The organism is Labrys sp. LIt4, assembly GCF_017813775.1.
Classification (GTDB): Bacteria; Pseudomonadota; Alphaproteobacteria; order Rhizobiales; family Labraceae; genus Labrys; species Labrys okinawensis_A.
The window spans coordinates 1-101,174 of record NZ_JAGIPY010000020.1 but is presented as its reverse complement, the minus strand read 5'-3'; the positions used below and the strand labels follow the sequence as shown (position 1 = coordinate 101,174).

The window sequence follows — 101,174 nt, the reverse complement described above, 5'->3', positions numbered from 1 at the left end:
AGCTGGTTCGGCCACCAGTCACGGTTCGAGCGAACCTCAAAACCGGGACGCGCTCCATGCGCTACCGGGCACTTGCCGATATTTGGGGCTTCGTTTCCATCCATGATCGTCTCCGTACCTGTCATCGTTCGAATTGAAATGAGTCCGCGCAAGGCCAAACCCGACCTGCCCGGACGAGACGGCCGCCTCGTCCGGGTTGTCGATCCGAAAGGTCCTTGCGCATTCCGGCCGGATGGCCGTGCGCTCAGGCGCGGCCGAGTTTTTCGGCGCCGCCTCCGAGGGCCGGGCCGGCGGTTGGATCCTCGTCCTCGGCGAGATCGCCCACCAGGGTCTCCGTGGTGAGGATCAGCTTGGCGACCGAGGCGGCATTGGTCAGCGCGGTGCAGGTGACGCGAACGGGATCGATGATACCGGCCTCGTACATGTTCTGATATTCGCCGAGCGCGGCATTGTAGCCGAAGCCGCCATTGACGCTCGACACCTTCGCCACCACCGCCTCGGGATCGCCGCCGGCATTGGCGACGATGCGCCAGAGCGGGCGCGTCAGCACCGATTTCACCAGGCGGACGCCCGCCGCGACATCTCCTTCGAGACCGGCAAGCAGGGGGTCGAGCACCGGCCCGATCTGGGCCAGGGCGGAGCCGCCGCCGGCGACCACCCCTTCGTCGAGCGCGGCCCGCACGGCCGAGAGGGAATCCTCGATCAATTGGATGGTGCGCTTCTGCTCCACCGGCGTGACCCCGCCGGCATAGAGCACCGCCGTTCCGCCGGAAAGCTTGGCGAGGCGTTCGCGCAACTTGTCCTGCTCGATATTGGGCGGTGCGTTCTCGAACTGATGCTGGACCTGGGTGCGGCGCGCTGCAATCGCCGCCTTGTCGCCGCCGCCATGGATGATCGCCGTATGGGTGGCGCTCGTGCGCACCCGTTCCGCGCTGCCGAGATCCGCCGCCTCGATCTGTTCGAGCTGGCCGCCAAGGTCACGGGCGACGACGCGCCCGCCGGTGATGATGGCCAAATCCTCCAGCAGCGCCTTGCGCCAATGGCCGTATTCCGGCGGATGCACGATCAGATATTTGCCGGCGCCGCTGCGCCCGAGCAGCGTTACGACCACCTCGGGCGAAACTTCCTCGGCCACGATCAGCAGCGGCCTGCCGGCCTTGTCGGCGATCGCCCTGACCGCATCGAGCGAGGCCGGGTCCTTGATCTTGAGGTCCGTCAGCAGGATCAGAGGGCGCTCCAGCACCGCCTGCATCTTCTCCACGTCGGTGACCATGTGATGGGAGATATAGCCGCGGTCGAAGGACATGCCCTCGACGACATCGAGCGTGGTTTCGGTGGTGATGCTGAAATCGGTGGTGATGATGCCGTCGGCACCCACCTTCTCGAAGGCTTCGGCCACGAGGCCGCCGAGGCGGGGATCGGTGGCCGCGATGTTGGCGACGGCCGCCAGGGCGCCGTTCTCGCGGGCTGGTCGCGCGCTCCTTTTCAGGGACGACACCACGGCATCGACGGCGAGGTCGATGCCCTTTACGAGGTCGACGGCCTTGGCGCCTTGCTCATTGGCCTCGACGCCTTTCTGGACCAGGGCATTGGCGAGCACAATGGCGGTGGTGGTGCCGTCGCCGGCGATCTCGTTGGTCTGCATCGAGACTTCGCGCACCACCTGCGCGCCCATATTCTCGAAACGATCGTGCAGTTCGATCTCCGAGGCGATGGAAACGCCATCGCGCGTCACCATCGGCGTGCCGATCGGCCGGTCGATCATGGCATTCATGCCCTTGGGACCGAGTGTCGGCTCGATGGCTGCCGCGAGCTGGTGAACGCCGCGGGCAAGGGCGCGGCGGGCGTGCGAATTGTGAAGCATCAATTTGGGCATGGCTCCTCCTTCCGCCCTCGCGGGCGGTTGTTGTCGGCCTCGCGCGGCGAGGCGTCGATTCAGCTGTTGACGGCGGGGACGTTCCCGGCGGCAGGCGGCACGCGGTCGAGGATGAAGTCGACCAGTGTCGGCTCGCCGTCCGCGAAGTCGGCCTGCTTGTATCGGGTCTGCTTGAGCCCACGGCACAAGGCGCCGTTGAACTCCATGTTGATCCGCAAGCTGCGCAGGTCTCGCAAATAGGAGGCCAGCGAGGCGGCGGTGAGGGGCGCGCCTTCCCAGGTCAGGAAAACGCCATCTCCTCGGCCGATATGAGGATGACGTTCGAGCAGGGCCTGGCGGTAGCGAGGCTTCTTAGCCACCGCGTCCGGTCCCACCAGCTGCGCGGCATCGAAGGCCGCAAGGTCCATGGCGAGGACAGCGTCGTCACCAAGGCCGGCCTTCCGCAATCCCAGCAGCACGGCTTCCTGACGCCGTTTATAGGCCTTGGCACGAAAGGTCTCGCGCAAGGCCGTGAGATCGAGATCCCCCGTCATCTCTCCGAAGATCTGGCCGAAGCTCTTGCCCGCCGCGATGCCGCGATTGACCTCGTCGGCGAACATGTGGTCCTGCAGCTGGATGCGGTAGGCGGGTTTCCAGGACAGTGCTTCGAGCGCCTCGCGCACGCCATCGAGCATCAGGAAGGCGAAGTTGGGCGAGCACCAATAGGTGGGCAGCCTGAATTCGATTTCCACGCCGGCATCGTCCAGGATCTCGGCGCGCTCGACGAAGCCCATATTGGTGACAGGCTCGTCGAGTTCGGGATCGTTGACCTCGGACAGCCGCCGCCGGAGTTCGGCCTGACGGCGGCCGCGGAGCGAAGCGCTCATCATGCCGCTCACTCCGCCGCGATCGACAGCGGCGCCTTGGCCAGGGCCGCTTTCTTGGCCGCGATGTCGATGTCGTAGAGCCGTGCCGCATTGAGGCCCAGGATCCTCTCCTTGATCTCGGGGGTGAGATCGACCCCGCGTTCGCGCTTGATGTCCTCGGGCAGCTCGAAGGCCCAGAATTTCTCCACCAGCCAGCGCGGGGTCCAGATCGCATAGTCGGAGCCGAACAGGATCTTGTCCGGGCCGAGCCAGAACAGCAGTTCGGCGATAACCTCGGCGAAATAGCGCGGGCGCGAATGGATGAAGGGCAGGGCGACGGCAAGGCCGCCATAGACATTGGTCTCCTGCACGGCGATCCAGCAGAAATCGTCCAGGCGGGGCAGGCCGCAATGCTCGACGATCCAGTTCAGGTTCTGGAAGTCGGTGGCCGCGTCGTCGACGTCGCCCACGTTGAAGGCGTCCTTGCTGAGCGGGATGATCGTCGGACCCTTATGGACATGGATGTTGCGGATGCCGAGCTTCTCACACAACTCGAAGCAGCGATAGGCGTTGGGGTCGGTCAGCTTCCAGCCCCTGGAATCCCCGTGCCACTCGGCCGTGTACATCTTCACGCCCGTGATGTCGTAGGTCTCCTTCATGAAATGGATGTATTCGAGCGCCGCCTCGCCGTCGCGCGGGTCGAAGGAGCCGTTGACGATGAAGCGCTCGGGATAGCGCTTGGCCATCTCGGCATTGCGTTCGAGGGTGTTGAAGCCCTGCTTGTAGAAATCCTTCAGATAGGTCGACTGCACGATGGCGACATCATCCGGCCCATCGACGAACAGGTCGCGATAGAGATCGTCGGCACTGTATTTCTCGAACTTGTCCTTCGGCCACAGCTGCTCCTTGGGGCTGAGCGCGGTGTGATAGGCATAGAAGCATTCCACGAACTGCTTGCCGTGGATGTTGCGCTGGTTCTCCGGGCTGCCGTCCCAGAAATGGGTGTGACCGTCCACGACGAAAATTTCCTTGCCTTCGGGCGTGATATACATGGCTTCCTCCATCGATCAGCTTTGCTAGGCTTTTGATTGAATGGGTATTCTTGCGAACGGGCTCACGGTTTGGTCATGTCGCGGCTGCCGGATCGGGCGGCGCGAAGCGGGCAGTCGGCGCACCCGCAGCAGGCCCGATGGTCAGCGCCGGTCTGCGGGCTCGAACCGTTCCGTGTTCCGGTCTTCGCCCCGGCATGGCCTGGGCTCGGTTCAGGCGCCCGCCAGTCGTTTGGCGCGCGCAGGATTCCCGTGGCAGGAGATGGGCATGATGCGTCCAGCACTGTTTGTCCTTCCTTCCTCGGTATGACGGCTGTTCGTTTCCGGCCGGTCCGCCTGTGGGAGGCTTGGTCGTAGGGGCAGGCGATACGCCGCTGCGCATCGCCCAAGACTTGCCGTCGTGCTCAGATGTATTCGAAGACCTCGTCCATATTGCCGAACAGGATCACCGTGTTGTCGTCGATCCTGACCATGCGGCCGTAATGGGTGGAGGTGTTGACTTCGAAGATCTCGGCCGTCATCTCGCGGCCGAGATACTCGCTGATCTCGTCCATCTTGAAGATGAGCTTGCCGTCGCCGTCGATGCGGATCAGCGCGGGCTGGTAGGTGACGATCACTCCCTCCTTCTTGCCCATGAATTCCGCGATGGCGCGTGCCTCCACCGAGTCGTTCATGGTGACCCCGCACTGGTGCGAGATGGTCTGCTCGAAGGTGATGTCCTTCATCGACTTGAAGATATTGGCGTGCGAGGAATCGCGTGCTGCCGTGGACATGGTCGTTTCTCCCTTTGGATGGTTGCCGGCCGGTCAGTCGTCGAGGCCGAGTTCGCGCAGGATCTGGCCGATCCGCTCCTGCGAGACGGCACGGACATCCTCGAACGAGACAGGCTTGGAATGCGGCATCGACCAGATCGGCTGCAGCCCCAGTGCCGCTTTGTCGGCGAGGGCGCGGTGCTTCTTCAGCCAAGCCTTGAACAGCTGGCGGTTGCCTGCAGCGTGTTTTTCGTCATGGGCGAGCAGGTAGATCAGGTCGATGGTATTGGCGAGATTGCGCTCATAGTCGGCTTCGGCGGCCGAGATCACCGGCGGGGTGATGAAGTCGTGATTGGCGGCCGCCACCTGCATCAGGAAGCCCGAGCGGAAGAGTTCGCCGACCAGGGGCTCGAAGACGATGTTGATGGCAAAATACTGCTCCAGATAGTCGGTCGCGCCCATGATGGTCTCGACGGCTTCGCGGGTGCCCTGCCAGATGCCGTCTTCCAGCCAGGTCTTCTTGCCGAGTTCGTCGTTCCAACCGGGAATATCCATGCCGATCTCGGCCAGATAGAGCGTGATGTCTTGAGCCAGGCGGAGCTTGTAGGAAGAGTTGGTCAGCGTGGCGTTGTTGATCATCTGGGTGTAGCCGTAGCGCTGGGCCTGCATCAGCGATGTGCCAAGCCCGAATTCGGCGTGTTTCCAGGCCCCCAGATGGTGCTGCAGGATGCTGATCCAGACCTTGTCGAAGCTCCTGGGCGCGCCGGACTTGCGGCCATTGGCAATCACGCTCTGCACCATGGTCTCGATCTTGGACTGGCGCTGGTAGTGGGTGCGCTCCCATTCCTGGTCAGGGGCGCGGAAGGCATGCCAGTTCGAGCTCTGGGCCAGCGTGTTGCCCTTGACATAGGCGCCGTTGCCGTCGGCGAAATTGATGATCCAGTTCTGGATCAGGTAGCGCTCGGGATCGGGCTGCACATCGACGGTGACGTCCTCGTAATGCGTGGCGCGCTGTCCCCTCGGATCGAAATAGCGGTATTTGCGGCTGTCGGAATCGGCGAAGATCGCCGCGCCGGCTGCGCCGGATCCAACCGAACTCGAAATGGCAGGCATGGTATTCACTCCCTGGTTGTGGTGCGTTTCGACGATCCGCTCGAGATAGGGGCGGTCTTTAGTGGCCGGGCGAGGTGGCGCCCGACGAAGTGGTGAATCTGTCGAAGAAGACGTGCTCGCTTTCGAAGCCGTTCATGAAGAGAACGGGCTGCAGGGCGTCGATCATCGGGGGCGGACCGCAGGCATAGACGTCGCCCTGTCCGTCGATGGCGAGTTCCTTCAGCGTGGCGCCCACGCTTTCATGCACGAAGCCGCGTTCGCCCTGCCAGTCGCCGTCTTCCCCGGCATGCGAGAGAACGGGGATGAAGCGCACCTCCGGATGGCGCTCCACCAGGGCCGAGATCCGGTCGAGGTGGAACAGGTCCTCGCGCGTGCGGGCGCCATAGAAGAAATAGACCGGCCGCTGTTCGCCGCTGGCCAGATGGTCGTTGAGGATCGACCAGACCGGCGACATGCCCGATCCGGCGCCGACCAGGATCAGGGGTCCTTCGCGTTCTTCCCGCCGGAAGCAGGTTCCGAAGGGTCCGACGATGGAGACCTCGGCTCCGACCTGGATTCCGCCGGCGTCGAGCTCGCCGGAGAATTTCCCTTCGGGGTATTTCTTGATGATGAAGGACAGGGTCTGGGTTTGGTCCGGCGTATTTGCCATGGAGAACGAGCGCGTAAGCGTCTCCCCCTTTTGCGTGGTGACCGTGATGTCGACATATTGGCCGGCCCAGAATTTCATCGGCGAATTGAGGCTGATCTCGATGCCACGGATGTCGTGGGTCAGCCGCTCGATGCGTGTGATGCGGCCCTGATAGGTTTTCACCGCGATCGATTTCGCCAGCACCTCCTCGTCATAGTTGAGGAGCTCCACCTCCATGTCGGAATAGGCGATCGTCCGGCACAGCAGGACGTGGCCGCTGTCCTTCTCCATGTCGTTGAGCGCGAAGGTCGAATATTTGAGCATGTCGACTTCGCCATCCAGCAGGACGCATTTACAGGCCGAGCATTGTCCCTCCTTGCAGCCATGCGGCAGCGCTATGCCTTGACGGAAGGCCGCATTCAGCACTGTCTCGCCGTGTTCCACTTCGAATTCGACGCCGACCGGCTCCAGACGCACAGTGTGGGCACCGCTCATCGGTCTTCTCCTCCCAATACTCTCCCGTTCCCCTTCCCGAGCCGGGAAGGGGTCGCCGGGACCGGACGGAAGCCGGGTCGCGGCTTCCGCGGTTTTCGTCCGTCAGTTGAACGGGGTGATGGTGAAGCCGGCGCGATATTCGGCCAGGTGCTTCTCGCGATCGGCCGGGCTCATCTCGCGCAGCAGGGTGAGCGGCGACTGCAGGGTGTGGCCGCGCACGTCGTCGAGCGTCCACATGTCCTTGCTGTCGAAGCGCAGATGCGGCTGGGGCACCAGGGTCTTACCGTCGGAGCGCACGAAGTTGAGGTCCTTGATGGCATCGGCCAGATCCCAGCCGTGATAGAGCGTTTCCCATTCGCGCTTGCCGCTGAAGCGGCCCATCGCCGGGGTCGGGCGGCCCTGATACTCGTCGGAGAAAGCCTCGACGGCGGTCCAGCGGTCGAGTTCATGGGCGAAGGTGTGCAATTGCCCGTCGATCTCGTCCACCACCATGTCCTCGCGGATCAGGCAGGGCACCAGGCAGCTCCAGCAGCGGTGGGGGTAGACGTAGCCGACCTCCTCGTTGAACACGAGAACCTTTTCGCCGCGGTGGCTGAGCTTGTCGTACCACTTCCAGAAATCGCCGAACTGGGCGTACCAGCCGGGATATTTGTGCTCGAACCACTCGAAGTCCTGCTCGCGCTGGGCCTCGATACGCCAGAAGTTCACCGGCCAGCCCACGGCGAAGAATTGCGCCACCTTGTGGACATAGAACTTCTCGGTGATGCGCTTCCAGGCCGTCTGCACGTCGTCGTGGTGGATCTTGATGCCGTATTTTTCCAGCGGCAGCATATAGGTGCGGTAATAGTCCTCGAAGATCCAGCGGTGCCACATCTCCGCATAGGATTCCTTGTTCTTGTCGCGGTTGGTGGTGCCGTATTCGATGAAGGTGCCGATGGCGGCATCGACGATGGCGTGGTTCTGCCAGAAGGCGTAGCGCAGGTCGCGCTCGAGCAGCAGGTGATTTTCCGGTTCCTTGAGAGCGGCCATCAGCAGCGAGTGGCCATTGCCGATATGGCGGCTCTCGTCTGACTGCACCGAAAGGAACACCGTCGGCAGGGCATAGTCGCCATTACGGGCGGCCTCCGAGGGCATGGCGACGAACAGCGTGTTGGTGAAGGCGGTCTCGGCGACCACGGTCAGGTACATGCAGGCCGCAGTCATGGTATCGCCGGTGATGAAGCCTTCACCGAACTGGCGGCCGATCGTGGTGGCGTAGCATTTGCCGAAGGCCTCTTCGGTGATGTCGAAGCCGGCCGGATCGATATAGTTCTCCATGTACCATTTCTTCAGATTCATCTGAATGGTGGAATGGCGGAACTCGTCGACCATCTGCATGGTGAAGCCGGTGCGCAGATCCTCGCCGGGCGCCAGCCTGGCCACCATCGCCATCGAGCGGGCGGCCGAGATTTCCGGGAAGGGGATGATGGCGAGGAAGAGCTTCATCCACTCCACCCAGCGCGGCTCGACATTGCGGAACATGTCGCCGCGCAAGGCGGCGTCCAGCGCGCCATAGACGCGATTGTCCTTTTCCTCCTGCATCGGGAAATAGGAACGCAGCACCTGCTTCATCGGGTCGCGCGGCGCCTTGCTGATCTTGTAGTCCGTCGGGAAGGTCATCGCTTCCTGGACATAGGTCGGGTTCCAGCCGAGATCGGATATCTTCTTGGTCGCCTCGCCGACGGAAATGCCGCGCTGCGAGGTTATCTTGTTGAGCGTCAAAGACGTCATAGCCATGAGCCTCCACCAGATTGCGCCACGAACCCCCATGGTCCGGGCGGGGAGCGGCAGGTATCGCCGCCGATGAGTGCGGGCGGCCGGTCCAGGGGCATGCATGCCTCCAACCGGTCGCTCGAGTGGATCACGGCAAAGGTATCTGGAGTGGTGCTGAAAGCCTGGCTCGCCTGATGCGTGAGCACGCGGCGCCATGGCATTCCGACCTTGGGTTCCCCATTCCTTCGTTCTTTTGGCATCGCGCTGGAACGCGATGGGCTTCTTATGGAGAACGATACAGCAAGGACCGTGCCAACTCGCGACAAGCTCTAAATTGTGCAGCTTCAGGCGCCCTGAAGGAATCGGATGTCCGCATGCTCGCCGGAGGTGTAACAGAATGTTACAGATGTAATTTACAAATGTAACGCTATTTATCTATTTAAATGACAGGCGTATTTATTAATGAAATGGATTGTATATCTTGTAGACAACTTATTTTCACGGAGTATCCTGTCGGCATTAAGACAATCCAGCCATTCGGGATCGTGCCGATGTCTTCTTCCGACAATCCTCGATCGCCCTCGGCTTTCGAGGGGCCCGGCGAGAGCGAGGTCATCACGGATCTGCTTCGGCTGATGCCGCGCGACCTGATCTTCTCCATGCGCTTTCTGGGGGAAAGCCAGTTGCGCCTGCAGCGCCATTTTCACGAATTCATGATTGCCGAGCTGACAGAAGCAGGGGTGACGGAGGAGACCCACCCCCTGCTCCATGCCTTCGTGGAGCGGCATGCCATCACGCTGCGCGACTTCGTCTTCTCGGGGGTTTCCCTTTCGCGGCAGTTTCGGGTGGACGATATCGAACGTCTCACCGGCGATACCACCGGCCTGCTGCGCGTCGACATCTGGGACCAGCTCAGAAGCCATTTAGAGGCGGCGCAACGCCAGTTCAAAGCGCAGCTGCCGGAGCTGCCGAACCTGTTGTCGGGCTGGGAAAGGCCGGAGGCAGCGGAGGAGAAGAAGCGGCAATGACACAGCCAATATCCAGTCAGGACCTGCTGACACGCCGCCTCGGGCTGGTTGCCGGCCTGTCCGCTCTCAACGCGCAAGCGCTGAAGCTTACCCAGGTCATTGCAGGTGTCGACATGGAGGTGCTGCGCCTCGAGCTGGCCCTGAAGCAGGCGCCGGCGGAGGGAGAGTTGGCGCGGGAATTGCAGTGCGATCTCCAGGCGATGCGCGAGAGCGCCGACGTGACCGCCGCCCGGCAGCGTGAATGCGCCGGGCGCATCGAAACAGCCGAGCAGGAAATCGAGGAACTCGACCGCCTGCTCCGGCAGGCCGTTGAGCGTGAGGGGAGGGCACCATGAACCAGCAAAGCAGACAGAACCCGACGCTCTTCGACCTGCTGGGCCGCTGTTGGCAGCGGCCCGCGCCCATTGCGGGCGTGAGCTTCGATCGGCAGGGAAGTTCCGTCGCCTTCGCGGCCCTCGACGGGACGCTCGCTCTTGCTCCCGTGGCGGAAGCCGAGGGACCGGAAAGCCGTATCCGGGTCAGCGGCGACCTCGGACAGATGAGAATCTTGCCGCGCGCCAGGCCGCCGGCGCCCCTGACCGCAGTTTCCGTGCAGGAGGGCCGCGCCCCCCTTGTCGTTGCCTTCCGAGAAAGCGGTTTCCTGGTCGGGACCGATGATGGGACCGTCAGGCGGATTTCGGCACAGGGAGAACGGGGCGAGGATTTCTTTCGTCTTGGCCGCTCCGTCCGGGCGCTCGACCACGCGGCGCAATCGGGAATGACAGCCCTGTCGGATGGCGATGATCTCTGCGTCCTGGACCAGAAGGCAAACCTCGTCGGGCGCTTGCCGGCGGCGCTTCCCGACACCACAGCCCTCAAATTCTCTCCCGATGGCCGATATCTGGCGGGGGTGAGCGGAGAAAGCCTGGTCATCCTGGCGCTGCACGAAGAACTCTCGGTCCAACGGGTGGTAACGCTGCCCTCGCCGGCGGCGGGCCTGCATTGGAATGGGCAAAGCGACCGCATCGCGTGCGGCCTGGAAATTGGCGGCTTGAGCATTGTCGATGTCCCGCGTGGCCGGACTGACACGATCCTCGATTTTCCCGCGCCGGTAAGGGGAGTGGCCTGGGGCGCGGCAGGGCAACTGGTGGCTTCCGGGGCCTATCGTATCGCAGCCTGGGGGACGAGCGGCGATGCCGGCAGCCAGGCCCTGCTGACCGGTCATACCGGCCTGATCCTGGTCGAGGCGGTTGCCTCCCATCCCACGCGCAACCTGGTGGCGGCCGGTTATGCCGATGGCCGCATCGTGGTGGCACGGATCGGCGGGCGCGACGAATTGTTCGTGCGGCCGTTTGGCGGCACGGTCACCGCGCTGGCCTGGTCGGCGGACGGGCGTCATCTGGCCATCGGCGATGCCGATGGCCACGCCGCGCTCGTCACCTTCCCGCCTCAGCTCTTCAAATAGGCCGCAAGGCGTCAATCACAGGAGGACGACATGCCCACTGAGCAGACCCGCGAGGAAGAGAGCAAGGACCGGTTCTTCCAGAAGCTGGAGGATCTCGCCCGTGAGATGATTGACACCCATGACAAGGACTTCGCCATGGGTGCGCTGATCCTGACGGCGCGCTGGATCGCCGAGGAACGGATCGCCAAGATCGCCCAGGCGAGTTGACGGCAGGAGGAGAGGCCGGTGCGGTCCGGCCTCACCCGGCGTGTCAGCCCTCGGGCGGGATCATCCCGCGATAGAGCAGGCACACGGTGCGCAGGAGTGAAGCGAAGTTTGGCGCGACGCCATGGCGTTCGAGTGCTTCCTCATACAGCACCGAAATCAGCCGGGAGGTCGAGAGCCCTTCCCGCAGCGCCATTTCGTCGAGGACCTGCCAGAACGCCTCCTCCAGCCTCACCGTCGTCGAGTGCCCGGCGATACGCATCGATCGGCTCGCCTTGCGAAAGTGGAGCGGGCTCTGACTCGTGAGGACCTTGCACATGGCTCGCCCTTTCGGCCTTGCCGCGCCCCTGCCGTCCCGATCGTCCGGGCGCGGCAATGGGAGGGTCCGGCCCCCGCCGATCGGGGGGAGGCCGGAGCTTTTCTCGTCACGGAATGAGGACGGCGCGACCATGGATCCTGCCGGCGTTGAGATCCTGGAGAGCCTGGTTGGCATCGGCCAGGCGGTATTCCACCGTGGTCAGTTCGACCAGGCCGCGATCGGCCAGGGCCATCAGTTCCACGAGCTCGGCCCAGGTCCCGACCAGGTTGCCGATGATGTTCTTTTCCGTGATGACCATGTCGACGGTGGGGACCCTGATGTCCTCGCCATAGCCCACGACATAGTAGCTGCCGGCAGGTCGGGTCATGGCGAGGCCCTTGGCGGTCGTGCCCTTCTCGCCGACGAAATCGATCACGGCTTCGGCGCCGGCGCCGCCGGTCAGCGCAAGCACGGCTTCCACCTCGTTGCCGTCGGCCTTCACCAGCTTGTCCGCCCCGATTTTGCCGGCCAGGGCCAGGGAGGCGTCGGACTTGTCGACGACGATGACGTCGGCGGCGCACATGGCCTTGAGGCATTGGACGCCGATATGGCCGAGGCCGCCGGCGCCGATCACCACGCAGCTCTCCCCCGGCAGCAGATGGCGCGTCGCCTTCTTGGCGGCGCGATAGGCGGTCAGGCCCGCATCGGCATAGGGTGCCACTTCCTTGGGTGCGAGCGTCTTGGGGAGCGGGACGATGTTGCGCTCGGAGGTGCACAGGAATTCCGCATAGCCGCCGTTGCAGTCGAGCCCCGGAAAACGCCCCGGGCCGTGCATGTCCATGCCGCGGCGGCAGGCCAGGCAGGTCCCGCCCGAGATCTTGGGGTGCACGATCACGGGATCGCCGACCTTGATGCCCTCGACTTCCTTGCCGACCGCTTCGACCCAGCCGGCATTCTCATGCCCCATGATCAGCGGCAGCAACCGGTCGCCAGTGGGATCCATATGCGGGCGCCAGACGCCCTCGATGATGTGGAGATCGGTGCGGCAAACCCCGGCTCCGCCGATCCGCACGATGACGTCGCTCGACTTCTCGATCCTGGGATCGGCAACCTCCTGGAGGTCGACCCATTGGCCGGCCGTCAGGTCGTCGTCGTAGCGGGTGAGTACTTGCGCCTTCATTGTGATTTCCTCCGCGAGCCCGGTCTTGTCCGCGCTTCGCCGGAATGGCAGCAATCTCCGTGCCACAGTGAATACATTATATATTTCAAATATTTGAGGGTGTTTCATCAAGCTGGCAGTGTTGGCGGGCTGAACAGTTGCGCGGGCGGTGTGTCCAATCCGCGTACAGCGCTCGCAGGCCTTGGTGCCGCTGGCCAGGTTGCTGAGAGCGGGGAGTAGGTCATGCAGATCCTGTCGGGAATGGACCGGGCGCGAAACGCCCTCGAGCGCGGCGAACGCCTGCCTGGCGGTACCTTGCCGCTGCCGATCGCCGAGAGTTGGCAGCGCTGCCGGGAGCTCGGCCTGGACCCACATCGCCAGCCCCGCGGCGAAGTGGTGCCGTTCGCCACGGTGACACGCCGGCGCCAGAAGATGGAGGGCCTGCGCCGGCTGGCTCTCGCCGAGATGCAGGTGCTCTACGCGCAGATCGCCGGTTCCAATCTGATGATCGCGCTGGCGGATGCGGGTGGCATGGTGCTCGACACCATCAGCGATCAGGCCTTCACGGAAAGCACGGCCGGGCGTGCCATCATTCCCGGCAGCCTGTGGGATGAGGCCCGGCGGGGCACCAATGCCCTCGGGCTGGCCAGTGACGCCAGCCAACCCGTCGGTGTCTTCGGCCGAGAACACTATTTCACGTGCCATGCCCATCTCAGCTGCATGGCGGCGCCCATCCTTGACGCGCATGGCCAGGTTTTGGGATTGCTCGACGCATCCTGCGCCAATGAGGCACGGCAGCAGCACACGCATGCGCTGGTGCGCATGGCCGCCGCGCAGATCGAGAACGGGCTGATCTTCCAGGAATGCGCCGACAATTTCATCCTGGCCTTCCACCCGCGCGCCGAATATCTCGATACGCTGTCGGCGGGGTTGCTGGCGCTCTCACGGGATGGGGTCGTCACGGCGCTGAACCGTCCCGGCTCCGCCTTGCTGTCCGGCCTGCCGGCCGGGGCGGACGCCCGTTTCGACACCCTTTTCGAGATGCCTTTCGCCAGGGCGCTGGATGGTCTTCTCCGGGGAGGCGTCTTCCCGATACGCGATGCCGCGGGCAGCCAGGTCCTGATGGTTTGCCGCCAGATCGCGCCCGGGCTTGCCGTGCGCAACCTGCACCAGGAGCCGCAGGCAAGGCCGCATGACAAGGGGGGATCCGCGCCGAGGTTCGTCTGCGCGGACGCGGCGGTGAAGGCCGCGATGGCCGATATCGGGCAGGCCGTCGCCATGGGCATGCCCATCCATCTCACCGGAGAGACGGGCACCGGCAAGGAACTGATGGCGCGCCATATTCATGAAGTGAGCGGCCGGCGCGGGGAATTCGTCGCCGTCAATTGCGGCGCGCTGGCCGAACAGCTTTTCGTCGCCGAAATCTTCGGCCATGAGCAGGGCGCCTTCACCAATGCCCGTGCGGAAGGATCCATCGGCCTGGCGCGACAGGCAGATGGGGGCACCCTGTTCCTCGATGAGATCGCCGATATTCCGCTCTCTGCCCAGACGGCCTTGCTGCGTTTTCTCGACGCCCGGGAAGTGCGGCCGGTAGGCGGGCTGAAGATCCACAAGGTCGACGTCCAGATCGTATCCGCCACCAACCGAAACCTGGAGGCGATGGTGGCGGAGCGGGCTTTCCGGGCCGATCTGCTCTACCGGCTCAACGGTCTCGTCCTGCATCTGCCGCCTTTGTCGGCCCGCAGCGACTTTGCGCTCGTGGTCAAACACCTGTTGCAGGAGCTGGCCCCGGGCGTGGCGATCACGGATGCCGCCATTGCCAGCCTGGCTCAGCGCGAATGGCCAGGTAATATCCGCGAACTTCGCAGCCTGCTCCAGCGCCTTCTCCTGCGTCGACAGGGAGCGTTCATCGACGAGACCTGCCTCGTCGAGGGCGCGGGGGATTCTGGCGATACCTGCCCAGCATGCCGGGACCGTGGCCTGGCCAGCCGGATCTGCCGCGAGATCCGGGCAACATATCGTGTCCATCGTAGCGTCACGCATACGGCACGAGCGCTCGGATTGTCTCGGACCACGGTATACAAGCATTTGTGCGGCGAGCCGCTCAATTAGAGCTGCGCTGCTTGAGTTTGCGTTCCGGTTCGGCAGTTCGGTTTTTGGAGCTTCGTGCTGCCGCCGGAACCCTTGCTAACCAGGACTAGATTCAACAAACAACATTGGTGTTGGAAAAGCGTCTGGTTGTTCTGATCAAGGCCAGCAATACAGCATCGTTGCTTCTTTCGATTCGGCAGCTGCAGCAGACGGTGCCGTCCTGGATCTTCGGCTGGCTGAGCGTCACGTCAATGCTTTCTCCCGGGTCGATATTGCCGCAATAGTCTATCCTGCGATCCTGCAGCAGGCTGCTCCTCGCGAGGTCGGGAGTCAGGGCCCATTCTGTCCTGTCGGCGAAGGTTTGGAAGCTGGTAAAATAAAGGAAACCGGCCCCGTTGAAATCCTGACTTGGGCAGGGCGTGAACTTCAAACGACCGTAACTTGCACCCGTATCACTGCAAGAGACAGGCGAGGCGCGGACCGGCCGTATCGCCGGATCGAACGGCGGAAGATCGGCAACCTCGATGCGGGCAATCGAATGGTTGGAGGATCCGGATCTGCGGTGCACGAAGACGGAGGTCAGCGTCACCGAGCCGATGATCTCGCCCCCGATCGCGAGTTCGTGGCGGCTGAGTGTCTGCGTGCGCGAGATCCGCGACAGCGCGCTGCGGATATGCAGGACGTCGTTCTCCCGAGCCCTTTCGAAGGCCGCCTCGCAGACTTCCACCGAACGGAAGGCGGCGTAGACCGGCGCGCCGGCCGCGTCCCTGAAGTCGGGTACCGACCGGCCGGCCATCTGCGCCAGCATCAGCCAGTGCCTGTGCCCCAGTTCCTTGAGCAGCCAGGTCTCCGACAGGCCATTCAGGGCCAAGTGCGGCATGCCGAGGAGCACCGGGCCAAGGCCGGCCTGTGCCTTTTGTGGTTCGCGTGCGAGCGACCGGTCGATCAGAAATGGAACATTCATCGTGACGCGCCTTCAGACGGCCATTCTGACGGGTGGGCGGCGTCTGCCGGTGATCTGCCGGTCCGCAAGATGATCGACGACAAAGCCGGCGTCGCGGCCGACGCTCAGGAAACGCCCCGATCCCCAGGTCCAGAGCCAGGGCATGCCGACCACATAGAGGCCATCTTCATTCGTCACGCCGCGCCGGTGGGCGGGATAGCCGGTCTCGTCGAGGAAGGGTAAGTCGACCCAGGACCAGTCGGAACGAAAGCCGGTGCTCCACACGATGCTGGTGATGCCGGCGGCAGCGAGGTCGAGGCTGTGGACCGCTGCGCCCGGTTGCCAGACGGGGCTGTAATGCACCCCTTCCGGAGCGGAAATGCCCTTGTCGGCGATGTGCCGGTCGATCAGGCCGCAGATGCCGTTGTACACCGCGTCGGCGGCGTCGAGATTGCGGGCGAGATCGTCGCCGAATTCGAGATGACCGTTCTCGATGCCGGTCAGCCGGCCATGCAGCACCATCCCCTCGCTTGCAAAGCGGCGCAGGTCGATATCGCGGCCGCCGCCCCGCCCGGTGAGATAGTGGTTGGCGTTTCGGCGGACCTTCTCTCCAAGCGGATGCTCCTCCACCGTGATTTCGTACTGGCCGAGATCGTCGAGCCATTCCACCGCATCGCGCCCGCGATAGAAACGCGGGCAGCGGGGAGCGCTGCCGACGACGAGGTGCACGGGGCGGTCCGCCAGGTGCAAGTCCTCCGCGATCTGACAGCCGGACTGACCCGAGCCGACGACCAGCACTTTGCCGGGCGGCAGCTGCGCGGGATTCTTGTAGGCGGAGGAATGAATCTGGACGATGCCCTCGGGAACGTTCGCGGCCATCGCGGGGATATTCGGTACATGATAGGCGCTGACCGCGAGGATGACGGCGTCGGCGGTCACGCCGCCTTCACTCGTCTCGACAAGGAAGCCTTCCTCCCCTCGGGCGATGCGCGTGACCGCGATGCCTTCCCGGATCGGCGCGTCGATGCTGCGGGCGAAGGCCTCGACATAGGCGACGATCTCGTCGCGAGGCATGAAGCCTCGCGGTTCGGGGCCGGTATACGGAAAATCCGGAAGCAGGCATTGCCAGTTGGGGGTAACCAGACAGAAGGCATCCCATCGCTGGCTGCGCCAGGTATGGGCGATGCGGTTCTTCTCGAAGACGACATGGTCGATGCCGTGCCGCTTGAGATGGTAGCTCGCGGACAGGCCGGCCTGTCCGCCGCCGACTACGACGACGTTGTGGTGAGTGGGAAGAGGGGCACGCATGGGCAGCTCCTTCATTCGATAAAGGCGATACAGGTGACGGTGGAGGCGGGGCTGTCGGCGAAACGGCGGGCGCTGACCTCGATGGCGTGCAACTGCCCGAGCGCCCGCGAGCAGGGCACGCCGTATCTGGCTTCCACGCGGTCGCTGGCGATGTTGAGGGCAATGCGGCTGCGTTCGAGAAAGTCGGCGAGCGAATAGCAGCCGCCCGGTGCGAAATAGTCCTTGATGACGAGGGAGGGGGAGTAGCAACTCTCTTCCCCGCCATCGGGCCAGCGTATGACAAAGCGCATCTCAGGCATGCTGGCGGGCTCCGAGGGTTCGATAGACCGGCAGGTGGGCGCGTGCGGTATCGGCCCAATTGTGCCGCGCGGCGACCACCGGGCCGCGCTTGGCCAGCCTTTCGCGCTGAGGAGAACGGATGGCCGCGATCATCGCGTCCGCGATCGAGCCCGTCGACATCGGATCGCACCAGACCACGTCGCCATCCGTCAGGTAATCGGTGAATGGCGGGATGTGCGAGGCGATCACCGGGATCCCGCACGCCATGGCCTCGATGACGGCAAGGCCGAAGCCCTCCTTGAGCGAGGGAAAAGCCAGGGCGGAGGAGATCCTGTAGAGAGCGGCCATCTCCGCCTGGGGTATTGGTCCCGTCAGGACCACGGATCCGGGCAGCATGCGGGACTGGTCGAGAGCCAGCCTGAATTCGGCCTGGTAGGCGGCGTGGTCGAGAACCGAAGCGCCGCCCGCCAGCACGAGTTGGGAATCCGGCAAAATGGTCTGCACCTGGCTGAACGCCTGCAGGATGCGGAGCGTGTTCTTGCGTTCCTCCACCCCGCCGACGCTCAGGAAGACGGGCCCTCGTCCCAGGCCGAGACGCCGCGCCAGCCCCGATTCCGTGCCATCCTTCTCCGGCTGGAAGAAGGTGGTGTCGACACCATTCCCCACCATGGTCGCGGCGATTCCCATGTCGCGGTCGAGCTTCCGGCGCCAGTGCTCGCTGACGGCAAAATGGCGGTCCGCGCCATGGATGGAGCGGGCCTGCAGCGCCGCGACGCGGGGATCCTCGAAACTGTCGACGTGGTGCACGGTGCGGGCGAAGGAGGCGATCAGGCGTTCCCTGCGCAGTGTCGCCAGGGCGTTGCCCGAAATGCCGTCATGGGCGTGGAACACATCGAAGCGCCGGCGGGCATGGTCGCTGAAATAGCGCAGGTAATCGGCAATGCGCGTTTCCACCATTCCGAAAATATCTCCCTCGAAGGGAGAGGCGGGGACACAGGCGGTCTCACAGCGCGCCTTCCGGAAGAAGCCCGCCGCTTTCGCGTCCGGCGCATGCACGACCGCATCATGACCGAGTGCCGTCAGGGCTTCTCCCAGGGCCAGTGCGTGCACGACTCCTCCACGCGGATTGGTCGAGTGGGTCAGGATCGCTATGCGGAGCGGGCCGGTGATGTTCATGCCGCCGCCTCCTGCCGTGACAGGCCGAGCAGCGGCTGGGCCGCGTGGTTGCGGATGACTTCGCGGCGCCCCTTCAGCGAGATAGCGACTTCGCGGGAGGCGTTGAAGGAACCGACCGCAGCCGCGGCGATGTCGCGCTCGGCGAAGCGTTCGACGACGGCCTGCGCATCCGCCGGCGTGGCGACGATCAGATAGCCGAAGCTCGGAAAGGTGGTGAGCCAGCGCTCCATCGGCACATCGGGCGGCAAGGGAACGGCGCCGAGATCGATGTCGATGCCCACGCCCGAACATTCGGCCAGCATGATCGTCGTGCCCACGATGCCGCCCTGGCTGATGTCCTTCGCAGCATGAGCAAGACCGGCTTCGGCGAGGGCCGGCAGGATTTCAAGGTCGGCCCGCAACCGGGCGGGCGGCGCGTCCGTCGCCGCCTCCCAGTTGGAGAAGGGCTCACGATAGCGTCCCCTCAGATCGATGGCGGCAATGAGAATGTCGCCCGGCCGGGCGTCGAAGCTCGTCAGGAGCTTGTCGGCGCAGCCGAGTATGGCGACGGAGAGCTGGCCGCGATCCGTCCTCACATTGGTATGCCCGCCGACGATCGGCACACCATAGGCCCGGGCCGCCGCCCTCAGACCAGCAAGGACCGGAGCCGCGCCCTCCTCGCCATCGGCCCACACGGCATCGACCACGGCGACGGGGCGCCCCCCCATGGCAGCCACGTCGGAGACGTTGACCATCACCCCGCACCAGCCGGCGAACCAGGGATCGCGCGCGACGAACTCGTTCATGAAGCCCTCGATGGCGAAGAGGAGATGGCCGTCATCTGCCGCGATGACGGCACAATCGTCTCCGACGGGGACGGGCATGTCGGGAGAGAGGCCGAGGCTGGCCGCCACCGCGGCGATGTCCTGCTTGCCATTGATCCCCCGGTTGTTGCGGAGGGATGCGGCAAGGCTGGTGAGATCGATCGTCATCGCAATTTCCTCAGGCAGCCTTGCGCGCGAGGGCGCGGAAACCCTGTTCGGCATTTTCGAAGGGGTGATAATGGTCGAGATCGGCCGTCATCAGGTGGTGCCGCCGACCGAGAAGTTCGATCTCCTCGATGCTGCGCCAGTGCAGCCGGCGGAAAAGCAGCACGTTCTGCTCCTGTACCCGGGCGAGGAAACGCCGGCACCCTCTCGCATGGGCCGAGCAGACCGCGAGGCGGATGAGGGAAGCACCGAGCGCGCCGACCTTGCGATAGTCGGCGGCAACGGCAAGGCGCGAACCCCACCAGACGCCATCCGTTTCCTCGTGGATGCGGACCGTGCCGACGACCCGGTCGGCTGCGACGGCCAGCATGGAGAGCGCCACGATGGGGATGGCATATGCGTCGACGGCGTCGGCGTCATCCTCCTGGAACAGGCCCTGTTCCTCGCAGAACACGGCCCGCCGCAGCGCCCTGGCCCCCGCCCGTTCCCACGGCTGCGTGGCGAACTTGACCTGGAATTCACAGGCGAGGAAGGGCTTGAATGGTTCGAGGATCATGTCGCCATTCCCCTCTCATAGGCCGAAAGCGCCGAGCAGGCCCCGCAGCGACCGCATCCGGCCTTGATGTCGGCGGCCTTCAGGCCGGCCTTCACGAGCATCGCCGAGAGGGGGGCGAGGATGGCGTGCATGAAACCGGGCGTCGGGGTGGGGTGGCTTTCGAGCGGTGTGCCGGAAATCGGCACGAAGGGCACCACGAATGGGTAGACGCCGATCGCCACCAGCTTCTCGCAGGTCGAGAGGATAGCCTCCGGCGTGTCGCCGAGCCCCGCCAGGATGTAGGTCGAAACCTGACCACGGCCGAAGACCGGAACGGCGGCGGCGAAGGACGACATGTATTTCTCGACCGGTACCTGCGCCTTGCCCGGCATGATGCGCCCGCGGATTTCGGGGGTGACCGCTTCCAGGTGCATGCCGAGCGCGTCGACGCCCGCTTCGCGCAGGCGGTCAAACCAGGCGTCGTCCTCCGGCGGTTCGCATTGGGCCTGTATCGCCAGGTCGACGGCCGCCTTGATGGCTCTGGCGCTGTCGGCGAGGACGGCGGCGCCGCGATCCTCGCCGCGCGGAGTGCCCGTCGTCATCACCATGTGTCTGACGCCGTCGAGCTCGACGGCGGCCTTCGCCACTTCCGCCAGCTGGGCCGGCGTCTTGTGCGCGATGGTGCGGCCGGCTGCGAGGGACTGGCCGATGGCGCAGAACTGGCAGGTCTTGCTGCGGCTCTGGTAGCGGATGCAGGTCTGCAGCACGGTCGTGGCCAGCACGTCGCGGCCGTGGAGCACCGCGATCTTGGAGTAGGGGATGCCGTCGGCCGTGGTCAGGTCGTAAAAGCGCGGCCGCAGCGGGAAGGTGACTTCGCCGACCGGCCGCCCCTCCCGGCTGATGCGGCTTCGGCCGAGGGAATCGGGCTTCTCGACCAGATAAGGGCTTTCGAAGGCCGGCGCGGTATGGACGGGCACCATCACCGTCATGCCGTCGATGGTCATCGCCTTGTGGTCGGATGGTCCGGCGCCACCCCTGCGGCTCTCATGCCCGGCCTTCGGGTCAACCAGCCGCGCTCCGAAGGATTGCAACTCGTTGATCAGCTGCGTCGCCGGCAGGGTTGCTGTGTTGTCCATCGGACAGGCTCCTTGGATCGGTTTGTTCGGCAAGGGGATGGGTGAATTCGAGGGGACTTGCGGCACGGCCGTCGAGCGCCAGATGCAGCAGTTCGGGGCGGGCATAGTGACCGACCGAGTCCATCATGCGCTTGCGCTTGAGGATCAGGCTCATGTCGAGATCGGCCAGGAGAATGCCCTCGCCCTCGGTGAGGGGCGGTACGATATGCCGGCCTTCGGGCGAGATGATCGCCGTCATGCAGCCGCCGCGCAGGCCGCGCTGCAGTCCCTCGTCCGGCGTGATCGAGGCGATCTGAGCCTCCGTCAGCCAGCCCGTGGCATTGACGACGAAGCAGCCGCTTTCGAGCGCGTGGTGGCGGATGGTGACTTCGATCTGCTCGGTGAAGATCGGTCCCACCAGCGAACCGGGGAACTGCGCGATATGGATTTCCTCGTGCTGGGCCATCAGCGTGTAGCGGGCGAGAGGATTGTAGTGTTCCCAGCAGGCGAGGGCGCCGATGCGCCCGGCGGCAGTGTCGACCACCGCCAGGCCCGATCCATCGCCCTGACCCCAGATCATGCGCTCGTGGAATGTCGGCGTGATCTTGCGTCGCTTGAGGCGCAGCGTGCCGTCGGCATCGAAGACCAGTTGAGCGTTGTAGAGCGAGCCGTGATCGCGCTCGTTGATGCCGAGAACCACCACGAGGCCGTGCTGCCGGGCAGAGGCCGCCACGGCCTCGGTAGCCGGGCTGGGAACGGAGACGGCATGTTCGTAGAGGCGCAGATGCTCCTTGCCGCTCAGCACTGGGGGCAGCACGAAGGAGAAATAGGGATACCACGGCACGAAAGTCTCGGGAAACACCACGAGCTCCGCGCCCTTGCCGGCCGCCTCCGCGATGGCATCGAGTACCTTCGCGAGAGTGCCTTCTCGCGAGGTGAGGTCAGGCGCGATCTGCACGGCGGCAGCCCGGACCGATGTCTTTGCGCTCATTGCGAATCCTCCGCTCCATGGGTCGGGCGGCGGGGCCGGACCCCGCCGATGCGGGCCTCAGACGGTCCAGGTGTCGAGAATGAAGGCGTTGTCCTTGCGGTGAAGCAGGATGAGGTCGAGCACATCAAGGGGGCTGATCGGCTGGATGCCGGGGATGAGGGAGGGCTCGCCATGGCCGTAGAGCGCCTGCAGGGCAAAGCGGCAGGCATAGACCTTGCCGCCCTCCGCCAGGAACTTCTCGATCTGGTTGTTGAAATTGAGATGGCCAGGAAAAGCCTCGTCCCCCAGCTTGGGAAAGCCGCGTTGGACACCCAGCGTCACGCCGGGACCGTAGAGGAGGACCGAGGTCTCGAAGCCCTTGCGCTTGAGGCGCGTGGCCTGCAGCAGGTTGACGAAGCCGATGGACCCTTCGAAGGCGACGGTATGGAAGGTCACGAGGGCCTTCTCTCCCGGCTCGGCTTTGACGTCGTCGAAAAGCTTCTGCTCGTAGTCGACGAAATAGTCGCCCTTCTGATGCGCGGGCTTGGTGACGGCTGGCATGCTGAACCTCCTCTATGGGCAGGACACGCCGCTCGGCGTGTCGCATCCATTAAAGCAATCATCATGCCAACGTTAAAGCAGTCAATTTATCGTCAAAAAAGCCAATTATACATTCAATACTGCAGTCAATTTATGACTGACGCGAGCAAAAGTATCAAAATCCATGCGTATTCTGCGTTCGAATTGCCTCTAAATCCAACATCACTCTGTCCTGCTAAGATGCAGTCAATTTTCTTTAAAATGATGGATGACAGGTGTGCTAGCTATCAATATACAGTCAATCTGTGAGGCGGCTGGAGGCCATCATGAAAGACTGGCGACCTGATCTGGCCCGAAACGATGGCCCTCTTTATCTCGCCATCGCCGACGCCATCGCGCAGGACATTGCACAGGGCGTCCTCGCGGTGGGCGCACGCCTCCCGCCGCAGCGCAAGCTCGCCGCTATGCTGGGTGTCGACTTCACGACGGTGGCGCGGGGCTATGTCGAGGCCGGCAAGCGCGGCCTGATCGAGTCGGTCGTGGGGCGTGGGAGCTTCGTGCGCAGCAACGCCACTCTGCGGGAAGACGGCGACCCGCGGCGCCAGCAGCTTGCGGACTTCTCGATGAACATGCCGCCCGAACCTGACGATCCCGAACTGGTCGCCCGCATGCAGGACGGCTTCGTCAGCGTAGCCCGGGATCTGTTGCCGTTGCTGCGGTATCAGGGCTTCGGAGGGGCGCCGATGGACAAGGATGCCGCGTCCGCCTGGCTCGGCCGTCGTGCGCTGGTGCCTGCCCAAGAGCGGATCTTCGTCACGCCCGGCGCACATCCCGCCCTTGTCGGGATCTTCAGCCTGCTCGCGAGAACGGGCGAGACGGTGCTGTCCGAGGCGATCACCTATCCTGGCGTGCGCTCCATCACCGCACAGCTTGGCCTCAACCTCGTCGGCCTCGAAACCGATGGAGACGGCATCCTGCCCGAGGCCCTCGAGGAGGCAGTGCAGCGTCATCGCCCGAAGGCGCTCTATCTCAATCCGACACTGCAGAATCCCACCACAGTCACCATTCCCGAAAGGCGGCGTTCCGAGATCTGCGCGGTGGCGCGCCGGCATCGGCTGCCAATCGTCGAAGATGACGCCTATGGTTTCATTCCAACGCATGGGCCGCCGCCCTTGGCGGCGATAGCACCCGATATCTGCTGGCACATAGCGGGCCTGGCCAAATGCATCGGTGCAGGTCTGCGCCTTGCTTACGTGGTGGCGCCCGATGCGCGCGCAGGCTGGTCGTTCAGTGCGGCGCTGCGAGCCCTCTCGGTCATGGCTTCGCCGGTGACGGTCGCCGTGGCCACGCGCTGGATCGAGGACGGCACCGCCGACACCATCCTGCGCTTCATCCGCGCGGAAGCCGCCGCCCGCGAGAAGCTGGCATCACAATTCTTCGAACCGGGCACCTATCTGTCCGATCCCCTGAGCTTCAACATTTGGCTGCCGCTCGGCAATGGCTGGACGCGATCGGCCTTTGCCAGCTATGTCCGCCGCACGGGTATCGGCGTGGTGGTAAGCGATGTCTTCACCGTCGCAGGCGAGCCGAGCGAGATCGTGCGCGTTGGTCTGGGCGGACCGATAAGCCGCGAGCGGCTGCGTGCTGGATTGGAGTTCATGGCTCATGCGCTCGAGGGATCGCCGCAAACTGCCGCCGCGTTCTTCTAACATGGCATTGCAGCAGGCTCTATGCGCTGTCGGGGCCAGTTGGCACTTTCGGCTTTCCGAAGCCGGTCTGCCTCCGACGGCAAGGTCGGATCAGGTGGCGTTCACCAGTCGCGACCACCGCCGAACCAGATAATTGTGCTCGTCCATCGTCGTGTTCCAGACGGCGATCGAGTTGGCGCGCTGGCGGTAGGATCCGCCATCGCGCACGGATCCGGCCTTGATGGTGATGGTGCCGTCCGGTCCAGGCAAATCGGCCTGCGTCGGCAGGCCTTCGTACCAGTAGGCCCATTCGTCCGGCGTCAGGAAAGCCCGAACCCGGGCCGGGATGGACATGTAGTAGCCCTGGCGGGCCATCACCGCGCCCGGCCAGCCGGACAGCCACCAGTTCAGATACTCATAGGCGATGTCGAGCATGCGCCCCGAAAGGTTGCTCGAAAGGCATAAGCCGCCATGCCAGGCGCGATAGCCTTCGCGGGGTACCGCCTCCATCACGGGCACGTTGCAATGGCGCAGGGCGGTGATGCCGGGCGACCACATGCTCTGGATCACGACCCCGCCGTCGCGCATCAGGCCGGCCGCCTCCGCCGCGGTCTTCCAGAAACCGGCGAAGAAACCGGCCTTGCGCCGCTCGATCAGAATGCCGAGCAGGGTGTCGATCTCCTCGGTCGACATGTTGCCGATGTCCTCGAAGCTCATCAACCCCAGCGACTGGGCGGCGAGGGCCGCGTCGAAGACACCGATCGCCGGCTCATCGACCAGGGCCGCCCTGCCATGCCAGTGCTCGTCGAGCAGGGCCCCCCAGGAGACGATCTGCTCGGCATCACCATTGGCGAGATCCGGCCGGAAGGCGAAGGAATCGAAATTATGGGTGGTCGGCAGCATCGAAAGCCAGCGCGAAGGTGTCGGGCCCAAGGCGCGGTTCGGCTGGACGAAGAGTTTGGTCACGGGAGCGTCCCCGAACCCGATGCGGGCGCCCGGGTCGAGCCGTCCCGTCTTGGTCAGATCGGTGATTTCGTTCCAGAGCGGGATGCGCGTGAGATCGATGGGCTGGATGGCGCGCCAATACCAGACGATATCGAGGTTGTGGAAACACTGGTCGTAGACGTCATAGCTGCCGGGCTCGGCCGCCGCCTTGTGCTGGGCGGTGATGAAGTCCTGGGTGTCGAAGACGACATTGATGCCGAGGTCGGCTTCGGCCTTGAGGCGCAGTTCCTCGAGGTGTGAAATCTCGGTTCCCAACACCCGCAGGGTCGGTCGTTCCGTACTGCGAACGGCAGGTGCGGGGAGCTTTTCTTCCAATGCATCTCCCTTCATGGGGAACTCGAACGGCGGGGCAGAGACAATGGCATTCGAAATCACTTGATCATGATCGCTGCGGCAGGGGGACCGCCAATCTGTTGAAGGCCGCCAGGGAGCGCCTGATCAAGCTGGAATCGAGGTCATCCACGATGAAAACGATGCGCGAGCGTCGGTCGTCATCGGGCCAGGCCTGCATATGCACGGGCGGGTGCACCAGATGCTGCACGCCGTGGATTGCCACCGGGGCAATCTCTCCGGCAAGGTTGAGCATGCCCTTCACCCGCAGGATACGGTCGCCATGACGGTTGAGGAGCATGGTCAGCCAGATGCCGAAGGCCGTCCAGTCGATCGGTTCATCGACCGTGACCACGAAGGAGCGGATGCGTTCGCCATGCCGCGTACGGTCGCCCGAACCATGCTCATGGCCGGGCTCGCTGGCTGTCTCGGGGGCGACCGGATCGTCGCTTTGAAAGGTCTGGCGGAACCATGCGCGGGTCGAGCGCTCGGGCTGGCCTGCAGAAGCGAGATCATCCCGATGAAACAGTGCCGGGGCATCGAAGTCACCGTCGGCGGCCCGCAGGATCGGCGCATCCGGATTGAAGCGCCGCAGCCGATCGAGGAGCCGGGCGACCGTCACCTCGTCGGCGATGTCGGTCTTGGTGAGCACGAGCCGATCGGCGATCGCGGCCTGGCGTGTCGACTCGACATGGGTCTCGAGCTGGAACCGGCCGTTCACCGCATCCACGGTCGCAATCACCGTGCCCGGCCGGAAATGATGCCGCAGGACGGGATCGGCCTTGATGGTCGACAGGATCGGGAAAGGATCGGCCAGGCCGGTGCTTTCGATCACCAGCCGATCGAAGGAGGGGATGTCGCCGCGCTCCCGCCTGGCATGGATATCGCGGATCGCCTGGGCCAGTTCGCCGCGGATCGTGCAGCACAGGCACCCGGACGGCAGCAGCACCATGGTCTCGTCAATGGGCTCGAGCAGGTGGTGGTCGAGCCCGATTTCGCCGAATTCGTTGATCAGCACGGCGGTGCGCGCCATGGCCGGATCCGACAGGAGCCGCCGCAGCAAGGTCGTCTTGCCCGAACCGAGGAAGCCGGTAAGGAGGTGGACCGGGGTGAAGGCCGGGACGTCATCGGCCATGGCGCTTCTCCATCGCTTCGATCACCGGCAGGGAGAGCGGATCGCAGTCGCGCCTGGCCAGCCTTTCGGCTGCCGGCCACAGATGGCCGAGATCGTCGATGATCTCGGTCTTGCCGGTTTTGGTCGACAGGAGGAAGGAAGCGCCCTGCCAGTCGGAGAGGCTCATGCCGAAGGGTTCCAGAACTTGGCAGGCAATGCGTACGCGGTTCATCCGCTCGCGGCGGCGATCGATCCTGTCGCCATTGCGCGTGAAGACGCCCGGCCGGGCCACGGCGTCGGCCCAGTGCTCATTGCCACCCAGAATGCCGCAGAGCGAACACATGCAGATCTTCCTCGGCGCATCGTCGTGCTCGAAAGGCTCGTCGGCCTCTCCCGAATGTATTCAAGGCCGGGCCCAGGATAGGGGGCCCGGCCTCCGCCGTCACTTCCTGCGCGGGAAGCGCCGGGCAAAATCGTCGGCCATTTCGTTCATGGTGACGAACTTGACGCCGGGATGCTTGGCCATGTGCGCATAGAGGCGCTCCAGCATCATCAGGACCTGCGGGCGGCCCGAGACGTCGGGATGGATCGTGATCGGGAAGACGGCATAGTCCATCTCGCGATAGACCCAGTCGAACTGGTCGCGCCAGAGCTGCTCGATGTCGTGTGGATTGACGAAGCCGTGGCTGTTGGGCGCCTTCTTGATGAACATCATCGGCGGCAGGTCGTCTAGATACCAGGAGGCCGGGATTTCGATGAGGTCGGTCTCATGCCCCCGCTTCAGCGGCACCATCCAGTCCTTCGGCTTGCCGGAATAATCGATCTTGGTCCAGGAATCGCCGACGCGCACATAATAGGGCGTGAAGTCGTTATGCATCAGCGAATGGTCGTATTTGATGCCGCGTTCGAGCAGCAGCTCATTGGTGACGTTGGAAAACTCCCACCAGGGCGCGACATAGCCGGTAGGGCGCTTGCCGGAAAGCTTGGTGACGAGATCGATGCATTTGTCGAGGATCTCGATCTCCTGCTCGCGCGTCATCGCGATCGGGTTTTCATGGGTGTAGCCATGGATGCCGATCTCGTGGCCGGCGTCCGCCACGGCTTGCATCTGCTCGGGAAAGGTTTCGATCGAATGGCCGGGGATGAACCAGGTCGTCTTGATGCCGAAGCGCTCGAACAGCTTCACCAGGCGGGGCGAGCCGACCTCGCCGGCGAAAAGGCCGCGCGAGATGTCGTCCGGCGAGTCCTCGCCGCCATAGGAACCGAGCCAGCCGGCGACCGCATCGACGTCGACGCCGAAGCCGCAGAGAATTTCCTTTGCCATGGGTGAGGTCTCCTCATTTCATGTTGAAATCGATGTCTTCTTGAATAGGTGGTCGGTCAGGCGGCCGGAATGACGGTTGCCTCGGCGGCATTCCACGCCAATACGACCTCTCCTCCCGGGGCGAAGAGGCCCGGAGGGTATTTCTCGACATGCGCTTCCAGGGACACCGCCCGGCCTCCCGGCAGCTCGACGGACAGATGCGAGATGTGCCCGACGACGTCGAGACGCCGGACGGTGGCGGCTATGGCATTGCCCATCCCGGTAGCGCGCGCCTCAGAGGCCGAGCGGACTTCTATGGCTTCGGCCGGGACGACGATCTTGGCGGCGCTGCCCTCCGCCAGGGCGCCGTTTGCTGTGCCGCGCAGGATACCGAGCGGGGTGTCGACCACCGCTCGCCCATCCTCGACACCGCCGACGGAGCCGTCGAGAATGGTGTTGCGGCCGATGAACTGCGCCACGAAGGGCGTGTTCGGCCGGGTGTAGAGCTGGTGCGGCGGGCTGATCTGCTCGACGCGTCCCTGGTTCATCACCACGATGCGGTCGGACAGGGCGAGGGCCTCGGACTGGGCATGCGTCACGAATACGAAGGTGACGCCCAGTCTCTTCTGCAACAGCTTCAATTCGTTCTGGATCGCCTTGCGCAGATTGGCATCGAGCGCGCCCAACGGCTCGTCCAGCAGGAGGATATCGGGCTCCACGACGAGGCCGCGCGCCAGGGCGATGCGTTGGCGCTGGCCGCCGGAGAGCTTGTCGGGACGCTTGTCGGCGACATCTTCGAGGCCGAGCGTGGCCAGGATACGGTCGACCTTCGCCTCCCGCTCGGCTTTGGCCAGTCCCTTGACCTCGAGGCCATAGCCGACATTGCGGCGGACGGTCATATGGGGAAAGAGCGCATAGTTCTGGAAGATCATCGAGGTCGGGCGCCGTTCGGGCGGCACGTCGTTGATGCGCGTTCCCTTGATCAGCATGTCGCCGGAGGAGATGGCTTCGAAGCCGGCGATCATACGCAACGTCGTCGTCTTGCCGCAGCCGGAAGGCCCCAGAAAGGCGATGAATTCCCCCTTGGCCACGGCAAGGTCGAAGCCGGCGACGGCAGGTGTGCCGTTGTCATAGACCTTGCCGACCTTGATGAGTTCGAGATCGTGGACCATCGCGTCAGGCTCCGCGGCAGTGGCTAAAGCGTTTTCCAGAAAAGCCGATAAACTTTTCGATCGAGAAAAACGTGTTAAAACAAATGGTTAGAGAAAAAGTGCGATTCAACGAAATCGTACTTTGCTCTGAAGAGGCGGGCGGGAAGGCGTGCTTTCCGCCCGGACCGTGATCAGGCGTTCAGGAACTCGTCCCATTTCTGGATGAGATGGTCGTAGGCGTCCGGCCACTGATGCCAATAGGCGACGTTGGCGGCCCGTTCCGCCAGGCTGCCTCCGTCGCGCAGGTCGCCTTCCTTGATGCCGCGCTCGGCGGCGCCGACCCAGGGCTTGCCTTCGTACCAGAAGGCATATTTCTCCGGCGCCATCTCGTTCTTGATATTGGTCGTGGGCGAGTAATAGCCCTGTTCCGAAACCGTGATGCCGGGCTTTCCGGAAAGCCAATAATCGGCGTAGGCGGCCACGGCTTCCTTGTTGGCGGAGCCGGCGATGAGCGAAGGGCCGATCGCCCAGGCGCGGTAGCCTTCCTTGGGGCGGGCATATCTGCAGGCCTTGCCCTGGGCCTTGACCGCCATCACGGCGGGCTGCCAGGCGTCGCACACCACCATCTCGCCGGAGGCGAGAAGATTGACCAGTTCGCCGAAATCGCCCCAGAGTGCACGGAACTGGCCTTCCTTCTTCTTCGAAACCAGGAATTTAGCGGCCTCGTCGATTTCGGCTTCAGACGGATTGCCCGGGTTCTTGACCGCCGACAGGCCCAGCGAGTTCATCGCCATCACGGCCTGCCCAAAGGCGATCAGCGGGTCGGTGTTGAGGCCGGACTTGCCTTTCCATTTGGGATCGAAGATCGCCGCCCAGCTGTTGGCCTCCTCGTCGGACAGAACGTCCGGATTGTAGCCGATGGAGTCGTAATTATAGACGGCCGGCACCATCCACAGCTGGCTATGGGCATCGTCCTGCCAGATCTGGCCGGTGATCTGGGCCTTGGGATCCCATTTGTCACTCGGCTTGGTGAAGGTGTCGCGGATATTGGCCCAGTTCTTGAGCGACGAGACGGCGATCGGCGCGACATTGTTGGTCATCACCACCGAGGGCAGGCGTTCAGCGATCACTTCCCAGCAATCATAGTCCTTCGAGCCCGACAGGATCTTGGTCTGAGCATCGGGGAAGGTTGCAGCGGTGCCCGACGTCGTGCCCACGCCGGAGGCGGCCTTGAATTCGGCCAGGATGCGCTCCTGCACCGTAACGGACAAGCCGATCGTGCGCAGGCTTTCGCCTGCCAGGCTGCTGCCCTGCGCCCAGGCAGCGCGGGAAGACATGAACGGCGTGCCACCGCCCAAGGCCAGGGCCATCATTCCCGCGGATCGCTTCAGCAAAGAGCGGCGCGTCATCTCGCTTCGGTCAGACATCGTTCCTTCTCCGGTTCTGGTTCATTTGCTTTTGTTTCAGTAGCGGCCCACCAGCAGGCCGCCATCGACCACCAGCGTCTGGCCCGTGAGGTAGCGAGCGCTGGAAGAGGCGAGGAAAACGATCACGTCGGCGATCTCTTCGGGCTCGCCGATACGGCCCATGGGAATGAAGGCGCCAGCTGCCTCGGCCCCTTCCGGTCCGAGCGAATGTTCCTTGGAGAGGAGCTGAGCGGTGCGGATATAGCCCGGGGCCACGCCATTGACCCGGACACCGTCGCGGGCAACCTCGACGGCGAGGCCCCGCACCAGGCCGACGACACCGGCCTTGGCCGATGAATAATGCACGTGCTCGTCCCAGCCATAGGCGACGCCCATGATCGAGGACAGCGCGACCACGGCGCCGGATTTGCGGGCGCGCATGCCGGGCAGGGCAGCCCGCGCCACGCGGAAGATGCCCTTGAGGTCGATATCGAAGGTGAGGTCCCACTTGTCGTCGTCGAGACTGGCGAGGGGAACACGATGAGCGATGCCGGCATTGGCGACGACGACGTCGATGCCGCCATGGCGGGCCTCGATATCGGCGACGAGAGCATCCGCGTCGCTGGTGGAGCGAACGTCGAGCGCCATGAACTCGGCCGAGCCGCCTTCCGCCTTGATCTCCTCGACGACGGCCTTGCCTTCCGCCTCCAGGATGTCGGTAACCACGACATGGTCGCCAAGGGCGGCGAAGGCTTTCGCGCTGGCGCGGCCGATGCCGATGCCGCTGCCGGTGATCAGGACGATGCGTGCCTTCGTCATGGTGCTGTCTTCTCCCTGTGCGCGTTCACAACATCACGTCGCCGGAATTGGGCCCGAGCGTCTGGCCGACGAAGAGGCTGGCGGCCGGGGAAGCGAGGAAGGCGACGGTCGCCGCCACTTCTTCCGGCTCGCCGAAGCGGCCGAGCGGCAGTTCCCTGGCCTTGCGGTCCTTCCAGTCATCCGAGAGAGCCTTCACCAGCGGCGTGTTGATCGGTCCCGGCGCGACGGCGTTGACCCTAATGCCGCGGCTCGACACCTCGCGGGCAAGCGATTTGGTCATGCCGATCACCGCGGCCTTGGCTCCGGAGTAATGGGCGAGTTCGATCCCGCCGATCTGGCCGAGCTGGGATGCGACATTGATGATGATGCCTGATCCCGCTTTCAGCATCGCCGGCAACACGGCCCGTATCATCAGGTAGGTGCCGCGCACATGCACGGCGAACATGCGATCGAAATCGCCGGGTTCGAGATGTTCGAACAGGCATTGATGGACATGGCCGGCATTGTTGACGAGTAGGTCCACCGGGCCGAGATGCGTTCTGGCCGCGGCGGCGATGGCTGCGACATCTGCTTCGCGGGAGACATCGCCGGCTGCGGCGACCGCCTTGCCCCCTCCAGCCTGGATGGCGTCCGCGAGGGCTTGCGCCCGCTCCAGTGCCAGATCATTGACGAGCACGCCATAGCCGTCCGCCGCAAGCCGTTCGGCGATGGCCTTGCCAATACCCGAGCCGGCTCCGGTGACGATGGCTGTTTTCGGGCCGGGCATCATGCCTCCTCCTGGATGGCGACGCGCCTGCCGCGACGGACCGACAGGCCCATCAGGATTGCGTAGACCGCGAGTAGGGCGAACGAGAACAGGGTGGTCAGAACGCCGAACGCGAAGACATTGGGATGGATCTCGACAGAGAACGTGCCGTAGATCGCCAGCGGCAGAGTGAGGTCGCGCCCCGAGGCGAAGAGCGTGCGTGAGAACTCGTCATAGGAAAGGGTGAAGGCGAACAGCATCGCCGACAGGACGCCCGGAAAGATCAGCGGGAATGTCACTTTCCGGAATGTGCGGATCGGCGAGACGCCCAGGGACCAGGAGGCCTCCTCGACGCTTTGGTCGAAGCGGTTGAAGATCGCCAGCATGACGAGGAAGGCGAAGGGATAGGTATAGACGACGTGGAGAACGAAGGCCGTGCCCCACCAGTGCCGGTCGATGCCGAGGACATTGGCCACCAGTGCCATGCCGAGGCCCACCAAGACGCCCGGCACCATCATGCCGAGGACGATCAGATAGAAAGCGATGCCCGAGCCCCGGAATTTCTTGCGGAAGGCCTGCGCGGACGTCACGCCCAGGACGGTCGAGACCACCATCGTCATGATAGCGAGGATGATCGAGCGCCCCAGGCTCTCTTCGATCGGCAGCGGGGCGATGCGCGAGGGAGGCGTCAGGCCGAAGAGATGCTGGTACCAGTAGGTCGACCATTCGATGATCGGGAATTGCGGCCCGCCTTCCGGCCCGGTCTGGAAGGACAGGATCGCCAGCACGACGAAGGGGCCGTAGAGAAACAGGAGGAACAGGGCCGTGTAGACGGCCAGGACCGGTTTGACGCCGCGTGCCTGCATGGCTCAGAGCTCCTTCCTGAGATCGACGACGCGCAGCAGGGCGGCGACCACCGCCCCCATGACGATCGTCAGGACGACGCCGACCACCGCGGCGAAGGCCCATTTGAGCGAGCCGACCTGGGTGACGATGATGTTGCCGAGCAGGTTGACCTTGCGTCCGGACAAGGCGGCGGAGGTGGCGAATTCGCCCAGCACCATCACCGAAACGAAGATCGAGCCGACGACCACGCCGGGCATCGACAGGGGCAGGATGATGGTGCGGAAGATACGCCAGAAGCCGGCGCCGAGATCCCGCGCCGCCTCGATGACGTTCGGGTCGATCCGGCCGAGCATGAAGGCGATCGGGCCGACCATGAAGACGCAGTAGATCTGCGTCATGCCGATCACAACCGAGAGGTCGGAGAAGAGCAGAGCCTCGATCGGCTGGGTGATGATGCCGGCCTTGAGCAGGATCAGGTTGATGGCGCCTTCCTTGCCCAGCATCGGGCGCCAGGCAAGGACGCGGATCAGGAACGAGGTCCAGAACGGGATGACGCACAGCACCAGGAGCGTGGTCTGCAGCGCTTTGTTGCGCACGAAGAGGCCCACGAAAAGGGCCGTGGGATAGCCGACCACGAGGGTCGCGGCCAGCACCGTCAGCCAGATGCGGATCGTGGTCCAGAGGGCCTGGAGATAGGTATCGCTCGTGAAGAAGCTGACCCAGCTCCTAGTGGTGAGAATGGGCTCGATCTTGAATGTGGTCTGCGTCCAGAACGAGACATAGACCATCATCAGGATGGGGACGAGCAGGAAGAGCACCATCCATGCCACGCCCGGGGCCAGCAGCCATAGTGTCTTGTTGCGGGACCTGGACGGCGATGCAGCCTGCGGCGCCGCCGCTTCGCTGCCGGGAGGCGTCGTCATCCAGTCGGTCTCCGTTCCGGGGCGGGGGTCAGCAAGAGACATGGCCGGTGCTCACGCAAAGAGGAGCGCAAGGTCGCGCTTCCAGACGAGGCCGTAGCGTTCCTGCGGCGCGTACGCGGCGGGAGGGCGATGGCTGAGATGTGTCTCCACCTCCACCACCTGGCCGCTATCGAGTGCGAAGAAGGAATTCACCGCCGCGCCGCTATATTCGCTGGCGATGAAGGCGCCTTCGACGCCCACTTCGTCCGTCGCCAGGGCCGAAGAGAGCGGGCGCACCTGAATGCGGTCATAGCGGACGGCGTAGGCGGTTTTTCCGCCGGTGAGGCGTGGGCTTCCGGCAGTCGGGAACCTGCCCGCCGGTCCGACAAAGTCCGCGCCCGAGAGCGTTCCCTCGAACAGATTGTAGCAGTTGAGGAAGCGCGCGACGGAAGGCGCGGCAGGGCGGTTATAGATGGTGTCGGCATCCGCCGACTGGGCGATGCGGCCCCGGTCGAGCACCAGCACGATATCGCCCATGGCCAGTGCTTCGGATTCACTGCCGGTGACATGAAGGAAGGTGACGCCGAGGCGTTCGCGAATGCTCCTGAGCTCCGCCCGCATCCGGGCCCGCAGATTGGCATCGAGCGCTCCGAGCGGTTCGTCGAGCAGCACGAGGCGCGGTTCGGTTACGAGTGTGCGAGCCAGCGCTACGCGTTGACGCTGGCCACCCGAGATCTGGGCGACGCCGCGGTCCTCCAGGCCGGCCAGACCGACCAGCTCGATCATTTCGCCGACCCTGCGGCGAATGGCGGCGCGATCCGTCAGCGCGCCGACTTCACGGTTTTCAAGGCCATAGGCGATGTTCCTGGCAACGGAGAGATGGGGGAACAGGGCAAAGTTCTGGAAGACGAAGCCGATGCCGCGCCGATGCGCCTGGACATTGTCGATGGGACGGCCGCCGAGCGCGACGCTACCTTGGTCGGGATCTTCAAATCCCGCGATCACGCGCAGAAGCGTGGTCTTGCCCGAACCGCTGGGCCCGAGAAGCGAGACATAGGCATTGTCGGGGATCGTGAGATCGATACCGTCCAGCGCATGCAGGTCGCCATAGGACTTCCTGATGCCGGATAAACGAAGCACATCTGCCAAACGAGCCTCCCGGGTCGTATTAGGCCACGCAGGCGCCGAGCTATTCCTAGGAATAGCGTGATTCACCAGTGACTTAATTTGATGTGATAAATATCGAGCGGCCGCAATACGGTCGCGTCCGATCAAATATCGATCAACTTGCTTGATTCAGTTCGCCTCTGCATTGCTTCTGCGGCAATGAGTGCTTGGATCTTAGTTCAATCGATTTTTGTATGCAACAATCTTTTTTGTGCATCGCCCGCCCAAAATCTGAGCGGTCTCGCATTTTGGGTCCCCGACGGGGAGGTGGCGAGGTCTGCGCCAATTTTGTTGGAAACTGGCCATATTCAACGAGGTTTCTTGCGCTTTTCGATGATGCGTGATCGTTCGGCGGGAATGGCGGAGGCTAAGGGCAGGACCGGGAGGCGGAAGAAATTGCGGCTTGGTGGTGTAGATCAGGCGGGAAATTTCGCTGAAAATGAATTCTCCGCAGCGGAAATTGAATTATGGTATGCAAAAATCATTTATCCGAGTGCGAGGACACACGGTGCCAAACGCGGTAGACACGCAGTTCAGGCGGCGGTCAGCGATGACGCCCGCAAGGAGGTCCGTTTACGGCATGCCATTGTCCAAGCCTCGCCAGACCGCCCAGCGGCGCTACGAAATTGTCGAAGACGTCTTGCGTGCCAATATCGCCGACGGGCTGCTGCCGCGGGGGCTGGTCTTGCTCGAGGGGCCTATCGCCGAGATCTTTCAGACATCGCGTGCCCCGGTGCAAAAGGCCCTGCTCCGCCTAGAGGCCGAACAGCTCATCCACCGTTTCGATGGGCGCGGTTATCTCGTCGGGGCACCGGGACGGCGCGTCGCGCCCTTGCGCACCGATATCAAGACGCTGGGTCTGATGGTGCCCGAGGCAATCGACGAAGCGCTGCAGAGCAGGTCGACCTGGGAACGCATTTACGATTCCATCGAGGCCGATGTCGCTGCCTGCGTCGTATTCGGACAATACCGCATCATCGAGACCGAGCTGGCGGATCACTTCCATGTCAGCCGCACCGTGGTGCGGGACGTGCTCGGACGCCTGCAGGAAAGGGGACTGGTGCATAAGAACCAGAGTTCCCACTGGATCGCCGGACCACTCACCGCAAAATCTATCAAGGATCGCTTTGCCCTGCGGCGCATCCTCGAGCCTCCTGCCTTGGTGTCGGCCGCTCCTCGCATCGATCGGGCACGATTGACGGCCCTGCTTGAGAGCCTGTCCGAGGCCGAAAGAACCGTATCGGATGCCGATCTGGTCGAGGGGGAGGGGCTGGAGACAAAACTCGTCGAAACCTGCGTGATGGCCACCCCGAACGAAAGGCTGCGCGACCTGATAAGGGACAATCTGCTGCCGGTCGTGGCTTCGGAGCGGCTGCTGCGCCAATTCGGCCTGCCGCGCGACCGTATCGCCATTTCCGAATATCGCCTGATCGTCGAATTGCTGATGCGCGGGGCGATCGATGCCGCGGCTGCGATGTTCGACGCTCATCTGGAAGAAGCGAAAAACCGGAACATCGCGCAGATGAAGATCGTGGCGGTGATCCCGGCACCGCAGTCGATCGCGTCGTATTTGACCAGGATCGCAGAGTAAGTGTCTCCTCGGCTGCCCGCCGACTTCTCCAAACGCGCGGAAATCGAGGCTAAGCAACCAAGCTTTATCGGCGAGGGGTGAGCGGTGCCCTCCGGGAAAGGACGGTCCTTGCCCGTTGGCTCACCATAGCGATGCCGCCGGTTGGGGCGATAACGGATTTAGGCGATTAATTCGCCATTTGCGGATCATTGCGACCATATTCCAACTGAAGCGCGACAAGATCTGCCGTGGCATTGCCATAGCGGCTCGCGATTGCGGTCAAAGCCTCATCGAGAGCTTGCGTCGGCCTTGTGCGAGGAAGAGACAATTGGGGATACTTGTTCGCGGGAGCCGCGTCTGGCAACAAGATGAGGCCATGACGTGATCGGATGAGGCCCTTGGATGGACCGATTATCGCCTGAGAGCGATAAGTCCTCGACCACGCATCGGCGGTGAGAGCCAGCGCAATTTCATCAAAGTCGTTCGTTGCCGGAATGGACAGCATTTCATGCCGCCAGGGCGAAAGTGCGTTTTTGGTGACCGTCCACACGTGTCCTGCCGTGAGGCGGAATCGGCTTGTGTCGTGCGTTGGTTTCCAGGCGTGGCCTCCGATCGTGGCCGCTGCACTTTCGGCCCTGGCACGTCCGGCCAGCGCTTCGATCAGTGCAAGGCTTGCCGGAATGGAGGCGCTCACACCAGTGGTGGTCATGACATTGCGGTCGACGACATAGCGCCTGTCTCGAACCCATACTATCCGGGGAAATGTCCGCGCGATCTTGGCCAACGCGTACCAGTGGGTCGTTGCCGCCCGGCCGTCGAGAACGCCGGCCCGAGCGGCAACCCATGCGCCTTCGCAGATGGAGGCGATGAAGGCGTGCCTGTGTGCTTGCTCGCGCACCCAGTTGATGACGCTTTCGTTCTTGTCGTCATGCAGCGCCGGCACGATCACAATATCCGCGCCGTCGGGGTGAATCGCATCGAATGCACGCATGGTCATGTCCGGTTGGATTGTGAGTGCGGGCATCAGGGTGACTGGACCGGGATGCGTCGAAACGATGACGACATCAGCGACATCGGCTTCCTTCAGCACGCCATAGGGAACCATGAGATCGGTCGTTTCGGTGCCGGCATTGTCGGCCACGATCGCGATGAGCGGGCGAGGGCGCCCGGGCTTGGCAGGCGGCAATCGAAAAGCGCCCATTTCGGCAGCCGGTGTTTTGTCGGCATGAAATGAGATCGGCACAACCATGAAGAGGAAGAAAAGGGCTTTAAGAAGAAGGCGGTGCATCAGGCTATCTCGGGTTGAAGCAGGCACCGCCAAAGTAGGTGCTGAAACACCCTGGCGAAAACGTCAAAACTATCGCATTTTACGCCAATGCAGGATCGATCTCGAAAACCAAGGCTCATCGCCGTGATTGGCTATGACGGCGTACAGGCCCTAGATGTGGTCGGGCCGATGGAGGTTTTCGCGATGGCGAACCTCTATAAGGCCAGGCATGTGGCGCCTTACGAACTCGTTCTCTCGTCGCCGGCAGGCGGATCGATGACTTGCAGTTCGGCCGGAGGGATTTGCCTCGGCAATGCCGTCGCACTCGACGATCTGCCGGATGACATCGATACGATCATCGTTGCCGGAGGCAGCGAAGACGGATTGCGAAAAGTCATCTTCCAGACCGGGCTGATCGAGTGGTTGAGGGCGCGCGCCGGCCGAACCCGCAGGCTTGCCAGCGTGTGCACGGGCGCTTTCGTTCTCGCTGCAGGGGGCTTCCTCGATGGCAGGCGCGCGACGACGCACTGGAACTCGGTGGCTCTCCTCAAGCAATTACGCCCGCAGGTCGATGTCGAGTCAGACGCGATCTTTGTGGCCGAACCGCCTATATATACCTCGGCCGGCATCACGGCCGGAATCGACTTGTGCCTCGCATTGGTGGAGGCCGATTGCGGTGCGCAGACGGCCCTGTCCGTATCCCGGCAAATGGTACTTTTCATGCGCAGGCCGGGAGGCCAGTCCCAGTTCAGTTCGGGGTTGGCAACCCAGGCCATGGCAACGCCGCGCCTGCGCAACCTGGTCAACGAAATCATAGAAGACCCCATCGGCGATCTGTCGGGACCTGCTCTTGCGATACGTGCGGGTATGAGTGAGCGAACCTTTTCGCGATCGTTCCATAAGGAGACAGGCACGACACCTGCCCAATTTGTCGAGGTTGCCCGGATCGAACGCGCAAAGACGCTGCTGGAGACGTCGGACTGGCCCTTGGCTCGTGTTGCCGAACGCGCGGGTTTTGGAAGCCTCCACGCGTTGCATAGGGCATTCCAGAAGCGGCTCGGCATTACGCCGGGTTTCTATCGTGATCGCTTCAGAACGGGGTAAGGCAGTATTATTCGGACCTCGGTGTTCTTCCATCGCCGTGGAAGTTCGCTCGCAGGCTCGCCGATGTGCGCTCGCCTGAAAATTTGCAGCGCGATCTTATTTCGGGAATTGCCAGCGCTGGCCGGTCGCCGGATCGAACAGGCTAATCCCCGCGAGATCGACGGAGAGCGAAATCTGTTCGCCGAGGGTTGGGCTTTCCCGCGCTCCGAGCCGGGCTGTCAGCTTTTTGCCTCCGACGTCCACGATCACCATCGTGTCCGGTCCGGTCGGTTCGACGACGTCGACCCTGCCCTTCAGTGTGGCGCCGGGGACGGAACCCGATGTCAGCGCCTCCGGCCGGATGCCGACAATGACCGATTTGCCGTCGAAACCGGTCTTCTCGGCATCTGCGACGAGGATATCCAGAACCTGGCCGTCGCACAGCCTGATCGTGGCCCTGCCGTTCTCGAGTGCGATCGTGGCCTCGACGAAGTTCATCGAGGGCGAACCGATGAAACCAGCGACGAACATGTTCGCGGGCCGGTCATAGATCGTCCGCGGGTCGGCGAGCTGCTGGATGACGCCGTCCTTCATGACCGCGACCAGCGTGCCCAGAGTCATCGCCTCGACCTGGTCATGCGTAACATAGACGATTGTGGTGCCGAGCGTATTGTGGAGCCGCTTGATCTCGGTGCGCATCTCGACCCGCAATTGAGCGTCCAGGTTGGATAGCGGCTCGTCGAACAGGAATAATTCCGGGTTTCGCACGATGGCGCGCCCCATTGCCACGCGCTGGCGCTGGCCGCCGGAAAGCTGGCCGGGCTTGCGGTCGAGCAGATGCTTGACCTGCAGCAGGCTGGCCGCCTTGTCGATCGCCGCATTCCGCTCGGCTTGGCCGACGCCGCGCATTTCCAGGCCGAAGCCGATGTTGCGGCCGACCGACATGGTCGGGTAGAGCGCATAGGACTGGAAAACCATGGCGATGTTACGGTCCTTGGGGTAGACGTCATTCATCCGTCTGCCGCCGATGACGACATCGCCGCCGGAGGCCGGCTCCAGCCCGGCGATGATCGAAAGCAGCGTGGATTTGCCGCAACCGGAAGGCCCGAGCAACACCAGAAAGCCGCCATCGTCCAGCTCGATGTCGATGTTGTGCAGGACATCGACGCTGCCGAAACTCTTGCGGACGCCTTGAAGCGACAGGTTTGCCATTGATCAGCCTTTCACTGCGCCGGCGGTGATGCCTGCCACCATCGCGCGTTGGACGATCGCGAACATGACGACGACCGGCACGATCGAGATCATGCCGCCGGCGGCGAGCATGCCCCAGGGAAGCTGGAACTCGCCGACCATGAGTTGCAGACCGACCGGCCATGTACGGGCGCCCTGGCTCGTGGTCAGCATCAGCGCAAACAGGAATTCGTTCCATGCCGCGATGGCGACGAAGACGCTGGTCGCCATCAGGCCGTTACGGGTGATCGGCACAACGATCTGCCACATGGCGCTGAAGCGGGTGCCCCCGTCGATGCGCGCCGCGCTTTCCAGCTCCTTCGGGGCGGCATCGAAGAAGCCCTTCATCATCCACACGAAAAGCGGCAGCAGGAAGCTTGTATAGGCAATGGCCAGGCCGAACTTGGAATCGAGCAGACCGACCGAACGCATGACGACGAACAGCGGAATAATCATCAGGACCGCTGGAAACATGCGCACGACCAGGTAGCCCAGCATCAAGGATCCGCGTCCGGGGAAGTCGAAGCGCGCGAATGCATAGCTGGCGAGGGTGCCGGTCAGCAGGCAGATGACCACCGTGATGGACGTAACCACCAGGCTGTTGAAGACGAGCACGGGATAGTCCGATTGGGTCCAGATCTTCACATAGTGATCGAAGGTGAAACGCGTCGGCAGGTAGACCATGGTCTGGGTGACGATGTCGGCGTCGACCTTGATCGAAGTCAGGAATGTCCAGACGATCGGGAACAGGCAGAAGATCGCCAGCAGGACGAGAACCGCGTAGGTTGCGATGTCCCAGTTGCGCGAGGATTTCGAGATCGTCGCCATCGGATCAATCCTTGTTGACTTTGGAGACGCGGATATAGGCCCAGGCAAACAGCATCAGCAGAACGAACATCACCACCGAAAGCGCGGCTGCATAGCCGAAGTTGAAGTCCTTGTAGGCAGCCTGGAAGGCGTATAGCGACAGCACCTGGGTGGCGCGCCCAGGACCGCCGCCGGTGAGGATCAGCAGCAGGTCCGGCGAGTTGACGAGGCCGATGACGCGCAGGATGACAGCCGCCGCGATCACCGTGCGCAGCATGGGCAGGGTGATGAGCCTGAGTTGCGCCAGCGGCCCCGCGCCGTCGATGTTGGCTGCTTTGTAGAGATCCGCCGGAATGCCCTTGAGGCCGGCCAGAAGCAGCAATGCAAAAAACGGGAAGCCATGCCAGGCCTCGACCAGGATCGCCGCCGCCATTGCCGTCGAAGGATCAGCGAACCATGCCTTGTAGCTGCCGAGAATGCCGGCCTTGAGCAATAGGTCGTTGATGACGCCGAGGCGCGGGTCGAGCAGCAGCGACCACATGTGACCGGCCACGACATTGGGCAGAAAGTAGGGCAGCAGGATTAGCACGCCCAGCAGCTTTGTGCCGGGCAGATTGCGGTTGAGCGCCAGTGCCGCCACCAGGCCGAGCAGGAATTCGAGAGCGACCGAGGCCGTGGTCCACACCACCGTGTTCCACAGGGCGGTCCAGAAGACCGGGTCCGAATAGAGCCTGATATAGTGCTTGAATCCGATCAGGCCGGTTCCCAGCGCCGGCCGGTTCATCCGCATCTCGCGGAAGGAGAGCTGCGCGCCATAGAGCGTCGGGTAGAGCACCACCGCCAGGATCAGGACGAAGCTCGGGATCAGCAGGATATACATCCAATAGCGGGTCTCGGAGAGCTCTCCGACCCACGCCATCGGACCTCTCGCTGGCCGGGCCGGCGTTGCGATTGCATTCGTCATTTGAAATCCCGACTGTTGCATCGGAGACAGGAGCGCCACCTGCCGGCCCCGGGGAACGGGGAAGACCGCTCGAAAAAACGGAAGCCGGCCCGGAAGGTTACTTGGCCTCTTCGAGACCGGCGATCATCTCGTCGACCGCTTCCTCTGCCGTCGCCTGGCCGATCAGCGCGCGCTGGAAGGCCGGCAGAGCCACGCCTTCGGACCAGCCGGCAAGGCCGGGGAAGCTGGGCGGCAGCTGGCCGTAGCCGAGCACCTCGGCCGCGGGCGCATAGATCGGATTGCCAGTGATCGCGGCGTGCTGGGCCAGCTTGGCGGATGCGGGGAAATAGCCGGTGGCCTGGAGAAACGCCAATGCCGCATCGGCCTCCGCCCAGAACGACACCCAGCTCCACGCGGCGTCGGCATTGGTTTCCTTCATCAGGCCATTATAGGCATAGGCAAGCCGCGCGATCCGGGCCGAAGGGCCGGCCGGCATCGTCGCGGTTGCGAACTGCTCGCCCGGCTTGAGAGCCTTCTCGATGTCCTTGATCGAACCGGTATGATGCCACAACATCGCCGTCTGACCGGTGCTGAAGGCTTCGACAATTTGACGGTAACCGTCGTTCGGCGCGCTCGGTGGCGCGACCTTATGTTCGGTGAACAGGCCGGCATAGAACTTGATCGCCTCCACCGCCGGCGCCTTGTCCAGGCCGATATGGCCGTCCTTGACCAGAGGCGCGCCAAACGCTTCCATGACGTCGATGATATATTTCTGGCCTCCGGCTCCGCCGCGCAGGCCGAAACCGTAGCGGTTCTTCGAAGCGTCGGTGAGCTTCTTGGCGGCTTCCAGGAATTCGGCGAAGGTCTTCGGGGCCGAGATGCCGGCTTCTTCAAACCAATCCTTGCGGTAATACATCCAGTCGACGAAGGCGAAAGAGGGAATACCGTAGATCTTGCCGTCCCTGGTTACGCCTTTCCAGCGGTCGTCAGGATAGTCGGCCTTGCCGCTCCAGCCGTTGACGCGATCCGTAAGGTCGACCAGCGCGCCCATCGCCGTCAGGTCGGCGACGCGCTCGGCCGTTACCTGCGACGTGTCCGGCTTGCTGTCGGCCGCAACGGCTGCCGTAACCTTTGCCATGAATTCAGGATTCGGGATGTTTTCCTGCGTGACCTTGACGGCAGGGTGTTTGGCCGCGAACGCCTTCATGACCGCATCGAGGCCGGCGAACTCGACCTGGCTGGAGAAGTGATGCCAGTAGTTGATGTTGGCGGTCTGCGCGAGCGCCGCGCGTGGCAAGGCGCCGGCGGCGACCAGTGCGGCGACGGACTTGAGGAACGCGCGTCTATCCGCGGCGAAGGTCATGGCTTCCTCCCTGAAGGAAAATTCTAGTTGTTGTGGCGCTGTGTCACTTCGACCTTGGCGCAGGCGCTGCGATCGAGTCCGGCCCAGTCATAGTCGTAGCCGACGCCCGGCTCGGAACTGACGTTGAGATACCCATCCTCGATGGCCAGGGGGCCGAGGCTGGTCAGGTTCCGGATTTGCCGCTCGTCGACGACGAGTTGCTCGTAATAGTCGTTATTCGATATCGCAGCGCAGAGTTGCGCATTCTCCAGGCTCATGCCGTGAACCTGGGCGCGCATGCCGAAGGATTCCGACATATGCGCGATCTTCATCGCACCGGTGAAGCCACCCTTGTAGAAGGCGCTGACGCGGGTCATGTCCAGCGCGCCGGCCTCGATCCAGCTCGCCATGTTCCAGTGCACGCCGTCGGAGGTCTCGGCGGCCAGCACGGGAATCGTCAGCTTCTCGCAGAGCTTGGCGTAGGAGCCGAGATGGAATTCGCGCATCGGCTCTTCGTACCAGGAGAAGCCGAGGTCCTGCAGCGCGACGCCCACCTTGAGCGCGTCGACATAGTCCCACCCGGCGGAGCCGTCGAACATGAGGTCCGCATCGGGTCCGGTCCATTTGCGCAGGGCAGCCGACAGTTCGATGTCGCGCTTCACATCGCCCCAGGCATGCAGCTTGAACGCGGTGAAGCCCACATCCATGCACAGCTTGATGTGGCGCTCGTAGTCATCGAGCGTCGGCCAGGTGACGGTGGAGGCATAGGCCGGCACTTTCGGGTCGTTGCCGCCCAGAAGCTGATAGACCGGCAGGTTTGCCGCCTTCGACTTCACGTCCCAGCACAGCACGTCGAGGATGCCGAGCGACCGCATGTGGATTTCCTCGACCCGGTCGATCTCCCAGATCAGTTTCCACAGCCGCTCGGTCATCAGCGGGTTCTCACCGATCAGCGCATGATAGCGGCGCGCAATCAGGTCAATGGCCGAGGCGCCGCGCACCAGCTCCATCGCGCCATGGATACCGGCATCGGTGTCCATGCGGATAACGGCCTTGCGCGGCCTGGTGCCGGGCGCCACGTCGCCATGCGAGCCGGCCAGGCCCCTGCGCCAGAAGAATTGTGGCCCTGGGTCAGTCTCGACGAGCCAGCAGGTGAAGCCGGTTATCTTCACGGTTCCTCCCCCAAGTCTTCTGATCTATCAGAATGTCTTTATGATATATTAGCAAGATTTGCAAGGGCGGTCCGTCCTTCGAGCGAGTCCCCCACCAGCCCCTCTTCGCGAGGCAAGGGCAATCTCGAAGAAAGCCTTACGATTGGCCGCCGCTACCGGATGCGGGCACCGCTCTCGTCGAACAGCCGCATCTTCTCCGCCTCGAAGCGCACCGTCAGAACCTGCCGGAATTCGGCCTGCCTGTCGCGCTGCTCGGCGACGATCTGCTCGCCTGTCGGCAAGCTGCCATGCACATAGTTGGTCGAGCCAAGTCGTTCGGTCACATCGGCGGTCAGCGTCAGTGCGGCGCCCGTTGCTGCGGCAAGGTGCTCGGGGCGAATGCCGAGCTGGAGTTCGCGGCCTTCCTCCAGCCTGGAGGCGAGATGGCCGATATTGACCGTGGTGCCGCCGACCGAGACGGCGCCCCCGCCATCGACTACCACGGCCTTGAGGAAATTCATGCGCGGCGAGCCGATGAAGCCGGCGACGAAGGCATTGTCGGGATCCTCATAGAGATCGAGCGGAGAGCCGACCTGCTCGATCTTGCCGGCACGCAGCACCACGATCTTATCGGCCAGGGTGAGCGCCTCGGTCTGGTCATGCGTGACATAGATCATGGTGTTGCCCAGCGTGCGGTGAAGCTTGGCGATCTCGACTCGCATCTGCACACGCAGCTCGGCATCGAGATTGGACAGCGGTTCATCGAACAGGAAGACGTCGGGGTTGCGCACGATGGCACGGCCGATTGCAACACGCTGGCGCTGGCCGCCGGAAAGATTTGCCGGCTTGCGGTCGAGCAAATGGTCGAGCTGCAGGATGCGCGCGGCTCTGCCCACCTTCTCGTCGATCTCGGCGCGCGGTCGGCCCGCCATGCGCAGGCCGAAGCTCATATTGTCGGCCACGCTCATATGGGGATAGAGCGCGTAGGACTGGAAGACCATGGCGACGCCGCGATCGGACGGCTCCTCGTCGTTCATCAGCCGGCCGCCGATGACGACGTCTCCTTCGCTGACCTCCTCCAGCCCGGCGATCATCCTGAGCAAGGTGGATTTGCCGCAGCCGGAGGGGCCGACGAAAACGCAGAACTCACCCTGCTCGATGGCCAGCGACACGCCATGAATCACGGCGGACGCACCATAAGCCTTGCGGACATGCTTGAGCTCGACCTGGGGCATGACTATCCCTTCAGCGACTATCCCTTCACCGCGCCGACGGCGATGCCGGACACGATCTGGCGTTGGAAGATAATGTAGAGGACGACGATGGGGGCCGCGGCCAGAACGATGCCAGCCGACAGCAGCGGCACGTTGGTCGTGTATTCGCCCCGCAACGCGGCGATGCCGACCATCAGCGTGCGCTGGTCCTGCAGCACCAGCAGGGAGATCAGCACGTCGTTCCAGCAATAGAGCGTGTTGAGGATGCCGAGCGTGATCAACGCCGGCTTGCCCATCGGCAGCATGACATGCCACCAGACCTGCCACGGCTTGGCGCCATCGATCCGCGCTGCCTCGACCAGCTCGCGCGGCAGGCCGCTGTAGAAAGCGGTCATCAGGTAGACACTGAACGGCAGGAAAAAGGCGGTGTAGGAAATGATCAGGCCGATGCGCGTGTTGATCAGGCCAAGCCCGATGACGGTCTGGTAGAAGGGCACCAGCACCACCTGCACCGGGATCATCAGCGAGGCGAGTATGACGATGAAGATCGCCTTGCGGTAGGGAAAGCGCAGCACGGCCAGCGCGAAGCCGGCCAGCGACGAGACGATGAGCAACAGCAGCACGGCACCTGCCGTCACGATGAGCGAATTGAAGAAATACTCGCCCAGCCGGGCGCGCGACCAGGCCTGTACGAAATTGTCGAAGGTCGGCTCGCTGACGATGCCGAAGCGGTTGAGGATGTAGCCCTTGCTGGTCTTCAGCGCATTGTTGACGGCGAAGAAGACCGGGTAGACACATGACAGCGCAAGCAGCGCCATGGGCACCGAGAGGATCCAAAGCGTACGCTTCTCGCGTTTTCCCGCTGCGGCCATGATCGCCTCACAAATTCGAGTTGCGGTTCATGATGCGGATCTGCAGCCAGGCGAGACCGCCCATCAGCACGAACAGCACCATCGAGATCGCCGCCGCATAGCCCGGGCGGTTCATCTTGCCCTGCTCCAGCCAGATCAGGAATTCCGGCAGCGTCGTCGCCGTGCCGGGCCCGCCTGCCGTCAGCACGTAGATCAGCCCGAACATGGAAGTGAGCACGCCGATGGTGGTGACGACGGCCACGAATTCGATGATCGGCCTCAGCGAGGGGATGATGACGTAGATCCAGGTCTGCCACAGCTTGGCGCCGTCCAGCCGCGCCGCCTCCAGCATGTCCTTGGGCACCGTCGACAGGCCGGCAAGGAAGATCAGCAGGCTCATGCCGAAGGTGGACCAGAGCTGCACCGCGATCAGGCTGGCCATGGCGGTGCCGCCCTGTCCCAGCCAGTCCACCGGCGAGATGCCGACCAGTTTCAACAGCGCGTTCAGGCTGCCGTCGCGCCGCAGCACGACGTTGAAGATCGAGCCGACGATGACCGATGACAGCACTGCCGGAAAGAAATAGACGGCCCGGAAAATCTTGCCGCCCGGCACGCCCTGATGGATCAGGATCGCCAGAAGCATCGGCAGCATGATCCAGATGGGCAAGGTGACCAGCAGCATGACGGTATTTGCCAGGCTGTCGTGAAAGACCGGGTCACGGGCGATCGCGGCATAATTGTCGGTGCCGACGAAATCCATGCGGTCGATGCCGTTGGCGTTGGTGAAGGACAGCACGAAGCCCCACACCAGCGGAATGATGCGGAACATCAGGACCAGGAGCAGCGCCGGCAGCACGAAAAGATAGGCGAAACGGCGTTCCGAGCGGCTGCCGAAGCCGGATTTCTTCCGGGTGGTGGGGCGAGGTGCAATGGTCATGGGATGTGCCGGCTTTTGGAAAATGTCGTTGACAATGGACGCCGGCCCTTCCTGTCCGCCGGACATTTCTCCCCGTAGAGGCGGGCAGAAGGCCGTAGCGGACGTGGGGTGGCCGATCCTGCAAACTCTGGAGAGCGCCCGCCGCCATCCCTCCAAGCCTGGCTATCGTCCCGCCCGTGCCTGCGCCTGCACTTCATCCATGCGGGCCGCGGCGGCGTCCACCGTCACGGCGCCATTGAGCAACAACTGGCTCTGGCGGTGCCATTCCTCGATTTCCGCCGTTGTCATGTTGGTGTGCGCGGTGGGGGCGCCCGACGTCGCCATCCAGCCGATGATCGCCTTGGCCGAGGGGCTCGCCAGCGTGCTGGTGTCCACCTTGGTGTTGGCGGCGATGGCGCCGGCATCGTGGAAGAACACCTGCATGGCCGCCGGGGCGGCGAACGCCTTGGCGAGGTCGATGGCGAGATTGGCGTTGGGCGACTTGTTGTTCACGGCATAGCCGATGCCGCCGGACAGCGGAAACTTCAGGTCGTCGGTCTTCTTGTCGCTGGCCAGCGTGGGTGAGAGGGGCTTGAAGACGCCGACATTCTCGGCGCCCAGGAACTCGTCGAACTGCTTCCAGTGGGCGACGTCGGAGATGAGGCCAATGGTGTTGGCGCCTTCGCCGCGCATGAAGGCTTCATACTCGTCCATGAATTTGGCGGTGGAATTGGCGCCCTCGGCGTACCAGCCCCAGGCCTGCGTATCGACCCAGGCCTGCAGGATCGCCTTCACCTGGGGGCTCGACCATTTCAGCTTGCCGGCCGCCCACTCGGCCTGCTCGGCGTCGGAGAAGGAATTGGCGGCCATGGAGGAAAAGAAGAACTCGGCGCCGAAACCTTCCTTGTTGCCCAGCGTGAAGCAGGGCACGTCGCCCTTGGCCTTGATCGCATCGCAGGCCTTCTTGAGTTCGTTCCAGGTCCTGGGCGGGCTTTCTGGATCGAGCCAGGCATTCTTGTAGAGCGTCTTGTTGTAGTAGACGACAAAGCCCTGGATCGAAAGCGGTACCGCGTAGACGGCGCCGTCCTTGCCGGTAAATTCCTCCCAGCCTTTGATGTCGCCCCTGATGTCGGCGACCTTGTCGTCCAGCTTCACCATGGCGCCGACCCGCTCCCTGGCCTGCGCACCGCCATGCAGGAGGATGAGGTCGGGACCGCCGGCCGAAGACAGGGCCGTGCCGAGCAGGGTGTAATATTGGTCGTGCGGCTGCATGACGTATTTGACGGTGACGCCCGGATGTGCCGCCTCGAAATCCGCCTTCACCTTCGCGAAATAGCCTGACGTGACCGGGTCGCCCGACTTCCAGTCCCAGACGGTGAGTTCCTGCGCCATAGCGGGGGTGGCCGTCAGCGCAGCAAAGAGGGCGGCAAAGCCGAGGGCATGTCTCATGGCAATTTCCTCCGGATGCAATGTTCTTTTGTCAGCAGTCGTTTGCGGTTTGCCGCTGGCGCGGCGCCGCGCCGACACGGGGATTGTGCGGCGCCTCGCCCAGCGCGTCGCGGCCGAGCAGCTCGGGCCGATGCCATTGCTTGCGGGCCGTCTCGCTGAGCACCAGGCCGTGGCCGGGGCGTTCGGGCGCATAGGCGAAGCCGTCCTCGATCAGCACCGGCTCCTCGACGAGGTGGTCGAAATTCTGGAACGAATATTCCAGCCACTCCACCTCCGGCAGGGCGCACGCGGTGTGGACGCCCAACTCGAGGAAGGTGTTGCCGAGCGACACCGGTATGCCTTTGTCGGCGGCCAGCCAGCCGATACGCATGACGTCGGTGACCTGGCCATGCACGTTGAGGATGTCGGTCGCGCCTTCTTCCATCAGGATGCGCTTGCCGGTCGCGTCGAGATATTCGCCGGAGTTGATCAGCGTCCACGGGCAGGCCCTGCGCAGCAACCGCAACCCCTCATAATCGTTGCGCAGGATCGGGTCCTCGACCCAGAGTAGGTCATGGCCCGCGCGGTGGATCTTCTCCAGCTTGGCGGCGGCCTCCTTGGCGCCCCATGCTTCGTTGGCATCGATCATCACCAGGGCGTTCTTGCGCACGCTCTTCTTCAACAACTCGATGCGGTGCAGGTCCCAGTCGAAATCGGGGCTGCCGACCTTGATCTTGAAGGCGCTGTAGCCGATTGCGTCGGCATGCCCGAAAAGCTCGGCGAAGGCATCGTCGGACAGATGAAAGTCGAGGCCGCTGGCATAGGCCCTGACGCGGCCGCGGGTGCCGCCGAGCAGCTTGAACAGCGGCAACCCTGCTTCCTTGGCGGCGAGGTCCCACAGGGCCACCTGGATCGCCTCTCCAAAGGGCAGCATCGGCGTCCGCTGGTTGCCGCCGCGCGGCCGGCCGACGCGGTGGACCATGGCCGAAGGATAGCCCCCCTCCAGCGCCGGCCACAGCTCGGTCCGGAAGATGCGGCCGATTTCGGCTTCCGCCGGCATTGGCACGAACAGTGTCTGCGCGAAGCCGAGACCGACCGCGCCATTGTCGGCGATCAGCTCCAGCGCCACCACATTGGCGTCGTCGGCGCGCACCTGGCTGTCGCCGATGACGCGGTCTCGGGCAAACTGGAAACGCGTGATACGGTAGTCTACAAGGCGAAGGGGCATGTTTCTGATCGACTTATGTAGCGCTCTGAAATATCAGTTAAATAAGTTAATATGTTAAAACATGGAGCGGGACAAGTGGGCCGAACCACATCGCGCATCGAGAAAAAGGCGGCGGCACCGGCGGGAAAACTGCTGAGCGACGTTGCCTATGAGCGCATCCTGGAGGGGATGTTCGACAAGACGGTGCCGGCCGGTGCCTTCGTGTCGCAGAACGACCTCGTGAAGCTCCTGGACATTCCAGTCGCGCCCCTGCGCGACGCCCTTCGCACGCTGGAGGCGGAAGGCATCGTCACCATTCATCCCCGGTCCGGCATCCAGTTCATAAAACCCGACCTCGAACTGACGCGAGCGACCTATCAGTTCCGCTCAATTCTGGAGAAAGCCGCCGTACGAGCCTATGCGGAGACGGGCGATGAGGCTGAAATGGACGCGATCCGCAAGCGCCACGAGGATCTGATCGAGAGGATCTCGCGCGACGGCCTCGCCCCGGACAGCCGCAAGGAGATGGAGGAGATGGAGGTGGTTCTGCACGGAACGGTGATCGGCATCCTGCAGAATCCGTTGATCACCTCGAATCTGCGGCGTGTGCACAACTATTTGCGGCTGTTGCGTCTCGACCGAAAGATCACGGCCCCGCTGGCACTTCGCACCTTGCGCGAACATGTCGACATCCTGAAGGCTTGCCAGTCGCGCGACGCCGATGCGGCGGAGGCCGCACTGAACACCCATTTTCAGTCAGCCTTGCAGCGCAATCTCGGGTTCTTCTGAAGCTGCGTTGGCACCGGCGCCGCCTGCGATCAAAGCGTCGGCGAGGCCGGAGCAAATGGTCCGGCGAACTCTCCGGGCTTATGAACCCGATCCGATCCGCCACAGGTCATCGAGATCGCGCAGCAGCGGCCTTGCGCCTTCACCGGCTGCGAGCCCCGCGTTGATCCGCTCCGAAGCAGCTGCCTGAAAGGGCATATACCCATCGTGGCGCGGCCGCAGATAGGAACCTTCGAGCGTCGCGCGGGTCTTCTCGTAGAATCCGGCACTGGCAGCGTTGACGTCACTATCCTCCCAGGCTGCGGCGTGGCCGGGCTGGCCGCCTGCCGCGGCGTAGGCGCCGCGCTGAACGTCTGCGCTGGCGACCCAATAGGCGAAGTCGCTCGCTTCGATCGGATGCCGGCTCATGGCCGAAACCGCAATGCCCGTCCCGCCGAGCGCGGCTCCGGCGGGCTTTCGTCCATCGATGGTGGGGATGTCGGCGAAGTGGATCCGCACTGGCCGGAAACCGTCCCAGGCATAGGACACGTAGCCGTAGATGTAGGGGACACAGGCGATCGTCGAATCCAGCCCGGCCATGCGTTCGAAGACGGCGATCGGATCTCGTTCGCGATCATTGGGATCGACGAGGCGCACGAGCTCGGACAGGCGTTCCCAGACCTCTACCCCCGCGTCAGGCGCGATGAACCGTTCCCTGTCGGCCGCGCAGGCATATCCGAGATGCGCCGCCAGCGTGTAGAAGGTCATCAGGGAATGGGGCGGCCGCAACGGCAGCGCGACGCGTCCGGTGCGGGCAAGGTCCATCATCTCGGCAAAGGACGACACCGGCCCGGCGATCCGACCCGGCACGAAGGCCTGGACTTGAGTCGCGGCGTCGATCGGGAAGGCCCATTGCCGGCCCTTCCACGCATAGGACGGATAGGACGGGCCGACCGACCCATGCGCAAGAGCCTCCCGCTCGGCCTCGCGCCCCGAAACATCGAGCGGAAGGAGGCAACCCTCCTTCGTGATCTGCCCGACATGCGGATGATCAATGACGATGAGATCGTATCGGCGCGCCAGCTCCTCGACCGGGAAGCACTCGAAATCCTGCAGCGAGCGCTTCTGCCAAATAATCTCGATCCCGGTCTTCTGCGCCCAGAGCCGTGAACAGGCGACCATCGGATCGTAGCCGCGCGGATGGTCCCAGGTCATGCCCTTCAGCCTAACCGTCACAGCCCGAACTCCCGTCGGATCGCACCCGTGTGCTCGCCGATCCGTGGCGCCGCCCGCATCACCTGTGGCCGCACGCCGTCGAAGCGGAGGGGTGAGCGGGTGGTGCGGATCGCGACATCGTCTTCGCGCTGCACCGTCTGAAGCATGTCGAGGACCTTGAAGCCCTCGCTGTGGAGGAGCTCGGGCCACGCCAGCACCTTGGCGCACCAGATGTCGGCGGGCTCGAGGATCGCCAGCCAGTGATCGCAGGTCTCGGTCGCCACCCGTGCGGCGATGATCGCCTTGATCTCGTCGCGCGCGCCGAACCAGCTCTTCGGATCGTCGCGGTAGGGCGCCAGCTCGGCGATATCAAGGAGGTCGGCGAGCTTTGCAATCGGCGTCATGGCAATGGCCAGGAAACCATCCCGGGTCGGATAAACGCCGTAAGGGGCAGCCAGATAGGCATGGGCGCTTCGGAGCGAGGACCGGCGCGGCATGCGCTCGCCGTCGTTGAGGAAGGTCGTCAGCACCTCGAACTGGAAGTCGACCAGCGCTTCGAGCAGGCTCGTCTCGACATGCGAGCCTAGACCGGTGATGCCCCGCCGGACGAGCGCTGCCAGGATGCCCTGCGCGGCCGCAGCTCCCGCCAGCATGTCTGCGATGGCGAGACCGAAGGGCACCGGCTCTTGGGTCTCGTCGCCGTTCAGCCACATCACGCCCGAGCGTGACTGCGCCAGCAGATCCTGGCCGGGCCGTCCGGCCCAGGGACCCTCGTTCCCGTAGCCGGTGATCGAGGCGTAGACGATGCGCGGGTTGATAGCCCGAACCGAGGCGTAATCGAGGCCGAGGCGCTCGATGACGCCCGGCCTGAAGTTTTGAATCACGACGTCGGCCTTCGTCAGAAGGGTGTGCAGGACGGCCAGGTCCGCGGGGTTCTTCAAGTCGATCGCGAGGCTCTCCTTGCCGCGGTTGATCGCGTGGAAAATCGTGGAATCGCCGCCGATCTCGGTATCGCTGAGATAAAGGCTGCGAGAGAGGTCGCCGCCCTGCGGCCGTTCGATCTTGATGACGCGGGCGCCGAAATCAAGCAGCCGCAGCGAGCAATAAGGACCCGACAGGAACTGGCTCATGTCGAGAACCACGAGGCCGTCGAGCGGCAGGACCGCGTGATGCGAGCCACGCGCCCCGGCTGGGAATTCTTGTTGCATCGGCGTGACCTCCGTATTTGTCGGGAACGGCTACCATGTCCAGGCAGGTCACCAGACTTGTGTCATTGTCTTTCGTATATGAATTATAATTTCATATATAATTCAAGAAGGCAAGCTTGCGGGATCGCGGGCCGGCAGGCCGGGCCTGCAGCCGATCGTATGGGGAGTGGTTGGCAAAACGCGATTTCTCCGAATCGCATTTTCTCTCCAACCCTTTGTTTCAGTGGGTTTTCTGCTTCAGTTGATGCGGGCCGCCGCCGAGATTTGGCTGGCGGACGCCTGCAACAGTTCGAGGATCTGCTGCTCGCTGCGCGGCCTGCCGAGAAGGCGGCGGATACGCGGGCAGGTCAGGGCCGCGAGAAGGCGGCCGCCGACGCCGAAAACCGGGACCGAGATGTTCGTGACCCCCTCGGCCTGCTGGCTCGGCCGCATCTCCCAGCCGCGCTCGCGCACGCTTGCCAGAACCTCGTCGAGCCGCTCCGGCCAGGTCTCGTTCGGCACGTGCTCGCGCTCGCCCAGCATCAGCTCGCGCTCTTCGTCCGACGCATAAGCGAGGAGTATGTGGCCTGATCCGGTATTGAGGAGATTGATGAGGGTACCGACCCGCACCGATATTCCCCAGTAGTCTGGCGCATCGATCTGCGCCACCACGACACCGCTGCCGCGGGCGTAGACGGTGAGATGGCAGGCCTGCTCGGCCTCCCGCGCAAAAAGCCGCATCGGGCGGAGGGCGAGGCTCACGAGGCGCCGCATGGGCGGGTGGCGGTGGGCGAGGTCGAACAGCTTCAGGGAGAGCTCGAAGCGATCGGATGGGGTACGGATCACGTAGTTGCGGCGCACGAGCCGGTCGAGCATCCGGTAGATCTCGTTCTGGGAGCGATCGAGCGCCTTCGCGATTTCGGCGAGCGACAGCCCTTCGTCGATCCCGGACAGGAGTTCCAGGATATCGAGTCCCTTGTCCAGCGCGGGCGCCTTGTACCGATCCTCGCCGTCGTCCTTGGCTGTCACTCGATTGTCCCCTTCGTGCAAGCCGCCGACCATAACACGGCGGGCCGGGCGGCCAATCCGCGATCCACACCTATCTTGTCGATTGACGCTCTATATGGAATTCTATATATGAATAAAATATTCGCATATAAAAATCTGCGAAACCACTTGAGGAAACGTACCGGTTCAGACCGCGCCAGTGGGCGGCCGACCGGGCCGATCGAAGCGGCAGGCCACGGGAGGCGCGGGCATGGTTGTCATCGAGCAGCATTTCGAGAATTACGAGATCGGCACCTGTCGGCTCACCTTCGGCCGGACCATTACCGAGGCCGACTTCGTCATCCATGCCGGCCAGACCGGTGACAATTTCCCCCACCACATGGATGCGCATTGGTGCGCGACGCAGGACTTCAAGCAGAGGATCGCCCACGGCACGCTGATCTTCAGCGTCGGCATCGGCATGACAGCCTCGACGATCAATCCGCATGCGATGTCGTACGGATACGACCGGCTGCGCTTCATCCGGCCTGTCTTCATCGGCGACACGATCCGGGTCCGCGCCACCATCACGGAGAAGCGTGACCACAAGCGGGCCGACATGGGCGTCGTGGTCGAGGCGATCGAGATGTTCAACCAGAAGGACGAGACCGTGCTCGTCTGCGAGCATCTTTATCTCGTCGCCCGCAAGCATCCCCTCGCACCGCCGACCCGGCACGAACCATGACCAGGGAGGAAGCAATGACGATGGAAGCGACCGGCGATGATCCCGTGCTCACCCGTGCCATCAAGAAATCGGCTTGGCGGCTGATCCCCTTCCTGGTCCTGATGCTGCTCCTGGCTTTCCTGGACAGGGTCAATATCGGCTTCGTCAAGCTCGCCTTCCAGCGCGACACCGGCCTCAGCGAAGCGGCCTATGCCTTCGGAGCCGGCGTCTTCTTCATCGGCTACGCGTTGTTCGAGGTTCCGAGCAATCTCGTCCTCAGGCGGTTCGGCGCCCGGGTCTGGCTCGCCCGGATCATGGTGACCTGGGGACTGATTTCTGCGGCTGTGATGTATAGCTACAATGAGTGGGTGTTCTACATCCTGCGCTTCCTGCTCGGTGTCGCCGAGGCCGGGTTGTATCCGGGAATCCTCTATTTTTTGACCTGTTGGTTCCCCGCGAAACAGCGGGCGCGGGCGACCGGCCTTTTCTATCTGGGTGTCCCGCTCTCGCTCGTCGTCGGCAGTCCGCTCAGCGGATGGCTGCTCCAGTTCGACGGCGTGCTCGGTCTCAAGGACTGGCAGTTCGTGCTCGTCGTCGAGGGGCTTGCCGCAGCGGTCGTCGGCGTAATCGCCTACTTCTACCTCTGCGACCGTCCGGCCGACGCCTCCTGGCTCTCGCCCGACGAGCGCCGCGCGCTCGCCGCCGAGATCGAGCGCGAGGAGCAACTGAAGGCGAGGGAGGTGCAGCACTCCGTCCTTGGTGTCCTGAAGGATCCGCGCGTGGTCGCTTTCATCCTGATCTATTTCTGCTTTCAGGTCGGCACCTCGCCCTTCTCCTTCTTCTTCCCATCCAAGCTTGCCTCGGCGATGGGTGGCAAGGTGGACCTCACGGTCGGCCTCCTGCTCGCATTGCCCTGGCTCTGCTCTGCGATCATGACGCGCCTGGCGACCGTCTATGCCGATCGGCACAACAACCATCGACTCGTGGCGTTCTGGCTGGTGGTCTTTGGCGTTCTCGCCTCGGCGGCGGTGTCGTTCACCAACAATCCTTGGCTCCTGATAATCGCCTTCTGCATCGCGGTCCCGGGCCTGACTGCATCCCAACCTGTCTTCTGGAGTCTGCCGACCAATTATCTGAGCGGCGTCGGCGCCGCGAGCGGGATTGCCTTCATCGTCTCGCTCGGCAATCTGGGCGCCTTCTTCTCGCCCCAGATCAAGACCTGGGCGGACCAGATCGTCGGCAATTCGAGTATCGGGTATCTTGTGCTGTCGATCATCGCAGCCGGGGCTGCCGCGATCCTGATCGGGCTCAAGGAAAGCAAGGCAAGCCGCGCGCTCGCTCAAACCCGTGCGGCTTGAGTTGCAGGAAGCAAAGCGGCAAGCGCCCGGGTTAGACTATGGGAGCGGCACGATGCCGAGCACACGAATGTCACTGGGCGCTTGATATGGGTACGAGGCTTCGCCCGAAAATCACTGGCGTGCGGCAATTCCTCGATCTCGAGCAACAGCGCGAGTGGATCGAGGGCAGGATCGATTTGCAGGACGCGGCCGATCGCTCCGAGTCGCTGGAGCATCGCTTCAAATATGCCGCTCGATTTGCAAGACTGCTGTCTCGCCCGCAGGCAGGACAGGTGCTGGAGATTCTCGGCCTATACGGCCCAGGCTGCATTCCGATCCGGCGCAAGACCGAGCGATACTACTGGTCGGTTTCCTGCCTGCCGTCGACCTCGGACAAACCGCTTATCCGCGTCAATGCAAGCTGGATGGAGCTTTTCACGCTCTATGCCCAGGGCGAGGATGTCCGCGCCAGATTCATCGTGCATCTTTCGGATTTCACGACGGATCGTTCAGCCACGCCGAGCCGTGTGGACGAACCCTTTCTCGAGCAGAGCGTCGCCATGCCGGAGGACGTCAGCTACTTCTTTCCGCGTGGTGCCGACATTTTCGGCATCAATGTGCGCGGCTCCGTCTCAATACGCAAATTCCTCGCGAGCGGCCGCGTGTTGCGCGCCATTCGGACCTTCAATCTGACGCATATGAACCGGGGTCGGAATGCCTATCAGGCGAGCCATAGCTACAGCGCGGCGGATTACATGCTGGCGGATTGAGAGGCTTGGAACATGCGCCGTCCCGGCGAATGCGGCGGCGCCGTTCCGTGTCATCTCGAGAACCGGCCCCTGCGGAGGGGCCGCATGCTGCTCACGAAGCCTGGCGAAAGCACGTCCCCTTATGCGAGCTTGACCACCTTGGTCAGATGCCGCGGCGTCACCGTATCGACATTGCGGCGTTGGGCGACACGCTCGCCCAGGAGCTGAAGCGCGGGCAGGCAGACCAAGCCGCGCAGCTCGTCGGCGACATCGAGATCGAGAGAGATGTCGCCCGGTCCGCCCAGGCCCACCACGAGGGCGCCCTTCTCGCGCAGTTCCGCTACGAGCTGGGCCTCTTCCTGCAAGGTGTTCGGATCGTAGAGCATGACGACGAGTGTGCGCTCGTCGAGCAGGCTGACGGGACCATGCCTGTATTCGAGCGGATGGAAAGCCTGGGTATAGCTCTGGCTCATCTCCTGAAGCTTCAGCGAAGCCTCCAGGCAGACCCCATAATGAGCGCCGCCGCCGAGATAGACGAAATGGCTGCGGCCGGCGAGCCGCCCGGCCAATCGCTCGTCCAGGGTTTTCGCCAGTTTTTCAGCTTGTTGGGCCACCGCAGGGGGGACCGCCACGCCTGCCATCCTCAGGCCGAGCAACAGCATCAGCGAGGCGGAACTCGTCATGACGATGCCCTCTTCGCCATGGGTCGGCGTGAAGGCGAGATGATCGGCTTCGCGGGCGAGGGCACCCTCGCTTTCGCAGGTCAATGCCGTCACCATCAGGCCGGCCGCACGGCTGGCGGCCGCAGCCGCCACGGTTTCAGTGGTTTCGCCGCTGCGCGAGAGCGCGATGACATGCGCGCCGGCAGGATCGGGCAGATAGGCTTGCGGGCGCCTCAGCCATTCCCCACCAGGCACGGCGATGGCCCTGCGGCCATGGGCGTTGAACACGGCGGCAAGCGAGACGGCAAGGTTATACGAGGTGCCGCAACCGATGATGACGGTGATCGGCGCGTCGATCGCGGGGAGCGATGCCCCAAGGCCCTGCTGCCAGAACGGAAATTGTTCGAAGATGACACGCTCGGTGACGTTCATGACTGTACTCACTGGGTTGGATGGGTTCGATGGCCGGTCACTTGACCGCACCGGCGACGAGGCCGCTGACGAGGTACCGGTTGAGGAAGATGACGATCAGCGTCGGCACGATGATCGCTACCGAGCCGGCCGCGTTGATCAGGCCGTAGTCGACGAAGTTCTTCGTCGCGAATTCGGGGACGAGGATGGTCAGGGGCTTGGTTGCCATGGTGGGCGAGAAGATCAGGGGCACCATGAACTGGCCCCAGGCCCCCAGGAAGGTGATGATGGCGGCGGCGACCAGCCCCGGAGCCGCCATCGGCAGAACGATCCTCACCAGGATGTAGAGCCGGCTCGCCCCGTCGATCTGGGCCGCCTCCTCGATGGAAAGGGGCAGGGACTGATAGACGCTGCGCATCAGCCATAGCGACAGCGGCAGGAAGGCCGAGACATAGATCAGCGTGACGCCGAGATAAGTATCGACCAGGCGCAGCGTCGTCATGATCCGATAAAGCGGTATCAGGACCGTGTATCCCGGTATGGCGAAGGTGGCGACCACGAGGATGAAGATCACCGAGCGCCCCGGGAAGTTCAGGCGCACGAAGGCATAGCCGCCCGCCGCCGCCAGGGCGACGCACAGGATCGTCGCGCCCAGGGCGGTGACGATGCTGTTGATCAGCGCGGCGCGGAATTGCTGCCAGACCATGGTGTCATTGGCCATGGTGGTGCCAAACCCGAACAGCTTGGCATAGTGATCCAGGGTGAGCGTCTGCGGAAAGAAGCGCACCGTGCTGGCGGTGAGGTCGGGCGTGGGCGTCAGGCTGGTGGCGAAAGCCCAGTAGACGGGCACCAGCGACCACAGCACCAGCACGGCGCAGGCCAGCATGAGGCCGAAACGGGACAGGAGGGCGCGCATGGGTCAATCGAGCCTGGTTTCGCGATAGACGCGTGAGACGAAGGCGAGCGAAACGGCCAGCGAAATGAACATGACCAGCACCGACAGCGCCATGCCCCGGGAAAAGCGCAGGTTCTGGAAAGCCTCCAGATAGACCTGGACCAGGATGGAGCGGGTGTCGAGGCTCGAGCCGGCGAGGATCCACACCTCGTCGAAAAGGTTGAAGGCCGTGACCGTCGATTGCGCCAGGGCGATAGCCAGGCCGCTGCGGATGAGAGGCAGCGTCATCATGCGGAAGAGCTGGAAACGATTGGCGCCGTCGATCCGCGCAGCCTCGTAGATATCCTTTGGGATCGATTGCAGGGCCGCCAGCACGATCACCACCGTCAGCGGCATGGTGCGCCAGACATGCACGACGGTGACGAGGATCAGGGCGGAGCTGCGATCATTGAACCAGACATGCCTGTCGAAATCAAAGCCGATGGCCGTGAGGAGGCCGTTGAGCAGGCCATGACTGGGATTGTAGATCCATTGCCAGACGATGGCGTTGACCACGCCGGGCAGGGCCCAGGGCAGGATCACGATCGCCAGAAGCCAGCGCCGGCCGATCGTCAGCCTGTTGAGCAGTACGGCCGCGGCCACGCCGCCGACGGTCTCCAGGGCGACCGCGAGAACGACGTAGAAAAGCGTATTGGACCAGGCCGTCAGGGCATTCTTGTCGAAGAACAGGGCCGTGTAGTTGGAGAGGCCGACGAAGGGCGTGCCCGCCTGCATCGGATCGACCCGATGCAGGCTTTGCCACATGGTGGCGATGACCGGCCAGATCACCAACCCGATCATGGTCAGCACGATGGGAGCGGCGAGCACCAGTCCGAGCCAGGCGTCGCTTCTGGCGCCGCTGTTCCGCTCCATGCCGGTCCGGGTCAGAGCCGTCATGCTCATTGCTGCATGGCCCGCTCGGTTTCATCCGCGATCTGCTTGAGCGCATCGTCGACGCTCAACTGGCCCTTGGCAGCCTGGTTTATGGCCGTATACACGGCGGAGCTGAACTGCGGATACCAGATCGGCGTCCCCTGCGGAAACAGGCCGCCGGCCGTGGAGGCCTGCTCGATCAGGACTTTGCCGCTCTCGAGCTTGCCGGCCTTGTCCAAGTCCTGGAGTGCTGACGTGCGTGTCGCCAGCGTGCCGGCTTCGGTATAGTTTTTAAGCTGTTGTTCCTTGGCGCTCATCCATTTGATGAAGGCCAGCGCCGCCTCTTTCTTCTGGGAGGGGACGGGAATGCCCATGGCCTCGGGCAGGCCAAGGCTGCGCGTCACCCCGCTTGCGGTCGGGAAGAGGGCGGCCACGGCTTTGCCGGCGACCTTGGATTTGCTGGCGTCGTTGAAGAGGGCGAGCCGGCCGACCTCGCCGCAGATCTCGATGCTGACCTGACCGTTCATGAAAAGCTGATGGACGTCCATGTCGATCAGTCCGGGCGCGGCTGGGTCGATCAGGCCCTGCTTGAGGGCATCGATCTCGAAGGCCAGGGCCTTGTGGCCCGCCGATGACGGGTCGGTGAACATGGGTTTGAAGTCCTTGTCGAAAAGCTCGCCGCCAAAGGCCTTGGTGAGAAGATACCAGGCGGTCGAGGTGCCTTCCGCGGGCGAAAGGGGAATGCCGATCGGATATTTGGAAATACCCTTTTCCTTGAGGGTCCGGGCGGCAGCCAGCAATTCGTCGAGCGTCTTGGGCATGGCCGCGATACCGGCCTTTTCGAAATGCTCCTTGTTGACGATGAGGACCCGGAAATCATTGTTGTAGGGCAGGGCGATCAGCTTGCCGTCGTAACGGAAGATCGAACTGGTCGCGATGTCCTTGACGGTTGCTTCGTCCAGGAGGCCATCGAGCGGGGTATACCAGCCCGCTGCGCCGAACTGGCCGGTCCACGACCAGTCCACCTCCGTGACATCGGCCGGCGCGCTGCCTGCGAGCAGGGACGTGACGAGCTTGGCACGGATGTCGTTCCAGGACAGCGACTGGAGGTCGACGTGAATGCCGGTTTCCTTCTCGAAATCCTCGGCCAATCCCGGGCGCTGACCGGAAGGTAGCAACACCGAGATGCTCTGCCCCGCCAGGGGTTTGGCCGAGTCAGCCCAGACGGGTTGGGCCAGCATCAGGGCAGAAAGTGCGACGAACGCACGCAATCCGTGCCGTAACATGTCAATGATCCCTCTTTGTATGGTCAGGTGCGGCTATTCCTCGCGTGGCTTGCATGTTCTGTGATCGAGGCGCCCAGGCGTTCGATCCATGCTTGATCCACGGGCCAATCGAGGTCTTGCGCGGCGCGCAGCAGCGCGCCGCCAATCGGGGGAAGTCGCGGCGGCGTGGGAGGAGCCCCCAGGCGCGCCGTAAGCCTCGTCAGCACGCCTCTGCTGGCGAATACGCCGCCGGCATAGCTCCATGATCGGTATGGCCTTGCATCCATGCGACGCCAGGCCGCCTCCACATGGCGGGCGAGATGGTCGGCCGCTTCGTCGAGGATGGCCGCGGCCGCCTGGTCGCCAGCCTCGGCCAGGCGGTCGATGAGAACCGACAAGGCGGCGATCTCAGAGCGGGGATGGGACAGTTCGACATGCCATTGCAGCAAGGCGCGCGGGGGATCGGCCCGATCGAGCCCCAGGAAAGCGAAGACGGCGTCGGCCAGCGCCGGCGCCGTAAGGCGTCCGTCGAGGGCTTGGCTGACGCGGGCGATCGTCTCCCGTCCGATCCAGAAGGCGCTGCCCTCGTCGCCGAAGGCGTCGCCCCAACCCCCGACACGCAGGCTTTCGCCACGCTCGTCGCTGGCCCAGGCCATCGACCCCGTTCCGGCCAGGATCAGGACGCCGGGCCCGCCGGCGAAGGCTGCGACATGCGCCGCCTCGACATCGTTGAGGATCGCATGGGATCGTCCGAGCACCGACGCCGCCGCCTGGTTCTGGGATTGCGTCACAGCCGCAATCTCGCCATAGGCCGGAAGGGCCAGCACGGCATGGTCGCAGGCCCGGGCAGCCTCACCGGCCGTCCGGACCAGCGCCTCGAAACTGGCCAGCCAATCGGGATTGTCGACCGGGTTGATTCCGGCGCCTTCCAGCCAGCTGCCGATCGCACCGTCCCGGTTCGCTGTCGCCAGGATTGTCTTGGTGCCACCGCCGTCGATTGCGAGGATTCCGGCCATCAGGAAGCACCCGCGGGTACGTTCACCAGGGTGAGCGGCATGCCGATCTCGTGCAGCTGCCTTTGCCAGTCCGAAGACAGGTTGGCATCGGTCATGATGCTGATCGAGGGGGCGAGCGCGGCCACGGCATAAGTGGACATCACCCCGAACTTGCTCGAATCGGTGACGATGAAGCGCTTCTCGGCCCGCTTGAGCATGCGCGCGTTCAGGCTCGCCTCGGCGCTGTCGACACTGTAGATCGTGGCATCCGGGCCGATGGCACTGACGCCGAGGAAGAGCTGGTCGAACCACAGCCGCTCCAGCATCGCCTCGGCCTCCGGTCCGACCAAGGAGGCATTCTCGTTGCGCAGCTGGCCGCCAATGACGACCACGCGCAGCTTGGGCACGTCCAGAAGTTCCTGGGCCACCAGGAGGCCGTTGGTGAACACGGTCATCGGCATCGGATTGATGCGCAGGAGCCTTGCGAGCTGGCGTACCGTGGTGCCGGCATCCAGGAAGATGGTCGCGTGCGGGGTGAGCTTTTCATAGGCAGCCGCGGCAAGCGCCCGCTTGGCCGCGAGGTTGCGGCCCTCGCGCGCGCTGAAGGCAACCTCGACGCTCGACCCCTCTGCGATGCGGGCTCCGCCATGAGCCCGGTCGATGATGCCCTGCTCCTCGAGGATCTGCAGGTCGCGGCGGATGGTGGCGAGCGAGGCGCCTGCCGCGTCGGCCAGGGCCTGAATCGTGGAGGGGCCGTGCGTGTAGAGATGGCCGCGGATCGCATCCAGGCGCTCCAGTTTGCTCGACCCCTGAGACATGCATTCCCCGCTGCATTTAGCGGGCTAGGACCCGCTCTGATAAAATCAATCAACGTCATTAAAACGTCAGAGTCAATCATCTTTCTGATTTTTTATGATTTTATCGAGGCCTGGCACGAGCGGAGGCGTCCGGACGGCGCCCTTTTCGCAACGCGGGCTGGGGCTGGTCGTCCGACATGTCGAAGAGGAGAAAAGGGCTGGAAGGCCGCAGGCGATGTCTTGCCTGCCGGCGGCAAGGCTCGGATGGGCTCTTCAGCCTTGCCGTCAGCGTGGGGAGAGCTGACTGCGGAACTGGCGCGGCGTAACGCCGGTGCGGTTCTTGAAGACCTCGTAGAACCGGCTGGCCGAGCCGAAGCCGCAGGCATAGGCCACGTCCAGGATCGGCTGGTTGGTGTCGGCCAGCAGATGCAGGGCCCGGCTCAGGCGAAAGCGAATGATGTATTCGTTGATCGACATGCCAAGAATCCGCCGGAACGCCGATGTGGCGGTGGTCTGATGGGTCCCGAGCTCGGCGGCGATCGCGGCGATGGAGAGCTCTTCGCCAAAGCGCAGATTGATGATCTCGATCATCCGCTCGGCATGATCGAGCGACGGAGACCGGCCTTCGCGGCGCTCGCCGGTACCGTCGCGCCGGGCGGAATCGCTGGTCTCGAGCGGATCGAGCGCCAGGCGGCGCACACGCAGGCAGGCCTCGTCCAGGATCAGGCGCTGGCGGGCGGAGCCGGCGCCGGGCCATTCGTCGACCCAGCGCTGGAAGGCGGCCGTGTCCGCCGGATCGATCCGCGCCGCTCTCAGGAAGGCGCCATGCATGACGGCTTTCCGGAGCGAGCCTGCGATGGGCAGCGCCATGAAATCCTGGAAGGGGATGTAGAGGCAGATCAGCCTGGAGCCCGACACGACCTCGATGGCCCGGTGCGGGATCGCGGCCCAGAAGAGTGCAAGCCGCCGCGCTTCCACGGTTTCCCGCCGTCCCTGGAAGAGATAGCTCATGCGCCCCTCCAGCAGCAGGTTGAGTTCGACATGGTCGTGCCAGTGCGCCGCCGCCATGGCGCCGGCGACATGGCTTTCGACATGGAAGGAGCCGCTATCGAACCGATCGGCCCAATCGGCATGCTCGTCTCGGCCGGCCAGTGATTGCTTCGCCATGGAACGGAAAATTCGACGCTTCGATTCAGGAATAAATTATCTCAATTCGGGAAGACATCCCGTTTTCATGAATGGAATAAACGCAGCCTTCCAGTCAACCGGCAAGCAGGGTCTGCCCGGCGCATCCCGGTGATGTCTCAACCAGCAAGGATGACCTCCCTTGACCAAGATCTGTCTCATCGGAGCCGGGAGCACGGTTTTCGCCCAATCGATCCTGAGCGACGTGCTCAGCAACGGCGTATTCGCCGATTGCGTGATCAGCCTGCATGACATCGACGCCGAGCGCCTGAAAACCTCCGAGATCGTTGCACGGCGTATCTGCGACGGGCTGCACCTGCCGCGCGTGCGCATCGAGGCCACGACCGAGCGGCGTGTTGCGCTGGCCGGCGCGAATTTCGTCGTCCTGATGATGCAGGTCGGGGGGTATCGGCCCGCGACGGTGGTCGATTTCGACATTCCCAAGCGCTATGGCCTGCGCCAGACCATTGCCGACACGCTCGGCATCGGCGGGATCTTCCGGGGCCTTCGTACCATTCCGGTCCTGCAGGAGATCTGCCGGGACATCGAGGATTTGTGCCCCGATGCGCTCCTGATGAACTACGTCAACCCGATGGCGATCAATTGCTGGGCCATCGGCGAGATCGCGCCGCAGCTGCGTACGGTCGGGCTATGCCACAGCGTGCAGCACACTTCGGCCCACCTTGCTCGGTGCCTGGGCGAGGACATCGCCGACATCGACTATGTCTCCGCGGGCATCAACCATGTTGCCTTCTTCCTGAAATTCAACAAGCGCCACCGAGACGGGAGCACCGAAGATCTCTATCCCCGCCTCAAGGCACTGGCGGTGAATGGCCAGGTGCCGCCGGACGATCGCATCCGCTTCGACGTGCTGCACCGCCTTGGCTATTTCGTCACCGAGTCCTCCGAGCATTTTTCCGAGTATACGGCCTGGTACATCAAGCGGGGTCGCGATGACCTGATCGAGCGCTACGGCATTCCTCTCGACGAATATATCACCCGCTGTGAGGACCAGATCGCCGGCTGGAACAAGCTGCGCGGTGAACTCGAGGGTGGCGCGCCCGTCGAGATCTGCCGCAGCAACGAATACGCCGCCGGCATCATTCATGCGCTCGTGACGGGCCAGCCCGGACTGATCTACGGCAATGTCCGCAATGGGGGGCTGATCGACAACCTGCCTGCCGACTGCGTGGTCGAGGTGCCCTGCCATGTCGACCGCAACGGCATTCAGCCGATCAAGGTCGGCTCTCTGCCGCGCCAGCTCGCGGCCGTGATCCGGTTGAGCACCAATGTGCAGGAATTGACGGTGCATGCGGCCCTGGAACGGCGGCGGGAAACCATCTACCAGGCGGCCTTGCTGGATCCTCACACCTCGGCGGAATTGTCGCCCGACCAGATCTGGCACCTGGTCGACGACCTCATCGCCGCGCATGGCAATCTGCTGCCGGCCTATCGCTAAATGTCTGATCTTGGACTGCTGCCGTCCATGTCAAATGTCGAGAGCGCGGAGCAAACCCGATATGGCGTTCGCTATCCTTGCTCTGCGCGCCGATCGCAGACCGCTCCTCGCCTTCACCGCCCTCTTCGCTCGCCCGCGATCATTTCGGTTGCCCAGTTGATCAGGACGGACGAATAGGCCTTTTGGCAGGTTTTGCTGGTCAGGCCATGGTCGGCGCCATCGATGATGCGGTAGGTCATCGAATGGACATGTGCGAAGGCGCGTCGATAATTGCGGATCGTGGCGGGGGGAACGAAGTCGTCGTTTTCCGACTCCACCAGCAATACGTCTCCCTCGAAGCGGGTGCAGGCATGCAGAGCGAGATTTTCGCCCGGAGCCAAAGAGCGTCGGCGATATTGCGCCAGGGCCACCCGTTCGAGCTTGGCCTTCGGCGTGTCCCAATTGCTGTCCTCATAGAGGGCGGGCACGCGCAGGGACAGCCATTTGACAGGTCTGAGCATGGTCAGGATCGTCGCGAGATAGGCGCCATAGCTGCTGCCGACGACCGCGATCATCTGTGGGTCCACATGCTGATGGGCGGCCAGGAGATCATAGGCGGTCAGAAGATCACGCAGGTTGTCCTCACGCGTGACCACTTGCTGCTGAGCGCTGTCGCGGGCGTGGCCGCGCAGATCGAAGGTGAGACAGATGCATCCCAGCCCCGCGAGCTCGCGCGCTTGATCAAGGTCGGGTTGCTGGCTGGCACCCCATCCATGCACGAACAACACACCAGGAAGCCTGGCCGGCGGCGATAGCAATGTACCGGAGACGGACTGATTGCCGACGGCGATGTCGATCTCAAACGTCTGCGTGACCATTTTTCTCAACGATGGAATATTTGGTGATCGGGCCGACATCGGCGTCGTGGCCGTGGAAATAAACGACGGCCCCCGGCGGCGGCGTGCAGTTTCCGTAAACTTCCACGCTGGAGGCTCGCACGGAGCCGATCTTCGGACGAGCCTGAAAAATCTGAAGGGCGGCGACTTCGGCACTGCTGGCCCCGCCGACGCGCCAGGACTGTTCCAACACGCCGGATCGCCACTGTCCTTGCCGGTTCAAGCCTTGCACGACGTCGTAATTCCGTCTGGATGCGATCAAGCCCGGGAAGCAGGAAAACGCAGTCTGATCGTAATGCCGGGCCTGGTCGATGGCGGCGCGGATCGAGACGGTTATGTCGAGTCCGAGCAAATCGTCGAAGCCGCCACGGGCAAAGACCAGCGAGGAGCCGCCATAGGCATTCCTTCCTCGATTGTCGCGCGTCATGCGCTGCAAGCCATAATAGGACGCCCGGATGTCGCCGACCTCCACGACGCCCACGCTCCAGGTTTGCACCTGCGACAGATTTTCCTCGAGGACGACGCCATGCGTTGCGATTTCGTCTTCGCCCATCGCGCCAAGGTATTTCACGAGTTGTGCCATGGTCCGGACGACGGCTTGGCCTCGGCCGCCGGTCGCATTGGCTGGCTTGCATCGCACCTGATGGCGTTTGAGCAGCGCAAGACCGGCTGCCATGCCATCTTCGGCGGAAAACGCCGAAATGCCGGGGAGCACCACCTCCTGAACCGACGTGGAGAAGGCATGCGACCAGCCCGCCGGCGCGGTGGCGCAAGGGGTGATCAAGCCGTGGGTGATTGCCTTGGTTGCCACGAAGTCGTGTGGCACGACGCCTCCATAGAGGTCTGCTACGGAGGAAACGCCCAGCTCTATGGCTTCATGAGGTCTAAGGGCCTTGCTCGGCAGGAAATAAGGCTTCGCCTGCCGGAAATGACTCTGATCCCACAGCCCACCGAATTCGAAGCCCTTCAACGCGCCGAGCTGGCGAGCGAGCTCCACTCGTCCCGCGCGCTCATGCTGCGTGGTGAATTCGCTTTCTTCCGGTGCGTAGATGAGGACTTGCCGACATTGATCCGGCGTCAGGGCGCTCACGTTTCCACCTCCTGGGCAAATGCCACCAGCAGTCCGCAGTCGCCGATCTTCGCTTGCCAACGCGCAGGCCATGGCTCTCGATAACCAAGCTTCCCTTTCACGACAGCCGCCACCAGGCGAAGATCAGAATGCAAAAAGCAGCAATGAGGAATCCCACCACCAGCGGGACCATTGCACGGGCCTGTTCCCAATAGCGGTATCGTCCATCGAGGGGCCGCGATCTCTCGTCAGTGGCACCGGGACCTATCGCCTCTGCTGCATGGTGCTCGTGGCGCGATGCCATCTGCAAGCGCTCGGGCGTCGGTGGGGTATCGGCCGCTTCGTCGTCGGTGCCGAGCGGGGCAGCGGCAGGATCCGGAAATGGAATCTTGTCGCCATTTCGGCCTTGATCGATCCTGGCGCGCAGCTGATCGATATTGGGCATGGCATTCCCTTTCGCGTGTCCTCCCCAACCGATCGCCTCAGGACCGTCGTTTCCATCCAAAAGCAGCCCGTGCGGCCAAAGAGGCTCTTGGGCGCAGCCACAGGCACGGCGGCGCGGCTTCCCAGTATCGGACCCATGCCGATAGCGGCTCGACCGGGAGCGGGCAGCAAGGCCGAGCCGCTTGGCGAAGCTGTGGGCAAGGACGACAAACCTCCGGCTTCGCGCCTTCCCAACTGAGATGGCTCCTGCTCGTTCCTCGAAGCCGCAGATATGTTTTGGACTTCTCGCCTCAGCCCGAGCTGTTCAGCCTTGCTTGGATCGCCTTCATCTGTTCGATCTCCCTGCGCTGGCCCTGGGCAATCTGGCCGCAGAGGTCGATCAGTTCCCGGTCCCGCAGCTTCGCCTCGCGGCACATCAGAATGGCTCCGGAGTGATGCGGGATCATCGAGGCGATGAATTGATGATCGTCGATGAGCGCCTGCCTGCGCGTCCCGGCAAACGAGGCGATCAGGAGAGCGGCCAGCCCGAGATACAGGGCCACGTTCAGCCGCCTGTTCCTGTACATGCCGCCCATGGTCGCCAGCATGATAATTCCCATGGGAGCCACCATTGTCAGCGCCATATAGGCCGTGTTGAGGTTGTTATAAAAATCGCTCCAGCCATCGATCATCGAGAACATCGCGAAATACATGATGATCAGGCTGAGCACCATGTTGACGGCAAACATGATGTAATGATGTGTTTGCATGTCCTGATGTGGTTCTGAGTGTCGGTCATGCTCCTTCATGGCGCACCTTCACTTGTCGTTCCTCATCGCCAACCCAAGCAATCGATGAGCAGGGAATTATTCCCGAACAGGCTTCTCGTTCATTCGTTCCGTAAAAGGAGCGGCAGAATCCGTCCGCCGCAGCGGACTTATCCGATATTGGCCTATTCAGGTCTGATCCGACCTCTCCATTGATGGCGAGAGCAGGACGGCGTCGCAGGTCCGGCGGTGCGACGAAGGGACTTCGCCGGGGCGATGGAAGGCCAGCCAAGGATACGCTCAGGGAGCGCGATCGGTCAGTGCTCTTGCGCCCTCCTGTCCGGCACAGTGCGCGCAGCAGTAGATGACATCGCCCTGCTCGACGCCATGCCCGATTATACGGACCTGGCAATGAGGACAGATAGGAGCGAGCTTCTGGATTGCGCATTCGAAACTGTCGAATGTGTAGGTTCGCTCCCCAAAATATAGCTGAAAAGTCTTGTCGTAGTCGTTACCGCATTGATCGCATTTCGCCATGATCACACTCCCTTTGCTATCAAGTCCGCGTCAGGATTTTTCCAGGATTGCCCGTACGACCTGATCGAGGCTGCGGGGTTCAATCCCCAGATCTTCGAATCCGGGACGCCCGGCGTCTGCAACATTGTCGATCTGCATCAGTTCAACTTGGCTGCGCGTCAGCGGCGCTCCGGGGACGAATTCGCATAACGCTGCGAGCGCGTACCAGGCGGGAAACGGAATGGGGACCAGCCGGATCTGGACACCGAGCAGACGGGCCACTTCCAGCACCAGATTTCGGTAGGTGTAGACACCTGGCCCGGCAAACTCGAACGAGCCTGCCTCGATCCGGGCTTCGCCAATGGTGAGACGCGCAACGGCCTGCGCAACGTCCTCGACGAAAGCGGGCTGGAGACGGGTCTCGCCATGTCCGAACAGCGGATAGGCCGGAAGCGTGCGCGCCAGCCTCGCGATCGTGCTCAGCAGCGCATCATCTTTTCCAATCATCACTGCGGGCCGGACGAATGTCGCGCCGGGAAATGCAGCGCCGACGGCCTCTTCGCCTTGCCCTCTCGCCCTGATGTATTTCGACCGGGAGCGCGAATCCGAGCCGATGCCCGATATAAGGATGTATCGTTCGGCGCCCGCCTGCCTGGCCGCTTTTGCCAATTGGGAAGCTGCCACGACATGCACGCGCTCGAATGTCGTGTCGCCATGTTCCGAATAAAGACTGACGGCGTTGATGACCGCACGGGCTCCCGCAACGGCCCTAGCGACCTGAGCCTCGTCGCGCATATCGGCCTCGACGTGGGTAAAGGAACTGGCATGAGCCTGTCCTTTTTCCCCGTCTCCCGCGCGCTGCGAATGCCGAGAGGCCGAGCGAACGGCAACGCCGCTGCTCAAAAGATGCTTGACGATCCTGCGTCCCAGAAAGCCGGAGCCTCCGAACACGGCGACGATGCCCTGAGGCGGCCGACTGTCTGACGATGATATCGATGCGCCCATCATCGCCCCGAACCGTGTTGCAGCCAAAATGTTCGTTCGAGCGATCATTGGGGCGATCAGCTGTTTTGCTGTTCGAACAGCGCGCGTTCCTCGGTGCCGGCATTCCGGCTGCTCTGCCGGATGTTTCCGGCCACGACCCCAGCGCCCGAAGAAGACGGGCCAGGCTCTGACCGCCGGGGCGCGAAACCAGGCCGAAAGGCACGACCGGTCGAGGAAGGACGCTTCCGCTCGGCGGCACTCACACGTCAAATGTGTTGGCCCGATAGGGAACAACCATGGGTCGCGATGCTTCGGAACGGCGCAAACCTCACTGTTGAAGCAATAGAGGTATCCGATGAGAACCAGATTGTTCGTAACGGTCGCCGCAGCGGCGTTCTCCGTCGCATTGGCTGCCGGCCCTGGCTTCGCGCAGGATGAAATCCTGCCCAAGCGCCAGCAACCTCAACAGGGCGAGGCTCCGGCCATGCAGCAGGAGCCCGCCAACAAGATGGAGGCACCCCGCAAAGGATCAAGCCAACCTCAGCAGGAGTTGAACGCCGATCAACCACGCAAGAAACCGGCCGCGCAACCCGAAGGTGCTGCAGACAATCCCGCCGGCAATACGGATCAGACCAGGCCGACCGAGCCCAAGCAAACCGACAGGGCAAAATGCCCGGCCGGTGAGGAAGGTAATTGCCCGCCTTCCAAATCTCGAAGGACCGGCGCTGAGCAGCCCCAGAATAAGCTGAAGTCCAAGAAGACTCTCGATCAGGTACAGCCCGAGGGACAGCCTGCGCAGCAGAAAACGCGCCCGGCCGACGAGAGCGCACCTCAGCCCGCCGAACAATCCCAGCCTGAGAAAAAGCAACCGGCGCCGAGCAATGCCGGGCCGATAACGCCGACGACGAAACCAAGCCAGCAGACGGGGGAGGCCCGCCCGGATAGCACAGATGTCGACGTGGTCGGCAATCTGGATGTTCCGAAGGAAAAAGCCAGCCGGGTGCGCGACATGCTCTTCCGTTCCGGCGAACGCACCAATGTCGACATCGACGTCAACATCAATGTCGGCCGGGCGCTGCCCGCGCGCGTGCGGCCGAGGCCGTTGCCGCCTGACATCGTTGAAATCGTCCCGGAATATCGGAGCTATGAGTATGTCGTCGTTCGGGATGAAATCGTCATCGTCGAGCCACGCACGCGCAAGGTGGTCGAAGTCATCCGCAAGGGTCGCGGACCTGCCCACGCCCGCGCAGCCAGCAACCTCAGATTGACCGCCGCGCAGCGCCGGCTCATTCTCGATTATGCGCGGGAGCGTCGCGTGGTCAAAGTCGAGCGCAGCTTCGACGTGCAAGCCGGTGTCAGCGTGCCGAGCGACGTTGAATTGGTGCCGATACCGGACACGATTGTCACCGAGGTGCCCAGTATCAAGAGCTATGAGTTTATCGTCGACCAGAATGACGATGTGGTGCTCGTCGATCCCGACAGTCGTGCCGTGATCGAGGTGATCCAGTAATTCTTCTTCCTGTCATGCCGCTCACGAGCGAGCGCAGCAGGCGAGGATAGGCGCCGAGAGCAAGGCGCGTTTAGGCTGAAAGGCTGTTTCGCTCTCGCTCTTTGACTCGACACGTCTTTGCGATTCTTGGCGATTTCACCAAATCGCAAAACGCTTTGGCGGCAGTCAGACGGCATGCCACGGTCTCTTCCCGGGGCGCAGCATGCCGTCATCTGCCCGAGTTGGAACGCCACCGCCAACGATCAGGTCATGTCTTCAGGTCTTGCCTGTGTCCCTGCCCGTTTGGAGGAGGGGGCATCAAGGCCCCATATCGCCGTGCCCGTCGGATCAGTCACCGCACCCAATCCGGGTTCCTGCCGACGATCGGGAACAACCGATCCGAGGTGAAGTTCGACCAGCGCTATGTCTTGGGCAATGACGGAGACGGCGCGGCAGGGATCCTCGCCTCTCGCCTCCGTCATTCCCGGCGAGCACGTCGCAAACTCTGCCTGTGACTTCGAGGGAAGGGGCAGGATTCCCCTCTAGCTGCCTCCGGCGGCGCCGGGAACAGGTGGAGCTTCAGCGCCGTTGGTATTGCATGCGTGGGAACGCTCGGCGTGAATGGAACAGGGTTCATGGCGAGGAATGGAAAGTCTCGTCACGTCGTCTACGCAGCCTTGATCGGCAACATGCTTGTTGCCGCGACGAAATTCGTGGCTGCGGCAATGACCGGAAGTTCCTCGATGCTGAGCGAGGCCATTCACTCCGTTGTCGACTCGGGCAATGAAGGCCTTCTTCTCTATGGATATCGCCGTTCGGCCCGCAGCCCCGATGAGAAGCATCCCCTGGGTTACGGGCGCGAACTCTATTTCTGGTCCCTTGTCGTCGCGTTGCTGCTCTTCGTTATGGGAGGCGGTTTTGCGATCTATGAGGGTCTCTCGCGTATCGTACACCCTTTTCCGGTAACCCACCTTTTTGCCAATTATTGCGTCCTCGGTGCTTCCGCTCTTTTTGAAGGAGGCACCTGGATCATCGCGCTGAAAGCCTTCCAACAGACCAAGCAAGGGGAGGGCTACCTTGAAGCCATTGAAGTCAGCAAGGATCCGCCAGCCTTCATGGTCCTCCTGGAAGATACCGCTGCGCTCGCAGGGTTGGCCCTTTCGGCAGCGGGGCTCTCCCTATCCGAATGGCTCCAGGCGCCGCAGTTCGACGGGGCGGCGTCGCTTGTCATAGGCCTGATGCTGACACTCGTGGCTTTGATCGTTGCGAGGGAAAGCAAGGATCTTCTGATTGGAGAGCGTGCACACCAGAAGATCGATGCCTCCATCAAGGAACTTGCCCAGCGAGAGCCCGAGGTCGAACGCGTCAATGGCGTGCTCACGCTCCATCTGTCGCCGGATCAAATCGTTGCAGCGCTCAGTCTCGAATTCGTCGACGACATCCGGACCACCGAAATCGAAACGGCTATCGTATCGATGGAGCGCCGCATACGAAAACTCCATCCGGAAATCGTTTCAATATTTGTGAAACCTCAAGCGCATCAGACATTCAGGCAAAGAAGAAAGGCGGTTGAGCAGCCTCGCTCTCTCAAGGAACAGGGGCACGAATTTTGAAAAATTCGGTCACAGCAGAGAGGCGCATGTGCAGGAAACTGCAGCAGCGATGAACCATTCAGCACGATGGAGCAATTCATGGACCAGGCATTCAGCGTCGCCGTTCTCGTCGGAAGCCTTCGCAAAGGTTCCTTCAATCTCAAATTGGCAAAGGCCCTGGTTGCCTTGGCGCCGGACAATTTGGCGTGCGAGTTCGTGCAGATAGGCGATCTTCCCCTCTATGACCCGGATCTCGAAGGCGATGCCGTGCCGTCGTCGTGGACCCGTTTTCGCGAGAGCATCGCCAAAACGTCGGCTGTCTTGTTCGTGACCCCGGAATATAACCGGTCAATTCCCGGTGGCTTGAAGAATGCGCTGGACGTCGGCTCCCGGCCCATGGGCAAAAGTGTGTGGGACGGCAAGCCGGCGGCCATCGCGACAGGGTCGCCTGGGGGTATCGGTGGATTCGGGGCCAACCACATTCTCCGGCAGTCGCTCGTTTTTCTGAATGTCCCAGCCATGCAGCAACCGGAAGCCTATATCGGTGGCATCGCCGATCTCTTCGATGCGGACGGCAATATCGCCAAACCCGACACGAAGACGTTTTTGTCCAAATTCATGACCGCCTTCGGCGCCTGGGTCGCTCTCCACGCCAAACGATAGGAGCGCCCATCAAGCGATCGCGCCATCACGGGTGTCGGCCGTAGGGCGTTTGTAACCAACGCCCTGGGCCGGCTTTCCGCCGGCAGCTCCGGACAGGCCGTCGGGAACCAAGCATAGCCTGCGTTGTTCGAAGGCCGTCCTTGCTCCGGCGGAGCGAGGACGCGTCATGCCGGACCGGGCGGCGGGCACCCGCATGGTCTCGCCGGCAAACCCCTGAAATTGCAAGGAGCCTTCCATGGATATTGCCATCGATAAGGTTCGGGCCCTCATCGTCGAAGCCCGCCGGCTCGACGTCAAGGACGGCGACAACGACCCGCAGTCGGGTTCCGACGCAATGGATGACCGCAATGTCGACACGCTTTCGGCCAGTGATCCCGACGAGGCGAGCGAGCATGAATTTCGGGGCATGATCGCCGGCCTGAATATCGATGAGCGCGCCGATCTCCTTGCGCTCCTCTATATAGGGCGCGGCGATTTTGCTGCCGGCGAATGGGAAGCCGCACGCGCCCTGGCGCTCGAGCGGGATGCGGCGTCTCTTCATCTCGGCAACTACCTGGTTGACACCCCCAACCTGCCCGACCTGCTGGGCGAAGGATTGGCGGCCATCGGATTGGGGCTCGACGACGAGAGCGAGGGATCGGCAGAGGCCGCCGCCGAGAACGGGGTCGAGATTCATCGCCTCAGACGCTTGGACGGCTGATCGACGGGCCATGTCCGAACAGGTTTAGCCTGTGAAATATAATTCCTTGGCCGTGAACAGGATCCGGGGGATCGCAGATCATTTAGGGGATAGTTCCGCATGGCCGATCCAACAATTCTCCTGCTGATGTATTTCATCCTGCCGCTGTGGTTGCTGGCAGGGTTTGCCGATTGGATCTGCCATCGGGCCTCGCATATTGAAACGACGACGGGTGCCAAGGAATCCCTCATTCATCTTCTGATGTTCGCGGAGGTCGGCATTCCCCTGCTGGCCGGCATCTTCCTCGAGATCAATGCCCTCATCATATCGGTCATGATCGCCGCCTTTTTCGTTCACGAAGCAACGGCGCTGTGGGATGTGAGCTACGCGACCACTGCGCGTGAGGTCACGCCCATCGAACAACATGTCCATAGCTTCCTGGAGATGATCCCGCTCATGGCGATCGTGTACGTCGTCTCGCTGCATTGGCAGCAGTTCCTCGCCTTGTTCGGACTGGGTAGCCAAGCGCCTCGTTTCGATTTGACGTGGAAGGCGCAGCCCTTGCCGATCGGCTATGTGGCGGCCCTGATGACAATGATCGTCATCCTCGAATTCCTGCCTTATCTCGAAGAACTCGTTCGTGGACTGGTCGCCAACCGAGGAAAGTTGGTGCCGCCGAAAGCGAAATAGCAGGCGGCACGGCCAGCCTCGGACCTGCCGGACCGGCCCCTATTGAGTGGTCGATCTCGCGCGGCGTTCCGCATCGAGAACATCGCCTATCAGGCCCTTTTGCTCAACATGGGCGCAGAAGCGATCGACCCATGCATCGAAGGTCGCCAAGGCGCTTCCTTCTTGGATGAGGCTATCGGCCTGATCATCCGAATAGAGCCTGTCTACGCCGATCGTGGCGCACTGCCAGAGGCAGTCGGGCACTTCGATGCCTGAATACCGGCACTGCCAGACCAGGGCTTGATAGGCCTCTCTTTCGTTTCGATAGGGCTCGTCGCCGGGCTCAAACCACTCCTTGTGCTTGAGAAGCTTGGGTCGGCCGTCGGGCCCGAGGTCCTTGGCTCCAAGGTCGCTGTAGCAGAAGAAGGCCGCGGTCCGGCCTTCGAGATGGTTGCGGCTCAGGTCGCGCCATTGCGGCGATCGCTCCAGTGCCTGCGCCATCAGGGTATTCTTCTTATCGATCAGATCCGGTCTTGGGTTTCCGCCATTCATGCAGACCAGACGATCGAACAGAAGTTTGAACGAAGTTGTCGGGCCGTACCAATTGATCGGCCCGATGAAGGCCCAGGCATCCGTTCGAGCAAGACGCTCGTAGAGATGCAGGTTCCACAAGAGATCTGGCTGGTGATCGCTGTCCGGGCCATAGCAATTGCAGGGCCAGACGCAGAGCGCCATCGAGGAACTGACGCAGCCATTGCACGCCTGGATCTTGGGTCTGCCATGTTCGTTGCCCAAATCCTCCAGATCGACCTGCCATCCAAGCGGCATGCGCGCGGCCATGCGATGCATCAGCGCCCTGGCCTTCGAGTCCAGGCCTGGGCAGCTATTCAACCGGCGCTGCGATCCTGCCACCAGCAGAACGCGGAACGGCCGATGGTCGTGGGGGTGAGGCTTCAGCCGTTCCTCGTCGTCAGGAATATTCACGAGTTCCTGGCTTGCCGACGGCGTCACGACGATCTTCTGCCGAACCATTCAACGCCCCCTTGGCGGGCTCGACTGGGGAAGTGCCTTCTTGTCGATCTGGGCGCGCTGAATACTCGGCTCGCCGGGCTCTTCCTTAGGTGTAGTCTCCTGATCGACGTTGAAACCGGCCTTGCCTGCGACCATGGCGTCGGTTGCCGATGTCTGCCCCTCGACTTCGTGCTCTGCCTGAGCCCAATGCTCGATGGCTTTTCCATCCGGGCGACCCGCTGCCTCCCAAATCTGATAGGCGCGCTCCCGAATGCGTTCATCGCGTCGTTGCCGCATCGCTCAACATGCTCCCTATGAAGTGGGTTCGCACCTAACGCCGCTGCGAAGTCTAGGTTTCGCCATCAGCCCCGGAAAATGCGTGCAACAAATCGCCAGCTCACGCTGCGTCTTCTCCCGTCGTGTGCCGCAGTTGAAACGCAACCTCCTCCCCTATGAAGAGCGCGTTCTCCCTCGAACATCGGCAGAGTTATTTTTAAGTATTTGCTCAATTTGTTAAAATATAATTTTAAATTGAACTGTGGTATTCTGTCGCACGTCTAGCGAGACTTGAGCTTGACTATAATACATGAAGTTTTATGGGAACATGTTCTGGCATCCTTTGTTGGAAAGGCGAGCAAGTTGCTCAAGCACATCGAAAGGAGGCTGTCATATGGCTAACACCGATCATCGTGGCTTTGCATCGATGGATGAAGAAAAGCAGCGCGACATTGCACGCAAGGGCGGCCAAAGCGTCCCTGCCGAAAAGCGCAGCTTCTCGCAGGATTCCGAACTTGCATCCGAAGCCGGCCGAAAGGGCGGCGAGAACGCGCCGGACGAAACTCGAAGCTTTTCGAAGAACCGTGAGCTGGCGTCGCAAGCCGGCCGGAAGGGCGGCGAAACATCGGGCGGAAACTTTGCCAAGGATCCGCAGCGGGCCTCCGAAGCTGGCCGCAAAGGCGGCGAGGCCTCGCACGGTGGGCGCTGAGCCACGTCCATATCGCGTGTAGTTTCCGATCAACAGGAGAAATCAGATGACGACCCATTCTGGAACGCGCGGCGGCACGCATGAACAACATGTGAAGGCCGGCCAGCAGAGCCACAAGAACGCGAGTTCGCAGGATCAGCATCGCACGGATCGCGATGAGGATCACAAGACCCGCGGCGGCACGCATGACCAGCACGTGAAAGCTGGCCAACAGAGCCATAAGAACAGCTAGCCCGATGGCCTAGTTTGGCGTCCCCGCCGTCGTGCGGGGACGCTTCTATTTTATATCCGTGATCGCAAGAAGGGTGGTTGAGCGGTCATGCATCAATACCTCGCCGGGATCGAGCTATTGGCTGGCCTGCTGGGATGAGGCGCTGAGCCGCCATACGGTGTTGCCGACATCATCAGCGATCAGCAGCGCACCGCTCCTGTCGACCGCGAGTCCCACGGGACGGCCACGGGCCTCGTCGTCCGGGCCGAGGAAGCCGGTCACGACGTCCTGCGCCGCGCCATCAGGGCGCCCGTCCTTGAACGGCACGAAAACAACCTTGTAGCCGTTGAGTTTCGAGCGGTTCCAGCTGCCATGCTCGCCGATAAATGCTCCGCCCCGGTATTGAAGGGGGAGGTTCGTCCCGGTGTAGAAGGCCAAGCCGAGCGGGGCGACGTGCGAGCTCAGCGCGTAGTCGGGAACGATGGCCTTTTCCACCAGGTCCGGCCGTTGGGGCATGACCCTGGGGTCGACATGTTGGCCATAGTAACTGTAGGGCCATCCGTAGAAGCCCCCATCCTTCACCGAGGTCAGGTAGTCCGGGACGAGATCCGGCCCGAGTTCGTCGCGTTCATTCACGACGGCCCAGAGCACATTCGTCTGAGGTTCGAACGTCAATCCGTTCGGATTGCGCAATCCACCGGCAAAGATGCGGGAACGACCCGTTGCCCGATCGACTTCCCAGATCGCGGCGCGGTTTTTCTCCGCCTCGAGTCCGTTTTCCATGACGTTGCTGTTGGATCCGACACCGACATACAGCAAGGAGCCATCCTTGCTCGCAACCAGGCTCTTCGTCCAGTGATGGTCGATCGGGCCGCCGGGCAGCAGCGTCAGTACCTGCCCGGGAGCGGTGATCCTGGTATCGCCTTCGTGATAGGGATATCGGACAATGGCATCGGTATTGGCGACATAGAGATCGTTGTTCACCAGCGCCACGCCGAAGGGCGAATGCAGGTTTTCCAGAAATGTCGTACGAAGATCGGGCGTTCCGTCGCCATTCGTGTCCCGGAGCAGCGTGATCTTGTTGGAAAGTTTGTCGTCGCCACCGCTTCCTGCCGACGTGGCCATCGCCTCCACCAGGGCCATGACGATGTCCTTTGGTCTCCTGGGAGCAGGAGCCGGTGGCGCTTTGGACTGGATGACCAGCACATCACCGTTCGGCAGGACATAAACAGACCGCGGGTGTTCCAGTCCGGTGGCGAGGGCCTGGATTTGCAATCCCTGGGGCACGGATGGTTTTTCGCCCTGTTTCCAGCCGGTCACCGAGGCCAGATGCATCGGCGGGAAAAGATATTCGGATTGCTGCGGCAATTTTGGGCTGGGGCCGATCTGATCGGACGGGTTGCCGCCGCCGTCACTGCAGGCGGACAGGACGAGGACCAGGGCAAGACAGCCAGGGGCTATGCGAAGGAATGAGTGATTGATCATGACCCGGCCCTCGGTCGGGCGCGATCCACCGCGGCGGTGACGAGCAAGAGCAAGACGGCGCTGGCCGACAGGATCAGCCCTGTCGGTACGACCGATGTCCAGCCATCCCTGCTGTGGATCAGGGCATTGAAGACAGATACGATGAAGACGAGCATGTAGCCGATGACGCCCGGCCACGTGGGCCGTCTCGCGGCCCTCCAGCCGCCCGAAGCCCAATCAATGAGCCCTGCGAGAAAGACAAGCAGGCCCATGATCACACCAGCGGTTACCAGCCAGGCCGAAAAGTCGGCCCACATCATGTCCGCTGTCCGCCAATAAACGATATCGGTCACGAGCACGCCGGTGAAACACACGGCAGGAACGGGAAGGAACCATTCAAATATCGTAGGCCGAGTGGCCGGAGCGTTTGACTTCAGGGTATCTGTCGCCATGGCAGCAATCTTTCGAAAATGAGCATCGGCGGTCTCTTCCAAGCCAAATGGAGATCTGTCGGCGCCTCCTCAAACGGGACGTGATTCCATCTGCCGGCAAGATGCCGCCGGCGGACGTCCGCTCAATCCGAAAGGTCGATGAGGGCAATACCGAGATCCGCACGCTTGCGGCGGCGCAGATCGACCGGGGTCTCGACCAGGATCACCTCGAGGGTGGGATGGACGATACCGTCGAGAAAATGTCCGCCTCGCGTCGTGCCGTCCGACAGGCCGAGGACGGCATGGATATGCACGCTCGGCTTGTCGTCATCGCCCTCGGCGACGTCGCCCAGGATGCTGAGGACCTCGCACTGCTGGTCGATCGCAATCTTCCGGTAGGAGTGGCTGGCAAAATCGAACCAGCCGACGGTCGCCCGGCTGAAGGCCCCGATCGCCGTGAGCGACGCACTGGCGATATTCTCGCGCCTGACGAACTCGGTAATCGTGGCAAAGGCTTCCTCGCCATCATCGAGAACCAGGACAAAGGTCGTTTCAGAGGCGCTTTTCGAGAGTTTCTTCGATTTCATCAATGCCTCCCTGGAGCAAAGCGCGTTCGAGCGTGACGCTCATTGCTCCAACACTTTGTTTCCGAGCCAATCCGAAGGATCGGCTCGGGCGTCTTTGCGATCCCGGGTGGCTCCGTTAGTCGCAAATCGCCATTGGGGATCGGAGCCGCATCGGTCGAATGGTGGATGTTGGGCTGGCACTTTCTTCAGAAGGGCTGAGAATATTCTGCTCCTCGAAGTGGCCGCTCCCACAAAAACGCCGAGCACTATTTCTGCCATCGCCCTTCATATTTGAACGGCGGCGCAGCCTTGAGCTGGTCCTTGGAGGCCTCCATCTTGGCAGACCATTTCTTGTCGCTCTCGGAATAATTGATCTTCACGCTTGAAGGCGACACGACCACATAGTGGTCGCCGATGCCTAGAAAGCCGCCGACGGAGACCACAAAGCCTGTGAGCTGACCGTCGGAAATCACCAGATCCTTGATCTCGCCGACATCCTCTCCCGCCGCATTGTCGATGTTCAATCCGATCAGATTGCTGCTGAGCACGTCCGTCGGCTTTGCGGTGACGAAAGTCTGCGTCGTCGTCGTTGTCGCTGTCTGCGAGAGCGCGGGCGTCGCAAGCAACGGGACGATGCTGGCCGCCATCAACAATCTGCGCATGGCTATCTCCTCGCGATATGTTCAAGGAGCCTCCCGAACATCGGTCTGCACGAGAAGTTCCGTAGCGGCGTCTGCCGGTCAGTAGCCGTATGGCTCCAATCGCATTCGAACATGGAAGCTCTGAGCGTATGGATCTCGTTTCAGGCGGACGCGGGGCCGCCGTCTCTGCCGCGCCGAATGGCGGCCCGGCGCCGATCGACCCACATCATGACCGGCCCTGCAGACGCGCCATGCAGCATCACCGAGGCCAGGACGACGAACGATGTCAGCGCCAGTAGACGCTCCATCTCGGGTGAGCTGCCATGGCCGCTGGCATAGGCCATATAATAGAGCGTCCCCAGTCCTCTTATGCCGAAGAAACAAATCACGCCGCGCGCAAGGGCCGGCAGGCCCAGTCCAGCAAGGCTGAGCCAAGCCACCAGCGGACGAACGAGCAAGAGGATGGCAAGGCCGATGGCCCCGTCATGCCACGTCAATCCCTGGAGACCGCCCGCTGCGATCGTGCCACCGAAGATGATCATCACGATGACCATGAGGATGCGCTCGATCTGCTCTGAAAACCCCTCCAGATCGGAATGGTAGTCGTGGCCCCGATCGGTCGCGCGCAAGGCGACCGCCGCCACGAAGACGGCGATGAAGCCGTTGCCATGCAGCAATTGGGTGATCGCATAAGCGATGAAGGTCATGCCGACTGCGGCCAAGCCATCGCCGGTCTTCGACAGCTCGAGCCGTGGCAACCTGAAGCTGAGCCAGCCGAAGAAGCGGCCGGTCGCAAGCCCGATGGCGGCACCGCAGACCAGTTTCCAGACGAACTCATAGGCGAACCAGTGGATCCAGTCGGTGTTTCCTGATGGCTCAGCCAGGGTCAGCGCCAGAACGACAAAGGGAAAGGCCAGGCCGTCATTGAGCCCTGCTTCGGTGGTCAGGCTGAACCGGGCTTCGCCGCCTTCCTCGCGACCCGGGGCTCCCACCTGAACATCGGCGGCAAGCACGGGATCAGTGGGTGCCAGGGCCGCCGCGAGCAGCAGGGCGGATGCCCAGGACAGGCCGCCAGTCATCCGGCCCAACAGCGCAATGGCTGCAATGGTCAGGGGCATGGCGAGTATCAGCATTCGTGCCGTCACACGCCAGCGATGCCAGTCAAAATTGCGCTCGATGCGCAATCCGCTGCCCATCAAGGCGATCAGGATGACGAATTCGGTGAGATGCTCGAAGCTCCCCCGGTTGAAGATGGCCTCGGGGGGCGGCACTGCCCAACTCCTGGGATAGGCGAAATATCCGATGCCCAAGGCAATGATCGGCAGCGAGAGAGGCAGACGCCTCAGCACGAGCGGGAGCCAGGCCGTCAGGAGAATGACGATGCCAAAACCGAGCGGCAGGACTGCCATCGGGTCAAGTGGCTGCCACATGAGCATCATGCTCCGTCATCTCTGAGGTTTCTTCTGCCGTCCACCGTATCGGACAAGTGGGAGGCCTGGGCGCCTCATGCCTCGGCGGCACGAATATCCGCCAGCGAAACCTGCCCCCTCTCTCGAGTGCGTCGGTCATTCGCGGTCGCTGACCGCGGGAGCGGGCGGTTGGGCGCCTTGCTTTGCCGGATTGGTGGTGTTTACCCACCAGACAATGCCGCAGAAAATGGCAAAGACTATGATTGCAGCACTCCAGATCAATCGTGCAAACATTGCAACAGCGCCGTTCGAAACAGTCGGGCTTTCATTCGCCTTGCAAAGAAAGCCGGCCTGGAAATTCTGGTCCAACCTCGAAAAAAGCTCGGCGAGCGGTTCGAGGAAATCGACGACGCGAAACAGGACACAGGACCCGAAACGTTGCGACCCGACCGATTGGCTCAGGGGAGGGAGCATCGGCCGGGTCGCTCGGTCAGCGGTTTCCGCGTCGCTGGCCCACGAAGGCGTCGGACCCTTCGTGCGCTCCTAACCAGCCGTGCATCGCAGGGTTCCGCTCAAATCGCACATGGTGTGCATGTCCGTTCGGGCAGCGCATTTTCAAAAGAATAGCCCGGCGGTGAGAATGCCGGGCATGAAGGAGGAGCCTATACGTGGTAAGCGGCTGGACGAAGCTCCGCCCCCAGGACAAACGCGAAAGATCAGCCGGCGTCCCCGATCAGATCAGGTGCAGTTTTTCGGCCTTGGTCTTGCCACTCTTGCGATCGGGCAGAAGCTGATAGGTGATCTTCTGGCCCTCATGCAGGGTCTGGATGCCTGCATCTTCGAGAGCTCTGACGTGGACGAAAGCATCACGCGAGCCGTCGTCGGGCGTTATGAAGCCATATCCTTTTTGGGCATTGAACCATTTGACCGTGCCGGTGCTCATATCGAGCCCTCCCCTGGTGGCCCCCATCACAGGATCGTCCGGGACCTGTCCAGGCGCAAGCGTCACAGGCTGCGGTCTGCCTCGGCAGAACGCAAAGGCCAGAAAGAGCCGGAACCGCGACGCTGGCTGTTTGAGGCGTTGACACGCGCAATGGACAGGGGACAACGCCGATCAAGCCTCATTGTTCCGTCGCATGACTTCTCACGCTGCCCATCGCGGGCTCGTGCCTCTGCCGCCCGCCTTGGGCGGTCTTCGCACTCACGCAGAGGAACCAATGGCACTTGGGGGAGTTCGGTGTGTCTCCGATGGCGAGCGGGCTCGACCGATCCCCGCTCGCGCCGGATCACGGCGGCGGATGGAGAGGCCGCCCTCACCCAAGAGCCGTTCAAAGAGGAGTTTTCCATGACGATCGAGAGCAGGGAATATGGCAATCTCATCGGCAGCGACAAGGTCGAGGGCACAGCCGTATATGGCGCCGACGGAGAGAAGATCGGCTCGATCGAACGCGTCATGATCGACAAGAAGACAGGGCAAGTCTCGTATGCCGTACTTGGATTTGGCGGGTTTCTGGGGATCGGAGCCGACCATTATCCCCTTTCCTGGAATACATTGACCTACAACACCGATCTCGGCGGCTATCAGACGAACTTGACCGAGGACCAGCTTAGAGGCGGTCCCAAATACAGCTCCGAAAATGACTGGGACTGGGACAATCCGGATCGCCCCAAAGCCGTCGATGCCTATTACGGCGCCTTGTGGAGCGGAAATCCCCTCGATCCGAGGCTGGATCAGCGTCCCTAGGATCTTGGTCAGAGCCCTGTAATTGGCGCGAAGCGGCATGCGATCCCGGTTTCTATCAGGGGTCACGAGGCGTCGCGGGCTCTGTCGTGGCAGGGCGCTGATCGCGCTTGAAAACACGTCAACGCGGGCGTCAGGAGTTGGCGCGCGCGCAAGCGAACTCATGGAGATACCCGCATGGTCAAGAAAGCCCGAGACGAGATCGCGAAGATCCATGATCAATCGCTGACGCGCGGCAATGGCGGCGAACTGCATCAAGTGGCAGAAGGCGGCACGGCGCGGCTTACCACGGCCCAGGGCGCTCCCGTCGCGGACGATCAGAACAGCCTCAAGCTCGGTCAGCGCGGGCCAACGCTCCTGGAGGACTTTCACTTCAGGGAGAAGATCTTCCATTTCGACCATGAGCGGATTCCCGAGCGTGTCGTCCATGCCCGCGGATATGGAGCCCATGGCTATTTCGAGACCTACAGACCGTTGTCGCAATACACCCGTGCCGACGTGTTCCAGCGCGCCGGGGAAAAGACGCCGGCCTTCGTGCGTTTCTCGACTGTCGCCGGCTCCAAGGGCTCGTTCGATCTGGCTCGCGATGTCCGCGGCTTCGCGGTGAAGATCTATACGAAAGAAGGAAATTGGGACCTCGTCGGCAACAATATCCCGGTCTTCTTCATTCAGGATGCCATCAAGTTTCCGGATGTGATCCATGCGGTGAAGCCGGAGCCGGACCGCGCCTTCCCGCAAGCCCAATCAGCGCATGACAATTTCTGGGATTTCATCTCCCTGACGCCCGAATCCATGCACATGGTCATGTGGGTGATGTCCGATCGGGCAATTCCGCGCTCGTTCCGCTTCATGCAAGGCTTCGGCGTCCACACCTTCCGCTTCCTCGATGGCGAGGACAAATCGACCTTCGTCAAATTCATCTGGAAGCCGAAGCTCGGTATGCAATCGGTCGTTTGGAACGAGGCGGTCAAGATCAATGGGGCCGATCCCGACTTTCATCGCCGCGATCTGTGGGAAGCGATCCAAACCGGAAATTTCCCGGAATGGGAGCTGTGCGTGCAGCTGTTCGATCAGGCGTTCGCCGACCAGTTCGACTTCGACGTGTTGGACCCAACCAAGCTCATACCGGAGGAGGTGCTCGAGCCCATTCCCGTCGGGCGATTGGTGTTGGACCGGATGCCCGACAATTTCTTCGCGGAGACCGAGCAGGTCGCGTTCATGACGCAGAACGTGCCGCCCGGGATCGATTTTTCCAACGATCCGCTGCTGCAGGGCCGCAACTTCTCCTATCTCGATACTCAGCTAAAGAGGCTCGGAAGCACCAACTTTACCCACCTCCCCATCAATGCGCCGAAATGCCCCTTCGCCCACTTTCAACAGGATGGGCACATGGCGATGCGCAACCCTGTCGGCCGCGCCAACTATCAGCCGAATTCATGGGGAGAAGGACCGAGGGAGGACCCCGCTCGCGGTTTCCGCTCTTATCGCGAGGACGTCGAAGCGCCGAAGGTTCGCCTGCGGGCCGAAAGCTTCGCCGACCACTACAGCCAGGCACGGCAGTTCTACATCAGCCAAACCGATCCTGAGCAAAGGCACATCGAGATGGCACTGACGTTCGAACTGAGTAAATGCGAGAATCCGAGCATACGCGAGCGTATGGTCTCGCATCTGTTGAACATCGACGAGGGGCTGGGCGCAGCGGTCGCCGGCAGGCTGGGGATCGGCAGATTGCCCAAGCCCGCGGATGCCGCCGTTGCGCCCCGGAAGGATCTCCCGCCGTCGCCGGCCCTCAGCATCGTCCGCAATGGTCCACCCAGCTTTGCGGGCCGCAAGGTGGGCGTCCTGATCGGTGAGGGAACAGATGCCGCGATGCTCGCGGCGCTGCAGACCGCCGTCGAAAAGGAAGGCGCGACGCTGGAAGTGATCGCCCCCCATGTCGGCGGGGCGCAGGCTAAGGACGGAACGCTCATTCCGGCAAAGCACATGATCGACGGCGGCCCGTCCGTGCTTTTCGATGCCGTGGCCCTTCTGCTGTCGGATGCAGGAGCCGAAGCCCTGACAAGCGAGGCGGCCGCGCGAGATTTCGTGGCGGATGCATTCGCACACTGCAAGTTCATCGGTTTCAGCAACGGAGCCGAGGCCCTTCTGCTCAAATCCGGTATTGCTCTCGATGCTGACGAAGGCCTGGTTTATCTCAGCGATGCCGGATCGATGACCCGCTTCGTGGAAACCTGCCGCCAATTGCGCCTTTGGGCACGCGAAGCAAACGTCAAGCTCTGAAGAGTGCGTCCAGATGGCTGCGCAGGGCCTCGTTCATGGACCGCTCGGTCCCAACTGCCTTCACCTTTGCGTCGACATGCAACGCTTGTTCGGACCCGGCTATCCATGGGCAGTGCCCTGGCTCGAGAAGGTCGCGCCGGTGATAGAGATGCTGTGCGCGCATCACGCGGCTCAAACGATCTTCACCAGATTCATACCGGCTGCCCGGGCCGGAGAGGGGAGGGGAAGTTGGGAGCGCTATTATCGCAAATGGGCTTGTGTGACCCTGGACGAAATCGGTCCCGATGCCGTCCGGCTGGTCGCCCGGCTGGAGCGCTTCGTGCCGCCGGGTCTGGTTTTGGACAAGACGGTCTATTCACCTTGGACGGAGGGACATCTCGACCGGCTTTTGACGGACACCGACGTAAATACCATCGTCATCTCAGGCGGGGAGACGGACGTTTGCGTGTTGGCAACGGTCCTCGGGGCAATCGATAGAGGCTACCGCGTGGTGCTGGCGATCGATGCTCTTTGCAGCTCTTCGGACGAGACGCATGATGCTCTCATGCAGCTCTATCTCACCCGGTTCACCGAACAGATCGAGGTTGCGAGCAGCGAGGAGATTCTGGAAAACTGGCGGTGACGGGCCATAACCACACAGAACTCTCATGCGATCGTCGCCCTGGGTGAAGCTGGGCCTGATGGTCTGCTCGGGGTTGAAATTCAAAGGGTTCATGCTTATCTGCCGGTACGAGAGAGGCGTGACCGAGCAAGCGTGATTTGATCCGCGAATAGCCTTCGCCCTTTCGCAAATCCACATTTGGCGGGCAGAGATCTCCCAGCCGTGCTGGGTGTGCGCGGAAGGCTTGGCGCCGGACCGTTCCCAGGACTGGATTGCAGACGCCCTGCCCGTACGGATCTCAGCAATTTTCACCAGAAAGCGGCGACTTCGCGTTGAAGCCGGCCGACGAGAAATCATGAAGACCATCATCAATCGAAATGCAACGGCGGCGGAACAGCCCTGCCGCACCAAAACCACAACCGTCCCAACCCTGCCAAAAGCCAAAAGGGACTGGCAGCCCGAACCCTGCGGCCTCAGTCGCGAGGAATTGCGCAAGATCGTTGCCGACCAGCTCGGCTGATCAACGCCACAACGAAGCCATTTTGGAATGGCTCAGGATCTCAATGAACACGAATTATAATCACACAAAATCAACATCTGGAATTCGATTTCAGCGGCCGGCGCCTTCGAGTGGCGCCGGGCATAAGAACGCCCGCAATGCGCGCGAGAATTATGAAAGCTATCTGAGGCGCGCCCATGCCGAAGCTGCGGCGGGCGACCTGATTGCCGCAGAAAACTACTATCAGCATGCGGAGCATTACCTTCGAACAATGCAGGCCGCCACCCAGGGTCGGGCGAACTGAACTGCCTCATAAACGAGCGACCGCAGGGGATCGCTAGTTTGGCTCGCAGGTCCTATGGGCGTTCTGCCTGTCTGCGGAAAAGACGCCGGAATTTCGGAACAGCGAGGAGTAGGCGCGCTTGGCTGCCCGATCGAGCTATGGCGGCTTGCGAGCGAGATCGCCTGAATCGGCCGGGAACCACCAATCCATATCTTTGTTCGTCGGTGAGTGGGGCTCAGCCCCTGTCGCACCCGCGTGAACAGATTGGAACCTCGCATGCAAAGTCCCGACCACGAGATAAGGCGGCGTGACCTGTTGATCGCCGGAGCCGCATCCGCAGTGCTGGGGTTGCCGTCCCAGGCTCAGGCCCAGATGGCTGCAACCGCCGGGAAATCAACGATGCCAGACCAGCTCAACCTGTCGGACGTGTCGATCGTTGTGAATGGCGAGAAGCGGACGTTGAGGCTGGATGTGCGTACCACCTTGCTCGACGCGCTTCGTGAGCACCTCCATCTCACCGGTACGAAAAAGGGCTGCGACCACGGCCAATGTGGTGCCTGCACGGTGATCGTCGAAGGCCGCCGGATCAATTCCTGCCTGACGCTGGCCGTGATGCACGAGGGCGATCGCGTCACGACGATCGAGGGGCTGGGCACGCCCGACAAGCTCCATCCGATGCAGGCCGCCTTCGTGAAGCATGATGGCTATCAATGCGGCTATTGCACGCCCGGGCAGATCTGCTCGGCGGTCGCGGCGCTCGATGAGATCAAGGCCGGCATCCCGAGCCATGTCAGTGCGGATCTGATGTCTAGGCCGGCGGTGACCGGCGCCGAACTCAGAGAGCGCATGAGCGGGAACATCTGCCGCTGCGCTGCCTATTCCAACATCATCGACGCCATCAGCGAGGTGGCGGGGAGGAAGGCATGAGGTCCTTCACCTATGAACGCGCCGCTTCGCCGGCCGAAGCAATCGCCGCCGCCGCGCGGGTCCAGGGCGCCAAGTTCATCGCCGGCGGCACCAATCTGCTCGATCTCATGAAGCTCGAGATCGAAACGCCTGCTCATCTCATCGATGTGAACGGCCTCGCCTTCGACACGATCGAGGCCACGCCGGACGGCGGCTTGCGGATCGGCGCGCTGGTGCGAAACACAGATCTTGCAGCGGATGAGCGCGTGCGCCGCGACTACCCCCTGCTGACGCGCGCATTGGTCGCCGGCGCCTCGGCTCAGCTTCGCAACAAGGCGACGACCGCGGGCAATCTCCTGCAGAGAACGCGTTGTCCCTATTTCTATGACACGGGCCAGCCCTGCAACAAGCGTCGGCCCGGTAGCGGCTGTTCTGCAATCGGCGGGTTCACGCGCAACCACGCGATCCTGGGTGCCAGCGAGGCCTGCATCGCAACCCATCCGAGCGACATGGCGGTGGCCATGCGCGCCCTCGACGCGACGGTGGAGACGCTGCGCCCGAATGGGACGGCACGCAGCATTCCAATTGCCGAGTTCTATCGATTGCCGGGCGACGCGCCGGACAAGGAAACAGTTCTCGCACCCGGCGAACTGATCAGCGCGGTCACATTGCCGAAGCCGATCGGCGGCAGGCAGATCTATCGGAAAGTTCGCGACCGCGCCTCCTATGCCTTCGCCTTGGTCTCGATCGGGGCAATCGTCCAGAAGGACGGGAGCGGGCGCATCGCCGTCGGTGGCGTGGCACACAAGCCCTGGCGCGTCGAGGCGGCTGAAGCGGCGCTGCCACGTGGTGCCAAGGCGGTCACCCCTCAACTTCTCGCCGGCGCCGACCCGACCCCGCAGAATGAATTCAAGCTGCGGCTGATCGAACGCACGCTCGGTGCCGTCCTTTCAGAGGCAAGGGGATGAGCCATGAGATTCGACACCCCCGCCACCACCAATCCGATCGACCAGCTCAAGGTCATTGGCCAACCCGTCAACCGGATCGACGGCCCTCTCAAAACCGCGGGCATGGCGCCCTATGCCTATGAACGCCATGATGTCGCGCCGAACCAGGCCTATGGCTATGTGGTCGGGGCGGCGATTGCCAAGGGGCGGATCGCCTCGATCGACCTTGCGAAAGCCAAGGCCTCTCCTGGCGTGCTCGCCATCGTCACGGCGGAGAATGCCGGCAAGCTCGGCAAGGGCAGCCGAAACACCGCGACCCTGCTCGGTGGCCCCGTCATCGAACATTACCACCAGGCGATTGCACTGGTGGTCGCCGAGACATTCGAGCAGGCGCGCGCTGCCGCCAATCTGGTCGAGGTGAACTACACGCGGGCCGACGGTGCCTTCGATCTTGCGTCGGCCAGGAATTCGGCCGGCACGCCCAAGCCTGGCTTTGGGGGGCCTGCGGATACCGCCGTCGGCGATTTTGCCGGCGCCTTTGCCGCGGCTCCAGTCCAGCTCGACGCGACCTACACGACGCCCGATCAATCGCATGCGATGATGGAGCCCCATGCCTCCATCGCAGCATGGGAGGGAGACAAGCTTACCGTCTGGACGTCCAACCAGATGATCGCCTGGGCGGCCGGCGACCTCGCCGAGACGCTTGGCATCGCCAAGGACAAGGTTCGCGTCATCTCGCCGTTCATCGGTGGCGGTTTCGGCGGCAAGCTGTTCTTGCGCTCCGACGTACTGCTCGCGGCTCTCGGTGCACGCGCGGCCGGGCGGCCGGTCAAGGTCGCCTTGACGCGGCCGCTGATGGCCAACAATACGACGCATCGGCCGGCGACGATCCAACGCATTCGCATCGGCGCGACGCGCGAGGGCAAGATCACCGCGATCGGTCATGAAAGCTGGTCCGGCGACCTGCCGGGTGGCGGCCCGGAGACAGCCGTGAGCCAGACGCGCCTGCTTTATGCCGGCGCCAACCGCATGACCTCGATGCGGCTCGCGGTGCTCGATCTTGCCGAAGGCAACGCGATGCGTGCGCCGGGCGAGGCCTCGGGCATGATGGCGCTGGAGATTGCGGTCGACGAGATGGCGGAGAAGCTCGGACTGGACCCGGTGGAATTTCGTATCCTCAACGATACGCAGGTCGACCCCGAGCATCCGGAACGTTCGTTCTCACGGCGACGTTTGGTCGAATGCCTGCGTACCGGCGCAGAGCGGTTCGGCTGGAGCAGGCGCCAGGCGCAGCCTGGCCGAACGCGCGATGGACGCTTTTTTGTTGGAATGGGCGTTGCCGCCGCCTTTCGCAACAACCTGTTGACCAAGTCGGCGGCGCGCGTTCGACTCGACGGCAGCGGCACGGTCACGGTTGAGACCGATATGACGGATATAGGCACCGGTAGCTACACCATCATTGCCCAGACCGCTGCGGAAATGATGGGCATCCCGGTCGAGAAGGTGACGGTTCGCCTCGGTGACTCGACCTTTCCGGTTTCCTGCGGATCGGGTGGGCAATGGGGCGGCAACAATTCGACGGCCGGCGTCTATGCCGCATGTGTCAAGCTGCGCGAAGCCGTGGCCCAAAGGCTCGGCTTCAATTCTGCCGAAGCCGTCTTCGCCGATGGCCAGGTCCGCTCGGGCAATCGCAGCGCCTCGCTTGCCCAGGCGGCCGGCGCGGAGGGTCTCGTTGCCGAGGACGGCATTGAATACGGCGATCTTGCCAAGACGTATCAGCAGTCGACTTTCGGCGCGCATTTCGTCGAGGTCGGCGTCGATGCCGCCACCGGCGAGACCCGGGTCATGCGCATGCTTGCGGCCTGTGCCTGCGGTCGCATCCTGAACCCGAAGACGGCGCGCAGTCAGCTGATCGGCGCGATGACCATGGGCGTCGGCGCCGCCCTTACGGAGGAACTGGTCGTCGACAAGCGCTCCGGCTTCTTCGTCAACCACGACTTGGCAAGCTATGAGGTTCCCGTTCATGCCGATATCCCGCACCAGGAGGTGATCTTCCTCGACGAGACAGATCCGATCTCGTCGCCGATGAAGGCCAAGGGCGTCGCCGAGCTGGGGATCTGCGGCGTCGCCGCCGCCGTCGCCAATGCGATCTACAACGCCACGGGTATCCGCATACGGGACTATCCGATCACGCTGGATAAGCTCCTCGACCGCCTGCCCGAGATGCAGTGAGCAATGTTCCTCTGCTCATAAGGAGCATTGCTGTCGGCGTACGCCTGCTGGGCTCATAGGTCGGTCGAGCGACGGTTGACAAGGCGAGCGGTGATCGACCATGGTTGCGCATGGTCGAAGAGGATACGCACATTGTCTCCCGCTTCGCCCGCATCCCCATCGGCGGGATGCGGGGAGCTCGATCGCGCTAGCAAGACAGCGGGAACGGCCCCTTGGCCTCGCCACTCGTGGACGAGGCCTTCCGTGCGACCTGTGCCTCGTCTCCTTCTCTTGAATGGAGCCTATCATGGCACAGAACATCTATGACAATCCTGTCTTCTTTTCCGGCTACAGCCAGCTTCCGCGCCAGATTCACGGCCTTGCCGGCGCGCCCGAATGGCCGGTGCTGCGCGGGATGTTTCCTGACGTGGCCGGCAAGCGCGCCGTCGATCTTGGGTGCGGATTCGGCTGGGTTTCACGCTGGTTGCGTGAAAATGGCGCCGAGACCGTGTTGGGGATCGACCTTTCCGAGACGATGATCGCCCGGGCTCGTGCGCTGAGCGCCGATCCTGCGGTCGAGTACCGAATTGCAGACATCGAAACAATCGACCTTCAGGAAAGCGCCTTCGATTTTGCGTTCAGCTCATTGACGTTCCACTATGTCCGGGACTTTGACCGGCTCGCGCGCATGATCCACCGTTCGCTCACGCCGGGCAGTCATCTCGTCTTCTCCATCGAACACCCGATCTTCATGGCCGCGGCCCATCCTCATTGGATCGAAGACGAGGATGGGAGGAAGACGTGGCCGGTCAATCGTTATGCCATCGAAGGGGAACGCCGCACCGACTGGTTCGCCAAGGGTGTTTTGAAGTACCACCGAACCATCGCAACGACACTCAGCGCGCTGATCAGGGCCGGATTTGCTTTGGAAGCCATCGATGAGTTCGCGCCGTCTCGGGAGCAAGTCGAGGAAACACCGGCGCTGGAGGAGGAATTGGAGCGGCCGATGATGCTCCTCGTCTCGGCCAGACGATAGCAGGTGCCATTGCGCGAATGCTCCCTACCGAGCCCTGGTCGGCCTGACCCCCGTCATCCCGTCCGGCCAGGGCTGAAGAGTCACGCAGCGCGGGCGCTATCGTTCGTTGCCGAAATATTTGCGACGCAGCGCTTCGAGTTCGCCTGACTCCTGCAATTCCAGGATCTGAAGCGTGATGGTGTGACTGAGATTGTCGCCATGATGAAAGCCAAACCCGTATTTGTCGGGATGGAAGATCGGGCCCACCACCGACAGAGGCGATTTGACGTGGGTATGGGCGTAATATTCCAGAACCGGAGCATCATCGATGATCGCCGCTATCTCGCCGCTGCCGAGCCCCGCCACGGCCTCGTCGATGCTCCGGTAGGCCTGGGTGGCAAGCCTGAGGTCATTGGAATAGTTTTCCGCGACACTGCCGCCGCGCACGCCAATGGTCCGGCCCGGAAGATCAGCCAGGGAGTTGATCTGATGCGTCAGGGTCAGGGCCGTCATCACACTGGTGACCGATGAGGTGACGTAGGCGATCACGGCCACGCCGCAGACCATCCATATGCCTCCCGAAATGCGGCCGATCCAACCCAGGGCATTAGGGCGCGTGACCTTGCCCGAGGTCGCGACCGACATGACCTCATAGAAACTCTCGGCCAGTCCCTCATGCCAACGATCCGGAAAGGTCGTGTCGAAACGTCGGTAGAACAATGCCAGCACGAGCGTGGCAACCAGGATGAGGGTCGCGAGCCATGCCATCGCCCGCAGGTGGCCGGCTCGTTCCAGCCCACCCAGAACCTGCCAGAAGCCCGCGCCGTCGCGCTCAGCCACCATGATGCGCAGGCCGGCATCATACCAGGGCTGGGAGAAGGTGATACGCTCCACCCGATCTTTCGTAATCGTCAAATTGGAGACGGCTACGCTGGCCTCGCCCCTGCGCACCGCTTCGATCAGCGCCTCGAAAGTGGGATACTCACGGTAGGAATAAGACAGCCCCAGCGGCCTCGCCGTGGCCTCCCATAAATCGATCGCCATACCTGAATAATGGGCGCCGTTCTTCATGACGAAGGGCGGGCTAACATAGACGCCGACATTCAGCGGTTTGCCGGCCGCGGGTGCGGTCTGGGTTTCTTGCGCCGAGGCCGCCGAAAGGACCAGGCTCCATGCCAGCACCAGCATGGCAATCGCGTACACCAGGCTTGCGCGCAATTCCGATCTCATGCGTCGGAAGCGGCAGCCATGGGACAGGGTGCTGCGCTCGCAATCAAAATAGAAACCTGCAAATGCCATTTCTTTCGGGGGGCGAGGCTATCGGCCCGATCCGGATACCGCAACCCTTTCAACGGTCTGACCCAAACCGCAAGGTCGCCGGTCGCCAGCGGACCGGCGCCCGTCCGGGCATTGAGTTTAGCAAGCTGGGTGGCCGGAGAAGCCATTCAGTCTCGTGGCGTGGAGTGCTTCGTTTCTGGTCTCGAAAATATAAGGGCAAGCCCGCGTTCGTTGAGGGCTTCTCCAAGCTTCATCCGCAGAAACGCGCTGGTCGTATACCGTGAAACATGCGTGTAGTATCTCTCGGTCAAGTATTGAACCATAGCCGCATATTGATCGAGGATATCTTCTTCAATCTCGAATGAATCATAGTTCACGATTACGGGTACTTTTTCCCCGCCCGACCTGCACGCTGCCTCCACGCAGCTGCGAACAGAGTCCACATCCTGCAGGTTTCGCAGCTTAAGTCCTTCAAAATTGAGGAGCAGTGTCTGCTGCTGCCTGTCGAAGGTGACGCGATCGACAAGCTTGATCGACAAAAGCATGTCCTTGAGGCCCATTGGTTCCGTCAGGAAGATCCTTCGATCCATCTCAACCGGATTCCTGATAATCGGCCGGAAAGCTATCTGGCCAGAACGTCCCGTTCGATGTCGACGCCAGGCGTGGCCGCCAATGGCGCGCTTGATCAGGTTTTCATGGGCCAGCAGGTTCATCCCCCGGGTCGCTCCATCCCCCGGGCCTCCCCCAAAGAGCAGGGTCAGGTTGCGGGGAGCCGCCGTCTGCAGGAACCGCTGTGCCAGGCCAACCGCAAGCTGCTCCGGCACGCCATTGGTGCCGAAGCCCGAAAAACACAATGTGTCGTCGTCGCGCACAAGGCTGACGGCTTCCTCGATCGAAACAATCTTGTTCTTCAACTCTCGGTCTCCGCGGAACCTTGGCGCAAGCGGCCGAACTCTCGGCTATTGCGCAGTCCAGCCGCCATCGACACTGATGGAGGAGCCCCGGATTTGTGACGCAGCCTCCGAACACAAGAACACCGCGACCTGGCCGAGCTGTTCGGGTGTCACGAACTCGCCCGACGGCTGTTTTTCCGCGAGCATGAGCTGCCTGGCCTTGTCGACGGGAATAGAGGCGTTCTTGGCCCGATCGTCGATCTGCTTTTGAACCAGCGGTGTCAGTACCCAACCGGGACAAATGGCATTGCAGGTGATTCCGGTCTGCGCCGTTTCGAGGGCGACGGCCTTTGTCAGACCCACGACGCCATGTTTTGCGGCGACATAGGCGCTCTTGGCCGGGGAGGCGACAAGGCCATGGGCGGAGGCGACATTGATGATACGGCCCCAATTGCGTTCACGCATCCGAGGCAAGGCCGCGGCAATCGCATGAAAGTTGGAGGACAGATTGATTGCGATGATCGCATCCCACCGATCGGCGGGAAACTGCTCCACCGGTGCCGTATATTGGATCCCCGCATTGTTGACGAGAATATCGATGCTGCCCAGCGCGTTGGCACCATACTCGATCATCGCGGTGATTTCGGCTGGCCGCGACATATCGGCGCCGTGATAGAGGACTCGGACGCCGAATTCTTCGGCCAGTTCACTTCGAAGCTTCTCGATCGCGTCGGCTTCGCCCAGACCGTTGATGATGAGATCGGCTTTGCTGGCCGCCAAGGCACGCGCGATGCCAAGCCCAATTCCGCTGGTGGAGCCGGTGACGAGCGCGGTTTTTCCTTTTAGCATGACTTCATTCCTTTGCTGCAAGAAGATATTCGATATTAAACCAGTCCAGTAGCGTAGTAGAAGGCGATGACAACGAATACGGCGGCCGTCTTGATGCAGGTCACCGCAAATATATCACCATATGATGTCTTGTGAGTCAGGCCTGTCACGGCGAGGACTGTTATCACGGCCCCATTGTGGGGAAGCGTATCCATGCCGCCGCTGGCCATGGCCGCCACCCGATGGAGAACCTCCATGGGAATACCGCTTGCTTTTGCGGCCGCTATGAACTGGTCCGCCATGGTCGCAAGTGCAATGCTCATGCCACCGGACGCCGAACCGGTAATGCCGGCCAGGGAGGTCACGGTGATCGCTTCGTTCACGAGCGGATTGGGAATTTGCCGCAGGGCGTCTGCAATCACGACGAAGCCGGGAAGGGCGGCGATCACCCCGCCGAAACCATATTCGGCCGCCGTGTTCATGGAGGCAAGCAGCGAGCCGGCGACAGCGGCCTTGGTGCCCTCGGCGAATTTCTGGCTCACCGGCTTGAAGGCGAAGACGAGCACCGTGAAGATGCCGAGTATCAGCGCGCCCTCCACCGCCCAGATGGCCGTAATGGGGCCTACCTCCGTGACCAGTGGTTTGGCCGCCGCGGTGAGTTTGACCTCATAGGACTTGCCGTAAAACATGGGGATCGCCATCGTCAGGAGCTTGTTCACGACGCCGACGACGATGAGGGGAAGGATGGCGATCCACGGGTTTGGCAGCACCTCGGCCTTGAAGGCTTCGGGCTCGTTGATATGGTTTTCGCCATACCCTTCTCCCCGGGCAGCCGCGACGCGGCGGCGCCATTCGAGATAGGTCAGGCCGACAGCCATGATGAAGACGGTCCCCACAAGGCCCAGCACCGGGGCGGCCCAGGTATTGGTGCCGAAGAACGTCGTCGGGATGATGTTCTGGATCTGCGGGGTGCCGGGTAACGAATCCATGCTGACGGTGAACGCGCCGAGCGCGATGGTGCCGGGAATGAGGCGTTTGGGAATTCCGCCTTGCCGAAACATTTCGGCAGCAAAAGGATAGACGGCGAAGACGACGACGAAGAGGGATACGCCGCCATAAGTCAGGATGACGCATACCAGCACAATCGACAATATCGCTCTTTCCCGGCCGATGACCGAAATGACAGACGATACGATGGATTTCGAAAATCCTGACAGTTCGATTACTTTTCCAAAGACGGCTCCGAGCAGAAAGACCGGGAAGTAAAGCTTTACGAAACCAACCATCTTGTCCATGAAAACGCCAGTGAACATTGGCGGGACGGCGGCTGGATCGGTGAGCAGAACCGCGAGAAGAGCTGCGATCGGCGCGAACAAAATCACGCTGAAGCCGCGATAGGCGACGAACATGAGAAGCGCCAAAGCGCCGATACAGATAAGAAAGTTCATAATCTCCCCCGGAAATGGCGTCGCGCCGGCGCCAGGCTCCATTGTCTTTCGCGGCGAAAAGCATCCTTGATGGCCTCGACGCCTTCATCATCGGCTCACTGAGCGTGCCGGGCACTTTCAGCTTCGAATGCGCGGGAAACCTCATGGCCGTCGACCACAGGCACATGTCCGCCTGAGTGTGTTTGTCGGGTCGGACCTAACTTGGAATATCCGGCGCGATGAGGATTGCAGCCTTTGACATCTCTCTCCCTTCCGTCTTCTTATGGCGTTTGCATTGGCAATGCCGGTCGAGGCTTGCATCCGGAACGGGAGCAAGGAGCGTGCCAGTTTCACGCAGTTTCTAACCTGCTGAAATCAGGCGTATTTTCGATCGCTTGATGTTGAGAGCGGGCGAAGGAGTCCTGGATCTCGGACAGACCTTGGCGGCGGCTGGCCCTAACCCTATGGGAATTCTACGAAAACGCCGTATCCAGATTCTCGGACAAGGAATCCTGATTTCAGGACAGTCCAAGGATTCGAAGCCGTTCATACAGCCGCGACCGCGAGATACGAAGAGCTCGCGCCGCGACGGGTTTGCTGCCGCCCGCGGCGGCGAGCGCCTCCTTGATGACCTCTCGCTCGCGGCAGGCGAGGGCATCGGCCAGGCTCTGGGAGCGATTGACCGGCAAGAAGGGTGTTTGCAGGCTCGGGAGAACGTTCAGGAATTTGTCCGTCGAAAGCTGCGTGCCCTCGCAGGCGACGCTCGCGCGTTCGAGCACATTCCTGAGTTCGCGTACATTGCCGGGCCATGAGTAGGACATCAAAAGCGCGAGGGCATCGTCGGTCAACTCGAGCGGCAGCATGCCTTGATTGCGGGCGTGGGCTTCCAGCAGCGCTTCGGCGAGCGGTGCGACGTCGTCCACCCGCTCTCGCAGGGGCGGCACTTTGACGGTCAGCACATTGAGACGGTAGTAGAGGTCGCGGCGAAATCTGCCTGCCTCCATTTCCTGTTCGAGGTTGCGGCTGGTCGCCGCCACGAGGCGGACGTTCACCCTTACGCTCTTGTCGGAGCCGAGCGGCTCGAACACCTGCTCCTCGAGCACGCGCAGGAGCTTGACCTGTAGTTGAGGGGCCATGTCCCCGATTTCATCGAGAAACAAAGTACCGCGGTCGGCCAGCTTGAACTTTCCTTCCCGCGCCTTCGTACTTGCGCCGGTGAAGGCGCCGGGCACATAGCCAAAGAACTCCGCCTCAACCAGATTTTCGGGAATTGCCGATGCGTTGACGGCGACGAACGGGCCGGAATTCCGCGAGGATGTGGCGTGGATGGCCTGAGCGAGCAGCTCCTTTCCGGTGCCGGTCTCGCCGAGAATGAGGACGGGGCTCTCCGATTGCGCGGCCCGTCGTGCCAGGCGTTTTACCTCCTGTATCGCGGCGCTGTTGCCGACGATATTCGAGAATCCGAAGCGCGCTCGCCGTTCGACCGCAAGCTCCTGGCGTACATGGTCGAGCTCCTTTTGGAGTTGCTCGAACTTGTTGACGAGCGGTTTGAGCTGATCCACGCGATCATAGAGAACAAAGCCGACCGCCCCGACCACCGAGCCGGACTTGTCCAGCAAGGGCAGCCGAGACACCACGAATTGACGATGTCCAAATTGCATGATGTCCAGAAGAATGGGCCGGCCCGTTTCTACCACCGTTCTTAATTGACTTTCTGGGATGATATCCTCGACATCGAGGCCAACAATGTCGACAATTCGCTCTATGCCAAGTAATTCGCGGTACGGATCATTTATCCAAGCGATCCTGGAATGTTTATCGACACCGATTGCTCCTTCACAAAGGGCCTCGAATTGACCAAACAATTCGCTGATTGCGCGCCGGTAGGATTTGTTGTCGTCAACCCCATGCCTCTCATTCCGTGAGACCATCAACGTCGTCCCTGTTTCGCGCTTCTTAAACGCGGAAGCTATCCGATTGTCGGTCGCACTTCCAATTGTCCGGACCAGCCGCTGACCGCCCGCCGGCCGTCGTCGAGTGGTGTTTCGCGCGCGGCGACACGGGCTAAACTGCGCGTAAGCCTGCACATGACGGCGAGAAACTGCAGGATCCCGCGGGTACGTCCGAACGGCGTGAGACGACGGAAACGATGGTGTTATGGCCATCTCCATCAGGATTGTTTCCATAGCGGATGTCTGGAAATTCGAGTTCCTCTCATGCGACGACCCTGCATGTGGGTTTCTTGGACGGAAACGTTATGTGGTCAGGCGCCGGCTCGAAAAAGCTGTCTTGATCCTTGTGGATAGCCCTTTGAATAGGGAGTTTTCGTACTTCTGCGACGTATGGGCCGCGGCATCATCGACAGCGGGCTCCGGCTTTCGAGCATGTCCTGCTTACAAGCCGTAAATTTTTTACGATTCCAGCTGAATGTTTACGTTTTGGACAAATCAGTAAATATCCATTTGGATAATATGATTATCTGATGTCTAAATCCATAAAGACTTTATTCGTTGCTTATGAAATCGGGGGATTTGAGTCTTTTTTCCGTGATATGTAAGGGTTTACATGTTATGCGGGCCCTTCAGTCATACGGCTATTACGTAAGGGGGCGGTTTCTTGGGAAACGCAAGAGGGGGCAAGGGAAATGATCGCCCGTTTTCTGCCGACGATGACGGAGAAGGTGGAAACGTTTTGCCAGGCAATCTTAATGTTTCTTCGTCAGAGAACGTGAAGGTGATTGATGTGACGTTGAAAGTTGGAGGAACTATAGATGATATTTTTATAGTGTGTGAAAACAAATTAATTCTTGGATGTATAGTTCAATGCCTAAGGATATATAATGCTTCGGCCTCCGTAGTTGGTTGTTCTTCGCTGTCTCAGCTCGATTTGCAGAATGGAGGAAGAGCGCCGTTGGTGATGTTGTGTGGTTTAGGTGCTGAGGCGACACACCGAGTTATCGACCAAGATCTGCCTCTGGTCCTTGAGCGGTTTCCACTTGCGAAGGTTGTCATTATTTCAGACGTGGAGAGTCCGCTTCAGATAGGGAGATCGCTGGAGTTGGGAGCGAAGGGGTTCATCGGAATGAGCTCGACCTTCGAAATCGTGCTGGCGGCCATACGTCTTGTCTGGGCGGGCGGGATTTTTATCCCGGCATCCAGTATTGGCGGCACCAATATGGCCTCTGCTGCCCCCCAGGAAGCAAAATTGCAGTTGGTGGGGCTCACTCCGCGGCAGATCGAAATCGTCAAATGCCTTCGGCGAGGCGAAAGAAACATGGATATTGCAAAAAAATTCGGCCTCAAGGAGAGCACTGTGAGTGTTCATATTAGGAACATCATGGAAAAGCTAAAAGTTAAGAGTCGAATGGAAATCATATATCTTACCAAAGGTATGTTCGAAGATTAAGTATGTAAAAAATGTATAATATATTAATAATTTTGTATTTATGTGGCTTAGTACTTATTTAGAATGTATATTTTGTCTATAGATTGATGATGCGGGCGGTCGAACTGGTGCACTATGTTGAAGCAAGTAAGCCACTGGCTTGGAATTAGGCGAAACGAAGAAGTCGGGCATCTTGTTAATGCTCGGAGCAAGGAGCGGGAGGAGAGGGGTGAGAATAGCAATCTGCCATCGCTCCCGGACGGCTTCGACTGGCGGGTATATGTGGGCGCCCATTACGACCTTCAGGGTCTTTCCCGTGCGGAAGCTGAAAAGCATTATCGCAAGCATGGTGCGGCCGAAGGAAGACTTCACAGCGAAGAGGGGGTTGCCCAATATATAGCGAGTCTGGAAGCGGAGTACGGCAAACTGCCGGAGTTCTTCGACTGGAAAGGCTATATCGGCAATTATCCGGATCTGGCTGGGATTGGTTCCGCTTATGCGGCGATCAAGCACTTCCTGCAACATGGCCGCAGGGAAGGGCGGCTTCCCTATCAATTTAATCCGGACCTCTACCGGTCCTTGTATTTCAAGGGCACGCGTATGTCCGACGATGCCCTTCTGGAGCATTATCAAACGGCAGGCCATGCGGCCGGATATCTGGCGACATTCGATCAGCTTGCGCAGGCAGAGGGTCTGGCGGACGGGTACTGGCTGCGGTTTCTTGATCTGGAGGAGTTCAACCTGCTGAACTCGCGGTGGGTCGGGCAGGTGTCGAACAAGCAGGAGGCTTTGCGGGCGATGATGCGGGAGGGGTTCGAGCGCCTGGCGCCGATTTCCTT

The 101,174-nt window shown here is 62.4% G+C and carries 99 protein-coding genes and 1 pseudogene; 31 read left to right on the top strand and 69 right to left on the bottom strand.

All coding sequences use genetic code 11. From position 1 onward, the window contains the following. Positions 1-244: 244 nt before the first annotated feature. The 7 genes from J8I29_RS26195 to J8I29_RS26165 all read right to left on the bottom strand — a co-directional run bounded on the left by J8I29_RS26195 (position 245) and on the right by J8I29_RS26165 (position 8,528). Entirely contained in the window at positions 245-1,876 is a 1,632-nt protein-coding gene (locus tag J8I29_RS26195; RefSeq protein ID WP_209433900.1) for a molecular chaperone GroEL, read from the bottom strand. A gap of 59 nt (positions 1,877-1,935) precedes the next feature. Continuing rightward, positions 1,936-2,742 carry an iron-sulfur cluster assembly protein gene (locus J8I29_RS26190; RefSeq protein WP_209433899.1) on the bottom strand — a complete coding sequence of 269 codons (807 nt, stop codon included), beginning with the start codon at positions 2,740-2,742 and terminating at the stop codon, positions 1,936-1,938. A gap of 8 nt (positions 2,743-2,750) precedes the next feature. Then, positions 2,751-3,773, bottom strand: a complete 1,023-nt coding sequence (locus J8I29_RS26185) for an amidohydrolase family protein (protein ID WP_105865657.1) — start codon at positions 3,771-3,773, stop codon at positions 2,751-2,753. Positions 3,774-4,174: 401 nt separating this feature from the next. After that, entirely contained in the window at positions 4,175-4,543 is a 369-nt protein-coding gene (locus tag J8I29_RS26180; RefSeq protein ID WP_068297706.1) for an MmoB/DmpM family protein, read from the bottom strand. 33 nt (positions 4,544-4,576) lie between these two features. Continuing rightward, complete coding sequence (locus tag J8I29_RS26175; protein ID WP_105865569.1) at positions 4,577-5,635, bottom strand: aromatic/alkene monooxygenase hydroxylase subunit beta; 1,059 nt, start codon at positions 5,633-5,635, stop codon at positions 4,577-4,579. A gap of 58 nt (positions 5,636-5,693) precedes the next feature. After that, the gene (locus tag J8I29_RS26170) at positions 5,694-6,758 is read right to left on the bottom strand and encodes a 2Fe-2S iron-sulfur cluster binding domain-containing protein (RefSeq protein WP_105865570.1); all 1,065 of its coding nucleotides are present in this window, start codon (positions 6,756-6,758) and stop codon (positions 5,694-5,696) included. Between the two features lie 102 nt (positions 6,759-6,860). Continuing rightward, positions 6,861-8,528: an aromatic/alkene/methane monooxygenase hydroxylase/oxygenase subunit alpha gene (locus J8I29_RS26165; RefSeq protein WP_105865571.1), complete on the bottom strand. Its 1,668-nt coding sequence runs from the start codon at positions 8,526-8,528 to the stop codon at positions 6,861-6,863. A gap of 617 nt (positions 8,529-9,145) precedes the next feature. On the opposite strand from J8I29_RS26165, the gene J8I29_RS26160 reads away from it, so the two are divergent. From J8I29_RS26160 to J8I29_RS26145, 4 genes are read left to right on the top strand one after another with little or no spacing between them, the layout of a single operon-like run. Then, positions 9,146-9,538 (top strand): hypothetical protein, encoded by a 393-nt coding sequence (locus J8I29_RS26160; protein WP_146127049.1) that lies wholly within the window; start codon positions 9,146-9,148, stop codon positions 9,536-9,538. Next, positions 9,535-9,873, top strand: a complete 339-nt coding sequence (locus J8I29_RS26155) for a hypothetical protein (RefSeq protein WP_209433897.1) — start codon at positions 9,535-9,537, stop codon at positions 9,871-9,873. The genes J8I29_RS26160 and J8I29_RS26155 overlap by 4 nt, the downstream gene beginning before the upstream one ends. After that, positions 9,870-10,982 carry a hypothetical protein gene (locus J8I29_RS26150; RefSeq protein WP_209433896.1) on the top strand — a complete coding sequence of 371 codons (1,113 nt, stop codon included), beginning with the start codon at positions 9,870-9,872 and terminating at the stop codon, positions 10,980-10,982. The genes J8I29_RS26155 and J8I29_RS26150 overlap by 4 nt, the downstream gene beginning before the upstream one ends. Positions 10,983-11,012: 30 nt before the next feature. Further along, complete coding sequence (locus tag J8I29_RS26145) at positions 11,013-11,189, top strand: hypothetical protein (RefSeq protein ID WP_181161379.1); 177 nt, start codon at positions 11,013-11,015, stop codon at positions 11,187-11,189. Between the two features lie 43 nt (positions 11,190-11,232). On the opposite strand, the gene J8I29_RS26140 is transcribed toward J8I29_RS26145, so the two are convergent. Both J8I29_RS26140 and J8I29_RS26135 read right to left on the bottom strand, forming a co-directional pair. Next, positions 11,233-11,448 (bottom strand): ribbon-helix-helix domain-containing protein, encoded by a 216-nt coding sequence (locus J8I29_RS26140; RefSeq protein ID WP_348536174.1) that lies wholly within the window; start codon positions 11,446-11,448, stop codon positions 11,233-11,235. Positions 11,449-11,611: 163 nt separating this feature from the next. Continuing rightward, a complete protein-coding gene (locus J8I29_RS26135) occupies positions 11,612-12,664 on the bottom strand; it encodes an NAD(P)-dependent alcohol dehydrogenase (RefSeq protein ID WP_209433894.1) in 1,053 nt (350 codons plus the stop codon). Between the two features lie 222 nt (positions 12,665-12,886). Here J8I29_RS26135 and J8I29_RS26130 point away from each other — a divergent pair, with 222 nt between their 5' ends. After that, positions 12,887-14,755, top strand: coding sequence for a sigma 54-interacting transcriptional regulator (locus J8I29_RS26130; protein WP_209433893.1), 1,869 nt, complete (start codon positions 12,887-12,889; stop codon positions 14,753-14,755). A 91-nt stretch (positions 14,756-14,846) separates the two neighbouring features. On the opposite strand, the gene J8I29_RS26125 is transcribed toward J8I29_RS26130, so the two are convergent. Genes J8I29_RS26125 through J8I29_RS26085 form a run of 9 tightly spaced genes read right to left on the bottom strand, consistent with a single transcriptional unit; the run spans position 14,847 to position 22,589 of the window. After that, a complete protein-coding gene (locus J8I29_RS26125; RefSeq protein ID WP_209433892.1) occupies positions 14,847-15,698 on the bottom strand; it encodes a Pnap_2097 family protein in 852 nt (283 codons plus the stop codon). A 12-nt stretch (positions 15,699-15,710) separates the two neighbouring features. Next, positions 15,711-16,985, bottom strand: a complete 1,275-nt coding sequence (locus J8I29_RS26120) for an MSMEG_0569 family flavin-dependent oxidoreductase (protein ID WP_209433891.1) — start codon at positions 16,983-16,985, stop codon at positions 15,711-15,713. An 11-nt stretch (positions 16,986-16,996) separates the two neighbouring features. After that, on the bottom strand, positions 16,997-17,284 hold the full coding sequence (locus J8I29_RS26115; RefSeq protein WP_105865580.1) for an MSMEG_0570 family nitrogen starvation response protein: 288 nt from the start codon (positions 17,282-17,284) through the stop codon (positions 16,997-16,999). Next, positions 17,277-18,440 (bottom strand): MSMEG_0565 family glycosyltransferase, encoded by a 1,164-nt coding sequence (locus tag J8I29_RS26110; protein ID WP_209433890.1) that lies wholly within the window; start codon positions 18,438-18,440, stop codon positions 17,277-17,279. Before J8I29_RS26110 ends, J8I29_RS26115 begins: the two co-directional genes overlap by 8 nt. Then, positions 18,437-19,411, bottom strand: coding sequence for a sll0787 family AIR synthase-like protein (locus J8I29_RS26105; RefSeq protein WP_209433889.1), 975 nt, complete (start codon positions 19,409-19,411; stop codon positions 18,437-18,439). Before J8I29_RS26105 ends, J8I29_RS26110 begins: the two co-directional genes overlap by 4 nt. Before the next feature lie 10 nt (positions 19,412-19,421). Continuing rightward, on the bottom strand, positions 19,422-19,964 hold the full coding sequence (locus tag J8I29_RS26100) for an MSMEG_0567/Sll0786 family nitrogen starvation N-acetyltransferase (protein ID WP_105865583.1): 543 nt from the start codon (positions 19,962-19,964) through the stop codon (positions 19,422-19,424). Next, positions 19,961-21,079, bottom strand: a complete 1,119-nt coding sequence (locus J8I29_RS26095; RefSeq protein ID WP_209433888.1) for an MSMEG_0568 family radical SAM protein — start codon at positions 21,077-21,079, stop codon at positions 19,961-19,963. The genes J8I29_RS26100 and J8I29_RS26095 overlap by 4 nt, the downstream gene beginning before the upstream one ends. After that, on the bottom strand, positions 21,006-22,049 hold the full coding sequence (locus J8I29_RS26090) for a Nit6803 family nitrilase (protein ID WP_209433887.1): 1,044 nt from the start codon (positions 22,047-22,049) through the stop codon (positions 21,006-21,008). The genes J8I29_RS26095 and J8I29_RS26090 overlap by 74 nt, the downstream gene beginning before the upstream one ends. Positions 22,050-22,106: 57 nt before the next feature. Then, entirely contained in the window at positions 22,107-22,589 is a 483-nt protein-coding gene (locus J8I29_RS26085) for an MSMEG_0572/Sll0783 family nitrogen starvation response protein (protein ID WP_105865586.1), read from the bottom strand. Positions 22,590-22,894: 305 nt separating this feature from the next. Here J8I29_RS26085 and J8I29_RS26080 point away from each other — a divergent pair, with 305 nt between their 5' ends. Continuing rightward, entirely contained in the window at positions 22,895-24,277 is a 1,383-nt protein-coding gene (locus J8I29_RS26080) for a PLP-dependent aminotransferase family protein (protein WP_209433886.1), read from the top strand. Between the two features lie 90 nt (positions 24,278-24,367). Here J8I29_RS26080 and J8I29_RS26075 read toward each other — a convergent pair whose 3' ends face one another. From J8I29_RS26075 to J8I29_RS26025, 11 genes are all read right to left on the bottom strand, one after another. After that, the gene (locus tag J8I29_RS26075) at positions 24,368-25,591 is read right to left on the bottom strand and encodes an extracellular solute-binding protein (RefSeq protein ID WP_209433885.1); all 1,224 of its coding nucleotides are present in this window, start codon (positions 25,589-25,591) and stop codon (positions 24,368-24,370) included. Positions 25,592-25,640: 49 nt separating this feature from the next. Further along, a complete protein-coding gene (locus J8I29_RS26070; protein ID WP_209433884.1) occupies positions 25,641-26,726 on the bottom strand; it encodes a GTP-binding protein in 1,086 nt (361 codons plus the stop codon). Beyond that, positions 26,716-27,048 (bottom strand): hypothetical protein, encoded by a 333-nt coding sequence (locus J8I29_RS26065; RefSeq protein ID WP_105865658.1) that lies wholly within the window; start codon positions 27,046-27,048, stop codon positions 26,716-26,718. Before J8I29_RS26065 ends, J8I29_RS26070 begins: the two co-directional genes overlap by 11 nt. Positions 27,049-27,147: 99 nt before the next feature. Continuing rightward, complete coding sequence (locus J8I29_RS26060) at positions 27,148-28,029, bottom strand: polysaccharide deacetylase (protein WP_209433883.1); 882 nt, start codon at positions 28,027-28,029, stop codon at positions 27,148-27,150. 56 nt (positions 28,030-28,085) lie between these two features. Continuing rightward, positions 28,086-29,180 (bottom strand): ABC transporter ATP-binding protein, encoded by a 1,095-nt coding sequence (locus J8I29_RS26055; protein WP_209433882.1) that lies wholly within the window; start codon positions 29,178-29,180, stop codon positions 28,086-28,088. A gap of 170 nt (positions 29,181-29,350) precedes the next feature. Beyond that, the gene (locus J8I29_RS26050; RefSeq protein ID WP_105865592.1) at positions 29,351-30,586 is read right to left on the bottom strand and encodes an extracellular solute-binding protein; all 1,236 of its coding nucleotides are present in this window, start codon (positions 30,584-30,586) and stop codon (positions 29,351-29,353) included. 36 nt (positions 30,587-30,622) lie between these two features. Then, the gene (locus tag J8I29_RS26045) at positions 30,623-31,384 is read right to left on the bottom strand and encodes an SDR family NAD(P)-dependent oxidoreductase (RefSeq protein ID WP_105865593.1); all 762 of its coding nucleotides are present in this window, start codon (positions 31,382-31,384) and stop codon (positions 30,623-30,625) included. Positions 31,385-31,409: 25 nt separating this feature from the next. Next, positions 31,410-32,150: an SDR family NAD(P)-dependent oxidoreductase gene (locus J8I29_RS26040; RefSeq protein ID WP_209433881.1), complete on the bottom strand. Its 741-nt coding sequence runs from the start codon at positions 32,148-32,150 to the stop codon at positions 31,410-31,412. Then, positions 32,150-32,995, bottom strand: a complete 846-nt coding sequence (locus tag J8I29_RS26035) for an ABC transporter permease (protein WP_209433880.1) — start codon at positions 32,993-32,995, stop codon at positions 32,150-32,152. The genes J8I29_RS26040 and J8I29_RS26035 overlap by 1 nt, the downstream gene beginning before the upstream one ends. A 3-nt stretch (positions 32,996-32,998) precedes the next feature. Then, positions 32,999-33,898, bottom strand: coding sequence for an ABC transporter permease (locus J8I29_RS26030; protein WP_209433879.1), 900 nt, complete (start codon positions 33,896-33,898; stop codon positions 32,999-33,001). Between the two features lie 51 nt (positions 33,899-33,949). Further along, on the bottom strand, positions 33,950-35,026 hold the full coding sequence (locus J8I29_RS26025) for an ABC transporter ATP-binding protein (RefSeq protein ID WP_209433878.1): 1,077 nt from the start codon (positions 35,024-35,026) through the stop codon (positions 33,950-33,952). 598 nt (positions 35,027-35,624) lie between these two features. On the opposite strand from J8I29_RS26025, the gene J8I29_RS26020 reads away from it, so the two are divergent. Further along, positions 35,625-36,635, top strand: coding sequence for a GntR family transcriptional regulator (locus tag J8I29_RS26020; protein ID WP_105865597.1), 1,011 nt, complete (start codon positions 35,625-35,627; stop codon positions 36,633-36,635). Positions 36,636-36,801: 166 nt separating this feature from the next. On the opposite strand, the gene J8I29_RS26015 is transcribed toward J8I29_RS26020, so the two are convergent. Then, on the bottom strand, positions 36,802-37,902 hold the full coding sequence (locus J8I29_RS26015) for a DJ-1/PfpI family protein (protein WP_209433877.1): 1,101 nt from the start codon (positions 37,900-37,902) through the stop codon (positions 36,802-36,804). An 87-nt stretch (positions 37,903-37,989) separates the two neighbouring features. On the opposite strand from J8I29_RS26015, the gene J8I29_RS26010 reads away from it, so the two are divergent. After that, positions 37,990-38,985 (top strand): helix-turn-helix domain-containing protein, encoded by a 996-nt coding sequence (locus J8I29_RS26010; protein WP_245197381.1) that lies wholly within the window; start codon positions 37,990-37,992, stop codon positions 38,983-38,985. 96 nt (positions 38,986-39,081) lie between these two features. Here J8I29_RS26010 and J8I29_RS26005 read toward each other — a convergent pair whose 3' ends face one another. The 10 genes from J8I29_RS26005 to J8I29_RS25960 all read right to left on the bottom strand — a co-directional run bounded on the left by J8I29_RS26005 (position 39,082) and on the right by J8I29_RS25960 (position 50,074). Beyond that, a complete protein-coding gene (locus J8I29_RS26005; RefSeq protein WP_209433876.1) occupies positions 39,082-40,176 on the bottom strand; it encodes an ABC transporter ATP-binding protein in 1,095 nt (364 codons plus the stop codon). 3 nt (positions 40,177-40,179) lie between these two features. Then, positions 40,180-41,022 carry a carbohydrate ABC transporter permease gene (locus J8I29_RS26000; protein ID WP_209433875.1) on the bottom strand — a complete coding sequence of 281 codons (843 nt, stop codon included), beginning with the start codon at positions 41,020-41,022 and terminating at the stop codon, positions 40,180-40,182. 4 nt (positions 41,023-41,026) lie between these two features. Then, complete coding sequence (locus tag J8I29_RS25995) at positions 41,027-41,920, bottom strand: sugar ABC transporter permease (protein ID WP_245197380.1); 894 nt, start codon at positions 41,918-41,920, stop codon at positions 41,027-41,029. Positions 41,921-42,062: 142 nt separating this feature from the next. Then, positions 42,063-43,307 carry a sugar ABC transporter substrate-binding protein gene (locus J8I29_RS25990; RefSeq protein ID WP_209433874.1) on the bottom strand — a complete coding sequence of 415 codons (1,245 nt, stop codon included), beginning with the start codon at positions 43,305-43,307 and terminating at the stop codon, positions 42,063-42,065. A gap of 23 nt (positions 43,308-43,330) precedes the next feature. After that, positions 43,331-44,458, bottom strand: coding sequence for an enolase C-terminal domain-like protein (locus tag J8I29_RS25985; RefSeq protein WP_209433873.1), 1,128 nt, complete (start codon positions 44,456-44,458; stop codon positions 43,331-43,333). Between the two features lie 152 nt (positions 44,459-44,610). Next, positions 44,611-45,672, bottom strand: coding sequence for a sn-glycerol-3-phosphate ABC transporter ATP-binding protein UgpC (gene ugpC, locus J8I29_RS25980; protein ID WP_209433872.1), 1,062 nt, complete (start codon positions 45,670-45,672; stop codon positions 44,611-44,613). A gap of 17 nt (positions 45,673-45,689) precedes the next feature. Then, on the bottom strand, positions 45,690-46,523 hold the full coding sequence (locus tag J8I29_RS25975) for a carbohydrate ABC transporter permease (RefSeq protein ID WP_105865605.1): 834 nt from the start codon (positions 46,521-46,523) through the stop codon (positions 45,690-45,692). Between the two features lie 7 nt (positions 46,524-46,530). Then, positions 46,531-47,439, bottom strand: coding sequence for a sugar ABC transporter permease (locus J8I29_RS25970; RefSeq protein ID WP_209433871.1), 909 nt, complete (start codon positions 47,437-47,439; stop codon positions 46,531-46,533). A gap of 162 nt (positions 47,440-47,601) precedes the next feature. After that, positions 47,602-48,867: an extracellular solute-binding protein gene (locus tag J8I29_RS25965; RefSeq protein ID WP_209433870.1), complete on the bottom strand. Its 1,266-nt coding sequence runs from the start codon at positions 48,865-48,867 to the stop codon at positions 47,602-47,604. Positions 48,868-48,898: 31 nt separating this feature from the next. Next, the gene (locus J8I29_RS25960) at positions 48,899-50,074 is read right to left on the bottom strand and encodes an enolase C-terminal domain-like protein (protein WP_209433869.1); all 1,176 of its coding nucleotides are present in this window, start codon (positions 50,072-50,074) and stop codon (positions 48,899-48,901) included. 75 nt (positions 50,075-50,149) lie between these two features. On the opposite strand from J8I29_RS25960, the gene J8I29_RS25955 reads away from it, so the two are divergent. After that, positions 50,150-50,842, top strand: coding sequence for a GntR family transcriptional regulator (locus tag J8I29_RS25955; protein ID WP_245443651.1), 693 nt, complete (start codon positions 50,150-50,152; stop codon positions 50,840-50,842). Between the two features lie 78 nt (positions 50,843-50,920). Here the strand turns inward: J8I29_RS25955 and J8I29_RS25950 are convergent, their stop codons facing one another. The 3 genes from J8I29_RS25950 to J8I29_RS25940 form a co-directional block, all read right to left on the bottom strand. After that, complete coding sequence (locus tag J8I29_RS25950; protein WP_209433867.1) at positions 50,921-52,054, bottom strand: extracellular solute-binding protein; 1,134 nt, start codon at positions 52,052-52,054, stop codon at positions 50,921-50,923. Next, complete coding sequence (locus tag J8I29_RS25945; RefSeq protein WP_209433866.1) at positions 52,051-53,241, bottom strand: CaiB/BaiF CoA-transferase family protein; 1,191 nt, start codon at positions 53,239-53,241, stop codon at positions 52,051-52,053. The genes J8I29_RS25950 and J8I29_RS25945 overlap by 4 nt, the downstream gene beginning before the upstream one ends. Positions 53,242-53,478: 237 nt before the next feature. After that, on the bottom strand, positions 53,479-54,249 hold the full coding sequence (locus J8I29_RS25940; protein WP_245443652.1) for an IclR family transcriptional regulator: 771 nt from the start codon (positions 54,247-54,249) through the stop codon (positions 53,479-53,481). A gap of 238 nt (positions 54,250-54,487) precedes the next feature. Between J8I29_RS25940 and J8I29_RS25935 the strand changes: the two genes are divergently transcribed. From J8I29_RS25935 to J8I29_RS25925, 3 genes are all read left to right on the top strand, one after another. Then, positions 54,488-54,952 carry a MaoC/PaaZ C-terminal domain-containing protein gene (locus J8I29_RS25935; RefSeq protein WP_209433906.1) on the top strand — a complete coding sequence of 155 codons (465 nt, stop codon included), beginning with the start codon at positions 54,488-54,490 and terminating at the stop codon, positions 54,950-54,952. Between the two features lie 14 nt (positions 54,953-54,966). Continuing rightward, entirely contained in the window at positions 54,967-56,289 is a 1,323-nt protein-coding gene (locus J8I29_RS25930) for an MFS transporter (protein ID WP_245197378.1), read from the top strand. Positions 56,290-56,375: 86 nt separating this feature from the next. After that, positions 56,376-57,038 carry a hypothetical protein gene (locus J8I29_RS25925; protein WP_209433865.1) on the top strand — a complete coding sequence of 221 codons (663 nt, stop codon included), beginning with the start codon at positions 56,376-56,378 and terminating at the stop codon, positions 57,036-57,038. Positions 57,039-57,157: 119 nt separating this feature from the next. Here the strand turns inward: J8I29_RS25925 and J8I29_RS25920 are convergent, their stop codons facing one another. The 7 genes from J8I29_RS25920 to J8I29_RS25890 all read right to left on the bottom strand — a co-directional run bounded on the left by J8I29_RS25920 (position 57,158) and on the right by J8I29_RS25890 (position 64,121). Then, complete coding sequence (locus tag J8I29_RS25920; protein ID WP_209433864.1) at positions 57,158-58,111, bottom strand: SIS domain-containing protein; 954 nt, start codon at positions 58,109-58,111, stop codon at positions 57,158-57,160. Positions 58,112-58,148: 37 nt separating this feature from the next. Further along, complete coding sequence (locus J8I29_RS25915; RefSeq protein ID WP_209433863.1) at positions 58,149-59,006, bottom strand: carbohydrate ABC transporter permease; 858 nt, start codon at positions 59,004-59,006, stop codon at positions 58,149-58,151. A 3-nt stretch (positions 59,007-59,009) separates the two neighbouring features. Next, the gene (locus tag J8I29_RS25910) at positions 59,010-59,921 is read right to left on the bottom strand and encodes a sugar ABC transporter permease (protein WP_209433862.1); all 912 of its coding nucleotides are present in this window, start codon (positions 59,919-59,921) and stop codon (positions 59,010-59,012) included. 2 nt (positions 59,922-59,923) lie between these two features. Next, positions 59,924-61,183 (bottom strand): sugar ABC transporter substrate-binding protein, encoded by a 1,260-nt coding sequence (locus J8I29_RS25905; RefSeq protein WP_209433861.1) that lies wholly within the window; start codon positions 61,181-61,183, stop codon positions 59,924-59,926. A 23-nt stretch (positions 61,184-61,206) separates the two neighbouring features. Continuing rightward, entirely contained in the window at positions 61,207-62,178 is a 972-nt protein-coding gene (locus J8I29_RS25900) for a BadF/BadG/BcrA/BcrD ATPase family protein (RefSeq protein WP_209433860.1), read from the bottom strand. Then, positions 62,178-62,975, bottom strand: coding sequence for a DeoR/GlpR family DNA-binding transcription regulator (locus J8I29_RS25895; protein ID WP_209433859.1), 798 nt, complete (start codon positions 62,973-62,975; stop codon positions 62,178-62,180). The genes J8I29_RS25900 and J8I29_RS25895 overlap by 1 nt, the downstream gene beginning before the upstream one ends. A gap of 264 nt (positions 62,976-63,239) precedes the next feature. Beyond that, positions 63,240-64,121: a helix-turn-helix domain-containing protein gene (locus J8I29_RS25890; protein WP_209433858.1), complete on the bottom strand. Its 882-nt coding sequence runs from the start codon at positions 64,119-64,121 to the stop codon at positions 63,240-63,242. A gap of 160 nt (positions 64,122-64,281) precedes the next feature. Here J8I29_RS25890 and J8I29_RS25885 point away from each other — a divergent pair, with 160 nt between their 5' ends. Then, complete coding sequence (locus J8I29_RS25885; RefSeq protein ID WP_209433857.1) at positions 64,282-65,598, top strand: alpha-glucosidase/alpha-galactosidase; 1,317 nt, start codon at positions 64,282-64,284, stop codon at positions 65,596-65,598. A 113-nt stretch (positions 65,599-65,711) separates the two neighbouring features. On the opposite strand, the gene J8I29_RS25880 is transcribed toward J8I29_RS25885, so the two are convergent. The 5 genes from J8I29_RS25880 to J8I29_RS25860 all read right to left on the bottom strand — a co-directional run bounded on the left by J8I29_RS25880 (position 65,712) and on the right by J8I29_RS25860 (position 70,301). Continuing rightward, positions 65,712-66,494: an alpha/beta fold hydrolase gene (locus J8I29_RS25880; RefSeq protein WP_245197377.1), complete on the bottom strand. Its 783-nt coding sequence runs from the start codon at positions 66,492-66,494 to the stop codon at positions 65,712-65,714. Beyond that, positions 66,436-67,563 carry a DUF3182 family protein gene (locus tag J8I29_RS25875; RefSeq protein ID WP_209433856.1) on the bottom strand — a complete coding sequence of 376 codons (1,128 nt, stop codon included), beginning with the start codon at positions 67,561-67,563 and terminating at the stop codon, positions 66,436-66,438. The genes J8I29_RS25880 and J8I29_RS25875 overlap by 59 nt, the downstream gene beginning before the upstream one ends. Before the next feature lie 97 nt (positions 67,564-67,660). Continuing rightward, the gene (locus J8I29_RS25870; RefSeq protein WP_209433909.1) at positions 67,661-67,987 is read right to left on the bottom strand and encodes a hypothetical protein; all 327 of its coding nucleotides are present in this window, start codon (positions 67,985-67,987) and stop codon (positions 67,661-67,663) included. A gap of 289 nt (positions 67,988-68,276) precedes the next feature. After that, a complete protein-coding gene (locus J8I29_RS25865) occupies positions 68,277-68,735 on the bottom strand; it encodes a DUF305 domain-containing protein (RefSeq protein WP_245197382.1) in 459 nt (152 codons plus the stop codon). Positions 68,736-69,299: 564 nt separating this feature from the next. Then, entirely contained in the window at positions 69,300-70,301 is a 1,002-nt protein-coding gene (locus J8I29_RS25860; RefSeq protein ID WP_245197376.1) for a complex I NDUFA9 subunit family protein, read from the bottom strand. Positions 70,302-70,599: 298 nt separating this feature from the next. On the opposite strand from J8I29_RS25860, the gene J8I29_RS25855 reads away from it, so the two are divergent. From J8I29_RS25855 to J8I29_RS25835, 5 genes are all read left to right on the top strand, one after another. Next, positions 70,600-71,742 (top strand): DUF1236 domain-containing protein, encoded by a 1,143-nt coding sequence (locus tag J8I29_RS25855; protein ID WP_209433854.1) that lies wholly within the window; start codon positions 70,600-70,602, stop codon positions 71,740-71,742. A gap of 581 nt (positions 71,743-72,323) precedes the next feature. Further along, positions 72,324-73,334 (top strand): cation diffusion facilitator family transporter, encoded by a 1,011-nt coding sequence (locus J8I29_RS25850; RefSeq protein ID WP_348536171.1) that lies wholly within the window; start codon positions 72,324-72,326, stop codon positions 73,332-73,334. Positions 73,335-73,412: 78 nt separating this feature from the next. Continuing rightward, positions 73,413-73,976, top strand: coding sequence for an NADPH-dependent FMN reductase (locus J8I29_RS25845; protein ID WP_209433853.1), 564 nt, complete (start codon positions 73,413-73,415; stop codon positions 73,974-73,976). 235 nt (positions 73,977-74,211) lie between these two features. Continuing rightward, entirely contained in the window at positions 74,212-74,676 is a 465-nt protein-coding gene (locus J8I29_RS25840; protein ID WP_209433852.1) for a DUF3775 domain-containing protein, read from the top strand. A gap of 99 nt (positions 74,677-74,775) precedes the next feature. Continuing rightward, positions 74,776-75,345 (top strand): diguanylate cyclase, encoded by a 570-nt coding sequence (locus tag J8I29_RS25835; protein ID WP_209433851.1) that lies wholly within the window; start codon positions 74,776-74,778, stop codon positions 75,343-75,345. A 39-nt stretch (positions 75,346-75,384) separates the two neighbouring features. On the opposite strand, the gene J8I29_RS25830 is transcribed toward J8I29_RS25835, so the two are convergent. Further along, on the bottom strand, positions 75,385-76,356 hold the full coding sequence (locus tag J8I29_RS25830) for an NAD(P)H-dependent oxidoreductase (protein ID WP_209433850.1): 972 nt from the start codon (positions 76,354-76,356) through the stop codon (positions 75,385-75,387). Continuing rightward, positions 76,357-76,632 (bottom strand): DUF2934 domain-containing protein, encoded by a 276-nt coding sequence (locus J8I29_RS25825; protein ID WP_209433849.1) that lies wholly within the window; start codon positions 76,630-76,632, stop codon positions 76,357-76,359. Positions 76,633-77,005: 373 nt separating this feature from the next. Between J8I29_RS25825 and J8I29_RS25820 the strand changes: the two genes are divergently transcribed. Continuing rightward, positions 77,006-77,320, top strand: a complete 315-nt coding sequence (locus J8I29_RS25820) for a KGG domain-containing protein (RefSeq protein WP_105865634.1) — start codon at positions 77,006-77,008, stop codon at positions 77,318-77,320. Positions 77,321-77,366: 46 nt separating this feature from the next. Then, positions 77,367-77,552 (top strand): hypothetical protein, encoded by a 186-nt coding sequence (locus J8I29_RS25815; protein ID WP_105865635.1) that lies wholly within the window; start codon positions 77,367-77,369, stop codon positions 77,550-77,552. 114 nt (positions 77,553-77,666) lie between these two features. Here J8I29_RS25815 and J8I29_RS25810 read toward each other — a convergent pair whose 3' ends face one another. The 7 genes from J8I29_RS25810 to J8I29_RS25780 form a co-directional block, all read right to left on the bottom strand. Further along, positions 77,667-79,016 (bottom strand): sorbosone dehydrogenase family protein, encoded by a 1,350-nt coding sequence (locus J8I29_RS25810; protein ID WP_209433848.1) that lies wholly within the window; start codon positions 79,014-79,016, stop codon positions 77,667-77,669. Beyond that, positions 79,013-79,447, bottom strand: a complete 435-nt coding sequence (locus J8I29_RS25805; protein WP_209433847.1) for a DUF2231 domain-containing protein — start codon at positions 79,445-79,447, stop codon at positions 79,013-79,015. The genes J8I29_RS25810 and J8I29_RS25805 overlap by 4 nt, the downstream gene beginning before the upstream one ends. A gap of 122 nt (positions 79,448-79,569) precedes the next feature. After that, positions 79,570-80,013: a PPC domain-containing DNA-binding protein gene (locus tag J8I29_RS25800; protein ID WP_209433846.1), complete on the bottom strand. Its 444-nt coding sequence runs from the start codon at positions 80,011-80,013 to the stop codon at positions 79,570-79,572. A gap of 245 nt (positions 80,014-80,258) precedes the next feature. Further along, positions 80,259-80,654, bottom strand: coding sequence for a PRC-barrel domain-containing protein (locus tag J8I29_RS25795; protein ID WP_105865639.1), 396 nt, complete (start codon positions 80,652-80,654; stop codon positions 80,259-80,261). A 140-nt stretch (positions 80,655-80,794) separates the two neighbouring features. Then, positions 80,795-82,063, bottom strand: a complete 1,269-nt coding sequence (locus J8I29_RS25790; protein WP_209433845.1) for a cation:proton antiporter — start codon at positions 82,061-82,063, stop codon at positions 80,795-80,797. A 135-nt stretch (positions 82,064-82,198) separates the two neighbouring features. Beyond that, positions 82,199-82,516 carry a hypothetical protein gene (locus J8I29_RS25785; RefSeq protein ID WP_209433844.1) on the bottom strand — a complete coding sequence of 106 codons (318 nt, stop codon included), beginning with the start codon at positions 82,514-82,516 and terminating at the stop codon, positions 82,199-82,201. Between the two features lie 259 nt (positions 82,517-82,775). After that, entirely contained in the window at positions 82,776-82,985 is a 210-nt protein-coding gene (locus tag J8I29_RS25780; protein WP_209433843.1) for a cold-shock protein, read from the bottom strand. 402 nt (positions 82,986-83,387) lie between these two features. Here J8I29_RS25780 and J8I29_RS25775 point away from each other — a divergent pair, with 402 nt between their 5' ends. From J8I29_RS25775 to J8I29_RS25735, 9 genes are all read left to right on the top strand, one after another. Further along, a complete protein-coding gene (locus J8I29_RS25775; protein WP_209433842.1) occupies positions 83,388-83,786 on the top strand; it encodes a PRC-barrel domain-containing protein in 399 nt (132 codons plus the stop codon). A 174-nt stretch (positions 83,787-83,960) separates the two neighbouring features. Beyond that, a complete protein-coding gene (locus tag J8I29_RS25770) occupies positions 83,961-86,063 on the top strand; it encodes a catalase (RefSeq protein WP_209433841.1) in 2,103 nt (700 codons plus the stop codon). A gap of 13 nt (positions 86,064-86,076) precedes the next feature. Next, the gene (locus J8I29_RS25765) at positions 86,077-86,685 is read left to right on the top strand and encodes an isochorismatase family cysteine hydrolase (RefSeq protein ID WP_209433840.1); all 609 of its coding nucleotides are present in this window, start codon (positions 86,077-86,079) and stop codon (positions 86,683-86,685) included. 334 nt (positions 86,686-87,019) lie between these two features. After that, positions 87,020-87,184 carry a hypothetical protein gene (locus J8I29_RS25760; RefSeq protein WP_181161383.1) on the top strand — a complete coding sequence of 55 codons (165 nt, stop codon included), beginning with the start codon at positions 87,020-87,022 and terminating at the stop codon, positions 87,182-87,184. Next, positions 87,165-87,467, top strand: a complete 303-nt coding sequence (locus tag J8I29_RS25755; protein ID WP_209433839.1) for a DUF4167 domain-containing protein — start codon at positions 87,165-87,167, stop codon at positions 87,465-87,467. Before J8I29_RS25760 ends, J8I29_RS25755 begins: the two co-directional genes overlap by 20 nt. A 255-nt stretch (positions 87,468-87,722) precedes the next feature. After that, on the top strand, positions 87,723-88,373 hold the full coding sequence (gene paoA / locus J8I29_RS25750) for an aldehyde dehydrogenase iron-sulfur subunit PaoA (RefSeq protein ID WP_105865644.1): 651 nt from the start codon (positions 87,723-87,725) through the stop codon (positions 88,371-88,373). Continuing rightward, positions 88,370-89,320, top strand: a complete 951-nt coding sequence (locus J8I29_RS25745) for a xanthine dehydrogenase family protein subunit M (protein WP_209433838.1) — start codon at positions 88,370-88,372, stop codon at positions 89,318-89,320. Before paoA ends, J8I29_RS25745 begins: the two co-directional genes overlap by 4 nt. 3 nt (positions 89,321-89,323) lie before the next feature. After that, positions 89,324-91,531: an aldehyde oxidoreductase molybdenum-binding subunit PaoC gene (paoC, locus tag J8I29_RS25740; protein WP_209433837.1), complete on the top strand. Its 2,208-nt coding sequence runs from the start codon at positions 89,324-89,326 to the stop codon at positions 91,529-91,531. Positions 91,532-91,817: 286 nt separating this feature from the next. Beyond that, positions 91,818-92,546, top strand: coding sequence for a class I SAM-dependent methyltransferase (locus J8I29_RS25735; protein WP_209433836.1), 729 nt, complete (start codon positions 91,818-91,820; stop codon positions 92,544-92,546). A gap of 96 nt (positions 92,547-92,642) precedes the next feature. Here the strand turns inward: J8I29_RS25735 and J8I29_RS25730 are convergent, their stop codons facing one another. From J8I29_RS25730 to J8I29_RS25710, 5 genes are all read right to left on the bottom strand, one after another. Beyond that, complete coding sequence (locus J8I29_RS25730) at positions 92,643-93,743, bottom strand: transporter substrate-binding domain-containing protein (RefSeq protein ID WP_245197375.1); 1,101 nt, start codon at positions 93,741-93,743, stop codon at positions 92,643-92,645. Positions 93,744-93,970: 227 nt separating this feature from the next. After that, a complete protein-coding gene (locus tag J8I29_RS25725) occupies positions 93,971-94,717 on the bottom strand; it encodes a CoA-transferase (RefSeq protein WP_209433835.1) in 747 nt (248 codons plus the stop codon). 45 nt (positions 94,718-94,762) lie between these two features. Beyond that, positions 94,763-95,545: a 3-hydroxybutyrate dehydrogenase gene (locus J8I29_RS25720; protein WP_105865650.1), complete on the bottom strand. Its 783-nt coding sequence runs from the start codon at positions 95,543-95,545 to the stop codon at positions 94,763-94,765. Positions 95,546-95,580: 35 nt separating this feature from the next. After that, positions 95,581-96,972, bottom strand: a complete 1,392-nt coding sequence (locus tag J8I29_RS25715; RefSeq protein WP_209433834.1) for a GntP family permease — start codon at positions 96,970-96,972, stop codon at positions 95,581-95,583. 497 nt (positions 96,973-97,469) lie between these two features. Next, positions 97,470-98,882 (bottom strand): sigma 54-interacting transcriptional regulator, encoded by a 1,413-nt coding sequence (locus tag J8I29_RS25710; protein ID WP_209433833.1) that lies wholly within the window; start codon positions 98,880-98,882, stop codon positions 97,470-97,472. A gap of 685 nt (positions 98,883-99,567) precedes the next feature. Here J8I29_RS25710 and J8I29_RS25705 point away from each other — a divergent pair. Continuing rightward, entirely contained in the window at positions 99,568-100,356 is a 789-nt protein-coding gene (locus tag J8I29_RS25705; protein ID WP_209433832.1) for a response regulator transcription factor, read from the top strand. Positions 100,357-100,617: 261 nt separating this feature from the next. Then, positions 100,618-101,174, top strand: a pseudogene (locus tag J8I29_RS25700) (hypothetical protein); the annotation flags it as partial.

What these genes read in the sequence shown, in the direction of transcription:
- J8I29_RS26195 (WP_209433900.1), bottom strand. Translation starts at nt 1,876, where the DNA reads ATGCCCAAATTGATGCTTCACAATTCGCACGCCCGCCGCGCCCTTGCC.
- J8I29_RS26190 (WP_209433899.1), bottom strand. Translation starts at nt 2,742, where the DNA reads ATGAGCGCTTCGCTCCGCGGCCGCCGTCAGGCCGAACTCCGGCGGCGG.
- J8I29_RS26185 (WP_105865657.1), bottom strand. Translation starts at nt 3,773, where the DNA reads ATGTATATCACGCCCGAAGGCAAGGAAATTTTCGTCGTGGACGGTCAC.
- J8I29_RS26180 (WP_068297706.1), bottom strand. Translation starts at nt 4,543, where the DNA reads ATGTCCACGGCAGCACGCGATTCCTCGCACGCCAATATCTTCAAGTCG.
- J8I29_RS26175 (WP_105865569.1), bottom strand. Translation starts at nt 5,635, where the DNA reads ATGCCTGCCATTTCGAGTTCGGTTGGATCCGGCGCAGCCGGCGCGGCG.
- J8I29_RS26170 (WP_105865570.1), bottom strand. Translation starts at nt 6,758, where the DNA reads ATGAGCGGTGCCCACACTGTGCGTCTGGAGCCGGTCGGCGTCGAATTC.
- J8I29_RS26165 (WP_105865571.1), bottom strand. Translation starts at nt 8,528, where the DNA reads ATGACGTCTTTGACGCTCAACAAGATAACCTCGCAGCGCGGCATTTCC.
- J8I29_RS26160 (WP_146127049.1), top strand. Translation starts at nt 9,146, where the DNA reads ATGCCGCGCGACCTGATCTTCTCCATGCGCTTTCTGGGGGAAAGCCAG.
- J8I29_RS26155 (WP_209433897.1), top strand. Translation starts at nt 9,535, where the DNA reads ATGACACAGCCAATATCCAGTCAGGACCTGCTGACACGCCGCCTCGGG.
- J8I29_RS26150 (WP_209433896.1), top strand. Translation starts at nt 9,870, where the DNA reads ATGAACCAGCAAAGCAGACAGAACCCGACGCTCTTCGACCTGCTGGGC.
- J8I29_RS26145 (WP_181161379.1), top strand. Translation starts at nt 11,013, where the DNA reads ATGCCCACTGAGCAGACCCGCGAGGAAGAGAGCAAGGACCGGTTCTTC.
- J8I29_RS26140 (WP_348536174.1), bottom strand. Translation starts at nt 11,448, where the DNA reads ATGCGTATCGCCGGGCACTCGACGACGGTGAGGCTGGAGGAGGCGTTC.
- J8I29_RS26135 (WP_209433894.1), bottom strand. Translation starts at nt 12,664, where the DNA reads ATGAAGGCGCAAGTACTCACCCGCTACGACGACGACCTGACGGCCGGC.
- J8I29_RS26130 (WP_209433893.1), top strand. Translation starts at nt 12,887, where the DNA reads ATGCAGATCCTGTCGGGAATGGACCGGGCGCGAAACGCCCTCGAGCGC.
- J8I29_RS26125 (WP_209433892.1), bottom strand. Translation starts at nt 15,698, where the DNA reads ATGAATGTTCCATTTCTGATCGACCGGTCGCTCGCACGCGAACCACAA.
- J8I29_RS26120 (WP_209433891.1), bottom strand. Translation starts at nt 16,985, where the DNA reads ATGCGTGCCCCTCTTCCCACTCACCACAACGTCGTCGTAGTCGGCGGC.
- J8I29_RS26115 (WP_105865580.1), bottom strand. Translation starts at nt 17,284, where the DNA reads ATGCCTGAGATGCGCTTTGTCATACGCTGGCCCGATGGCGGGGAAGAG.
- J8I29_RS26110 (WP_209433890.1), bottom strand. Translation starts at nt 18,440, where the DNA reads ATGAACATCACCGGCCCGCTCCGCATAGCGATCCTGACCCACTCGACC.
- J8I29_RS26105 (WP_209433889.1), bottom strand. Translation starts at nt 19,411, where the DNA reads ATGACGATCGATCTCACCAGCCTTGCCGCATCCCTCCGCAACAACCGG.
- J8I29_RS26100 (WP_105865583.1), bottom strand. Translation starts at nt 19,964, where the DNA reads ATGATCCTCGAACCATTCAAGCCCTTCCTCGCCTGTGAATTCCAGGTC.
- J8I29_RS26095 (WP_209433888.1), bottom strand. Translation starts at nt 21,079, where the DNA reads ATGGACAACACAGCAACCCTGCCGGCGACGCAGCTGATCAACGAGTTG.
- J8I29_RS26090 (WP_209433887.1), bottom strand. Translation starts at nt 22,049, where the DNA reads ATGAGCGCAAAGACATCGGTCCGGGCTGCCGCCGTGCAGATCGCGCCT.
- J8I29_RS26085 (WP_105865586.1), bottom strand. Translation starts at nt 22,589, where the DNA reads ATGCCAGCCGTCACCAAGCCCGCGCATCAGAAGGGCGACTATTTCGTC.
- J8I29_RS26080 (WP_209433886.1), top strand. Translation starts at nt 22,895, where the DNA reads ATGAAAGACTGGCGACCTGATCTGGCCCGAAACGATGGCCCTCTTTAT.
- J8I29_RS26075 (WP_209433885.1), bottom strand. Translation starts at nt 25,591, where the DNA reads ATGAAGGGAGATGCATTGGAAGAAAAGCTCCCCGCACCTGCCGTTCGC.
- J8I29_RS26070 (WP_209433884.1), bottom strand. Translation starts at nt 26,726, where the DNA reads ATGGCCGATGACGTCCCGGCCTTCACCCCGGTCCACCTCCTTACCGGC.
- J8I29_RS26065 (WP_105865658.1), bottom strand. Translation starts at nt 27,048, where the DNA reads ATGTGTTCGCTCTGCGGCATTCTGGGTGGCAATGAGCACTGGGCCGAC.
- J8I29_RS26060 (WP_209433883.1), bottom strand. Translation starts at nt 28,029, where the DNA reads ATGGCAAAGGAAATTCTCTGCGGCTTCGGCGTCGACGTCGATGCGGTC.
- J8I29_RS26055 (WP_209433882.1), bottom strand. Translation starts at nt 29,180, where the DNA reads ATGGTCCACGATCTCGAACTCATCAAGGTCGGCAAGGTCTATGACAAC.
- J8I29_RS26050 (WP_105865592.1), bottom strand. Translation starts at nt 30,586, where the DNA reads ATGTCTGACCGAAGCGAGATGACGCGCCGCTCTTTGCTGAAGCGATCC.
- J8I29_RS26045 (WP_105865593.1), bottom strand. Translation starts at nt 31,384, where the DNA reads ATGACGAAGGCACGCATCGTCCTGATCACCGGCAGCGGCATCGGCATC.
- J8I29_RS26040 (WP_209433881.1), bottom strand. Translation starts at nt 32,150, where the DNA reads ATGCCCGGCCCGAAAACAGCCATCGTCACCGGAGCCGGCTCGGGTATT.
- J8I29_RS26035 (WP_209433880.1), bottom strand. Translation starts at nt 32,995, where the DNA reads ATGCAGGCACGCGGCGTCAAACCGGTCCTGGCCGTCTACACGGCCCTG.
- J8I29_RS26030 (WP_209433879.1), bottom strand. Translation starts at nt 33,898, where the DNA reads ATGACGACGCCTCCCGGCAGCGAAGCGGCGGCGCCGCAGGCTGCATCG.
- J8I29_RS26020 (WP_105865597.1), top strand. Translation starts at nt 35,625, where the DNA reads ATGCCATTGTCCAAGCCTCGCCAGACCGCCCAGCGGCGCTACGAAATT.
- J8I29_RS26015 (WP_209433877.1), bottom strand. Translation starts at nt 37,902, where the DNA reads ATGCACCGCCTTCTTCTTAAAGCCCTTTTCTTCCTCTTCATGGTTGTG.
- J8I29_RS26010 (WP_245197381.1), top strand. Translation starts at nt 37,990, where the DNA reads ATGCAGGATCGATCTCGAAAACCAAGGCTCATCGCCGTGATTGGCTAT.
- J8I29_RS26005 (WP_209433876.1), bottom strand. Translation starts at nt 40,176, where the DNA reads ATGGCAAACCTGTCGCTTCAAGGCGTCCGCAAGAGTTTCGGCAGCGTC.
- J8I29_RS26000 (WP_209433875.1), bottom strand. Translation starts at nt 41,022, where the DNA reads ATGGCGACGATCTCGAAATCCTCGCGCAACTGGGACATCGCAACCTAC.
- J8I29_RS25995 (WP_245197380.1), bottom strand. Translation starts at nt 41,920, where the DNA reads ATGGCGTGGGTCGGAGAGCTCTCCGAGACCCGCTATTGGATGTATATC.
- J8I29_RS25990 (WP_209433874.1), bottom strand. Translation starts at nt 43,307, where the DNA reads ATGACCTTCGCCGCGGATAGACGCGCGTTCCTCAAGTCCGTCGCCGCA.
- ugpC (WP_209433872.1), bottom strand. Translation starts at nt 45,672, where the DNA reads ATGCCCCAGGTCGAGCTCAAGCATGTCCGCAAGGCTTATGGTGCGTCC.
- J8I29_RS25975 (WP_105865605.1), bottom strand. Translation starts at nt 46,523, where the DNA reads ATGGCCGCAGCGGGAAAACGCGAGAAGCGTACGCTTTGGATCCTCTCG.
- J8I29_RS25970 (WP_209433871.1), bottom strand. Translation starts at nt 47,439, where the DNA reads ATGACCATTGCACCTCGCCCCACCACCCGGAAGAAATCCGGCTTCGGC.
- J8I29_RS25965 (WP_209433870.1), bottom strand. Translation starts at nt 48,867, where the DNA reads ATGAGACATGCCCTCGGCTTTGCCGCCCTCTTTGCTGCGCTGACGGCC.
- J8I29_RS25960 (WP_209433869.1), bottom strand. Translation starts at nt 50,074, where the DNA reads ATGCCCCTTCGCCTTGTAGACTACCGTATCACGCGTTTCCAGTTTGCC.
- J8I29_RS25945 (WP_209433866.1), bottom strand. Translation starts at nt 53,241, where the DNA reads ATGCAACAAGAATTCCCAGCCGGGGCGCGTGGCTCGCATCACGCGGTC.
- J8I29_RS25930 (WP_245197378.1), top strand. Translation starts at nt 54,967, where the DNA reads ATGACGATGGAAGCGACCGGCGATGATCCCGTGCTCACCCGTGCCATC.
- J8I29_RS25925 (WP_209433865.1), top strand. Translation starts at nt 56,376, where the DNA reads ATGGGTACGAGGCTTCGCCCGAAAATCACTGGCGTGCGGCAATTCCTC.
- J8I29_RS25920 (WP_209433864.1), bottom strand. Translation starts at nt 58,111, where the DNA reads ATGAACGTCACCGAGCGTGTCATCTTCGAACAATTTCCGTTCTGGCAG.
- J8I29_RS25915 (WP_209433863.1), bottom strand. Translation starts at nt 59,006, where the DNA reads ATGCGCGCCCTCCTGTCCCGTTTCGGCCTCATGCTGGCCTGCGCCGTG.
- J8I29_RS25910 (WP_209433862.1), bottom strand. Translation starts at nt 59,921, where the DNA reads ATGACGGCTCTGACCCGGACCGGCATGGAGCGGAACAGCGGCGCCAGA.
- J8I29_RS25905 (WP_209433861.1), bottom strand. Translation starts at nt 61,183, where the DNA reads ATGTTACGGCACGGATTGCGTGCGTTCGTCGCACTTTCTGCCCTGATG.
- J8I29_RS25900 (WP_209433860.1), bottom strand. Translation starts at nt 62,178, where the DNA reads ATGGCCGGAATCCTCGCAATCGACGGCGGTGGCACCAAGACAATCCTG.
- J8I29_RS25895 (WP_209433859.1), bottom strand. Translation starts at nt 62,975, where the DNA reads ATGTCTCAGGGGTCGAGCAAACTGGAGCGCCTGGATGCGATCCGCGGC.
- J8I29_RS25890 (WP_209433858.1), bottom strand. Translation starts at nt 64,121, where the DNA reads ATGGCGAAGCAATCACTGGCCGGCCGAGACGAGCATGCCGATTGGGCC.
- J8I29_RS25880 (WP_245197377.1), bottom strand. Translation starts at nt 66,494, where the DNA reads ATGTCGGCCCGATCACCAAATATTCCATCGTTGAGAAAAATGGTCACG.
- J8I29_RS25870 (WP_209433909.1), bottom strand. Translation starts at nt 67,987, where the DNA reads ATGCCCAATATCGATCAGCTGCGCGCCAGGATCGATCAAGGCCGAAAT.
- J8I29_RS25865 (WP_245197382.1), bottom strand. Translation starts at nt 68,735, where the DNA reads ATGCAAACACATCATTACATCATGTTTGCCGTCAACATGGTGCTCAGC.
- J8I29_RS25860 (WP_245197376.1), bottom strand. Translation starts at nt 70,301, where the DNA reads ATGATCGCTCGAACGAACATTTTGGCTGCAACACGGTTCGGGGCGATG.
- J8I29_RS25845 (WP_209433853.1), top strand. Translation starts at nt 73,413, where the DNA reads ATGGACCAGGCATTCAGCGTCGCCGTTCTCGTCGGAAGCCTTCGCAAA.
- J8I29_RS25840 (WP_209433852.1), top strand. Translation starts at nt 74,212, where the DNA reads ATGGATATTGCCATCGATAAGGTTCGGGCCCTCATCGTCGAAGCCCGC.
- J8I29_RS25835 (WP_209433851.1), top strand. Translation starts at nt 74,776, where the DNA reads ATGGCCGATCCAACAATTCTCCTGCTGATGTATTTCATCCTGCCGCTG.
- J8I29_RS25830 (WP_209433850.1), bottom strand. Translation starts at nt 76,356, where the DNA reads ATGGTTCGGCAGAAGATCGTCGTGACGCCGTCGGCAAGCCAGGAACTC.
- J8I29_RS25825 (WP_209433849.1), bottom strand. Translation starts at nt 76,632, where the DNA reads ATGCGGCAACGACGCGATGAACGCATTCGGGAGCGCGCCTATCAGATT.
- J8I29_RS25820 (WP_105865634.1), top strand. Translation starts at nt 77,006, where the DNA reads ATGGCTAACACCGATCATCGTGGCTTTGCATCGATGGATGAAGAAAAG.
- J8I29_RS25815 (WP_105865635.1), top strand. Translation starts at nt 77,367, where the DNA reads ATGACGACCCATTCTGGAACGCGCGGCGGCACGCATGAACAACATGTG.
- J8I29_RS25810 (WP_209433848.1), bottom strand. Translation starts at nt 79,016, where the DNA reads ATGATCAATCACTCATTCCTTCGCATAGCCCCTGGCTGTCTTGCCCTG.
- J8I29_RS25805 (WP_209433847.1), bottom strand. Translation starts at nt 79,447, where the DNA reads ATGGCGACAGATACCCTGAAGTCAAACGCTCCGGCCACTCGGCCTACG.
- J8I29_RS25800 (WP_209433846.1), bottom strand. Translation starts at nt 80,013, where the DNA reads ATGAAATCGAAGAAACTCTCGAAAAGCGCCTCTGAAACGACCTTTGTC.
- J8I29_RS25795 (WP_105865639.1), bottom strand. Translation starts at nt 80,654, where the DNA reads ATGCGCAGATTGTTGATGGCGGCCAGCATCGTCCCGTTGCTTGCGACG.
- J8I29_RS25790 (WP_209433845.1), bottom strand. Translation starts at nt 82,063, where the DNA reads ATGTGGCAGCCACTTGACCCGATGGCAGTCCTGCCGCTCGGTTTTGGC.
- J8I29_RS25785 (WP_209433844.1), bottom strand. Translation starts at nt 82,516, where the DNA reads ATGCTCCCTCCCCTGAGCCAATCGGTCGGGTCGCAACGTTTCGGGTCC.
- J8I29_RS25780 (WP_209433843.1), bottom strand. Translation starts at nt 82,985, where the DNA reads ATGAGCACCGGCACGGTCAAATGGTTCAATGCCCAAAAAGGATATGGC.
- J8I29_RS25775 (WP_209433842.1), top strand. Translation starts at nt 83,388, where the DNA reads ATGACGATCGAGAGCAGGGAATATGGCAATCTCATCGGCAGCGACAAG.
- J8I29_RS25770 (WP_209433841.1), top strand. Translation starts at nt 83,961, where the DNA reads ATGGTCAAGAAAGCCCGAGACGAGATCGCGAAGATCCATGATCAATCG.
- J8I29_RS25765 (WP_209433840.1), top strand. Translation starts at nt 86,077, where the DNA reads ATGGCTGCGCAGGGCCTCGTTCATGGACCGCTCGGTCCCAACTGCCTT.
- J8I29_RS25760 (WP_181161383.1), top strand. Translation starts at nt 87,020, where the DNA reads ATGAAGACCATCATCAATCGAAATGCAACGGCGGCGGAACAGCCCTGC.
- paoA (WP_105865644.1), top strand. Translation starts at nt 87,723, where the DNA reads ATGCAAAGTCCCGACCACGAGATAAGGCGGCGTGACCTGTTGATCGCC.
- J8I29_RS25745 (WP_209433838.1), top strand. Translation starts at nt 88,370, where the DNA reads ATGAGGTCCTTCACCTATGAACGCGCCGCTTCGCCGGCCGAAGCAATC.
- paoC (WP_209433837.1), top strand. Translation starts at nt 89,324, where the DNA reads ATGAGATTCGACACCCCCGCCACCACCAATCCGATCGACCAGCTCAAG.
- J8I29_RS25735 (WP_209433836.1), top strand. Translation starts at nt 91,818, where the DNA reads ATGGCACAGAACATCTATGACAATCCTGTCTTCTTTTCCGGCTACAGC.
- J8I29_RS25720 (WP_105865650.1), bottom strand. Translation starts at nt 95,545, where the DNA reads ATGCTAAAAGGAAAAACCGCGCTCGTCACCGGCTCCACCAGCGGAATT.
- J8I29_RS25715 (WP_209433834.1), bottom strand. Translation starts at nt 96,972, where the DNA reads ATGAACTTTCTTATCTGTATCGGCGCTTTGGCGCTTCTCATGTTCGTC.
- J8I29_RS25710 (WP_209433833.1), bottom strand. Translation starts at nt 98,882, where the DNA reads ATGGTCTCACGGAATGAGAGGCATGGGGTTGACGACAACAAATCCTAC.